Source organism: Paenibacillus sp. JCM 9796, from assembly GCF_055379675.1.
In genome coordinates, this window is record NZ_AP043723.1 from 2,126,064 (window position 1) to 2,241,406 (window position 115,343).

96 protein-coding genes, 6 rRNA genes and 2 riboswitches (1 of these 104 only partly in view) are annotated in these 115,343 nt (G+C 54.9%); of the genes, 35 read left to right on the plus strand and 67 right to left on the minus strand.

Features of this window, described 5'->3' with window-relative positions; all coding sequences use genetic code 11:
* The 4 genes from trxA to ACZ439_RS10175 all read right to left on the minus strand — a co-directional run.
* Window positions 1-290: the 5' portion of a thioredoxin gene (trxA, locus tag ACZ439_RS10160; RefSeq protein ID WP_054798617.1), read on the minus strand. The gene continues 25 nt to the left of window position 1, outside the view; the window shows 290 of its 315 coding nt (coding positions 1-290); its start codon is at window positions 288-290; the stop codon falls past the left edge of the window.
* 79 nt (window positions 291-369) lie between these two features.
* The gene (locus ACZ439_RS10165; protein ID WP_054798618.1) at window positions 370-798 is read right to left on the minus strand and encodes an RrF2 family transcriptional regulator; all 429 of its coding nucleotides are present in this window, start codon (window positions 796-798) and stop codon (window positions 370-372) included.
* Between the two features lie 196 nt (window positions 799-994).
* Window positions 995-2,395, minus strand: coding sequence for a group II intron reverse transcriptase/maturase (gene ltrA / locus ACZ439_RS10170; RefSeq protein ID WP_464620977.1), 1,401 nt, complete (start codon window positions 2,393-2,395; stop codon window positions 995-997).
* Between the two features lie 467 nt (window positions 2,396-2,862).
* Window positions 2,863-3,855 carry an ABC transporter substrate-binding protein gene (locus tag ACZ439_RS10175; protein WP_464620978.1) on the minus strand — a complete coding sequence of 331 codons (993 nt, stop codon included), beginning with the start codon at window positions 3,853-3,855 and terminating at the stop codon, window positions 2,863-2,865.
* 241 nt (window positions 3,856-4,096) lie between these two features.
* Between ACZ439_RS10175 and ACZ439_RS10180 the strand changes: the two genes are divergently transcribed.
* The 4 genes from ACZ439_RS10180 (at window position 4,097) to ACZ439_RS10195 (ending at window position 7,282) form a co-directional block, all read left to right on the plus strand.
* The gene (locus tag ACZ439_RS10180; protein ID WP_054800263.1) at window positions 4,097-5,107 is read left to right on the plus strand and encodes a FecCD family ABC transporter permease; all 1,011 of its coding nucleotides are present in this window, start codon (window positions 4,097-4,099) and stop codon (window positions 5,105-5,107) included.
* Entirely contained in the window at window positions 5,104-6,159 is a 1,056-nt protein-coding gene (locus tag ACZ439_RS10185) for a FecCD family ABC transporter permease (RefSeq protein WP_464620979.1), read from the plus strand. Before ACZ439_RS10180 ends, ACZ439_RS10185 begins: the two co-directional genes overlap by 4 nt.
* A gap of 42 nt (window positions 6,160-6,201) precedes the next feature.
* Complete coding sequence (locus ACZ439_RS10190) at window positions 6,202-7,077, plus strand: ABC transporter ATP-binding protein (RefSeq protein ID WP_127608574.1); 876 nt, start codon at window positions 6,202-6,204, stop codon at window positions 7,075-7,077.
* Window positions 7,078-7,153: 76 nt separating this feature from the next.
* On the plus strand, window positions 7,154-7,282 hold the full coding sequence (locus ACZ439_RS10195) for a hypothetical protein (RefSeq protein WP_258313533.1): 129 nt from the start codon (window positions 7,154-7,156) through the stop codon (window positions 7,280-7,282).
* A gap of 72 nt (window positions 7,283-7,354) precedes the next feature.
* Here ACZ439_RS10195 and purD read toward each other — a convergent pair whose 3' ends face one another.
* From purD to ACZ439_RS10260, 13 genes are all read right to left on the minus strand, one after another.
* Window positions 7,355-8,623: a phosphoribosylamine--glycine ligase gene (purD, locus tag ACZ439_RS10200; protein WP_127608575.1), complete on the minus strand. Its 1,269-nt coding sequence runs from the start codon at window positions 8,621-8,623 to the stop codon at window positions 7,355-7,357.
* Window positions 8,624-8,638: 15 nt separating this feature from the next.
* Window positions 8,639-10,180 carry a bifunctional phosphoribosylaminoimidazolecarboxamide formyltransferase/IMP cyclohydrolase gene (gene purH, locus ACZ439_RS10205; RefSeq protein ID WP_464620980.1) on the minus strand — a complete coding sequence of 514 codons (1,542 nt, stop codon included), beginning with the start codon at window positions 10,178-10,180 and terminating at the stop codon, window positions 8,639-8,641.
* Between the two features lie 143 nt (window positions 10,181-10,323).
* The gene (gene purN, locus ACZ439_RS10210; RefSeq protein WP_054798096.1) at window positions 10,324-10,947 is read right to left on the minus strand and encodes a phosphoribosylglycinamide formyltransferase; all 624 of its coding nucleotides are present in this window, start codon (window positions 10,945-10,947) and stop codon (window positions 10,324-10,326) included.
* Window positions 10,944-11,984 carry a phosphoribosylformylglycinamidine cyclo-ligase gene (gene purM, locus ACZ439_RS10215; protein ID WP_141336442.1) on the minus strand — a complete coding sequence of 347 codons (1,041 nt, stop codon included), beginning with the start codon at window positions 11,982-11,984 and terminating at the stop codon, window positions 10,944-10,946. Before purM ends, purN begins: the two co-directional genes overlap by 4 nt.
* A 496-nt stretch (window positions 11,985-12,480) precedes the next feature.
* The gene (purF, locus tag ACZ439_RS10220) at window positions 12,481-14,010 is read right to left on the minus strand and encodes an amidophosphoribosyltransferase (protein WP_141336443.1); all 1,530 of its coding nucleotides are present in this window, start codon (window positions 14,008-14,010) and stop codon (window positions 12,481-12,483) included.
* Window positions 13,995-16,238 carry a phosphoribosylformylglycinamidine synthase subunit PurL gene (purL, locus tag ACZ439_RS10225; protein ID WP_464620981.1) on the minus strand — a complete coding sequence of 748 codons (2,244 nt, stop codon included), beginning with the start codon at window positions 16,236-16,238 and terminating at the stop codon, window positions 13,995-13,997. Before purL ends, purF begins: the two co-directional genes overlap by 16 nt.
* Window positions 16,216-16,911, minus strand: a complete 696-nt coding sequence (purQ, locus tag ACZ439_RS10230; protein WP_054800264.1) for a phosphoribosylformylglycinamidine synthase subunit PurQ — start codon at window positions 16,909-16,911, stop codon at window positions 16,216-16,218. Before purQ ends, purL begins: the two co-directional genes overlap by 23 nt.
* A gap of 21 nt (window positions 16,912-16,932) precedes the next feature.
* Entirely contained in the window at window positions 16,933-17,181 is a 249-nt protein-coding gene (gene purS / locus ACZ439_RS10235; RefSeq protein WP_054798097.1) for a phosphoribosylformylglycinamidine synthase subunit PurS, read from the minus strand.
* Window positions 17,182-17,233: 52 nt separating this feature from the next.
* The gene (locus tag ACZ439_RS10240; protein WP_054798098.1) at window positions 17,234-18,127 is read right to left on the minus strand and encodes a phosphoribosylaminoimidazolesuccinocarboxamide synthase; all 894 of its coding nucleotides are present in this window, start codon (window positions 18,125-18,127) and stop codon (window positions 17,234-17,236) included.
* Window positions 18,128-18,146: 19 nt separating this feature from the next.
* Entirely contained in the window at window positions 18,147-19,442 is a 1,296-nt protein-coding gene (purB, locus tag ACZ439_RS10245) for an adenylosuccinate lyase (protein ID WP_054800265.1), read from the minus strand.
* Window positions 19,443-19,460: 18 nt separating this feature from the next.
* The gene (gene purK / locus ACZ439_RS10250; RefSeq protein WP_127608581.1) at window positions 19,461-20,660 is read right to left on the minus strand and encodes a 5-(carboxyamino)imidazole ribonucleotide synthase; all 1,200 of its coding nucleotides are present in this window, start codon (window positions 20,658-20,660) and stop codon (window positions 19,461-19,463) included.
* Entirely contained in the window at window positions 20,657-21,142 is a 486-nt protein-coding gene (purE, locus tag ACZ439_RS10255; RefSeq protein WP_127608582.1) for a 5-(carboxyamino)imidazole ribonucleotide mutase, read from the minus strand. Before purE ends, purK begins: the two co-directional genes overlap by 4 nt.
* A 141-nt stretch (window positions 21,143-21,283) precedes the next feature.
* Window positions 21,284-21,385: riboswitch (purine riboswitch) on the minus strand.
* Between the two features lie 238 nt (window positions 21,386-21,623).
* Window positions 21,624-22,334 carry a DUF6483 family protein gene (locus tag ACZ439_RS10260; RefSeq protein WP_054800267.1) on the minus strand — a complete coding sequence of 237 codons (711 nt, stop codon included), beginning with the start codon at window positions 22,332-22,334 and terminating at the stop codon, window positions 21,624-21,626.
* 190 nt (window positions 22,335-22,524) lie between these two features.
* A riboswitch (cyclic di-AMP (ydaO/yuaA leader) is annotated at window positions 22,525-22,683 on the plus strand.
* 1 nt (window position 22,684) lies between these two features.
* Between ACZ439_RS10260 and ACZ439_RS10265 the strand changes: the two genes are divergently transcribed.
* From ACZ439_RS10265 to ACZ439_RS10275, 3 genes are all read left to right on the plus strand, one after another.
* Entirely contained in the window at window positions 22,685-23,521 is an 837-nt protein-coding gene (locus ACZ439_RS10265; protein ID WP_280531820.1) for a stalk domain-containing protein, read from the plus strand.
* A gap of 129 nt (window positions 23,522-23,650) precedes the next feature.
* Window positions 23,651-24,346 carry a polysaccharide deacetylase family protein gene (locus ACZ439_RS10270; RefSeq protein WP_054798102.1) on the plus strand — a complete coding sequence of 232 codons (696 nt, stop codon included), beginning with the start codon at window positions 23,651-23,653 and terminating at the stop codon, window positions 24,344-24,346.
* Between the two features lie 143 nt (window positions 24,347-24,489).
* A complete protein-coding gene (locus ACZ439_RS10275; protein WP_127608592.1) occupies window positions 24,490-25,254 on the plus strand; it encodes an AAA family ATPase in 765 nt (254 codons plus the stop codon).
* 41 nt (window positions 25,255-25,295) lie between these two features.
* On the opposite strand, the gene ACZ439_RS10280 is transcribed toward ACZ439_RS10275, so the two are convergent.
* The 10 genes from ACZ439_RS10280 to ACZ439_RS10325 all read right to left on the minus strand — a co-directional run bounded on the left by ACZ439_RS10280 (window position 25,296) and on the right by ACZ439_RS10325 (window position 36,753).
* The gene (locus tag ACZ439_RS10280) at window positions 25,296-25,493 is read right to left on the minus strand and encodes a hypothetical protein (RefSeq protein ID WP_054798103.1); all 198 of its coding nucleotides are present in this window, start codon (window positions 25,491-25,493) and stop codon (window positions 25,296-25,298) included.
* Between the two features lie 107 nt (window positions 25,494-25,600).
* Complete coding sequence (locus tag ACZ439_RS10285; protein ID WP_164751865.1) at window positions 25,601-26,356, minus strand: 3'-5' exonuclease; 756 nt, start codon at window positions 26,354-26,356, stop codon at window positions 25,601-25,603.
* A gap of 109 nt (window positions 26,357-26,465) precedes the next feature.
* Window positions 26,466-26,582, minus strand: a 5S ribosomal RNA gene (rrf, locus tag ACZ439_RS10290).
* 120 nt (window positions 26,583-26,702) lie between these two features.
* A 23S ribosomal RNA gene (locus tag ACZ439_RS10295) occupies window positions 26,703-29,769 on the minus strand.
* Between the two features lie 207 nt (window positions 29,770-29,976).
* Window positions 29,977-31,527: ribosomal RNA gene (locus ACZ439_RS10300) — 16S ribosomal RNA — on the minus strand.
* Together the 16S, 23S and 5S rRNA genes form the textbook arrangement of a ribosomal RNA operon.
* 749 nt (window positions 31,528-32,276) lie before the next feature.
* Window positions 32,277-32,987 carry an ABC transporter ATP-binding protein gene (locus ACZ439_RS10305; protein WP_054800503.1) on the minus strand — a complete coding sequence of 237 codons (711 nt, stop codon included), beginning with the start codon at window positions 32,985-32,987 and terminating at the stop codon, window positions 32,277-32,279.
* Window positions 32,974-33,735, minus strand: coding sequence for an ABC transporter ATP-binding protein (locus tag ACZ439_RS10310; protein WP_127610786.1), 762 nt, complete (start codon window positions 33,733-33,735; stop codon window positions 32,974-32,976). Before ACZ439_RS10310 ends, ACZ439_RS10305 begins: the two co-directional genes overlap by 14 nt.
* The gene (locus ACZ439_RS10315; RefSeq protein ID WP_196427012.1) at window positions 33,716-34,714 is read right to left on the minus strand and encodes a branched-chain amino acid ABC transporter permease; all 999 of its coding nucleotides are present in this window, start codon (window positions 34,712-34,714) and stop codon (window positions 33,716-33,718) included. The genes ACZ439_RS10310 and ACZ439_RS10315 overlap by 20 nt, the downstream gene beginning before the upstream one ends.
* Window positions 34,711-35,580: a branched-chain amino acid ABC transporter permease gene (locus ACZ439_RS10320; protein ID WP_054800504.1), complete on the minus strand. Its 870-nt coding sequence runs from the start codon at window positions 35,578-35,580 to the stop codon at window positions 34,711-34,713. Before ACZ439_RS10320 ends, ACZ439_RS10315 begins: the two co-directional genes overlap by 4 nt.
* A gap of 75 nt (window positions 35,581-35,655) precedes the next feature.
* Entirely contained in the window at window positions 35,656-36,753 is a 1,098-nt protein-coding gene (locus tag ACZ439_RS10325; RefSeq protein WP_236595698.1) for an ABC transporter substrate-binding protein, read from the minus strand.
* 474 nt (window positions 36,754-37,227) lie between these two features.
* Between ACZ439_RS10325 and ACZ439_RS10330 the strand changes: the two genes are divergently transcribed.
* Window positions 37,228-37,377: a hypothetical protein gene (locus ACZ439_RS10330; protein WP_464620982.1), complete on the plus strand. Its 150-nt coding sequence runs from the start codon at window positions 37,228-37,230 to the stop codon at window positions 37,375-37,377.
* Window positions 37,378-37,443: 66 nt separating this feature from the next.
* Here ACZ439_RS10330 and rrf (ACZ439_RS10335) read toward each other — a convergent pair.
* From rrf (ACZ439_RS10335) to ACZ439_RS10380, 10 genes are all read right to left on the minus strand, one after another.
* Window positions 37,444-37,560: ribosomal RNA gene (rrf, locus tag ACZ439_RS10335) — 5S ribosomal RNA — on the minus strand.
* Window positions 37,561-37,680: 120 nt separating this feature from the next.
* Window positions 37,681-40,728 (minus strand): 23S ribosomal RNA (locus tag ACZ439_RS10340).
* A gap of 206 nt (window positions 40,729-40,934) precedes the next feature.
* Window positions 40,935-42,475 (minus strand): 16S ribosomal RNA (locus ACZ439_RS10345).
* A 354-nt stretch (window positions 42,476-42,829) separates the two neighbouring features.
* On the minus strand, window positions 42,830-43,897 hold the full coding sequence (gene tsaD / locus ACZ439_RS10350) for a tRNA (adenosine(37)-N6)-threonylcarbamoyltransferase complex transferase subunit TsaD (RefSeq protein WP_054797575.1): 1,068 nt from the start codon (window positions 43,895-43,897) through the stop codon (window positions 42,830-42,832).
* Between the two features lie 67 nt (window positions 43,898-43,964).
* Window positions 43,965-44,465: a ribosomal protein S18-alanine N-acetyltransferase gene (gene rimI / locus ACZ439_RS10355; protein WP_054800002.1), complete on the minus strand. Its 501-nt coding sequence runs from the start codon at window positions 44,463-44,465 to the stop codon at window positions 43,965-43,967.
* A gap of 16 nt (window positions 44,466-44,481) precedes the next feature.
* On the minus strand, window positions 44,482-45,369 hold the full coding sequence (gene tsaB / locus ACZ439_RS10360; RefSeq protein WP_464620983.1) for a tRNA (adenosine(37)-N6)-threonylcarbamoyltransferase complex dimerization subunit type 1 TsaB: 888 nt from the start codon (window positions 45,367-45,369) through the stop codon (window positions 44,482-44,484).
* Window positions 45,330-45,806: a tRNA (adenosine(37)-N6)-threonylcarbamoyltransferase complex ATPase subunit type 1 TsaE gene (gene tsaE / locus ACZ439_RS10365; RefSeq protein ID WP_054797573.1), complete on the minus strand. Its 477-nt coding sequence runs from the start codon at window positions 45,804-45,806 to the stop codon at window positions 45,330-45,332. Before tsaE ends, tsaB begins: the two co-directional genes overlap by 40 nt.
* Before the next feature lie 2 nt (window positions 45,807-45,808).
* The gene (thiL, locus tag ACZ439_RS10370; RefSeq protein ID WP_054797572.1) at window positions 45,809-46,867 is read right to left on the minus strand and encodes a thiamine-phosphate kinase; all 1,059 of its coding nucleotides are present in this window, start codon (window positions 46,865-46,867) and stop codon (window positions 45,809-45,811) included.
* Between the two features lie 137 nt (window positions 46,868-47,004).
* Complete coding sequence (locus tag ACZ439_RS10375) at window positions 47,005-47,187, minus strand: H-type small acid-soluble spore protein (protein WP_054800003.1); 183 nt, start codon at window positions 47,185-47,187, stop codon at window positions 47,005-47,007.
* Window positions 47,184-47,387: a hypothetical protein gene (locus ACZ439_RS10380; protein ID WP_054797571.1), complete on the minus strand. Its 204-nt coding sequence runs from the start codon at window positions 47,385-47,387 to the stop codon at window positions 47,184-47,186. Before ACZ439_RS10380 ends, ACZ439_RS10375 begins: the two co-directional genes overlap by 4 nt.
* 200 nt (window positions 47,388-47,587) lie before the next feature.
* Between ACZ439_RS10380 and ku the strand changes: the two genes are divergently transcribed.
* Entirely contained in the window at window positions 47,588-48,469 is an 882-nt protein-coding gene (gene ku / locus ACZ439_RS10385; protein ID WP_054797570.1) for a non-homologous end joining protein Ku, read from the plus strand.
* Window positions 48,470-48,551: 82 nt separating this feature from the next.
* Here the strand turns inward: ku and ACZ439_RS10390 are convergent, their stop codons facing one another.
* Window positions 48,552-49,535, minus strand: a complete 984-nt coding sequence (locus ACZ439_RS10390; protein ID WP_464620984.1) for an ATP-dependent DNA ligase — start codon at window positions 49,533-49,535, stop codon at window positions 48,552-48,554.
* Between the two features lie 184 nt (window positions 49,536-49,719).
* Here ACZ439_RS10390 and ACZ439_RS10395 point away from each other — a divergent pair, with 184 nt between their 5' ends.
* From ACZ439_RS10395 to ligD, 5 genes are all read left to right on the plus strand, one after another.
* Window positions 49,720-50,010, plus strand: a complete 291-nt coding sequence (locus tag ACZ439_RS10395) for an ArsR/SmtB family transcription factor (RefSeq protein ID WP_230876192.1) — start codon at window positions 49,720-49,722, stop codon at window positions 50,008-50,010.
* A gap of 16 nt (window positions 50,011-50,026) precedes the next feature.
* Window positions 50,027-51,319, plus strand: a complete 1,293-nt coding sequence (locus ACZ439_RS10400) for an arsenic transporter (protein WP_054797569.1) — start codon at window positions 50,027-50,029, stop codon at window positions 51,317-51,319.
* Between the two features lie 43 nt (window positions 51,320-51,362).
* Window positions 51,363-51,785 (plus strand): arsenate reductase (thioredoxin), encoded by a 423-nt coding sequence (arsC, locus tag ACZ439_RS10405; protein ID WP_127606840.1) that lies wholly within the window; start codon window positions 51,363-51,365, stop codon window positions 51,783-51,785.
* A 235-nt stretch (window positions 51,786-52,020) separates the two neighbouring features.
* A complete protein-coding gene (locus tag ACZ439_RS10410; protein WP_464620985.1) occupies window positions 52,021-53,172 on the plus strand; it encodes a cation:proton antiporter in 1,152 nt (383 codons plus the stop codon).
* 85 nt (window positions 53,173-53,257) lie between these two features.
* Window positions 53,258-54,169: a non-homologous end-joining DNA ligase gene (ligD, locus tag ACZ439_RS10415; RefSeq protein WP_464620986.1), complete on the plus strand. Its 912-nt coding sequence runs from the start codon at window positions 53,258-53,260 to the stop codon at window positions 54,167-54,169.
* Here the strand turns inward: ligD and cls are convergent.
* Complete coding sequence (gene cls, locus ACZ439_RS10420; protein WP_127606834.1) at window positions 54,162-55,592, minus strand: cardiolipin synthase; 1,431 nt, start codon at window positions 55,590-55,592, stop codon at window positions 54,162-54,164. The genes ligD and cls overlap by 8 nt on opposite strands.
* A 224-nt stretch (window positions 55,593-55,816) precedes the next feature.
* On the opposite strand from cls, the gene ACZ439_RS10425 reads away from it, so the two are divergent.
* The 4 genes from ACZ439_RS10425 to ACZ439_RS10440 are packed head-to-tail and all read left to right on the plus strand — an operon-like array spanning window position 55,817 to window position 60,291.
* Window positions 55,817-57,445: a spore germination protein gene (locus tag ACZ439_RS10425; RefSeq protein WP_464620987.1), complete on the plus strand. Its 1,629-nt coding sequence runs from the start codon at window positions 55,817-55,819 to the stop codon at window positions 57,443-57,445.
* Window positions 57,442-58,611, plus strand: coding sequence for a Ger(x)C family spore germination protein (locus ACZ439_RS10430; protein WP_155615023.1), 1,170 nt, complete (start codon window positions 57,442-57,444; stop codon window positions 58,609-58,611). The genes ACZ439_RS10425 and ACZ439_RS10430 overlap by 4 nt, the downstream gene beginning before the upstream one ends.
* Window positions 58,608-58,838 carry a hypothetical protein gene (locus tag ACZ439_RS10435; protein ID WP_127606828.1) on the plus strand — a complete coding sequence of 77 codons (231 nt, stop codon included), beginning with the start codon at window positions 58,608-58,610 and terminating at the stop codon, window positions 58,836-58,838. The genes ACZ439_RS10430 and ACZ439_RS10435 overlap by 4 nt, the downstream gene beginning before the upstream one ends.
* Window positions 58,839-58,869: 31 nt before the next feature.
* Window positions 58,870-60,291, plus strand: a complete 1,422-nt coding sequence (locus ACZ439_RS10440; RefSeq protein ID WP_464620988.1) for a GerAB/ArcD/ProY family transporter — start codon at window positions 58,870-58,872, stop codon at window positions 60,289-60,291.
* A gap of 10 nt (window positions 60,292-60,301) precedes the next feature.
* On the opposite strand, the gene ACZ439_RS10445 is transcribed toward ACZ439_RS10440, so the two are convergent.
* On the minus strand, window positions 60,302-60,679 hold the full coding sequence (locus ACZ439_RS10445) for a hypothetical protein (protein WP_230876181.1): 378 nt from the start codon (window positions 60,677-60,679) through the stop codon (window positions 60,302-60,304).
* Window positions 60,680-60,813: 134 nt separating this feature from the next.
* Here ACZ439_RS10445 and ACZ439_RS10450 point away from each other — a divergent pair, with 134 nt between their 5' ends.
* From ACZ439_RS10450 to ACZ439_RS10460, 3 genes are all read left to right on the plus strand, one after another.
* A complete protein-coding gene (locus tag ACZ439_RS10450; RefSeq protein ID WP_464620989.1) occupies window positions 60,814-61,848 on the plus strand; it encodes a M23 family metallopeptidase in 1,035 nt (344 codons plus the stop codon).
* Window positions 61,845-62,291: a bactofilin family protein gene (locus tag ACZ439_RS10455; RefSeq protein WP_155615021.1), complete on the plus strand. Its 447-nt coding sequence runs from the start codon at window positions 61,845-61,847 to the stop codon at window positions 62,289-62,291. Before ACZ439_RS10450 ends, ACZ439_RS10455 begins: the two co-directional genes overlap by 4 nt.
* Before the next feature lie 132 nt (window positions 62,292-62,423).
* Window positions 62,424-63,191 (plus strand): HAD family hydrolase, encoded by a 768-nt coding sequence (locus tag ACZ439_RS10460; RefSeq protein ID WP_054797566.1) that lies wholly within the window; start codon window positions 62,424-62,426, stop codon window positions 63,189-63,191.
* On the opposite strand, the gene ACZ439_RS10465 is transcribed toward ACZ439_RS10460, so the two are convergent.
* Window positions 63,175-64,767: a DUF4153 domain-containing protein gene (locus ACZ439_RS10465; RefSeq protein ID WP_464620990.1), complete on the minus strand. Its 1,593-nt coding sequence runs from the start codon at window positions 64,765-64,767 to the stop codon at window positions 63,175-63,177. The two genes, ACZ439_RS10460 and ACZ439_RS10465, sit on opposite strands and share 17 nt — an antisense overlap.
* The gene (locus ACZ439_RS10470; protein WP_054797565.1) at window positions 64,739-65,188 is read right to left on the minus strand and encodes a hypothetical protein; all 450 of its coding nucleotides are present in this window, start codon (window positions 65,186-65,188) and stop codon (window positions 64,739-64,741) included. Before ACZ439_RS10470 ends, ACZ439_RS10465 begins: the two co-directional genes overlap by 29 nt.
* Before the next feature lie 162 nt (window positions 65,189-65,350).
* Here ACZ439_RS10470 and ACZ439_RS10475 point away from each other — a divergent pair, with 162 nt between their 5' ends.
* Together ACZ439_RS10475 and ACZ439_RS10480 are read left to right on the plus strand one after the other, a co-directional pair.
* The gene (locus ACZ439_RS10475) at window positions 65,351-67,147 is read left to right on the plus strand and encodes an ABC transporter substrate-binding protein (RefSeq protein ID WP_054800005.1); all 1,797 of its coding nucleotides are present in this window, start codon (window positions 65,351-65,353) and stop codon (window positions 67,145-67,147) included.
* A 61-nt stretch (window positions 67,148-67,208) separates the two neighbouring features.
* Window positions 67,209-67,724 carry a hypothetical protein gene (locus tag ACZ439_RS10480; protein ID WP_054797564.1) on the plus strand — a complete coding sequence of 172 codons (516 nt, stop codon included), beginning with the start codon at window positions 67,209-67,211 and terminating at the stop codon, window positions 67,722-67,724.
* Window positions 67,725-67,817: 93 nt separating this feature from the next.
* Here ACZ439_RS10480 and ACZ439_RS10485 read toward each other — a convergent pair whose 3' ends face one another.
* From ACZ439_RS10485 to gltB, 3 genes are all read right to left on the minus strand, one after another.
* The gene (locus tag ACZ439_RS10485; protein WP_464620991.1) at window positions 67,818-68,207 is read right to left on the minus strand and encodes a hypothetical protein; all 390 of its coding nucleotides are present in this window, start codon (window positions 68,205-68,207) and stop codon (window positions 67,818-67,820) included.
* 166 nt (window positions 68,208-68,373) lie between these two features.
* On the minus strand, window positions 68,374-69,858 hold the full coding sequence (locus ACZ439_RS10490) for a glutamate synthase subunit beta (protein ID WP_054800006.1): 1,485 nt from the start codon (window positions 69,856-69,858) through the stop codon (window positions 68,374-68,376).
* Window positions 69,859-69,874: 16 nt separating this feature from the next.
* A complete protein-coding gene (gltB, locus tag ACZ439_RS10495) occupies window positions 69,875-74,470 on the minus strand; it encodes a glutamate synthase large subunit (RefSeq protein WP_054800007.1) in 4,596 nt (1,531 codons plus the stop codon).
* Window positions 74,471-74,799: 329 nt separating this feature from the next.
* Here gltB and ACZ439_RS10500 point away from each other — a divergent pair, with 329 nt between their 5' ends.
* The 3 genes from ACZ439_RS10500 to ACZ439_RS10510 all read left to right on the plus strand — a co-directional run bounded on the left by ACZ439_RS10500 (window position 74,800) and on the right by ACZ439_RS10510 (window position 79,043).
* Window positions 74,800-76,635: a PAS domain-containing sensor histidine kinase gene (locus ACZ439_RS10500; protein WP_464620992.1), complete on the plus strand. Its 1,836-nt coding sequence runs from the start codon at window positions 74,800-74,802 to the stop codon at window positions 76,633-76,635.
* A 263-nt stretch (window positions 76,636-76,898) separates the two neighbouring features.
* Window positions 76,899-77,471, plus strand: coding sequence for a thymidine kinase (locus ACZ439_RS10505; protein ID WP_054797562.1), 573 nt, complete (start codon window positions 76,899-76,901; stop codon window positions 77,469-77,471).
* A gap of 123 nt (window positions 77,472-77,594) precedes the next feature.
* Window positions 77,595-79,043: a hypothetical protein gene (locus tag ACZ439_RS10510; protein WP_372813764.1), complete on the plus strand. Its 1,449-nt coding sequence runs from the start codon at window positions 77,595-77,597 to the stop codon at window positions 79,041-79,043.
* A 135-nt stretch (window positions 79,044-79,178) separates the two neighbouring features.
* Here the strand turns inward: ACZ439_RS10510 and hisC are convergent, their stop codons facing one another.
* Window positions 79,179-80,321, minus strand: a complete 1,143-nt coding sequence (gene hisC, locus ACZ439_RS10515) for a histidinol-phosphate transaminase (RefSeq protein ID WP_464620993.1) — start codon at window positions 80,319-80,321, stop codon at window positions 79,179-79,181.
* Between the two features lie 187 nt (window positions 80,322-80,508).
* On the opposite strand from hisC, the gene ACZ439_RS10520 reads away from it, so the two are divergent.
* Window positions 80,509-80,982, plus strand: a complete 474-nt coding sequence (locus tag ACZ439_RS10520) for a hypothetical protein (protein WP_054797561.1) — start codon at window positions 80,509-80,511, stop codon at window positions 80,980-80,982.
* Between the two features lie 163 nt (window positions 80,983-81,145).
* On the opposite strand, the gene ACZ439_RS10525 is transcribed toward ACZ439_RS10520, so the two are convergent.
* Window positions 81,146-83,143: an ABC transporter substrate-binding protein gene (locus ACZ439_RS10525; RefSeq protein ID WP_464620994.1), complete on the minus strand. Its 1,998-nt coding sequence runs from the start codon at window positions 83,141-83,143 to the stop codon at window positions 81,146-81,148.
* 230 nt (window positions 83,144-83,373) lie between these two features.
* On the opposite strand from ACZ439_RS10525, the gene ACZ439_RS10530 reads away from it, so the two are divergent.
* Together ACZ439_RS10530 and ACZ439_RS10535 are read left to right on the plus strand one after the other, a co-directional pair.
* A complete protein-coding gene (locus tag ACZ439_RS10530) occupies window positions 83,374-84,510 on the plus strand; it encodes an MFS transporter (RefSeq protein ID WP_464621125.1) in 1,137 nt (378 codons plus the stop codon).
* 114 nt (window positions 84,511-84,624) lie between these two features.
* The gene (locus ACZ439_RS10535; protein WP_054799134.1) at window positions 84,625-85,098 is read left to right on the plus strand and encodes a DUF1905 domain-containing protein; all 474 of its coding nucleotides are present in this window, start codon (window positions 84,625-84,627) and stop codon (window positions 85,096-85,098) included.
* 122 nt (window positions 85,099-85,220) lie between these two features.
* Here the strand turns inward: ACZ439_RS10535 and ACZ439_RS10540 are convergent, their stop codons facing one another.
* Window positions 85,221-85,427: a MarR family transcriptional regulator gene (locus ACZ439_RS10540; RefSeq protein ID WP_054795787.1), complete on the minus strand. Its 207-nt coding sequence runs from the start codon at window positions 85,425-85,427 to the stop codon at window positions 85,221-85,223.
* A 198-nt stretch (window positions 85,428-85,625) separates the two neighbouring features.
* Here ACZ439_RS10540 and ACZ439_RS10545 point away from each other — a divergent pair, with 198 nt between their 5' ends.
* From ACZ439_RS10545 to ACZ439_RS10555, 3 genes are all read left to right on the plus strand, one after another.
* Window positions 85,626-87,275 carry a hydroxysqualene dehydroxylase gene (locus ACZ439_RS10545; RefSeq protein WP_127606798.1) on the plus strand — a complete coding sequence of 550 codons (1,650 nt, stop codon included), beginning with the start codon at window positions 85,626-85,628 and terminating at the stop codon, window positions 87,273-87,275.
* Between the two features lie 52 nt (window positions 87,276-87,327).
* Window positions 87,328-87,624, plus strand: a complete 297-nt coding sequence (locus ACZ439_RS10550) for a Rieske (2Fe-2S) protein (protein WP_054795786.1) — start codon at window positions 87,328-87,330, stop codon at window positions 87,622-87,624.
* 68 nt (window positions 87,625-87,692) lie between these two features.
* On the plus strand, window positions 87,693-88,031 hold the full coding sequence (locus ACZ439_RS10555; protein WP_054795792.1) for a L,D-transpeptidase: 339 nt from the start codon (window positions 87,693-87,695) through the stop codon (window positions 88,029-88,031).
* Between the two features lie 13 nt (window positions 88,032-88,044).
* Here ACZ439_RS10555 and ACZ439_RS10560 read toward each other — a convergent pair whose 3' ends face one another.
* Window positions 88,045-88,773: an HD domain-containing protein gene (locus tag ACZ439_RS10560; RefSeq protein WP_464620995.1), complete on the minus strand. Its 729-nt coding sequence runs from the start codon at window positions 88,771-88,773 to the stop codon at window positions 88,045-88,047.
* Complete coding sequence (locus ACZ439_RS10565) at window positions 88,773-89,117, minus strand: hypothetical protein (RefSeq protein WP_054795785.1); 345 nt, start codon at window positions 89,115-89,117, stop codon at window positions 88,773-88,775. The genes ACZ439_RS10560 and ACZ439_RS10565 overlap by 1 nt, the downstream gene beginning before the upstream one ends.
* Before the next feature lie 361 nt (window positions 89,118-89,478).
* On the opposite strand from ACZ439_RS10565, the gene ACZ439_RS10570 reads away from it, so the two are divergent.
* Together ACZ439_RS10570 and ACZ439_RS10575 are read left to right on the plus strand one after the other, a co-directional pair.
* The gene (locus tag ACZ439_RS10570) at window positions 89,479-89,580 is read left to right on the plus strand and encodes a sporulation protein YjcZ (RefSeq protein WP_127606794.1); all 102 of its coding nucleotides are present in this window, start codon (window positions 89,479-89,481) and stop codon (window positions 89,578-89,580) included.
* A gap of 111 nt (window positions 89,581-89,691) precedes the next feature.
* Window positions 89,692-89,952, plus strand: a complete 261-nt coding sequence (locus ACZ439_RS10575; protein WP_127606791.1) for a hypothetical protein — start codon at window positions 89,692-89,694, stop codon at window positions 89,950-89,952.
* 89 nt (window positions 89,953-90,041) lie between these two features.
* On the opposite strand, the gene ACZ439_RS10580 is transcribed toward ACZ439_RS10575, so the two are convergent.
* From ACZ439_RS10580 to ACZ439_RS10615, 8 genes are all read right to left on the minus strand, one after another.
* Entirely contained in the window at window positions 90,042-90,677 is a 636-nt protein-coding gene (locus tag ACZ439_RS10580) for a stalk domain-containing protein (protein ID WP_127606789.1), read from the minus strand.
* A 134-nt stretch (window positions 90,678-90,811) separates the two neighbouring features.
* Entirely contained in the window at window positions 90,812-91,117 is a 306-nt protein-coding gene (locus tag ACZ439_RS10585) for a DUF2325 domain-containing protein (protein ID WP_054795782.1), read from the minus strand.
* A gap of 186 nt (window positions 91,118-91,303) precedes the next feature.
* Complete coding sequence (locus ACZ439_RS10590) at window positions 91,304-91,423, minus strand: sporulation protein YjcZ (protein ID WP_201317622.1); 120 nt, start codon at window positions 91,421-91,423, stop codon at window positions 91,304-91,306.
* A gap of 123 nt (window positions 91,424-91,546) precedes the next feature.
* Complete coding sequence (gene bacA / locus ACZ439_RS10595; RefSeq protein ID WP_127606785.1) at window positions 91,547-92,344, minus strand: undecaprenyl-diphosphate phosphatase; 798 nt, start codon at window positions 92,342-92,344, stop codon at window positions 91,547-91,549.
* A gap of 163 nt (window positions 92,345-92,507) precedes the next feature.
* Window positions 92,508-94,937 (minus strand): heavy metal translocating P-type ATPase, encoded by a 2,430-nt coding sequence (locus tag ACZ439_RS10600; RefSeq protein ID WP_464620996.1) that lies wholly within the window; start codon window positions 94,935-94,937, stop codon window positions 92,508-92,510.
* A 143-nt stretch (window positions 94,938-95,080) separates the two neighbouring features.
* Window positions 95,081-95,281, minus strand: a complete 201-nt coding sequence (gene copZ / locus ACZ439_RS10605) for a copper chaperone CopZ (protein WP_054799133.1) — start codon at window positions 95,279-95,281, stop codon at window positions 95,081-95,083.
* Window positions 95,282-95,304: 23 nt separating this feature from the next.
* Window positions 95,305-95,622, minus strand: coding sequence for a metal-sensing transcriptional repressor (locus tag ACZ439_RS10610; RefSeq protein WP_054795790.1), 318 nt, complete (start codon window positions 95,620-95,622; stop codon window positions 95,305-95,307).
* 183 nt (window positions 95,623-95,805) lie between these two features.
* The gene (locus ACZ439_RS10615; protein ID WP_464620997.1) at window positions 95,806-100,602 is read right to left on the minus strand and encodes an immunoglobulin-like domain-containing protein; all 4,797 of its coding nucleotides are present in this window, start codon (window positions 100,600-100,602) and stop codon (window positions 95,806-95,808) included.
* Window positions 100,603-101,100: 498 nt separating this feature from the next.
* On the opposite strand from ACZ439_RS10615, the gene ACZ439_RS10620 reads away from it, so the two are divergent.
* Complete coding sequence (locus ACZ439_RS10620) at window positions 101,101-103,701, plus strand: HAD family hydrolase (protein WP_464620998.1); 2,601 nt, start codon at window positions 101,101-101,103, stop codon at window positions 103,699-103,701.
* On the opposite strand, the gene ACZ439_RS10625 is transcribed toward ACZ439_RS10620, so the two are convergent.
* The 9 genes from ACZ439_RS10625 to ACZ439_RS10665 form a co-directional block, all read right to left on the minus strand.
* The gene (locus ACZ439_RS10625; protein WP_054795775.1) at window positions 103,670-104,428 is read right to left on the minus strand and encodes an acyl-[acyl-carrier-protein] thioesterase; all 759 of its coding nucleotides are present in this window, start codon (window positions 104,426-104,428) and stop codon (window positions 103,670-103,672) included. The two genes, ACZ439_RS10620 and ACZ439_RS10625, sit on opposite strands and share 32 nt — an antisense overlap.
* A gap of 467 nt (window positions 104,429-104,895) precedes the next feature.
* A complete protein-coding gene (locus ACZ439_RS10630; protein WP_054795774.1) occupies window positions 104,896-106,227 on the minus strand; it encodes a nickel pincer cofactor-dependent isomerase, group 22 in 1,332 nt (443 codons plus the stop codon).
* A gap of 62 nt (window positions 106,228-106,289) precedes the next feature.
* On the minus strand, window positions 106,290-107,252 hold the full coding sequence (locus ACZ439_RS10635) for a phosphoglycerate dehydrogenase (RefSeq protein WP_127606774.1): 963 nt from the start codon (window positions 107,250-107,252) through the stop codon (window positions 106,290-106,292).
* The gene (locus ACZ439_RS10640) at window positions 107,252-108,082 is read right to left on the minus strand and encodes a carbohydrate ABC transporter permease (protein ID WP_127606772.1); all 831 of its coding nucleotides are present in this window, start codon (window positions 108,080-108,082) and stop codon (window positions 107,252-107,254) included. Before ACZ439_RS10640 ends, ACZ439_RS10635 begins: the two co-directional genes overlap by 1 nt.
* Before the next feature lie 10 nt (window positions 108,083-108,092).
* Complete coding sequence (locus ACZ439_RS10645; protein ID WP_230876177.1) at window positions 108,093-108,965, minus strand: carbohydrate ABC transporter permease; 873 nt, start codon at window positions 108,963-108,965, stop codon at window positions 108,093-108,095.
* 76 nt (window positions 108,966-109,041) lie between these two features.
* Window positions 109,042-110,394 carry an ABC transporter substrate-binding protein gene (locus ACZ439_RS10650; RefSeq protein ID WP_054795773.1) on the minus strand — a complete coding sequence of 451 codons (1,353 nt, stop codon included), beginning with the start codon at window positions 110,392-110,394 and terminating at the stop codon, window positions 109,042-109,044.
* A 232-nt stretch (window positions 110,395-110,626) separates the two neighbouring features.
* Entirely contained in the window at window positions 110,627-112,285 is a 1,659-nt protein-coding gene (locus ACZ439_RS10655; protein WP_464620999.1) for a response regulator, read from the minus strand.
* 2 nt (window positions 112,286-112,287) lie between these two features.
* Window positions 112,288-113,994, minus strand: a complete 1,707-nt coding sequence (locus ACZ439_RS10660; RefSeq protein ID WP_464621000.1) for a sensor histidine kinase — start codon at window positions 113,992-113,994, stop codon at window positions 112,288-112,290.
* Window positions 113,991-115,319: an ABC transporter substrate-binding protein gene (locus tag ACZ439_RS10665; RefSeq protein WP_230876176.1), complete on the minus strand. Its 1,329-nt coding sequence runs from the start codon at window positions 115,317-115,319 to the stop codon at window positions 113,991-113,993. The genes ACZ439_RS10660 and ACZ439_RS10665 overlap by 4 nt, the downstream gene beginning before the upstream one ends.
* Window positions 115,320-115,343 lie beyond the last annotated feature (24 nt).

Here is a 115,343-nt window from a genome sequence, read left to right on the forward strand (position 1 = left end):
TCCAGCTCCGACAGAGGGCGGAAACCTACTTGCGTCCCGACTTCAACTCCGTCCTTGAACAGCTTCAGCGTCGGAATGCTCATGACGCCGTACTTCCCGGCCGTTTCCGGGTTGTCGTCCACGTTCACCTTCGCGATCGTCACCGAATCGCCAAGCTTACCGTTCAGTTCTTCCAAGACCGGCGCAATCATTTTGCACGGTCCGCACCAAGGGGCCCAGAAATCGACGAGCACGACGCCTTCCTTTACGGTTTGGCCAAAATCGCTGTCTTTCGCATTTACAATCGCCATCGTTTATCTCTCCTTTTATTAAATGAAGTTCTCTATATCAAACTGTTTATAAAATAATAACAGTTAGATCGCAAAAAAGTTACTTTTTGCTGGCTTGAACACGCACACGCTCGAGCACATCGCTAATTTTGAGCTGCTCCAAGTATGTCATCATGCGCTCTTCCGCCTCGGAAAAAATCCCATCCATCACATCGGCCATGTTGCAGGCGATCATGCAGTCCTCTTCCTCATCGCCCGAACACCAGGAAGGCTTGATCGAACCTATAGAGGTGATGCAATAAATTTCCGCCAGCGACACTTCATCCGGGTCGCACGCCAGCGTGTAACCGCCGCCGCTGCCCTCTTTGGTCACCACATAACCGGCTTTCCTCAGAAAGCTCAATACTTTGCGAACCCGAGCCGGATGGGTACCTACATTATCCGCGATATACTCGCTGGTTGCGGAGCGGTCGGAGCGATAGGCGAGCAGTACCAAGCTATGCACTGCAATCGTGAATTCGCTGTTCATGCCGCCGTCCCCCTCCTGCTTCGTATACTGTAATTATATTTATAACAGATACTATTGTCAACCCTTTGCCTGTCCCTCCTATTTTACATGGTCGCTTCCGATGTTATACACCCCTTTGCAATCGAGTAGGAGGCTACCCATTAGTTGAGTAGCCGACCTCTCACACCACCGTACGTACCGTTCGGTATACGGCGGTTCAACCGCTTGAGTGCAAGTTACGAAGACGCTCGTATTGGGCAGGGAAGTCATAATACCCTGCCTGTACGAGCTTTTCGTTTGTTATGGAACGAGACAGCACTGGGCTTCCGGCCACGCGCCAGTATCCCAGACGAGTATTTCCCCACTGGTAAGCCTGCCACTCCGGTATCCCCAACTTGCGCAGGTTTTGTACCTTTGTTTTCGGCTTCTTCCATTGTTTCCAGATGTACATGCGGAATCGTCTTCTCAGCCACTCGTTCCAGCTTTGCAGAATCCGTTTCATGTCAGCCACGTAGAAGTGACCGATCCAGCCGCGAATATAGACCTTTACGTCCTCCACGACCTGTCGAACATTCCTGCCTTGACTCCGACTCGTTAGTTCTTTCAGCTTCTTCTTCGCTTTTGCGAGAGATTGTGAATGAACACGGATATATATCCCGCTTCCGTTCTTCCCCAGAGCAAAGCCAAGGAATTTGAAATGTTTCCGAGCCACTACGCTGACGACCTTGCTTTTCTGCGCATTCAGTTTGAGTTTTAGCTTGTTCTCCAAGTACGCCCTACAGGATTCCAGAAGCCGCGTTGCTGCCCGTTTGCTCTTCGCCAGCACGACGATGTCATCCGCATAGCGTATGACCACTACGCCTCGGCGTTTCATCTCCTGATCAAACTCGTTCAGGTAGATATTGGCGAGTAGCGGCGATAGCGGGCCGCCTTGCGGTGAACCTTCTTCGGTCTCACGTCGCACTCCGTTTTCCATGACTCCGCTTTTGAGATACTTCTTAATCAGATCGGTTACTCGCTTGTCACGGATTTGCTTGCGCAGCAAGTTCATCAGCAGTTCGTGGTTCAAGGTGTCGAAATACTTCGAGAGGTCGATTTCTACGGCATAGCCGTGCCCCTGCTCCGTATAAGCTTTCACGTTCTGGATCGCTTGCTGCGCACTCCGTCCGGGGCGGTAGCCATAGCTACCCTCCGAGAAAAGCGGTTCGAACAGCGGTTGCAACTGTTGGGCAATGGCTTGCTGGATCACACGGTCCACTACGGTGGGAATGCCAAGTTTTCGCACTCCGCTTCCATCCGGTTTGGGGATTTCCTTGCGCCGCACAGGGCTTGGCCTGTATCTTCCTTCCCGAATGCTTTGCAAGAGTTCGTCTCTATGTTCCCGCAACCACGGTAGTGCCGCCTCGACGGTCATTCCGTCGATTCCTGGCGCTCCGTGATTGCTTTTGACCCGCTTGTAGGCTCTGTTTAGGTTGTCCCTGCCCAGTATCCTCTCCAGCAGGTCTGTTGCACTGTCTCTTTCTCTGCTTTCCCGAGCTCCGATACTCCGCGCTCCTGCATACTCTTCGTGTTCCACACTATCCCTTTGCGGGCAGCCCTTTCGGTATTCTGCTTTCATCGTATCGGTTCTCCTTCCTGCATGTACTTGAGGCTTACGATTGTTCGGCCCTTCCCGAAAAAAAATTTCCGGTAGTATGGCCTCTGCTGACTTCTCACAGCAAGCTTTACTCCGCCTTTCGAATGGTCTACTTGACGTCTGTGAGATCTCCCCGGGTAAGAGCGATAACTTTCCCCTCATCCATCTGCCACATCTACATGATGAGATTCGGGCAGTATTGGACTTCGCTTTGTACTGCAAGCTCGTCCGCCTCATCATGCCTTCTATGTGATTTCTGTTCGTCAGACCGAGGGTTTGCCTCCGGCTTCCTTCAGATTCCGCCTCGCGGCGGACACCCTTGCCTTTGGCTAACAGTTCCTACTGCCAAGCCTGTAGCGGACTTTCACCGCCAAGTTATCGCCCATGCCGGGCGCACAGCAAAGAACCGTCACGTTTCTAAAAAGAAAGGTGACGGTTCTCATGAGTCATTATTTAATTTCGTAAATTTTGAACAATTCGTCCAGCATCAGGTTGGCCGCTTTAACGCCGCCCGCCGTATTCCAGATCGCGTCGTTCACTTTATATGCTTTGCCGTTCTTTACGGCGTTCAAGTTTTTCCAGAGCGGATCGTTAGTCCAATCCTTCTCTTGCTGATTTCCTTTGTCATCGCCGGTTTCATAAGTAAAGTAGAAGATGATATCGCCGTCAGCTTCAGGAAGACGCTCTTTTGTAATTTCTTCGACGAACGTATCTTTCGCTTTTACCGTCGTACGGGCAATGCCCATTTGTTTGAAGATGATGCCCGTAAACGTATCGGACAAATAAATTCTCGTTTTGCCCGCCATAAAGCGCACAACGGACACTTTCTGCTGCAGCTTGTCGCCGGCTTTCGCCTTGAATTCCTCAGTACGTTTGTCGAAAGCGGCGATCACTTTCTCGCCTTCTTCCTTCTTGCCTACCGTTTCGGCATACAAACGGTAATTGCTCTTCCACTCGCCGCGCAGCGTTTCGGAGAACACGGTCGGAGCGATCGCTTTAAGCTGCTCGTAAATTTTTTCTTGACGCATCTTGTTCCCGATGATCAGGTCCGGCTTCAGTGAAGCGATCAGCTCGATGTTCGGCTGTCCCTCTTCACCCAGCACCGTAACGCCTTCCATGTCGGCTTTAATGTGGTCGTACCACGGGTTGCCGGTAAACGACTTAACCGCGCCGACCGGCTTAATGCCAAGCGACAACAGCGCTTCTGTTCCTTCGTTTGTCAGGATGACGACGCGTTTAGGGTTAGCCGGCACTTCCGTTTCGCCCATCGCGTGTTTCACTTTATGAGGAGCAGCAGGCGTTGCCGTTTCCGTCTTCCCTCCTGCAGTATTGTTCGTTTCCGCAGGAGCAGCCGGTTTTGTGCCGCAGGCGGACAGAACGAGTCCTACCATTAGAATGACGGCAAGCAGCGTCATCGATTTGGCTTGAATAAATGTCTTCATGTTACGTGTAAACCCCCCGTTTGATGATCAATGATGGTTTTAGCGGAAAAGAATGATAATCATTATCATCTTCGCCTCGTTTATCGTAATCGTTCCTTCATTCGTTGTCAATAAAAATTTTGATAATGATTCTCAAAATCATTGACTTACGAGAACCATTCTCATAAAATGAGACATAGCCTCCATTATCGATTTTATTAATTATTCATTATATGCATTAAAGGAAGCGGGCCAGACATTCATGCAAACCTACTTACATACGACAACATTTCGCATTATCGGACTACTCGCAGCTATTGCGCTGCTCGCCCTGGCCATGCTGGCCAGCGTGAAATACGGCGTCACCACTTATTCGTGGGAACGCATCGTCTCCTCGTTCACCGCCTACACGGAAACCAACGATAATCTGATCATTCGCTCATCCCGTATCCCACGATCGCTTATTGCCGCGATCGTCGGCGGCAGCCTGGCGGTAGCCGGTGCGCTGATGCAGGCCATCACCCGCAACCCGCTCGCCTCACCCAGCCTGTTCGGCGTGAATGCCGGAGCTTCGTTCGCCATCGTACTATGCGTCGCTTTCTTCAATGTATCCGGTTTAGTAGCCTTCACGTGGATTGCGTTTCTTGGTGCAGCGGTCAGCTCGGTGCTCGTGTATCTGCTCGGTTCCGTCGGCCGCGACGGGATGACTCCAATTAAGATCACGCTCGCCGGCTCGGCTATATCCGCATTCTTTTTCTCCCTGACGCAAGGGATCCTGCTCGCCAACGGCAAAGCTTTCGACCAGGTGTTGTTCTGGCTTGTCGGTTCGGTGTCGGGTCGTACGATGGACATGTTGACGGCCGTTCTCCCGTACATCGCCGTTGCTATGATCGGAGCGCTTGTGCTGGCGCCCCATATGAACGTGCTGTCGATGGGCGACGACGTGGCCAAAGGCTTGGGCCAACGCACCGTCTTGATCAAAGCGGCTGCGGCCGTCGTCATCGTGCTGCTGGCCGGCGGCTCCGTCGCCGTTGCCGGCCCGATTCTGTTTATCGGCGTTATCATTCCGCATATTGTGCGTTTCCTGATTGGCATCGATCATCGCTGGGTCATCCCGTATTGCGCCGTACTTGGCGCCTTGCTTCTCGTTACCGCAGACTTGGGAGCGAGATATATCGCCATGCCGACCGAGGTGCACGTTGGCGTCACCACCGCTTTAATGGGCGTGCCTTTTGTCGTTTACATCGCGCGCAAGGGAGGACTACTTCGATGAACAGCTCGCGCAGCCGCTACATTACCTTACGCAGCAGCTTTTACTCGTTCCTGATTCACCGGAAAGCGCTTGTCGCCGTCCTGCTGCTCCTCGTGTCAACCGTTGCTGTGATGATTTTATGCACAGGAATCGGAAGCCTGTACATTGCCCCCGGCGAAGTCATTCGCTCGGTATTCGGTTACGGGACGGACTCGAATGAACTCATTATCCGATCGCTTCGTCTGCCTCGAATCATCACAGCCGTTCTGATCGGAGCGTCGCTGGCCGTCTCCGGTGCGATTCTGCAAGGGGTCGTACGCAATCCGTTGACGTCGCCGGACAATATCGGCATCACCGGCGGCGCCGTGCTTGGCGCTGTTTCGTTCTTCTTCTTTTTCGCCGAACGCTTAAGCATTCATTGGCTTCCGCTGTTCGCCATTATCGGCGCGTTGGCCGCAACCCTGCTCATCTACACGCTCTCTTGGAAGAAGGGCGTCTCGCCGCTGAGACTCGTCTTAATCGGCATTACGATGACTGCAGCCATGAACTCGATCTCTTATATGATGATGATTATGGGTCCCGTCGTTCTCGCCAACCAATCGCTGACGTTTATGACCGGCAGCATCTACGGCGTCTCCTGGGAAAAGGCTGTAACGCCCCTCTTCCCATGGGTGCTCGTACTGATGCCGATTCTGTTCTTTCTTGCGCGACACGTTAACGTCCAGGAGCTTGGCGAAGACGTCGCCCGCAGCGTCGGCAGCAGCGTGCAGCGCCAACGGTTGTTGCTGATCTTGCTGAGCGTAGCGCTCGGCGGCACAGCAATCGCCTTTGGCGGCGCGATTACCTTCATCGGCCTGATGGCTCCGCATATGGCGCGACGCCTCGTCGGTCCGAGCTTCGGCGCCCTGCTGCCCGTCTCGGCGCTGATTGGCGCGATTCTGCTGCTGCTTGCCGACTTGGCCGGACGTACGATCGCCCCGCCGCTCGATATTCCTGCCGGCGTGTTCACCGCCAGCGTCGGCGCGCCTTTATTCATTTTCTTATTGTACCGTAACCGTAACAGTAACCGATAAAGCCTATAAACGGCTATCCCATTAACCAAAGGAGCGATCCCGATGACCGCCATTCAATCCAACGAACTCTGCCTAAGCTACGGGGATACCCGCATCTTCGAGAGCCTCAACCTGAGTTTGCCAAAAGGAAAAATCACCGTCTTCATCGGCAGCAATGGCTGCGGCAAGTCGACCCTGCTGCGTTCCCTCGCCCGGCTGCTGAAGCCGCAAAAGGGTCAGGTCGTATTGGACGGCAGCGACATCGCTTCCTTAGCTACCAAAGAGATTGCGCGCCGCATGGCGATTCTTCCGCAAGGCCCCGCCGCTCCGGATGGACTAACGGTGCTTCAGCTCGTAAAGCAAGGCCGTTACCCTTACCAGAACTGGCTGCAGCAGTGGTCGAAGGAAGACGAAACGATGGTGCAGCGTGCCCTGGAGCTCACCCACATGACGCCGCTTGCCGACCGTACGGTTGACTCGTTATCGGGCGGACAGCGCCAGCGCGCTTGGATTGCCATGACATTGGCTCAGGGAACGCCCACCATCCTGCTCGACGAGCCGACGACTTATCTCGATTTGGCACACCAAATCGAAGTGCTCGATCTGCTGCATCAATTGAACGAACAGGAGCAGCGGACGATTGTGATGGTGCTGCACGACATCAACCTCGCGTGCCGGTACGCTCACAACATCGTCGCCATTAAGAACGGCAAGGTGTGCGCCGAAGGACGGCCTCAAGATATTGTCGACGAATCGTTGATCGCGACCGTGTTCGATCTCGATTGCCGGGTGATCCAAGACCCGTTGTTCGGTACGCCGATGGTCGTACCTTTCGGTCGGGGAAAGCAGCCCGTTTTCCAAGACTTCGTCCCCGATGCTGCCGTGACCGCAGCTTCAGCCGCGGCGACAGCGGCCGTGCGGGAAGAACAACCGGTTTAAACAGCATTTCCTCCGCCACATAATCTGCATCGCTTGTTGGGCAAGCTAAGGGTAATCGTGGAAGGAGGGCTGCGTCATGACGTTGGCCGATTACGCGAATCAATATTGGCTTTCTGCGCTGCTCATTACAGGAACCGTCATCGCCGGTATTTGCGTCTATAAGTATTGGGATAAAATCGTGATCAAAGGCAGCGGAAGAAAGTAGCCGCCCGCCTATACAAAAAGCCGGAGTCGGAAGGAATTGTCCTTCTGCTCCGGCTTTTGACTTCTATTTGAGTTACACGAGCGCTTTCTTCGCAATGTCCGTACGGTAGTGCTTGCCTTCGAAACGAATCCGGTCGGCTGCGGCATACGCTTTGGCACGGGCCTCCGCAATGTTCGATCCGAGCGCCGTCACGCCGATGACGCGGCCGCCGTTCGTGACGAGCTGTCCGCCTTGAACCGCTGTGCCGGCGTGAAACACGAGCGCATCCGGTTCGTTCTCCGCGTCCTCGAGCCCTTCGATCGGAAGTCCTTTCGGATACGCCGCCGGATATCCCGGCGAAGCGAGGATGACGCATACGGCGGCCTCGTCGCTCCATTGGATATCCATTTGATCCAGACAGCCGTTGACCGTGGCGAGGAAAATATCCAGCAAATCGGTTTTCAACCGCGGCAGCACGACCTGCGTTTCAGGATCTCCGAAGCGCGCGTTGAATTCGATAGTTTTCGGACCTTCCGGCGTAAGCATCAATCCCGCGAACAGCACGCCGCGGAATGGGCGTCCTTCGGCCACCATCGCTTTCGCCGTCGGTTTAATGATCGTTTCGATCGCCTCGTCGATGATCGATTGCGGGATATGCGGCAGAGGAGAATACGTACCCATCCCGCCTGTATTTGGACCCTGGTCGTTGTCATAAACGGCCTTATGATCCTGAGCAGCCGCCATCGGACGCACCACCTCGCCATCGACGAAGGAAAGAATGGACATCTCCTGGCCCGTCAGGAACTCTTCGATGACGACCTGGTTGCCTGACTCGCCGAACACTTTCGCGACCATAATGTCTTGAAGCGCTTGATCCGCTTCTTCGATCGATTGCGCGATAATGACGCCTTTACCTGCCGCGAGGCCGTCGGCCTTGATGACATAAGGCGCACGCAATTGGTTTAAATAAGCCCGTGCCGGCTCGTACGAATCGAACGATTCGTACGCTGCGGTCGGGATGTCGTACTTTTTGAGCAGCTGCTTGGTGAACACTTTACTGCCCTCAATAATAGCGGCGTTCTGGCGCGGTCCGTAAACCGTCAACCCTTTCGCTTCCAAATGATCGACGATGCCTTCGGCCAAAGGATCATCCGGTCCGATGACGACTAAGTCAATCGTATGATCGATCGCGAATTGCGCGATCTCTTCAAACTTGTTAACCGGAATCGGCACGCACTCCGCCACTTGGGCGATACCGCCGTTACCCGGCGCACAGTACAGCTCCTTCACCTTCGGGCTTTTTTTCAGCGCCCAACAAATTGCATGCTCGCGGCCGCCGCCGCCCACTACCAATATCCGCATCTGGCTACGCTCCCCTTAGTGTTTAAAATGGCGCACGCCCGTCATCACCATAGCGATGCCGTGCTCATTCGCGACGCGGATCGATTCTTCGTCCTTGATCGAGCCGCCCGGCTGAATCACCGCGGTGATGCCTGCTTTAGCCGCAAGCTCCAGCGTATCGCCCATCGGGAAGAACGCATCGGAGGCGAGCACGGACCCTTGCGCTTTGTCCCCGGCTTGCTCGATGGCGATTTTGGCTGCGCCGACACGGTTCATTTGACCGGCGCCTACACCGATCGTCATGTCGTCCGCCGCGAGCACGATCGCATTGGACTTCACATGCTTCACAACTTTCCAAGCGAACAACAGCTGCTTCAGCTCGGCCTCGGTCGGTTGACGTTCCGTCACGATTCGCAGATCCGCTTCAGTGAGCTGGTAAGCGTCGCTGTCCTGCACCAGCATGCCGCCTTCGACGGTCGTGATGATAGCTTCCGCTTTTTTCGCCCCGCTGATGTCGCCGACTTGCAGCAGTCGAATATTTTTCTTTTGCTTCAGGATGTCGAGCGCTTCTTGGCTGAAATCCGGCGCGATGACGATTTCAAGGAAAATTTCATGAAGCAAGAGCGCCGTTTCCTTGCCGATGGTCCGGTTCGCCGCAACGATGCCGCCGAAGATCGAGACCGGGTCGGCTGTGTAAGCTTTTTGGCAGGCTTCGTGAATGTCGGTGCCGATACCGACGCCGCAAGGGTTCATATGTTTAACCGCAACAACGGCCGGTTCGCTGAATTCTTTAACGATTTGCAGCGCCGTGTTTGCATCGTTGATGTTGTTATAAGACAGCTCCTTGCCATGCAGCTGTTCGGCCGTCGTAATGTTACCGGACGGAGCGAGCGGCTTACGGTAGAACGCCGCTTTCTGATGCGGGTTCTCGCCATAGCGAAGGTCTTGTACTTTCTCGTAAGTGACGGTGAGCTTCTCCGGCAGCGGTTCGCCTGTTTGCTTCGCCAAGTAATCGGAGATGAGCGCGTCGTAAGCCGCCGTGTGGCGGAATACTTTGCCTGCGAGGCGCTTGCGCGTATCCAGTGTCGTATCGCCTGCGGCTTTGACTTCTTCCAGGACGGCCGAATAATCGCCAGCATCGACGACAACGGTCACGAACGCATGGTTTTTCGCCGCCGAACGCAGCATCGTCGGTCCGCCGATATCGATGTTCTCGATCGCATCCTCATAGGTAACATCCGGTTTCGCGATCGTTTCGGCGAACGGATACAGGTTGACGACCACAAGGTCGATGTAGTCGAGACCAAGCTCTTTCATCGCCGCTTGATGCTCTTCGCTGTCGCGAATCGCCAGCAGTCCGCTATGTACGGCGGGGTGCAGCGTTTTGACGCGTCCATCCAGAATTTCAGGGAACCCCGTTACTTCGGAGATGCCGATAACCGGCACGCCCTTCTCTTTGAGCAGCGATTGCGTGCCGCCTGTCGAAATGATTTGCACGCCCAGTTTGGCGAGTTCGCCGGCAAACTCCACAATGCCGGTTTTGTCCGAGACGCTGATTAATGCTCTTCTAATAGCCACGTTGGTTGGTGCCTCCCTCATCGTATAAGTTCTTCCATAAATGGCACGCGTGCGAACGCCCAAGTGCCCTTTTTCCCGTTCTTTGTCTACTGCTCTTTTCCGCTCTTGATTTCTCTTTGACCGCACCTGGCTGCCCGGGCGATCTACGCTTCCAAGACGCGCTCGACATGCCGTCCGTTCAATCGCACCTTGCCATCGCGAATCCAGCCGATCACCTGCGGATACAACTTGTGCTCGATGCGGTGTACCCGCTCCGCGACCGTTTCTTCCGTATCTCCCGGCTGAATCTCCAGCGCCGCCTGAGCGATGATCGGTCCCGTATCCATGCCGCCGTCTACAAAGTGAACGGTTACCCCCGTCACCTTCACCCCATAGTCAAGCGCCTGACCGATTGCATTCACCCCTGGAAAAGCAGGCAGCAGCGACGGATGCACATTAATCAACCGCCCGTAGAACGGCTTGACCAACACGCTTGTGATCAACCGCATATAACCGGCCATCACGATTAAATCGACTTGCTTCTCCTGCAGCTGCGCCAATATTTCTTGCTCGTAGTGCTCGCGCGACTCGTAATCCTTCGGCCGGAACGCATGCACCGGCACGCCGGCCGCCTGCGCCCGTTCCACGACCTTCGCCTTCGGCCGGTCGCAAACCAAAAGCTCGATGCGAACATCGAGCTGCCCTGCTTTCACCGCATCTGCGATCGCTTGGAAGTTGCTCCCGCTGCCTGATGCAAATACGGCGATTCGAAATGGTGACGAACTCATACGTCCGCCCCGTTAAACGTCACCACTCGCGTACCCGCCGTCACGCGTCCGAGCGTGTAGGCCTTCTCGCCGTGCTGTTCAAACAGAGACGCCGCCTTCGCCGCATCCTCCTCCGACACGATGACCACCATCCCGATCCCCATGTTAAAGGTACGGAACATGTCGTTATGGCTGATGCCGCCCTCGCGCTGCATCAATTCGAAGATCGGCAGAATCGGCCAGGATCCGTAGTCGATTTCCACGTTCACGCCTTCCGGCAGCACGCGCGGAATGTTTTCCAGGAAACCGCCGCCTGTAATATGCGCCATTCCTTTGATCGGCACTTCGTTCAGGACGTTGAGCACCGGTTTGACATAAATTTTCGTCGGCGCAAGTAGCGTATCGCCGAGGCGTTCCCCGAGCGCGTCGATCGTGTCGTGCAGGCTGTAGCCTTTCTGTTCAAGCAGCAGCTTACGCACCAGTGAGAACCCGTTCGAATGCACGCCGCTTGAAGCAAGACCCAGCACGACGTCGCCCGGCTTGATCGTGCTTCCATCAATGATCTTCTTCTTGTCGACGATTCCAACCGTAAAGCCGGCAATGTCATACTCGCCTTCGCTGTACATACCCGGCATCTCTGCCGTTTCGCCGCCGATTAGCGCCGCGCCTGCTTGTACGCAGCCGTCGCTGATGCCTTTGACGATAGCCTCGATTTTTTCGGGAATGACTTTATCGCAAGCCAGATAGTCGAGGAAGAAGAGCGGCTCCGCGCCCTGCACGATAATATCGTTCACGCACATGGCTACCGCGTCGACGCCAATCGTGTCGTGCTTGTCCATCGCGAACGCGATCTTCAGCTTCGTGCCGACGCCGTCCGTTCCGGATACGAGCACCGGCTCCTCGTATTTCTCCTTATTCAGGCCGAACAGCGCGCCGAAGCCGCCGAGATCCGTCAGCACCTCGGGACGGAATGTCGTCTTCACGTGCTTTTTCATGCGTTCAACCGCTTCATTGCCGGCAGCGATGTCGACCCCGGCTTGTTTATATGCATCGGACACTTCGTTTTTCCTCCTCAGAATGGGAATGACCTTCGCTCCTGGAGAACGTATGGCTTTGGCTTGCATGTACACGCTGTTTCCCTCCGGCCGCTCTTGAAAATGAGTTCCTCAGGCTTACCTTGCGGCAAGAACTCATTTTCAAAGGCAGCTCCGCGTTTTCCTGCGGGAAAACGGCTTCGGAAGCTTATATCCGGTAACGTGCATTAACCTTCGCCTCCGCCTACCCCAAGCTCGAACAGCCAAAGTCAAAAGATTTTGCGCAGGAACCTGCGCGGGGATAAAGGGAGCGGCGGCCGGCCATGCGGCGGCGACCGCTCTAAGCTCCATATTGTTAAGCCGTTAATGGTGCCATACGGCCTCCAGCCTTTTTTCCGTGCTCTTTAGCCCTACAGTACAGGCTTCTGGATGCCTTATTTTCATAATTTCCGCCGACTGCTTCGGGGAAGAAGACTGACAAGGGTTCTTCAGCAAGGAACGAACTTCCGGAACCTTCTCCCTAGTCGCAGCCGCAGCCGAGAGCGGCCTCATCCGGCACCGGCGTCGGGTAGTGATTGTCGAAACAGGCGGTACAGTGACCGCGGTTATACTCGCCGTTCGGACGTCCGATCGCGGCCAGCAGCCCGTCCTTCGTCAAGAAATGCAGCGAGTCGGCGTTGATCGCCTGGCGAATCTCTTCCACCGATTTCACCGCCGCGATCAGCTCTTGGCGGCTCGGCGTATCAATCCCGTAGAAGCACGGGTTGGCGAACGGCGGCGAGCTGATGCGCACGTGCACTTCGGACGCGCCCGCTTCGCGAAGCAGGTTCACGATGCGAAGCGAAGTCGTGCCGCGCACGATCGAATCGTCGATCATGACGACGCGTTTGCCTTCCACGATGCTGCGCACCGCAGACAACTTCATCTTCACGCCCTGCTCGCGCAGCTCTTGGCTAGGCTGGATAAAGGTCCGGCCGGTATAGCGGTTTTTGATCAAGCCGAGCTCGTACGGAATGCCCGTCTGCTCCGCATACCCGATGGCTGCCGAAATCGAAGAATCCGGCACGCCCGTTACTACATCCGCGTCCACGAACGCTTCCATCGCAAGCTGACGGCCCATCCGCTTACGGGCGGAGTGGATGTTCGTCTCGTCAATGTCGCTGTCCGGACGCGCGAAGTAGATGTATTCCATCGCGCAGATCGCGCGCTGCTTAACCGGCGAGAACCGGTCATACGTCACCGCGCCCGTCTTCAAATCCAGAATCAGCAGCTCGCCCGGCTCGATATCCCGTTCGAACTTGCCGCCGACAGCATCGAACGCACAGGACTCGGAGGCGAACAATCGCGCCGTACCCAGCCGCCCCATCACGAACGGACGCAAGCCGTGCGAATCACGAGCCACGATGAGCTTATCCCGCGTCTGAAACAGGAACGCGAACGCGCCTTCCACCTGCAGCAGCGCATCCTTCACGGCCAGCACGATGTCGTCATGCTTCGAGCGGGCGATCAAGTGTGCCACAACCTCGGTATCGCTCGTCGTCTGGAAGATCGAGCCCTCGCGCTCCAGACGCTTCTTGATGTCCGGCGCATTCGTCAAATTACCGTTCGTCGCAATCGCCAGATCGCCCTCGCGGTATTTGAAGACGAGCGGCTGCGCGTTCGCGAGCTTGCTCTCCCCCGACGTCGAGTAGCGCACGTGCCCGATCGCACAGGTACCGCTCAACGTCGCGAGGTTTTCGTTGTTGAATACTTCCTTCACAAGTCCCATGCCCCGGTGGTAGTTGAACGACTCCCCGCCGGTTACGCTGATGCCCGCGCTCTCCTGCCCTCGATGCTGAAGCGCATGAAGGCCGTAATAGGACAAGGAAGCAGCCTCCACATGTCCGAACACCCCGAACACGCCGCACTCCTCGCGCAATTTGTCGAACAAGCCGTCATGGCTGTTGATGCCTTCGTTATAAAAGTTCCCGGTCCAGAGCTGCCGCACAGCTCCGGTCCCGTTCACTCTAACTCCTGCTCCTTGTCCGCCGACGATCAGTTCATCAGACATGGAATCGCATCCTTCCAAACCTTTTCTAGTTGTGTTACAGATGCATCGATGGCCGAAACGCCATTCACCGAAACTTCCAGCTTCTCGCCGCCGACCGTACCTAATACTTGTACCGGCACGCCCCGCGATACCAACAGCTTCTCAAGCTCGCCGGCTTTATCCGCCGAAGCGCTGAGCAGAATCCGCGATTGGCTTTCGCTGAACAGCGCGATATCCGCACGCAGTTCGCTCGTGAAGTTAACCTTCGCCCCAATACGGCCGCTCATGCAGCTTTCCGCCAATGCGACAGCCAGGCCGCCGTCGGACAAGTCATGCGCCGAAGCGACAAGTCCGCTTTGGATCGCGCTGAGCACCGCATCCAGCAAAACTTTCTCTTCGTCCAAATCGATCGCGGGAGGACGTCCTTCCGTCACGCCGTGTACGACGTACTGGAACTCGCTGCCGCCCAGCTCCGCTTTTGTGTTGCCCAGCAGCAGGACGACGTCGCCCTCGCGCTTAAAGCCTTGCGTCGTAATATGATCGACGTCGTGCACCAAGCCGACCATGCCGACGACCGGCGTCGGGTAAATCGCGCCTTTGGCGTTCTCGTTGTACAAGCTGACGTTACCGCCGATCACCGGCGCATTCAGCTTGCGGCAAGCTTCCGCCATCCCGTCGACCGCTTTCTCCAGCTGCCAGAAAATTTCCGGCTTCTCCGGGCTGCCGAAGTTCAGGTTGTCCGTAATCGCGAGCGGCTCGGCGCCGGAGCACACATTGTTGCGCGCCGCTTCCGCGACGGCGATACGTCCGCCTACTTCCGGATCCAAATACACGTAACGGCCGTTGCAATCGGTCGACATCGACAATGCCTTGCGGGAGCCGCGAATCGTAACGACCGCCGCATCGGAACCCGGCTGAACCGCCGTGCTCGTGCGCACCATGTAATCGTATTGGTTATAAACCCATTCTTTGCTCGCAACCGTAGGAGACGCCAGCACCTTCAGCAAAGCGCCGTTCAAGTCCGTCACTTCGGCATAACGCGTCGTATCGACGGAAGCATTCGCCTCGTAGTACGCAGGCACCGCCGAAGGCTTATGGTACATCGGGCACTCGTCGACCAGCGCCGTAACCGGCATGTTGCCGACCAGCTCGCCTTTATGGTACAGCTTCAGGTTGCCGTCGTCCGTTACTTTACCGACCTTCGCGCAGTGCAGGCCCCAACGCTCGAAAATCGCTTTTGCCTGAGCTTCATGCTCCGGCTTAACAACGAACAGCATGCGCTCCTGCGATTCGGACAGCATCATCTCGTAAGGCGTCATGCCTTCCTCGCGCTGCGGCACCTCATCCAAATATAATTCCATGCCGTTGCCGGCTTTACTTGCCATCTCCGCGCTCGAGCAGGTCAAGCCCGCGGCGCCCATATCTTGAATCCCGACGACGATGCCGGAATTGATCAAATCCAGACAAGCTTCAAGCACGAGCTTCTCCATGAAAGGATCGCCCACCTGCACGGCCGAACGCTTGGATTCGGATTCCGCCGTCAAGTCCTCGGATGCGAACGTCGCACCGTGAATGCCGTCGCGGCCCGTTGCCGGTCCGACATAGAACACCGGGTTGCCGACGCCTTTGGCCACACCCTTCTGGATTTTGTCATGGTCGATGAGGCCCACGCACATCGCGTTAACGAGCGGGTTGCCTTCGTAGCTCTCGTCGAACATGATCTCGCCGCCGACCGTCGGAATGCCGATACAGTTGCCGTAACCGGCAATCCCCGACACGACATGCTCGAACAAATATTTCACGCGGTCGTTCGTCAACCGTCCGAACCGCAAGCTATTCAGAACCGCAACCGGACGCGCGCCCATGGAGAAAATATCGCGGATAATCCCGCCCACACCCGTCGCTGCGCCTTGGTAAGGCTCTACCGCGGAAGGATGGTTATGACTTTCAATCTTGAATACAACCGCCTGATTGTCGCCGATATCGACGATCCCGGCGCCTTCGCCGGGCCCCATCAGAACGCGCGGGCCGGTGGTCGGAAACTTTTTCAGCACAACCTTGGAATTTTTATAGGAACAGTGTTCAGACCACATGACGCTGAACACGCCGATTTCTACATAATTCGGTTTACGGCCGAGGAATCCGCAGATTTTCTCATACTCCGCATCCGATACGCCGAACTGCTTGTACACCTTCTGCTCTTCGATTTGCTGAGCCGTTGGCTCCTTAGCCGATAGCTGCTGCGCCATGCTTTTCCCTCCAAGTGCTCAAAATCGATGTAAACATGCGGCGGCCGTCCGCCGAACCCAGAATCTCGCTGATCGCCCGCTCCGGATGCGGCATCATGCCGAGCACGTTGCCCGCTTTGTTGCAGATGCCCGCGATATCTTCAACGGAACCGTTCGGGTTGTTGCCCGCCTCGTAACGGAACACGATTTGGTTGTTCGCTTTCAGCTCTGCCAGCGTGGCGTCGTCACAGTAGTAGTTGCCTTCGCCGTGCGCGATCGGGATGTCAATGAGCTCGCCCTGCGCATATTCTTTCGTGAACGGCGTATCCGCGTTCTCCACTTGCAGCAAAGCCGAATGACAGCGGAACTTCATCGAGTTGTTGCGCAGCAGCGCTCCCGGGAGAAGTCCGGCTTCCGTCAATATTTGAAAACCGTTGCAGATGCCCAGCACGTATTTGCCTTGAGCCGCCGCTTCCACCAGCGCATTCATAACCGGCGCAAAACGGGCGATCGCTCCGCAGCGCAGGTAGTCGCCGTAGGAAAACCCTCCGGGTACGAGAATGCAATCGTATTTCGACAAATCCGTTTCCGTATGCCACACATAATCAACAGGCTGTCCGATAGTGTCCTCTACCGCTTTGTAGCAGTCGATGTCACAGTTGGAGCCGGGAAATACCAGTACCGCGAAATTCATCGCCTTCGCTCCTCCTTTTGGTTAAGCCTGAACCAGCTCGAAACGGTAATCTTCGATGACCGTGTTCGCAAGCAGCTTCTCGCACATCGCTTTCAAGCGCTCCTCGGCCGCCGCGCGGTCGTTCGTGTTCAGTTCCACTTCCAAATACTTGCCGATCCGCACTCTGCTTACCTCGTCGAAGCCCATCGTGTGCAGTGCGCCTTGCACGGCGGTTCCCTGCACATCCAGTACGCTTTGCTTAATTGTTACATACACGGTCGCTTTAAACATCGAAAAAAGTACCTCCCGCAAAATGGTTTAATGTCGCTTGCGCGTCTATTCTTTAGCCCTGCACCAAACGGTTGTATATATCACGGTAACGCCGGCTCGTCTCTTCCACCACGTGCGGCGGCAGCGGGTCCGGCTCGCTGTTCTTATCCCAATCCGTTCCGGACAAATACGTCCGAACCGGTTCTTTATCCATCCCGTCGATCTCGATATCGAGCTCGTACTTCGTCTTGTCCCAGAATCTCGAAGAATCCGGAGTGAAAATTTCATCGATAAGAATAATTTCGCCGTCAATTAGACCGAATTCAAACTTCGTATCCGCCAAAATGATGCCCCGCTCCGCGCAAAACGCATGCGCGAATTCGTACAGCCGGATGCTCTTCTCCTGCAGCTGCTCGGTCAATTCCGCACCCACGAGCTCTTTCATCCGCTCGATCGAAATGTCCTCGTCGTGGCCGACGTCGTTCTTCGCCGCGGGGGTGAAGAGCGGCTGCGGGAACCGCTCGTTCTTGCGCATCCCTTCCGGCAGCTTGTGGCCGTTCACTTCGCCCGACTTCTGGTACTGACGCCAGCCGCCGCCGGTAATATACCCGCGCACGACGCACTCGATGTCGATCCGCTCCGCTTTCTTCGTAACCATGAAGCGGTCCTTCATCATATCCGCATCCGTGATGATATCGCCCAAACGCTCCACATCCGCATGCACGACATGGTTCGGCTGAATGGCCGCCGTCTGCTCGAACCAGAACTTGCTGAGCGAGTTCAGCACGTTTCCCTTATCCGGCACGGCCGGGCTTAACACCCAGTCGAACGCGGAAATCCGGTCGGTGACCGCAATCAGGAAGTGCTCGCCGAGATCGTACAGCTCCCGCACTTTGCCCTTATATAGAAGCGGCGCCTTGACATACTCTTGCGCGCTCGAAATCGCCGTTGTTGCCTTCTCTCCCATGACGTGAATGGCCTCCCTTTTAGCTTAAGCCGAGACGGCGGAAAATCGTATCGACATGCTTCAAATGCCAGCTCGGATTAAACGCATCCTCAATCTCTTCCACGCTCAGCGCCTCCGTAATCGCCGGCGTGCTCAGCACGATCTCGCGGAACGAACGCTGCTCTTCCCACGCCTGCATGGCGCGCGGCTGCACGGTGTCGTACGCTTGCTCGCGGCTGAAGCCCTTGTCGATCAGCTTCGTCATGACGCGGCCGGAGAACGGCACGCCGTACGTGCTTTGCATATTCCGTTTCATGTTCTCAGGGAACACGGTCAAGTTCTTCACGATGTTGCCCAGACGGTTCAGCATGTAGTTCAGAAGAATCGTCGCATCCGGCAAAATAACTCGCTCCACCGAGGAATGCGAAATATCGCGCTCATGCCACAGCGTCACATTCTCGTAAGCGGAGATCATGTGGCCGCGGATGACGCGAGCCAGACCCGAGATGCTCTCGCAGCCGATCGGGTTGCGCTTGTGCGGCATGGCCGACGAGCCCTTCTGGCCTTTCGCGAACGGTTCTTCGACTTCGCGGAATTCGCTCTTCTGCAAAGCGCGGATTTCCGTCGCGAACTTGTCCAGCGACGTAGCGATTAGCGCCAGCGTCGCCATGTATTCCGCGTGGCGGTCGCGCTGCAGCGTCTGCGTCGAGATCGGCGCAGGCTTCGTGCCGAGCTTGCCGCAGACGTATTCTTCGACGAACGGATCGATGTTGGCGTATGTACCGACCGCGCCGGAAATTTTGCCGAACTGCACGCCGTCCGCCGCAAAGCGGAAACGCTCCAGGTTACGCTTCATTTCTTCATACCAAAGCGCCATTTTCAAACCGAACGTCGTCGGCTCCGCATGCACCCCGTGCGTGCGTCCCATCATCGGCGTGTCTTTATAGGCAATCGCTTTTTCCTTCACGATTTCGATGAAGTTCACGATGTCTTTTTCCAAAATGTCGTTCGCTTGCTTCAGCAGGTAGCCGAGCGCCGTGTCAACGACGTCCGTCGACGTCAAGCCGTAATGCACCCATTTGCGCTCCGGGCCAACCTTCTCGGATACCGCGCGGGTGAAGGCGATCACGTCGTGACGCGTCTCCTGCTCGATTTCGTAAATGCGGTCGATGTCGAAGCTGGCGTTCTTGCGCAGCTCAGCAACGTCTTCCTTCGGAATGACGCCGAGTTCCGCCCACGCCTCACAGGATAAGATTTCCACTTCCAGCCAAGCCTTGAATTTATTCTCTTCCGTCCAAATCGCGCCCATTTCAGGCCGGGTATAACGATCGATCATGTTTGTTTCTCCATCCCTCTATTTTTTATTAGACTCCCATATATTTGAAGCCTCTATCCAGCGAAATGCCGCTTCCGGCGACGCCGTCAGCAAATTCACATGCCCCATCTTGCGTCCTTGCTTCGCTTCCTGCTTGCCGTATAAGTGCAGCTTCGCCGTCACGCCAGCCACTTCCCGCTCCGACTCGGGCTTTGCGATCCACGCGAGCAGCGGCTCCACGTGCTCGCCTAGCACATTCGCCATCACGACCGGCTGCATGAGCGCCGGATCGCCGAGCGGCAAATTGCAGATCGCGCGCACATGCTGCTCGAACTGCGACGTCCGGCACGCCTCCATCGTATAGTGGCCGGAGTTGTGCGGCCGCGGCGCCAGCTCGTTGACGAACAGTTCGCCGTCTTCCGTGAGAAACATCTCGACCGCGATCAGGCCGATGACGTCGAGCCCTTCCGCGATTTGCACCGCCATCCGTTCCGCCCGCTCCAGTACGTCCGCCGGCACTCGTGCCGGTACGATGGATACGTGCAGGATGTTGTTCACATGCTCGTTCTCCGCCGCAGGGAACGCCCGCACCTCGCCGCGCGGGCTGCGTGCGGCAATGACGGATATTTCCTTCGCGAAACGAATAAACTGTTCCAGCACAAGCTCGGTCTTGGCCCGGCTTAACGTTGCGTAGGCTTCCTCGATCTCCTCCGCCGAGCGGATGACCCACTGGCCCTTCCCATCGTAGCCGCCTGTCGCCGTCTTCAGCACGCACGGCGTGCCGAACCGGCCGACCGCCTCCCGCAGCTGTTCCACGCTGCCGATCTCCGCATACGGCGCCACTTTCACGCCAGCCGCTTCGATCGCCCGCTTCTCCCGCAGCCGGTGCTGCGTCGTATAAAGCAGCCTGCTGCCCTGCGGAACGTATGATTCGTTCATCAGCAGCTCCGTCACGCTCGCATCCACGTTCTCGAACTCATAGGTAATGACGTCCGACAGCTCCGCAAGCTTCCGTGCCGCCTCTATGTCATCGTACCCTGCTACGATCTGCTTGTCCGCCACTTGTCCGCACGGCGCGTCCGGCGTTGGATCGAGCGTAGCGAAGCGATAGCCCATCGCCCGCCCGGCAAGCGCCAGCATCCGTCCGAGCTGCCCGCCCCCGAGCACGCCGATCGTCGCGCCCGGCGTCAGCACCTTGTCCGGATCGTACGGCTTCTCCCGCACTGTTCTTTCCGTCATTCCAGCACGCTCTTTTCTATCACCGTTTGCGCAACGCGCTCCCGTCGTTCCACAATCCGCCGCTGCAGCTCCGGATCGAAAGCGCCAAGCACCTGTGCCGCATACAGCCCCGCATTCGTTGCGCCCGCTTGTCCGATCGACATCGTGCCGACCGGCACGCCGCCAGGCATCTGCACGATGGAGTACAGCGAATCGAGCCCGCTCAGCGTGGACGACTTCACCGGAACGCCGATCACCGGCACCACCGTCTTTGCCGCCACCATTCCCGGCAAATGCGCGGCGCCGCCCGCGCCCGCAATAATGATCTTCAGCCCTCGTTCCACCGCCGTCTCGGCGTACTCGAACATCAAATCGGGCGTTCGGTGCGCGGAGACGACTTTTTTCTCGTAAGGGACTCCGAGCTCGTCAAGCACGCTGCAAGCATGCTTCATCGTTTCCCAATCGGATTGACTGCCCATAATGACACCCACAAGCACAGACATGGTAACCTCCGTTGTCGATTTATCGCTAACAAATAAAAAACGCCCTTCGGATAGATACTGAACTTATAGTGCAGTCTATCGGCAGGACGACAAGAAATACCCCTAAGCGCAAGTTAAGGCCTGGCACAGAACATGCCGACCTCTTCATGAACACTTACTCGTAGTCCAAAAATTTAAGGTTTTCGGGTAGATACTTTCGGGCCATATTCCCGACGATATACGAGACTATTTAACTAACTTTCCTCAAGCTCTTTCACTTCCTTAGTTTAGCAGGCTTTAACACACCGTGTCAACTAGAAAACACGAACATTCCATTATATTAATGAAAAATAGTTCGCTTTTCACGCAATGTTCATGCCGTGTTCCTCATTAAAAAACAACGGAGCCAGTTGAATCCCGGCACCGTCATTCCCACTATTTCCCACGTAAGTGTATGCAAAAGGCATATTCATGAAGTCCGGCTCCAGTCATGAACATCCATTCATCCATCATCGGCCTCCTCCCTGCGGGCTCCTGATTTGAATTTCGCAAGCTCCGCCATGCCCTGCCGTACTTCTTCCCGCGATAACCCTCCGTCTTCCAGCTGCAATGTCGAATCCGTCAGCCAGCGCTCGTACATCTCCATGCCGATGTCCAGTACGCGTGAAAGCCCCTCGTTCCATGCATCCCCCTTCACTTCATCGATCCAGTGAAAAAGCGCATCTTCCGCCTTAGCAAGCCGTCCTGTCTCATCATAATAAGGAACAAGCAGTTCGAGCTGGGAGGCCTCCATGCCCGATCGACCGATCAATTCCAACGAAGTCTCGATCCTTCGCTCCGTTTCCTCGCGCAAGTCCGCACTTTCCTCCATCTTACGAATCGTCAGCAGCAGCTCAAGCCATTTAAGCGCCTCGGCCTTCCCGACCTGTATCTGCCCTTCCTGCTGCAGTACCTTGACACGGGCCAACAGCAGGTCTGAGGCTGCGAGCGCCTTCCCGATATCCGGATGTCCGCCAGGCGAGAGGAGCACCAGCAAATCTTTCACCGACAACGCCTGCAGCAGCTTGGAATCCAAACCGACGAGCTGCCTTAACGCATGGTTCAACAATTCCATACGCTCGTGGAACGATAACGCCTGTTTATGTAAAACTTTCATGACTACCCGAGCCGTCTGCTCGATGAGCTTCATTATAATATAATCGCGCTGATACATGTCTGATGCCTCCGTTTCTGTACAGATCGTCCTGCCCCCAAGTCTAGAGCGCAGATTGCAGGAACAGGTTTTTATTGTACCACCGATCCTGTTTCCGGACATCGATTCAGGCCGAAATTCATCGCGATTTACAATTCCAGGAAGTGACTGGATGAATTTATGCATTGAACCATTACGGCAACCTATGGTAAGTTTTTAAAAGCCGAATCGAACAGTTCATTTTCTGAACGTACGGGGGACGCATCACATGGGGTGAATAATTGAGTTCCGCGATTGCCGCGGGCCAGCTTAGGGAAAATCCTCTTCCCGAACCCGACAACTAACCTCGGAGGCTGACAGGAGGGATACAATTGAATAAGAAATTCAAAAGCATGCTTCTTGCATGCAGCTTGATGTTGCCTGCGTTTTTGTCCGCAGCGCTGCCGGCACACGCCGCTCCGTTAAATCTGCCCACTGATATCAAGGTGCAGATCAACGACTCGCTGGTGCACTTCCCGGATGCCCAGCCGCTTCTGGACGGCAACTCGAAGCTTCATGTTCCTGCGCGGACAATCGCCGAAAAACTCGGCTATAAACTGACTTGGCAGCAGGAAGGCTCGCAAATTCACGTTGCGATCAGCAGCGGCGATACGACCTTATCGGTCACAACCGGGGAACAAGTCATCAGCGTTAATAACCAAACCGCTTCAATCGAACATCCGGTGAAAATGGTGAACGGCCGCGTCTATGTCCCGTTCCGTCTGCTTGCCGAAACGTTCGGCAAGACCACCCAATGGGATGCGAACAACCGGATCGCCATTCTCGGTACGGACGGCAAATACCACGCTCCGGCATGGTATCGTCCCAAGACGATCGCCAAAAATTATGTGAAAGTCATTGAAGCGAAGGCTACTGCCTATACCGCTGCTCCAAGCGAGAACGGTGGGTATGGCTCGCTGGATTATATGGGTAACACGCTGAAGCTCGGTACCATCGCTGTCGATCCGAACATCATTCCCCTCGGTTCCAAAGTGTATATCGAAGGATATAACTATGCAGGGCTCCCAACCGGCGGAATGTACGCAACGGCCACCGATGTCGGCGGTGCGATTAAAGGGAACAAAATCGACATCTTCGTTCCTGAAAGCCCGAGTCAAGCATCGCGGTTCGGCATTCAACAAGTGAAAGTGTACGTTCTCGGTTCTTAAGCAACCGTAAGCCCCCCACAACAGCAGCCTTTCGAGGCTGCTGTTTTTATTTGCCTGCCTTTGTTCGTGGATAGCACACTGCGTTTAGCCCGAAACTACAAGTAAATATCCCGGCGGAGGTGGTGTGACATGTTCAGGAAGGTTATGCTGCTGATGTTCTGCTTGCTGCTCTGTTGCACGACGGCGAGCGCCGCGGCGCCCGGCAGCGATGAAGTCGTCTGGAACGTGCAAACCGATCAGAAGCTGATCGCATTAACGTTCGATGACGGCCCCAATCCGGTTTATACGCCGCAGATTCTCGATATTCTTCGAGACTATCAGGCCAAGGGTACGTTCTTCGTACTCGGCAAACGGGTGCAGTTGTTTCCCGCCATCGCCATTCGCGAAGTGAACGAAGGACATGAAATTGCCAATCATACGTTCGACCATCATTATTTGAAAAATTATCCTCCCGAGCGGTTGATTCAGGAAATTCGCCAAACGCAGGAGGTCATCTTTGATATTACGGAACAGATGCCGAACGTGTTTCGTCCTCCCGGAGGTTTTTATAACGACACGCTGCTCCATTCGATGAAAGAAGATAAGCTGACCGTCGTGATGTGGTCCTGGTATATGGATACGAAGGATTGGCGCAAGCCCGGCGTCGACAAAATCGTTCAGCAGGTGCTCGGGAACGTGCACAACGGCGACATCGTGTTGTTTCACGATTTGGAGGGGGATTGCACGCAAACGGTTGAAGCCTTGAAGCGGATTCTGCCGGAGCTTAAATCACGAGGCTATCAATTCGTAACCGTGTCCGATCTTATCGCGAAGACGCGGAAATAAATAAAGCCGGCCCACTGGTGCGTGAGGCCGGCTTTGCAATAGCTTTGGCATGTTACTTATTTTTAGTTTTCCATTATTACATAATTTATGATATTATAAATGAAGAAAAGCGTACATACGTTCCTGTCTGGAGTTGATACATGATGGCGACCGCCACCAAGGACCCGTATATCCGCAGCATCGAACTGCTTCGGGATAAAGTGCCTTCCTTCACCCGTTATCCGTTCCACCTTTCCGCTCTGCGTGATTTCTCCGGGTTAAAGCTTCACCCCAAAGTTACTTATATCATCGGAGAGAACGGAACCGGCAAATCGACGCTGCTGGAGGCGATTGCTATTGCCTGGGGTTTTAATCCCGAAGGCGGCACATTAAATTTTGCGTTTTCGACGCGTGATTCCCATTCGGAGCTTTATCGTTACATCCGCTTGGTTCGGGGCGTGACTAAACCGAGAGACGGATTCTTTTTTCGAGCTGAAACTTATTACAATTTGGCGACGAATATCGACCAATTGGATAGCGAATTTTCGTACGGAAGACGCATCATCGACTCCTATGGCGGCAAGTCGCTTCATGAGCAGTCGCACGGAGAGTCATTCTTCTCCGCATTCGTCCATCGTTTCGGAGGCAACGGTCTCTACATCTTGGATGAGCCTGAAGCCGCACTGTCGCCGTTGAAGCAAATGTCGATGCTTGCACGTATCCACACCCTCGTTGAGCAGAACTCCCAGTTCATCATCTCGACGCACTCGCCGATTCTGATGAGTTACCCGGACGCCGTTCATTATCAATTAACCCCGGACGGTTTACAAAAGACGACTTTGGAAGAAACCGAGCACTACTTGATCACGAAGCAATTTATGACGAATCGGGAACGCATGCTCCGTACTTTATTTGAAGACGAGGAGTAAAAAAACAGGCGCACGTACTCCGCCTGTTTGCTATTGCTGCGCTAGATCGGTTTGCCGTTCTTCTTATTATCGTAGCGGTGACTGCGATTATCCAAGGGTCCCGGGCTGCCGCCGACCGGCGGTTGGATTTGAACCGGTTCTTCCGTCGTCCGGGTACGATGCAAATTTGTCGCCGCCGCGGCATGCGTTCCTAGTTCCGCCAGCTCATTATTCGAATTGTTTCCTTGAATCGGACTCATAGCTGAATGCCTCCTCTAGTTGAGTGTTATGCCATAGATGTAATCAGGGTTTAGTATGCCGCACAGCGGCACGGTTTCATCCGTCCGGCATCATTAAAAAACCCCCATCATAAAGTGGGGGCGGAGGACCGCAGCTTGGATCTTGTTTTACGTCCATAGGTTTGTTTATAAAATTTTGAAAACAACGTTTCGACCATTTCAATTTCCGATTCAGACAGATTCATGATGTCAAAATAATCTTGAGTTTCCTTATCGGAAGCAAACTCTTGCCATGTTAAGAAGCTATTATTTTGAACGGCTTGATTTAAGGCCGAGCTGATTTTCTTTTTGATGCCGCCTGTGCATAGCTTAAAATGGTCGGGCTTATAATACCGTTCTGACTTCACAATGTCCGGATTTATTTTTAGAAGCTCGCAGGCGTTCAATGCATCGTCGAGGGCCGAATGATGCTGCCCGACGAAAGGAATCTCTTTAGCTGCCAGCACTTGCTGTAATCCGCCATCAAAAAATCGGGACATATCGATCAAGCGTGTTAACCAATCCGAAGAGATCGCATGAATCTTACAGTCGACAAACAGACTGAAAAAGTCCGTACTTCCCCACGCTACGATTTTATAATCGACTCCACAGAAATCAATAAATTTGGCGATGACTTCCGGAAAAGGCGGGCTGGTGGTCAACACGTCCTTATCGATTTTGCAAAAATTCAAGGCGAATTGATTGATGGGGTACTTGGGATTGATATAACTTTGAAACGTATCGACGATCTGTAAATGTTCATTTAATTTAACTGCGCCAATTTCCAAGATCTCCATCGGATGGATAGCATAATGTTTTCTACCGTTAAACTCAAGATCGATCACAATGTACGGCAAGGTTTCACCCCATTTAGTTGTGCTGTGGGTTATTGTTTGTTTTTTTGAAGAAAAAAAGACCAGATCGACAACATGTCGAATCCTGGTCTTTTACGATGCTTGGCGACGTTCTACTCTCCCAGGACCCTGCGGTCCAAGTACCATCGACGCTGGAAGGCTTAACGTTCGTGTTCGGGATGGGTACGCGTGGTTCCCTTCCGCCATCATCACCAAACGGATGTTGATGCTTCTTGCGAAACATCAGATCTTGCCATTCAAGGCGGCTTGCACCTTGAAAACTGGATACGAAACTCAGCATGCTGAATGCTTTGACTTCACTAAAGTGAAAGTCTTTTTGGATAAGCCCTCGACCGATTAGTATTCGTCAGCTCCACACGTTGCCGCGCTTCCACCCCGAACCTATCAACCTCGTCGTCTACAAGGGGTCTTACTAATTGGGAAATCTCATCTTGAGGGGGGCTTCACGCTTAGATGCTTTCAGCGCTTATCCCGTCCGTACTTGGCTATCCAGCCGTGCTCCTGGCGGAACAACTGGTACACCAGCGGTACGTCCATCCCGGTCCTCTCGTACTAAGGACAGCTCCTCTCAAATTTCCTGCGCCCACGACAGATAGGGACCGAACTGTCTCACGACGTTCTGAACCCAGCTCGCGTACCGCTTTAATGGGCGAACAGCCCAACCCTTGGGACCTACTTCAGCCCCAGGATGCGATGAGCCGACATCGAGGTGCCAAACCTCCCCGTCGATGTGGACTCTTGGGGGAGATAAGCCTGTTATCCCCAGGGTAGCTTTTATCCGTTGAGCGATGGCCCTTCCATGCGGTACCACCGGATCACTAAGCCCGACTTTCGTCCCTGCTCGACCTGTTTGTCTCGCAGTCAAGCTCCCTTATGCCTTTGCACTCTTCGAATGATTTCCAACCATTCTGAGGGAACCTTGGGGCGCCTCCGTTACTCTTTAGGAGGCGACCGCCCCAGTCAAACTGCCCACCTGACACTGTCCCCGTACCGGTTCACGGTACCAGGTTAGAACTCCGATACGATCAGGGTGGTATCCCAACGGCGCCTCCACCCACGCTGGCGCGCAGGCTTCCCAGGCTCCCACCTATCCTGTACAGATCGTACCAAAGTCCAATATCAAGCTGCAGTAAAGCTCCATGGGGTCTTTCCGTCTTGTCGCGGGTAACCTGCATCTTCACAGGTATTAAAATTTCACCGGATCTCTCGTCGAGACAGCGCCCAAGTCGTTACGCCATTCGTGCGGGTCAGAATTTACCTGACAAGGAATTTCGCTACCTTAGGACCGTTATAGTTACGGCCGCCGTTTACTGGGGCTTCGGTTCACAGCTTCGGGTTGCCCCTAACCGCTCCCCTTAACCTTCCAGCACCGGGCAGGCGTCAGCCCGTATACTTCGCCTTGCGGCTTCGCACAGACCTGTGTTTTTGCTAAACAGTCGCTTGGGCCTTTTCACTGCGGCCCCCTCGGGCTATTCACCCTACCGAGGCACCCCTTCTCCCGAAGTTACGGGGTCATTTTGCCGAGTTCCTTAACGAGAGTTCTTCCGAGCGCCTTAGCATGCTCTGCTCGCCTACCTGTGTCGGTTTGCGGTACGGGCACCTTCTCCCTGGCTAGAGGCTTTTCTTGGCAGCCTGAACTCATGACCTTCGGTACTTAAATTTCCCTCCCCATCACAGCCCAGCCTTACGGTGTGCGGATTTGCCTACACACCAGCCTCACTGCTTGGACGAGCATCCATCAGCTCGCGTCACTATCCTTCTGCGTCACCCCATCGCTCATAACGGTTCACGGTGGTACAGGAATTTCAACCTGTTGTCCTTCGACTACGCCTTTCGGCCTCGCCTTAGGTCCCGACTTACCCTGAGCGGACGAACCTTCCTCAGGAACCCTTAGGCTTACGGCGGATCAGATTCTCACTGATCTTTTCGTTACTCATACCGGCATTCTCACTTGTATGCAGTCCACCAGTCCTCACGATCCAGCTTCTACCCGCATACAACGCTCCCCTACTGCCCGCATCGTGTTCACTCCAGCTTCGAAGCAGGATGTTTAGCCCCTGGAGACATTTAGCCAGATTCTTTCATCAACTTTAGTCGTTGAATCTGGCGAATGTCCCGTGGCCAAACATGACCTCAAAGACGCAGTGAACACGATGCTGACTCATAGCTTCGGTGGTGTGTTTAGCCCCGTTACATTTTCGGCGCAGAGTCACTCGACCAGTGAGCTATTACGCACTCTTTCAATGGTGGCTGCTTCTAAGCCAACATCCTGGTTGTCTGTGCAACTCCACATCCTTTCCCACTTAACACACACTTGGGGACCTTAGCTGATGATCTGGGCTGTTTCCCTCTTGACAATGGATCTTAGCACTCACTGTCTGACTCCCGGGATAACGTCTGTGGCATTCAGAGTTTGACTGGACTTGGTAACCCTTGGCGGGCCCCGCACCCAATCAGTGCTTTACCTCCACGACGCATCTCCCGAGGCTAGCCCTAAAGCTATTTCGGGGAGAACCAGCTATCTCCGAGTTCGATTGGAATTTCTCCGCTACCCCCACCTCATCCCCGAATTTTTCAACATTCGTGGGTTCGGGCCTCCAGTGCGTGTTACCGCACCTTCACCCTGGACAGGGGTAGATCACACGGTTTCGGGTCTACGCCTACAAACTATTTCGCCCTATTCAGACTCGCTTTCGCTGCGGCTACGGCTTCTCACCTTAACCTTGCTTGCAAACGTAACTCGCCGGTTCATTCTACAAAAGGCACGCCATCACCCTGTTGACGAACAAGTTCGCAACATAGGGCTCTGACTTCTTGTAAGCACACGGTTTCAGGTTCTTTTTCACTCCGCTCCCGCGGTTCTTTTCACCTTTCCCTCACGGTACTGCTTCACTATCGGTCACCAGGGAGTATTTAGCCTTGGCAGATGGTCCTGCCGGATTCAGACGGGGTTTCACGTGTCCCGCCCTACTCAGGATACGCCTAGGGTGTTCGCAGACTTTTGGTTACGGGGCTTTTACCCTCTATGGCCGGCCTTTCCAGACCTGTTCGCCTAACCTGCTGCACCCATGACGGCGTCCTACAACCCCAAGGAGCAAGCTCCTTGGTTTGGGCTAATCCGCTTTCGCTCGCCGCTACTGACGGAATCACTTTTGTTTTCTTTTCCTGAGGGTACTTAGATGTTTCAGTTCCCCTCGTATGCCTCCTATGCAGCTATGTATTCACTGCATGGTACGTGAGTATTACCTCACGCGGGTTCCCCCATTCGGACATCCCCGGATCAATGCCTGCTTACGGCTCCCCGAGGCGTTATCGTTGTTCGCCACGTCCTTCTTCGGCTCCTGGTGCCTAGGCATCCTCCGTGTGCTCTTTATAGCTTATCCAGCTATCACGTGTACGACCGAAGTCGTACCGGATTTTGATTCAGCATTTGTTGCTTTGTTTCGTTTATCCAGTTTTCAAGGAACAAACTTAATTATAGAAAGGCTATTGCGCCTTTCAAAACTGAACATCGAAGTGAGTGCTTCTGTTACAGCAGTGGTGCTGCTGTAGATTTGTCCGCCACCCTGCAGGTGACATGGACTCCATAGAAAGGAGGTGATCCAGCCGCACCTTCCGATACGGCTACCTTGTTACGACTTCACCCCAATCATCTACCCCACCTTCGGCGGCTGGCTCCTTGCGGTTACCCCACCGACTTCGGGTGTTGTAAACTCTCGTGGTGTGACGGGCGGTGTGTACAAGACCCGGGAACGTATTCACCGCGGCATGCTGATCCGCGATTACTAGCAATTCCGACTTCATGCAGGCGAGTTGCAGCCTGCAATCCGAACTGAGACCGGCTTCTAAGGATTCGCTCCATCTCGCGACTTCGCTTCCCGTTGTACCGGCCATTGTAGTACGTGTGTAGCCCAGGTCATAAGGGGCATGATGATTTGACGTCATCCCCACCTTCCTCCGGTTTGTCACCGGCAGTCAACTTAGAGTGCCCAACTGAATGCTGGCAACTAAGTTCAAGGGTTGCGCTCGTTGCGGGACTTAACCCAACATCTCACGACACGAGCTGACGACAACCATGCACCACCTGTCTCCTCTGCCCCGAAGGGAAGGTACATCTCTGTACCGGTCAGAGGGATGTCAAGACCTGGTAAGGTTCTTCGCGTTGCTTCGAATTAAACCACATACTCCACTGCTTGTGCGGGTCCCCGTCAATTCCTTTGAGTTTCACTCTTGCGAGCGTACTCCCCAGGCGGAGTGCTTATTGTGTTTACTTCGGCACCAAGGGTATCGAAACCCCTAACACCTAGCACTCATCGTTTACGGCGTGGACTACCAGGGTATCTAATCCTGTTTGCTCCCCACGCTTTCGCGCCTCAGCGTCAGTTACAGTCCAGAAAGCCGCCTTCGCCACTGGTGTTCCTCCACATCTCTACGCATTTCACCGCTACACGTGGAATTCCGCTTTCCTCTCCTGCACTCAAGTCTCCCAGTTTTCAGTGCGAACCGGGGTTGAGCCCCGGGCTTAAACACCAAACTTAAAAGACCGCCTGCGCGCGCTTTACGCCCAATAATTCCGGACAACGCTTGCCCCCTACGTATTACCGCGGCTGCTGGCACGTAGTTAGCCGGGGCTTTCTTCTCAAGTACCGTCACCCTCAGAGCAGTTACTCTCCGAGGCGTTCTTCCTTGGCAACAGAGCTTTACGATCCGAAAACCTTCATCACTCACGCGGCGTTGCTCCGTCAGGCTTGCGCCCATTGCGGAAGATTCCCTACTGCTGCCTCCCGTAGGAGTCTGGGCCGTGTCTCAGTCCCAGTGTGGCCGATCACCCTCTCAGGTCGGCTACGCATCGTCGCCTTGGTGGGCCATTACCCCACCAACTAGCTAATGCGCCGCAGGCCCATCCGTAAGCCACAGGTTGCCCCGTGTTTCATGATTCCCCCATGCGGAGAAATCAGCTATCCGGTCTTAGCTACCGTTTCCGGTAGTTATCCCGATCTTACAGGCAGGTTGCCTACGTGTTACTCACCCGTCCGCCGCTCCAGGGGGTTTCCCGTAAGGGAACACCCCAAGCGCTCGACTTGCATGTATTAGGCACGCCGCCAGCGTTCGTCCTGAGCCAGGATCAAACTCTCCATTAAAGTAGAAAGCTGACTTGCTCATTGTTGAAGCTAGCTGAGATATCGCTATCTCTTATTTAAAGCACTCACTCGATGTTCAGTTTTCAAAGGGCAATTTTTTTATTGCTTTACTCGGCTTTCATGGCCGGATTTGTAATATAGCATATTCAAATCTATTATGCAACTGCGTTGTTTTTCCATTCTTAGGTGCGTAACCACAAGCTCAGATCCATCAACTTCATTGCTTTTGGTGTTCTTTCGAACAACCAGAGTTGTAATATATCATATTCAACTCACTCTATGCAACTGTGTTGTTTTTCCATTCTTAGGTGCGTAACCACAAGCTCAGATCCACCAACTTCATTGCTTTTGGTGTTCTCTCGAACAACCAGAGTTGTAATATATCATATTCAGCACTCTTCATGCAACTGTGTTGTTTTTCCATTCTTAGGTACGCAACCACAAGCTCAGATCCACCAACTTCATTGCTTTTGGTGTTCTCTCGAACAACCGGATTTGTAATATATCACGATCTCCTTACTATTGCAAGCAGAAATCATATAAAAACATTTTCGTTCAACAATTTACAATGAGCCATGAAAGAAAACCGTTGGAGGAATCATTTCATGAGGAAGCAGCTCAATTGACACCTGCTGCATGCAACAAAAAGAAATAAGCTTAGTCCGAGTCTACTCAGATCAAGCTTATTCCTCACGAACGTATCTCGCATGACCAATAATGTAACAAGGGCTGCTATCAGCCCCCATATCTTATACGCCTAAATATTGATGTTGAATTTCCTCATTGATCAGGAGTTCTTCAGGTGTACCTTGCCATACAATTTGACCCTTGCTCATCACAAGCACGGTATCAGCCACGCCGCACGCCAAATAAAAATTTTGTTCAACTAAAAGAATCGATAACCCGGTCTGCTTTAATTTCCTTATAATATCTCCCACTTGCTCGATAATGACTGGAGCTAACCCTTCCGAAGGCTCATCCATGAGTATGAATTGAGGATTGGTCATTAATGCTCTTCCGATCGCCAGCATTTGCTGCTGCCCTCCGGACAATTGGGTCCCCATGTTGTTTTCCCTTTCCTTAAGAATAGGGAATAAATCATAGATGTCTTCCAGCCTCCAGCTTTTATCGCCCGTTCCCGTTTGCTTTCTATCTCTTGCGGGAACAATAAGGTTCTCGCGAATCGTAAGGGAAGGAAAGATGCGCCTTCCTTGGGGGACTAATCCGATACCGACACGAGCGATTTTATTAGGCGCAAGCCCGGAGATCATTTTGCCCATATACGTAATGTTTCCTCGGCGCGGAGGAGTTAACCCGGCAATGGAATGAATCGTTGTCGTTTTTCCCGCACCATTACGCCCGAGAAGTGCAACGCACTTCCCTGTAGGTACTTCAAAAGAAAGCCCCTGCAAAATATGGCTGTTTCCGTAATACGTATGAACCTGATCAACCTTGAGCATGCTGCAGCGTCCCTCCTCCGAAGTAGATGGCTTTCACGTTCTCGTCGCCTTTGATCTGTTCCGGAGCTCCGCTTAAGAACACTTCGCCATGATGCAATACCGTAATGCGGTCAGCGATAGAGAAGACCACCTCCATATCATGCTCGATGACCAATAGCGTAATAGAACGAGGCATGCGTTGGATAAGCTTCGTCGTTTGGATGGTTTCAGCAGGTGACATACCTGACGTCGGCTCGTCCAAAAGCAGCACTTTCGGTTTGGAAGCTAGGGCGAGAAGCACTTCCAGCAACCTTTGTTCGCCGTAAGAAAGCTCATTAACAATACGGGTACGCCGCTCCCAAAGCTCCCATTCCTTAAGCAGCTCCTCCGTTTCTTCCAGCAATTGTGTGTTTTTATAAAATGGCTTATAAAAGTTGAACCGATATGGTTGACATGCTGTGATGGCTAGATGCACGTTCTCTTCCACGGTCAGAGCACCAAACAAATTGTTTTTTTGAAACGTTCTCGACATCCCGACACGTACAGCCGTGTATCCGGGAAGGCCGTTGATTTGTTTGCCATTCACCGTAACGGTGCCCTGGTTAATCGGCAATGTTCCTGTAATACAATTGAATAAGGTTGTTTTGCCGGCTCCGTTAGGTCCGATGATGACATGACGCTCCCCTTGCTTCACTTCTAGAGAAACGTCCTTCAAAACTTGTAAGCCTTTAAAAGACTTATGCAAATGCTCAACCTTCAGCAGACTCATGACCGTTCGCCTCCTTATGAAGTTTTGTAGGGTGCCGGTCTTTTCGCCGTTTTAGGTTTATCTTGTTCCATAACAGCAAAGCAATATGAATGACCCCGCCGCGTCTATAAAGCACAATGGCAACAAAAATCAATCCCATAACGATCGGCCAACGGTCCGTGTAGGAGCTGATATAATTTTGCAAAATTACGAAGAAGCCCGCACCTATAGCCGGTCCTATTAATGTTCCGACTCCACCGACAATAACCATGATCAGCGCTTGCCCGGAGAACATCCAATTGAGCAGATCAGGAGACACGTATTCATTGAAATAAGCATAAAGTCCGCCTGCAAATCCGGCCATCATCCCGGATAGTGAATACACGATCAGCTTATAGTAACGTGTATTATAACCAAGCGCCGTCATCCGGGCTTCGTTCTCTTTTATTCCTCTTATGCCTTTGCCAAGAGGAGAGACAATAAAAATACGAAGCAAAAAATAACAAAGTAAAAAGCAAACTGCCGTTACATAATAAAACCCCAACCTGCTTTCGATGGGGCCAAAGCCCAAACTGAAGGCCGCGCTAACCGATTTTCCGTCTGCACCGCCGGTGACGCTTTGCGCTTTATAAAAGATCGCGTATATCATTTGCCCGAACGCCAAAGTAATCATGAGGAAGTAAGGGCCTGATGAACGGATAAACAGCAAACCGGATACAAAAGCGGCGATTCCCGCTATAAGGGCAGCTGCAAGGAGCAGCACATAACTATTTTCTACATGCTCCCCAATCAAGGTGACCGCATAAGCGCCCAATCCGAAAAATGCGGCGTGTCCCAGCGATACAAGGCCAGCATAACCGATGATTAGTCCTAGGCTCATAACAAATATTGCCATAATCAATACTTCACTCGTCAGTTTGATACCATACGTGGTTAAGATGAGAGGTAACAGCAGCATAAAGGCGACAAAAGCGATACTTACGAACGCAGGTTTCTTCACGCGTGCGCCCCCTTACCGAACAGACCGTTTGGTTTCATTAACAAGACGACAATCATAATGGCAAACACCATGGCCATCGTTAATGACGGCAAATAAACGCGTCCAAGCGTATCAACGACTCCGACTAATATGGCCCCGACAAAAGCACCTTTCCAGGTGCCGAGACCGCCCACCACAACAATAACAAGCGATGAAATCAAAATTTCCGAATCGATGCCGACATACATACCCATAATCGGTCCGCCCAAAACTCCGCTTAATCCGGCCAAACCGGCGCCCACGGCAAATATGCAAGTGAATACGCCCTTAATATTAATACCAAGAGCCGAAAGCATCTCCCGATCGTCGACTCCCGCTCTGATCACGGCGCCAATTCGCGTTTTATTTTCCATATACCAAAGAAATACCGCAAGTAAACAACCGATCAAAATGACAAAAATACGATACGCAGGAAACATCATGACCCCAAGATTCATGGAAACATCCAAGTTCATCGGAATAGGAAGCGTTAAAGGGCTGGAACCCCATATCCACTTTACGATATCGGCAAATATAAATGAAAGCCCGAACGTCAGTAGAACCTGCTCCAGTTCCATTCCATAAACACGTTCAAGCAGTAATTTCTCCATTAGGATGCCAAGTATGCTTACTATAACAATGGCAACTAGCAAGGATGGCCAGAATCCCATGCCTTGTTTCACGAATGAATACGCTACATATACGCCCACCAAGTAAAAAGTGCCGTGCGCCAAGTTGACGACATGCATTAATCCGAAAATAATTGATAGCCCGGCTGCAATCATAAACAAAAGCATCCCGTAGGCTAGACCGTTTAAAATATGCATGAGCAATGTTGTTCCAGCCATTGTATCCTCCTCTTTCTTAAGCGAAACATGGGTGGAACGGGAGGACAAGCCTCCCGTTTCCTTATCATCTCTTATTTATTTTTTCTCAGGTGGAGCATCGGGTATTTTCAGTCCCTTGACTGCGGTTCCTATAATTTCCTGTACGATCTTTCCGTCTTTCCATACATTTTTGGCCAAATACATATCTAATGCCAGGTTGTGCGTTTTTGGATCCATGGCAAGCTCGCCGCGCGGGCTGCTGAAGCTAATGTCTTTCAACACCTTGATCAAATCCTCAGATTTCGTGCTTCCTGTTTTTTCTATCGCTTTACTGATGACTTGCGCGGAATCATAACCTTGTACGTTAAAATAGTTAGGTACCTTGTTGTATTTCTTTTTAAAATCCTCAACAAACTTCTTGTTAACCGGATTGTCGAGTGAATAGTTGTACATCGTTGCCCCAATGATGCCTTCAGCGGCTTTGCCCGCCGGATCCGTTACGAGCGGATCCAAAAATTCCTGGGTGCCGGTTAGCGGAATTTTACCCTTTACACCGAATTGTTCGTACTGCTGAACAAATCGAATGGCATCTGTACCGGCCAAAAATGGAAAGACAAGATCCGGTTTCGTATTCAATATTTCTGTCAAGTAAGTTGCGTAATCGTTAGTCCCGAGCTTAGGGTATGCTTCCTTCACAATTTGGCCGCCTGCTTTAGTAAAGGCCTCTTTGAAAGCGTCAATCGTCTCGTGGCCCGCCGGATAATCAGGTGCGATAACATATGCCGTTTTTCCAACGTTCTTGAAAATATATTCGGCTCCCGGAACGCCGTCCTGCCAGTTCGAGATCGAAACCCGATAAATGTAATCGCTTTTCTTATCCCAAGAAATATCGTTAGCAGCCGCATTGGCATCGATCAATACGATTTTATCCTTCTCGATGACGTCACGCAGCGCATAAACGACCGCTGAGGAAATTGGGCCGACCAACAAATCAACCTTTTCGCTTTCAACCAGTTGACGGTATTTGCGAAGAGCGACTTGCGGGTTTGCCTCGTCGTCCTCGTACTTGATGGTTACTGGGTGATTGCCGATTTTGTTTCCGTTCAGTTCGAAATACAGTTCCATTCCTTCCTTAATACTTTCGGATAATGGAGCAAAGTTACCGGAAAATGACAAAATCGCGCCGATTTTCACCGGCTTATCTCCTCCACCCCCGGATGCACCACCCCCGGATGCAGGTTGGCTGCTATTACAAGCAGTAAGAACTAACAGCATGAATACCAGCATGACCGAGACTGTAATACTTGTTTTCCTGACTTTGCCCTTAGCGACCATCCAAAAACGCCCCCCACTTAGAGTTAAGAATGATACAAAATGTATGTAATCGCTTTACAAAAAGTTGTTATTAGCTTCTTAACAACAACTTCCGACATATACAAAACAGCGTTCAAATCATGATTTGTCTTAAAAACACTGATTTTGTAAGCGTGTTCAGGATAATGTCGGGCAAGCTGTTAATATAATACAATACGACCGGACGATTAGACAATAGCCATATTCTTCTATATTAAACGGATGATAAAAAATCCATTGGGCTTAGCGTGCCCCCATAGAATAGACATTGGCCCCCCTTGGTTAATCAGATGAATTTTAAGGGGGGCATTTGTTATGGCGATCAAAGGTCAAAAGCTTAGGCATTATTCTGAAGAGATAAAGAAAGAGATTATTCGGTTACAAATTGAAGGAGACTGGACGTATCGCATAATCACAGGGCTCAATGGGGACGATGTGAGGAATATGATGAGATTCACCAAATAAAAAAAAATGTGGAGAAAGTCAAAAGACTTTCTCCACACTTTGAGACCACCGTAGTGGACTATTCTTGCTTGGCGACGTTCTACTCTCCCAGGACCCTGCGGTCCAAGTACCATCGACGCTGGAAGGCTTAACGTTCGTGTTCGGGATGGGTACGCGTGGTTCCCTTCCGCCATCATCACCAAACGGATGTTGATGCTTCTTGCGAAACATCAGATCTTGCCATTCAAGGCGGCTTGCACCTTGAAAACTGGATACGAAACTCAGCATGCTGAATGCTTTGACTTCACTAAAGTGAAAGTCTTTTTGGATAAGCCCTCGACCGATTAGTATTCGTCAGCTCCACACGTTGCCGCGCTTCCACCCCGAACCTATCAACCTCGTCGTCTACAAGGGGTCTTACTAATTGGGAAATCTCATCTTGAGGGGGGCTTCACGCTTAGATGCTTTCAGCGCTTATCCCGTCCGTACTTGGCTATCCAGCCGTGCTCCTGGCGGAACAACTGGTACACCAGCGGTACGTCCATCCCGGTCCTCTCGTACTAAGGACAGCTCCTCTCAAATTTCCTGCGCCCACGACAGATAGGGACCGAACTGTCTCACGACGTTCTGAACCCAGCTCGCGTACCGCTTTAATGGGCGAACAGCCCAACCCTTGGGACCTACTTCAGCCCCAGGATGCGATGAGCCGACATCGAGGTGCCAAACCTCCCCGTCGATGTGGACTCTTGGGGGAGATAAGCCTGTTATCCCCAGGGTAGCTTTTATCCGTTGAGCGATGGCCCTTCCATGCGGTACCACCGGATCACTAAGCCCGACTTTCGTCCCTGCTCGACCTGTTTGTCTCGCAGTCAAGCTCCCTTATGCCTTTGCACTCTTCGAATGATTTCCAACCATTCTGAGGGAACCTTGGGGCGCCTCCGTTACTCTTTAGGAGGCGACCGCCCCAGTCAAACTGCCCACCTGACACTGTCCCCGTACCGGTTCACGGTACCAGGTTAGAACTCCGATACGATCAGGGTGGTATCCCAACGGCGCCTCCACCCACGCTGGCGCGCAGGCTTCCCAGGCTCCCACCTATCCTGTACAGATCGTACCAAAGTCCAATATCAAGCTGCAGTAAAGCTCCATGGGGTCTTTCCGTCTTGTCGCGGGTAACCTGCATCTTCACAGGTATTAAAATTTCACCGGATCTCTCGTCGAGACAGCGCCCAAGTCGTTACGCCATTCGTGCGGGTCAGAATTTACCTGACAAGGAATTTCGCTACCTTAGGACCGTTATAGTTACGGCCGCCGTTTACTGGGGCTTCGGTTCACAGCTTCGGGTTGCCCCTAACCGCTCCCCTTAACCTTCCAGCACCGGGCAGGCGTCAGCCCGTATACTTCGCCTTGCGGCTTCGCACAGACCTGTGTTTTTGCTAAACAGTCGCTTGGGCCTTTTCACTGCGGCCCCCTCGGGCTATTCACCCTACCGAGGCACCCCTTCTCCCGAAGTTACGGGGTCATTTTGCCGAGTTCCTTAACGAGAGTTCTTCCGAGCGCCTTAGCATGCTCTGCTCGCCTACCTGTGTCGGTTTGCGGTACGGGCACCTTCTCCCTGGCTAGAGGCTTTTCTTGGCAGCCTGAACTCATGACCTTCGGTACTTAAATTTCCCTCCCCATCACAGCCCAGCCTTACGGTGTGCGGATTTGCCTACACACCAGCCTCACTGCTTGGACGAGCATCCATCAGCTCGCGTCACTATCCTTCTGCGTCACCCCATCGCTCATAACGGTTCACGGTGGTACAGGAATTTCAACCTGTTGTCCTTCGACTACGCCTTTCGGCCTCGCCTTAGGTCCCGACTTACCCTGAGCGGACGAACCTTCCTCAGGAACCCTTAGGCTTACGGCGGATCAGATTCTCACTGATCTTTTCGTTACTCATACCGGCATTCTCACTTGTATGCAGTCCACCAGTCCTCACGATCCAGCTTCTACCCGCATACAACGCTCCCCTACTGCCCGCATCGTGTTCACTCCAGCTTCGAAGCAGGATGTTTAGCCCCTGGAGACATTTAGCCAGATTCTTTCATCAACTTTAGTCGTTGAATCTGGCGAATGTCCCGTGGCCAAACATGACCTCAAAGACGCAGTGAACACGATGCTGACTCATAGCTTCGGTGGTGTGTTTAGCCCCGTTACATTTTCGGCGCAGAGTCACTCGACCAGTGAGCTATTACGCACTCTTTCAATGGTGGCTGCTTCTAAGCCAACATCCTGGTTGTCTGTGCAACTCCACATCCTTTCCCACTTAACACACACTTGGGGACCTTAGCTGATGATCTGGGCTGTTTCCCTCTTGACAATGGATCTTAGCACTCACTGTCTGACTCCCGGGATAACGTCTGTGGCATTCAGAGTTTGACTGGACTTGGTAACCCTTGGCGGGCCCCGCACCCAATCAGTGCTTTACCTCCACGACGCATCTCCCGAGGCTAGCCCTAAAGCTATTTCGGGGAGAACCAGCTATCTCCGAGTTCGATTGGAATTTCTCCGCTACCCCCACCTCATCCCCGAATTTTTCAACATTCGTGGGTTCGGGCCTCCAGTGCGTGTTACCGCACCTTCACCCTGGACAGGGGTAGATCACACGGTTTCGGGTCTACGCCTACAAACTATTTCGCCCTATTCAGACTCGCTTTCGCTGCGGCTACGGCTTCTCACCTTAACCTTGCTTGCAAACGTAACTCGCCGGTTCATTCTACAAAAGGCACGCCATCACCCATGAACGGGCTCTGACTTCTTGTAAGCACACGGTTTCAGGTTCTTTTTCACTCCGCTCCCGCGGTTCTTTTCACCTTTCCCTCACGGTACTGCTTCACTATCGGTCACCAGGGAGTATTTAGCCTTGGCAGATGGTCCTGCCGGATTCAGACGGGGTTTCACGTGTCCCGCCCTACTCAGGATACGCCTAGGGTGTTCGCAGACTTTTGGTTACGGGGCTTTTACCCTCTATGGCCGGCCTTTCCAGACCTGTTCGCCTAACCTGCTGCACCCACGACGGCGTCCTACAACCCCAAGGAGCAAGCTCCTTGGTTTGGGCTAATCCGCTTTCGCTCGCCGCTACTGACGGAATCACTTTTGTTTTCTTTTCCTGAGGGTACTTAGATGTTTCAGTTCCCCTCGTATGCCTCCTATGCAGCTATGTATTCACTGCATGGTACGTGAGTATTACCTCACGCGGGTTCCCCCATTCGGACATCCCCGGATCAATGCCTGCTTACGGCTCCCCGAGGCGTTATCGTTGTTCGCCACGTCCTTCTTCGGCTCCTGGTGCCTAGGCATCCTCCGTGTGCTCTTTATAGCTTATCCAGCTATCACGTGTACGACCGAAGTCGTACCGGATTTTGATTCAGCATTGTTGCTTTGTTTCGTTTATCCAGTTTTCAAGGAACAAACTTAATTATAGAAAGGCTATTGCGCCTTTCAAAACTGAACATCGAAGTGAGTGCTTCTGTTACAGCAGTGGTGCTGCTGCAGATTTGTCCGCCACCCTGCAGGTGACATGGACTCCATAGAAAGGAGGTGATCCAGCCGCACCTTCCGATACGGCTACCTTGTTACGACTTCACCCCAATCATCTACCCCACCTTCGGCGGCTGGCTCCTTGCGGTTACCCCACCGACTTCGGGTGTTGTAAACTCTCGTGGTGTGACGGGCGGTGTGTACAAGACCCGGGAACGTATTCACCGCGGCATGCTGATCCGCGATTACTAGCAATTCCGACTTCATGCAGGCGAGTTGCAGCCTGCAATCCGAACTGAGACCGGCTTCTAAGGATTCGCTCCATCTCGCGACTTCGCTTCCCGTTGTACCGGCCATTGTAGTACGTGTGTAGCCCAGGTCATAAGGGGCATGATGATTTGACGTCATCCCCACCTTCCTCCGGTTTGTCACCGGCAGTCAACTTAGAGTGCCCAACTGAATGCTGGCAACTAAGTTCAAGGGTTGCGCTCGTTGCGGGACTTAACCCAACATCTCACGACACGAGCTGACGACAACCATGCACCACCTGTCTCCTCTGCCCCGAAGGGAAGGTACATCTCTGTACCGGTCAGAGGGATGTCAAGACCTGGTAAGGTTCTTCGCGTTGCTTCGAATTAAACCACATACTCCACTGCTTGTGCGGGTCCCCGTCAATTCCTTTGAGTTTCACTCTTGCGAGCGTACTCCCCAGGCGGAGTGCTTATTGTGTTTACTTCGGCACCAAGGGTATCGAAACCCCTAACACCTAGCACTCATCGTTTACGGCGTGGACTACCAGGGTATCTAATCCTGTTTGCTCCCCACGCTTTCGCGCCTCAGCGTCAGTTACAGTCCAGAAAGCCGCCTTCGCCACTGGTGTTCCTCCACATCTCTACGCATTTCACCGCTACACGTGGAATTCCGCTTTCCTCTCCTGCACTCAAGTCTCCCAGTTTTCAGTGCGAACCGGGGTTGAGCCCCGGGCTTAAACACCAAACTTAAAAGACCGCCTGCGCGCGCTTTACGCCCAATAATTCCGGACAACGCTTGCCCCCTACGTATTACCGCGGCTGCTGGCACGTAGTTAGCCGGGGCTTTCTTCTCAAGTACCGTCACCCTCAGAGCAGTTACTCTCCGAGGCGTTCTTCCTTGGCAACAGAGCTTTACGATCCGAAAACCTTCATCACTCACGCGGCGTTGCTCCGTCAGGCTTGCGCCCATTGCGGAAGATTCCCTACTGCTGCCTCCCGTAGGAGTCTGGGCCGTGTCTCAGTCCCAGTGTGGCCGATCACCCTCTCAGGTCGGCTACGCATCGTCGCCTTGGTGGGCCATTACCCCACCAACTAGCTAATGCGCCGCAGGCCCATCCGTAAGCCATAGGTTGCCCCATGTTTCATGATTCCCCCATGCGGAGAAACCAGCTATCCGGTCTTAGCTACCGTTTCCGGTAGTTATCCCGATCTTACAGGCAGGTTGCCTACGTGTTACTCACCCGTCCGCCGCTAACCTATCCCGAAGGATAAGTCCGCTCGACTTGCATGTATTAGGCACGCCGCCAGCGTTCGTCCTGAGCCAGGATCAAACTCTCCATTAATGTAGAAAGCTGACTTGCTCATTGTTGAAGCTAGCTGAGATATTGCTATCTCTTATTTAAAGCACTCACTCGATGTTCAGTTTTCAAAGGGCAATCTACTATTCATAATCCCACTGTTCCGGTCGGTTCAATCAACCTCTCGAAGCAGCTTTCATATATTAACACGATCGATTCGTAAATTGCAAGTCTTTTTTTTAAAAGTTTCTTGTAACGAATGCAGCCAATCGTGCCTGCCTCAGAAGCGGCAAAAAGTAATATACCAAAACTAAGAATGAAAAGCAACCGAAAAGTTCGAGGTAATTCCTGCCAGACATAAAAAGCCGCCCGCTCTCTCAAAGAACGGACGGCTGCGCCTTATACCGACCAGGCCTCCAGCTTCAGCAGCGGCTCGGCTTTCAACTCCAGCGGCGCGAACTGACCGCGCCGATATTTCAAGAACGCCGCGGCGGCAATCATCGCCGCGTTATCCGTGCACAGGCTCAGCGGCGGCGCCAGCAGCGGCACGCCCGCCTGTGCACAGCGCGCCTCCAAGGCGGCGCGCAGCCCTTTGTTGGCGGCAACCCCGCCCGCCAACAGCAGCTGCTTCGCGCCGTAAGCCTTCACGGCGCGAAGTGCCTTCTCCACCAGGACATCGATGACCGAGTCCTGGAATCCCTTGGCCACGGCCTCCGGCGCCAGTGGCTGCCCTTTCATCGCCGCGGTATTCAACGCGGCCAATACCGCCGACTTCAGCCCGCTGAAGCTGAAGTCGTAAGAATCCGGCTCCAGCCAGGCCCGGGGAAGCGTCACCCCTTCCCCGGTTTCATGCGCAAGCCGGTCAATGTGCGGGCCGCCCGGATACGGCAGCTTCAAGGCTCGGGCCACTTTGTCGTAGGCCTCGCCGGCCGCGTCGTCACGGGTCTGTCCGATAATGCGGAAGACGCCTTCGGATTCGACGTATACAAGCTCGGTATGCCCGCCCGAAACCACGAGCGCGACGAACGGATACGCGAGCTCATGAACAAGCTGATTCGCATAAATATGCCCCGCAATATGATGCACGCCAATGAGCGGCAGCTCCAATGCGAGCGCTAATGTCTTGGCGGCTACCATACCGACCAGCAGCGAGCCGACGAGACCCGGGCCCTGCGTGACCGCAACCGCGGAGAGCGCAGCCGGAGACACCCCCGATTGTTCGATCGCTTCCTCGATGATACAGGTGATCGTTTCCACGTGCTTACGGGAGGCTACCTCCGGCACTACGCCGCCAAACCGCTCATGCGTGGCCACTTGGCTGGACACGACGTTGGACAAAATCTCTTGGCCGTCGCGCACGATCGCTACCGAAGTTTCGTCACAGCTCGTTTCCACCGCCAGTATATAGACGGGCTCCCCGCCGGACCTTTCCCCCGGCCCGTGGCTTGCCCCTGCTTTCGTATTCACAGACGTATCGCTCCTATCCAAATTCTCTATCAAACTGAGATAAGCTTTCCGGCAAATTGAGCTAAGCCTAAGCCTTCCGGCTGATCTTCGGCAAGTCCGCCCACATGATGATCGCGTCTTCCTGGTTGTCCGTGTAATAACCGCGGCGCACACCGACCGACCGAAAGCCTTTTTTTTCGTACAGCCGCCGGGCAATCTCATTGGAGGGCCGCACCTCAAGCGTCATGCGCTGCACGCCGAATAAGCTGGCCGTTTGCTGCATTTCCGTCAGCAGACGCTCGCCGAGCTTTTGCCCGCGGTACTTTTGGCGAATCGCAATGTTCGTCACATGCGCCTCTTCCATGATAAGCCACATGCCGCCGTAACCGGCGACCTCACCGTCGAACTCCAGCACGGTATATTTGGCAAATTGATTGTTGGTCAATTCGTTGTGAAAAGCGCCTTCCGTCCATGGCGTCGTGAACGATTCCTGCTCAATTTCACAAATAGCGGGAATGTCCGCCTCGGTCATTGCACGAAATCGAACTGTATCGTGATCGGCCTCCGCCGAATGATGGAACTCATTCATCTTCGCGAAGCCTCCCTTAGGTCCCTTGGGCGAGAAGTTTCGCCTCGGCTTCCGCCAATTGCGTATAGTTCGGAACCAATGCATGAACATGCTCCAAATCCCCCCGCTTCCAGCGCATACGACCGAGCTCCGCCACGAACCGGGCTCTCAAGCCATGCTCCGTCGTGTGCACAGACCCGCTCCAAAGATTCGCCATCGCTTGAATCGTCTCCCGATGCAGCCCGACCTCGCCTGTAAAAATAATTCGAACCGGCTTATCCGCTTTCGCCTGTCCGCGCAAATCGTCCATCCAGGCCGCCATCAGCCGGATGCCGTCCGGCACGACACAACGCCAGCCGGCGGGCGAAGCTTCGTAAACCGCAGCAAAAGCTTGTCCTCTGCGGGCTTCGATCATCGGCACGACCCAGGTCTTCTCCTGCTGCCCGTTCGCCTGCTGCAACACGACATCCATCGCCGCCAGCCGGCCTCCTTGACCGACTATTGTTTCACCGGTATCCGCCTGCTCCCCCGTCGCGGTCATATAAGCGCCGCCCAGAGCCATCGCTTCAAGCGTCGATACCCCGATTAAAGCGAGGTTATGCGTCCATGCGAACGTTTTGGCCACGGTGACGCCAATCCGTACGCCCGTATACGAGCCCGGACCAACGCCGACCGCAAAGGCAGACAGCTCCTTCGGCCGGATACCGGCTTCAGCCATCAGCTTCTGCAGGGTGGGTACCAAATATAACGAATGGTTCCGCTCCGCATAGGAGGTAAGTTCTCCGGTCCATTCGCCGCCGCGCGAGAGCGCCGTCGTCATCGACGTCGTGGACGTATCGACCGAAAGCATCCATAGTTCATCATCGTATTGCCGCGCCGCTGTCATCATAATAACAATCCGTTCTCCTTTAACTGTATGCACCATTGCCGATACGGCTCCCCTTTCGGGACGATACGAAAGCGGCGGGACTGGTTCTCCCCGTGCTCCAACTGAATCGAAAGACGCTCGGGAGGAAGCAGCTCCTCGATAAGCGAAGCCCATTCGATCAGCGTAATCCCTTCGCCGTAGAAGTAATCGTCAAGCCCAAGCTCGTCCGCTTCCTCCAAGGACAACCGGTACACATCCATATGATAAAAAGGGAGCTTCGTTCCCTCGTACTCTTTAATAATCGTAAACGTGGGGCTGTTGACCACTTCTTCCACGCCGATCGCCTTCGCGACGGCTTGAGAGAATGCCGTCTTGCCCGCCCCGAGTTCGCCGTCAAGCGCGATAACCGTCCCCGGCACAAACAACGAGGCCAATCGTGCCGCAAGCTTGACGGTATCCTCCAGCCCATGTGCGATAAATACATATGAGGACATGGTTACACCCCGTCCTTTCCGCCGACGTCGTTAAAATGATTATACCCTTTCTTGTCAAGCGGCATGACTTCGCCGCCGCTGCGAATCAAACGTACGCCTGAATGCTCGCCGTTCACGTAACCGATCAGGTGAAGAGAAACACCCGCCTTGCCAAGCGCAATCTGCAGCTCCAAGGCATGCTCCGCGGGAGCGGTGCCCAGCAGCTCGTAATCTTCGCCTCCGTAAAGCACATAGTCGAGCGGGTCTTTGCCAGAGGCTGCCGCGTAGGTATAAAGCTCGTCCGCAATCGGGATCCTCTCTTCGATCAAATCAATTCCCACGCCCGATGCTTCAGCGATTTCCCATGCTTCACTCGATAATCCATCGCTCACGTCGTTAAGGGCGCGGCACAGGCCGGACTGGCGAAGCGCGAGCCCGGCTTCGATTTGCGGAAGCGGACGGCAGTGCGCCTCCACCAGCTTCGCATAGGCGAGCGATTCGGCATCCGCTCCCTCGGGCTCAAGCGGCAGATTGCGTTGCAACAGCCAGTCCAGTCCTGCAGCGGAACGCCCCAAGTACCCCGTGGCGAAAACAACATCTCCCACTTTCGCCGACGAACGAAGCAGCGCCTGACCGGCGGCCGTCTCGCCGATAACCGTCACCGATACGGTCATGCCGCCGCTCGAGGAGGTCGTGTCTCCGCCAACGACGCGAACGCCGTAGCGGTTGGCGCAATCATACAAACCTTCATATAAGCTGCGAACCCGTTCCAAAGGCGTTTGCCTCGGCAAGCTGAGTGCAACCAGCGCGAACCTGGGCTTGCCGCCCATCGCCGCAATGTCGCTGACCGCCGAAGCCATCGCTTTGAACCCGATGTCCCTGGATCGCATCGTCACAGGCTTGAAGTGAATATCTTCCGTCATCGTGTCACAGGTTAGAATCAACTGTGTGCCCGGATTCACATTCACGACCGCCGCATCATCACCGATCCCGGTCTCAACTCCGCCCTCCCGCTGAAAGGCGGTCGATTGCTTGCCGCCGGTCAGCAAGCGGATCAGCGCAAATTCATCGACCGTTCCCAAAAATATCCGCCTCCGCAATACGTAATGACCCCATTATAGACCTTGCGAATGGTTCGTAGCAACACAAAAGCTTCCCGGCTCGCACGGGCGTGGAAGCTCGCGCAAGCCGGGAAGCCTGGCTTTCGTTCGATCGTCTTCTATTCGATCTCCTGCAGCGCTTCGACCGGAACGACTTTCACATCGGCCGGCTGATCTTCAGCGTGCACTTTGGCCGTTTTCTGCTCCAGGTCCACGCTATCGATCCAGACGGGAACGCCGTTGAATTCAACCTCGATCTTCGTCTCGGCGTTCAAAATTTCTTGCGCCCGATGCACTCTCATCGTTCCTCACCTCCGGTCACCGAGTCGGGATGATCCATCGTATCCGTTGTCGAATCGTCGATCAGGCCGTTGTGCAGAGTAACGTTGCCTCCACCAAGACCTTCGTTGATCATCCGATCGATGTCCATAAAATGCGAGTCTCTTCCCTCAAGCGTGGAATCGTTTGTTTCCAAACCGCCGGATGTGTTCGCTTCGCTCACCCGTATTCACCCTCCTCTCATCGTTTAAATACGCTAAAGAGCCGACAAGCTCCTTACACGGTAGCTTGTCCGGCGAAGCTTTCGTCCATTCGCCGGGCGGAAGCCGCAAAAAACTTCCCAGCCAAACCTTCAATGAGTGGAGCCCTCTCTGCGCATACTATGGAAAAGGGCCCGCACTTCGGTCCAAAGGAGGCTTGCTTATGCATACCGTATGGAAAGGCGCAATCAGCTTCGGTCTTGTGCATGTGCCGGTTAAGATGTTCTCGGCCACGGAAGATAAAGACATCTCAATGAGAATGATTCACACCGCATGCAACACGCCGCTCAACTTCGTGAGAAAATGCCAGCACTGCGAGAGAGAAGTCGAATGGGGAGAAATTTCGCGCGGATATGAGTATGAGCCGGGCGCTTTCGTCTTGTTTGAGAAGGACGAACTGGAGAAGCTGACCGGCGAGGTGACAAAAGAGATTAAAATTCTCGACTTTGTGGATTTGTCGGAAATCGATCCGGTTTATTTCCAGAAGACGTATTACTTGGCGCCGAATGAAACGGGGGCCGGCGCTTACAGTCTGCTGCTGGAAGCGATGAAGCAAACCGGCAAAATCGGCATAGCGAAAGTATCGATCCGATCGAAGAGCAGCTTGGCGGCTATCCGTATTATCGACCGCTGCATTGCGATGGAAACGATCTTTTATCCCGATGAGATACGATCTGTGGATCAGGTTCCGAATTTGCCGGAGCAAAGCAACGTCAACGACAAGGAGCTCGACATGGCGAAGATGCTGATCAGTCAGCTTTCCACGCCCTTCGAGCCGGAGAAGTATAAGGACGATTACCGGGCCGCCGTGCTGCAGGCCATCGAGCAGAAGGTGTCGGGCCAGCAAATCAGCGTGGCGCCGGAGCCGCACCGTGCGAACGTTATCGATTTAATGTCGGCCCTGCAAGCAAGTCTGGAAGCGGTCAAGCCTGTCTCGTCGGAGCCGACGCCTTTACCTGCAGACCGCGCCAAACCGGACAAGCCGAAATCGAGAGCCAAAAGCACAAAAGGCAAGGCCAAAGACAAGGAAACCGTGCCGTCGTAAACGGATAGACCGTCGGAAAGTCTCCGGCATGATATAAACCTGGCTGATTCGGCTAGGTTTATTTGTGCGGCAGCCCCCTGTTTTATTCATGTACAATTTGCTTCATCGTACATTGATTTGGAGGTATATCGACAAAAGCCTGAATACTCGGATGCCTCATCGTTTGCCCCGGAGTCCACTCCAAAAACTGTACTTTAACGACAATTTCCGGGGTTACCCAAACAGCATCTTTGCTTCTCTCAGGCTCATTGGCAAACGGTTTAACTCTAGTAGCAAGAGGGGCCACTCTTTGCGTCAATTCACGCCACTCGCGATGGGTGACCTTACCGGTGCCTGCATGACCGATGTAGTACAGCTTTCCTTCCCGATCATACAATCCAAGCAGCAAGGAGTTAACGACATCCCCCCTGAAAGTAACGCCTGCCACTACCGCAAAAAGATCCCAAAATACTTTACGCTTCTGCCAGCGCTTATCTTTCCCGTTTATCGCGTAGGAGCTGTCCAGCTTCTTGCAGATGACCCCTTCCATTTGATGCTCGATCATGACGGCCAGCAATCCTTCGGCGTCGGTAAAGTTTTGAACGGTCTGGACGTCGGGCTGCGAAATGATCAGGTCTTGTAAAATTTGTTGTCTCTCCGAAAGAGCTCGGTCTGTTACCCATGCTCCATTGCAGAATAAAATGTCAAATACCATATACGTGACGGGGGTTTGAGCGACCGCGAGCTCTATACTTTGTTTTTTTCTCAAGCTATCGCGCTTCATAATCTCATGGAACGACGGTTTGTTATCGTCAAATGCGATGAATTCGCCGTCCAATATAAACGAAGAAGCCGTACAGTACCGGGAGGGAGACAAAAACTCAGGATATTGCAGGGAACGATTATTTAATTTCCGATTCACCAATTGGACGTTCGATCCGTCGAAGTAGGATAACATGCGAACTCCGTCCCACTTTACTTGCGCAACCCAATGATCCCCTGCTGGAAGTTTATCGGTGTTTATAGGTTCGAATGGAACGACCGGCTTTAAAATCATAGCGCCTCCTTCAGCTGTTTCATGACTCATCAAGTTCTCTCCTTAGCTTTAGTCATTTGAAGTCCAATCATGTAGCCGGTACGCATCCGTGTCTTTACACAAAATTAAAATATAAGCCATTGATTATATAAGTAATTGATTATATATTTATACTATGATTTAAGGAGCAGCAAAAGCGTGCTTAGGGAGGTTGAATGTGGAGCAATTGGAGGTCATGGCCGAACATTATAAGATGCTTAGCGACAAGTCCCGCTTGACCATTCTTGCATGCCTGAAAGAACGGGAAATGTGCGTGTGCGACCTGGTTGAAATTTTACAGTCGACCCAGCCTAACGTAAGTCAGCATCTGCGCAAGCTGAAAGCCGCGGGGTTAGTTACGGAAACCAGAAAAGGACAATGGGTTTACTATGCTCTTAACGTGAGCGACAAACCGTATTTGGAGGAGACATTAAACTATCTCCCTTCGTTTAAAGAAAAAGTGCTTCAAGTAAAAGGGATTTGTTAACCAACAGGAGGAACTCATGGCCATCGCCGCATTATTGATTTTTACCATTACGTTGATTTTCGTCATTTGGCAGCCGAAACAACTAGGCATCGGCTGGTCTGCAAGCGGCGGCGCTGTTGCAGCGCTTCTATGCGGTGTAGTTTCCATCACTGACGTATGGACCGTTACCGGTATCGTATGGAATGCCACTTTAGCTTTCGTGGCCATTATCCTCATCTCTCTTATACTTGACGATATTGGGTTCTTCGAGTGGTCGGCGCTTCATATGGCCCGTTTGGCCGGGGGCAACGGCGTTCTGATGTTCGTCTATATGGGGTTGTTGGGTGCGGCGGTTGCCGCTTTGTTCGCCAATGACGGCGCAGCTCTGATCATGACGCCTATCGTATTGGCTATGGTGAGAGCGTTGAAATTTGAAGAGAACAAGGTTCTGCCGTTCATTATGGCCAGCGGCTTTATTGCGGACACAACCTCGTTGCCGCTTGTCATCAGCAACCTGGTCAATATCGTGTCGGCCGATTATTTTGGAATCGGCTTTGCGGAATATGCGAGCCGGATGATCGTACCGAACCTCTTTTCGCTGCTTGCCAGCCTGCTTGTACTGTATCTGTATTTCCGCAAAAGCATACCCGAAGCCTATCGCTATGAGGACATCAAGAAGCCTCACGAGGCGATCAAAGATATCCGGTTGTTTCGATTATCATGGGTGATCCTGGGGGTGCTGCTGGCTGCCTATTTTCTAAGCGAGTTCATCGCTTTGCCTGTTTCGGTTATTGCGCTGGCCGCCGCTCTTACGTTTATTGCGGCCGCGCGGAAAAGTCCGCATATGGAAACGAAACGCATCGTCAAAGAGGCGCCATGGGCGGTCGTCATTTTCTCGATAGGGATGTACGTCGTCGTGTACGGACTCCGAAACGCCGGGTTGACGGATATATTGGGTGGACTTATACAAAGGATTGCCGATCAAGGCCTGTTTGCTTCTACAATAGGAATGGGGTTCATTGCCGCCCTGCTATCGTCCATGATGAACAACATGCCTACCGTCATGATTGATGCGTTGGCTATTCAGGGCACGAATACGACCGCTGTTATTCGGGAGTCGCTGATCTACGCGAATGTCATCGGTTCGGATCTTGGACCGAAAATCACACCGATCGGATCTTTGGCAACGCTGCTGTGGCTCCATGTTTTGTCCAAGAAAGGGGTCACCATTACATGGGGGTATTACTTTAAAATAGGCGTCTTGCTGACCGTTCCCACTTTGCTGATCACCTTAACAGGGCTTTATTTGTGGCTAAGCGTGATTTCGTAAGACTCGGTTGAACTTCAAATGTAATTCAAAAGGAGAGCTTATCATGGATAAAAAACGGGTTTACTTCTTATGCACAGGCAATTCTTGCCGCAGCCAAATGGCCGACGGGTTTCTGAAAGCGCTCGGCGGCCACAACTATGAGGTGAAAAGCGCCGGTTTGGAGGCACACGGCTTGAATCCGAGAGCGGTACAGGTCATGAAGGAAGCGAACGTCGACATTAGCGGGAATTCCTCCGATGTGATCGATCCCGAGCTGTTGAACAAGGCCGATTATGTCATTACGCTTTGCGGACATGCGGATGAGCATTGTCCCGTCATCTCGAATAAGCATGTTGTGAAATGGCACTGGGGCTTCGAGGATCCGGCTAAAGCGACGGGCACCGAGGAAGAGATCCTGGCCAAATTTCGTGAGGTTCGCGATGCCATCAAGGCGCGTGTGGAACAATTCGTCGCAACCGGTCAATAGCATAATGGTTTGTAGCCTGATTTAACGGCCCGGTTATGAAACCTTTACATCTTGGCATCGTATAAGTATCAAGTCCTTGCACGTGTTACCTTAACAATTAAATCTAACATTGTTTTTCGGAGGAGTCTGTCACCCTGGCCTTGCTATGTTCATTTTAGCGGCTATGGTTTGACAGGCTCTTTTTGTATTTTTTTCGTACTCCCACAAAGAATAAAAAATGAAAGGTGGAATCATCATGCTTATTTTTCAACTAGCCGTCATCTTGCTTGCCTCCAAAATCGCCGGAGACCTCAGCGTCAAGCTGGGACAACCCTCCGTGCTGGGCAAGCTTCTCATCGGTATCTTCTTAGGACCAAGCGTGCTTGGGATTATCACCAACACGGATATTTTGAAAGAAATCAGTCAAATCGGCGTTATCTTGCTGATGTTCATTGCAGGGCTGGAAACGGACACGGAAGAGTTCAAGCGTACCGGGAAAGCTTCAGCCTTCGTAGGGGTTAGCGGCATCGTTGTACCTTTTTCACTGGGGTATTTGGCCGGTATGACCATCGGTCTGGCTCCGACCGAGTCTATCTTCCTTGGACTGCTGCTCTCGGCTACAAGCGTGAGCATCTCCGTTCAAGCGTTGAAGGAAATGGGCAGATTAAAGTCGCGCGAAGGGACCACCATATTGGGCGCGGCCGTGATCGACGACATTCTCGTCGTTATTGCGCTCGCGTTTGTCATGAGCTTTGCAGGCGGCGATGTCCATCTGGGGACCGTCATTCTGAAGAAGGTTGCATTCTTCGCGGTGGCCATCCTTCTGGCTTGGAAAGTCGTTCCTTGGGTTCTGAAAAAATTCGCGCCCCTTCGCGTCACGGAGGCGGTCATTTCCGCAGGTTTAATGATTTGCTTTGTTTATGCGTATTTAGCAGAATATGCAGGCGTGGCCGCTATCATCGGAGCCTATATCGCCGGTGTTGCCATCAGCTTGACAAAATACAAGCATGAGATAACGGAAAAAGTCGAAACGATCGGCTACTCCATCTTCGTTCCCGTCTTCTTCACATCGATCGGTGTAACCGCTGAATTTAGCGGAATCGCACAGCATATCGGGCTCATTATCGGGCTAAGCCTGCTCGCCATAGCAACGAAGCTGGCCGGGTCGGCGATCGGAGCGAAATTAGCCGGATTTTCATGGAGGAGTTCCTTAGGGATTGGCGCAGCTATGGTATCCCGCGGAGAGGTTGCACTCATCATTGCGGCTATCGGTTTGGAAAGCAATCTGCTTCAACCCGAGTTGTTTTCTGTGATCGTCGTCGTCGTGCTGGTCACCACGATTGTGACTCCGCCCATGATGAAGCTGTTCTTCCATAAACCGGAGACCGGGAAGCAGCAGAAGCAGTAGGCCACGCCTTGACGAAACACCCGTATAGTTCCCTCTCCGGCAACGGATAATAACGGCAATCCGACAAGGAAAGAAGGGACGCCGATTGAGCCCCACGACGAAACGACCGCCGGCGAAAGGGACGATCACAATCGACGGCCAGGAGCTTACCGTGACGAATCCGGAGAAGCTGTTATGGCCGGAGAAGAACATTACGAAAGCGATGTATCTGGAGAAATTGGCACAGCTCGCCCCCTATTTGCTGAAATACTGCCGCGACCGGTATTTGACGACGATCCGCTTTCCGCACGGGTGGAACGACAAGTCGTTTTATCAAAAAAACGCCCCGGAGCCTACGCCCCATTTCGTGAAAACGGCGACGCTGGAGGACATTCGCTACGTGCATCTCGACTCGCTGCCGACCTTGCTGTGGCTCGGCAATCTCGCTTGTCTGGAGTTTCACCCGTCCTTCCACCGGATCGGCGAAAAGCTGCCGGTGGAATGGCTGATCGACATCGATCCGAGCCTTGATCCGGAGCCGCGCATTATGGAGGCTGCGGAGGTGATCGGGGACATTCTCGACAAGATGAACATCCGTTCCATCCCGAAGACGTCGGGCGCCACCGGCGTACAAATTTACGTGCCGATTCCGGCGGAGCGCGGATATACGTTCGAACAGCTGAGACGGATCGGCGCATTCGTCGCCCAGTATGCCGTTCAGAAGTATCCCGGGCTGTTCACCGTCGAGCGCCTGAAGAAGGATCGCGGGACGAAGATTTATATCGATTATTTGCAGCACTGGTACGGTAAAACGTTATCCGCCCCCTACACGCCGCGTGCCCGGCGGGATGCCACGGTCTCGACGCCGCTGGATTGGAGCGAAGTTCGGCTGCGCTGCGATCCGCGGGAATTTCATCTGTTGAACATCGTAGAACGGCTGCAGCAAAAGGGCGATCTGATCGCCGCCGTCCCTCCGCAAAGCCTGGACCACGTTCTCTCCATCCTGCCTCCTACATAAGCGGCGATAAGAGCCGCGCTACCACTTCCTTGCCTTTCTGATACCGGGAGCGTCTTTCGAACTGGTCCAGCTTCAGCTCCCGGCTATCCTTCAAATCCTGCAAGTAATCGGATTCGATACGCTGCAGCGTCTCCTTATCGAATAAAACCGCGTTCATTTCGAAATTGCTGTAGAAGCTGCGCATATCCATGTTGGCCGTGCCGACGGAGGCGAGCAGATGATCGATCAGGATCACTTTGGCATGAACGAATCCTTTGTGGTAAGCGTAGAAGCGAACCCCCGCTTGCATCAGTTCTTCCATAAACGATAACGAGGCGTAGTTAACGATCCGCGAATCGGGCTTCTTCGGATAAATGACGCGCACGTCGACGCCGCTGATGGCCGCCGTTTTCAACCCCATGATGATGCTGGCCTCCGGAATAAAATAAGGCGTCGTGATAAAGATCCGCTTCTTCGCTGTCGTAATCGCTCCGAAGTACATCTCCAGAACCGTGTCCCAATGAGCATCCGGGCCGCTGGACAAAATTTGCACCGGCTTCCGGCCGGCGCATTCGTGCTCGGGAAACAAGCCCGTATCGGTCAAACGATAGCCGCTGACGAAATGCCAGTCGGTCAAGAACGTATTCTGCAGCGCATAGACCGCATCCCCTTCGAATGCTATATGCGTATCGCGCCAAAACCCGAGCTTCGGATTGCCGCCCAAGTATTCATCCCCGATGTTCATGCCGCCCAGAAAACCCTTCAAGCCGTCGACCACGACGATTTTCCGGTGATTCCGGTAATTGATCCGCTTATCGAAGAAGGCGATCAACGCCGGCAAAAAGAAATACACCTCGCAGCCCGCTTGCTTCAGTTCACCAATGAATTTCTCGCTGAGCTGGTAGCTGCCGATTCCGTCGAATATGCACCGTACCTTAACGCCTTCGCGCGCTTTGCGCATCAGCACGTCTTGAAACTTCCGGCCTGTCGCGTCGTGCCGGATCGTATAAAATTCGAAATGGATGAAGCGCTCGGCCTTCTCCATCGCTTCCAGTATCGCCGGATAGGCGACTGACGCATTCGTCAGCACCTTCACTTCGTTGCGCATCATGATTTGCGAACCCGGCATGTTATTCAAGAGCGCGAACAACCGGGGCTCCTGCCGCCACCCTTGAAGCCGCTCCTCCTCAATCTCCACATCGAAGGGGATTTGCTTCTTCCCCATGTGCCGAATATCCTTTACGAGCCGAAGCCCTTTTCGTTTTACTTTTTTCCGCTGGGAATATTCAGTTGCCAAAAAATAATAGACAACGAACCCGATCACCGGAATAATGAACAAAACAAATAACCAGGCCATCGCCTTGGACGGGTGCCGGAACTCCCCTATGAGAATCGTCAAAATTTGAATGACAAACAGGACAAGTGCGATGACGAGCCAAAGCACCGCTTCACCTCCTCATACGGATGCAGGATACCGCTTCCTTCTTCAAAATTCTTTTCTAGCTTAACCACTCTCTGGATACCTGATTCCTCCCAAACCCCGGCTTTTTCTTTCTTATCCGGCTTTTTCCATCATCGCTGTCATAAATTTTTGAGTTTGGTGAAAAATATACCGGACATGGGAAAGGCAAAGCTTGGCTCTGTTACCGCGAGAAGGGAGGAAGCGTCATGGTGACGACGAGAGGCCGGAAGAAAAAGGAGAGCAGCGACGAGCACTCGCTTTTCAAAAAAGATTACCGATTCATCGACGAGCTGCGTTCCGTCCCGATCTCTTTGGAGCTCGAGGATAACAACCGATATTTGAAGGATTTGTTTGAGGACTGCTCCGACTTCGTCATTCGGGAATTTAAGCTCCAGGACAGTTTGAGAGCCATCCTCTTTTTCGTAGACGGGATGGCCAAGACGGAAGAAGTGCATGAAGCGATGAGGGCGCTCATGATTCTTGAGGGCGGAGAAAGCATCATCGATAACATTTCGGAGAAGGTGCTGCCCGTCTCCCAGCTTCAGAAGGCGGACAATTACGGAGATCTGCTGCTCTCGATTCTCGGCGGCGACACGGGCTTGATCGTCGACTGCAACAATCAGGCGCTGCTGCTCGGCATCCGGGGGATGGAGAAACGGTCGATCAACGAGCCGGAAACGGAATCCGTCGTACGCGGTCCGAAGGAAGGCTTCGTGGAAAATATCCGGACCAACACGTCGATGATTCGGCGCAAGCTGAAGACGCCTCATCTGAAGATGAAACCGATGATCATCGGACGGGAGAGCAACACCAACGTAATCGTCACCTATCTGGATGATTTGGCGAACCCGAAGATCGTGGAAGAAGTCATCGGGCGGCTGGAGAAAATCGACATCGATGCGGTTCTGGAATCCGGTTATTTGGAGGAATTCATTCAAGATTCGGCTTACTCGCCATTTCCGCAGCTTCAATATACCGAGCGTCCCGACATGGTTGCCGGCGCCCTTCTGCAGGGCCGAGTCGGGATTATTGTCGACGGCACGCCATTCGTACTGCTCGTGCCGTTCATCTTCGCCGAAATTATGCAAGCGAGCGAGGATTATTACGAACGTTTCCAAATCGCCACCCTGGTCCGGTGGTTACGTTACTTCTTCCTGATGCTCTCTCTTCTTACGCCGGGGTTATACGTAGCCATTACGACCTACCATCAGGACTTGCTGCCGACAACGCTGCTGTTATCCGTTGCGGCGTCGCGCGAAGCAATCCCGTTCCCCGCCGTCGTGGAAGCTCTCATTATGGAAGTAACGTTCGAGGCGCTGCGGGAAGCCGGAATCCGTCTGCCCAAGACCATTGGCTCCGCCGTCTCGATCTTAGGCGCTCTGGTGGTCGGGCAAGCGGCGGTTCAGGCGGGCATCGTATCGGCGCCTATGGTTATCATCGTCTCGATCACGGGGATCGCTTCCTTCACCATCCCGCGCTTTAATGGTGCGATTGCGGTGCGCATGCTCCGCTTTCCCATCATTATCGCCGCCTCGTTGTTCGGCATGTACGGTATCATGACCTCCGTGCTGCTGATTATCGGCCATATGGCGTCCTTGCGTTCGTTCGGTATCCCTTATTTATCGCCGCTCGGTCCGCTCTCTTCTTCGGATCTGAAGGATATCGTCATCCGTGCGCCCTGGTGGGCGATGAAGAAGCGTCCGGCCTATCTGCCTGTACAAGACAGCCGGCGCATGAGTGACGACGTTGTGGATGAAATTATGGAGCAGTCCGGACAACGCGGGAAGCACGTCCGCCATGAGAATCATGGTCACGGAGAGGAGGATGAATCATGATTCGTACTTGGTCTCGATTCGGCTTGCTAGCCACAGCGATTCTCCTGCTGCCCGGCTGCTGGGACCGGACCGAAGTCAACGACCTGGCCTTCATCCTCTCTACCGCCCTCGACATCGAAAAGGACGGATCGATTCGGTACAGTGTCATGGTGCCGCTGCCGGGTTCGATGGGCGGGGCTACGGGGGGAGGCGGCGGCACCGCCGGCGATAAGAGCTACTATATCGATTCGGAGGTCGGCAAAACGTACCGCGAAGCGCAAGCCAAGCTGCAGAACCGCATGCCGCGCCGTATGTTTCTGGCGCATCGTCGGACGGTCTTGATTGGAGAACAATTAGCCAAAGCAGGCGTGTTCAAAGTATTTGACGCGACTCCCCGGTCGCCCGAAAGCCGGATGACCACCTATTTCATCGTCACCAAAGGTAAAGCCTACGAGCTGCTGCAGGCCAGCCCGCAGTTCGAACGATTTCCTTCGGAAGCGATTCGTGAATTGGCCAAATCGAAAGTGATTATCGACATGAACATGAAAGATTTTGCGCTGGCGCTCAGTTCGCCGGGCGGCGACCCCGTCGCCATCTATATGGGCGTCCGGGAATCCGAGAAAGGGACCAAGCCTTCCAAAGAAGTCGAAGTGCTCGGCTACAGCCAATTCCGCGGTGACAAGATGGTCGATACGTTGGAAGGGCGGGCAGCCGCGGGCTTAGCCTTGTTGAAAGAGCGGTTCGTTAACGTCTCCATTACGCTGCATGTGGAGAATACGGACATTACCGTTCGGATTTTTGAGGCCCACAGCGATGTGCAAGCAAGACTAGCCGGCAACCAATTGCAGTTCGACATCAATTTGATAACGAAAGCGAAGTTGTTGGAAAGCACGGGGACTCAAGACTTTACCCGGGCCGATCAGATCCATCTCATGGAGGCGCGGCTTGCCGAACAAATGAAAAAATCCGTTGAAGACACGTTAAAGCAGATGATCGACAACAATTGCGACTCGGCTCAGCTCGGGGCCTACGTATGGCGCGCCTATCCGAATTTGTGGACCGAGCGTTTCAAGAACGAATGGCCGAACGGCTTAAAGACTGCCAAATTTAACATTAAGGTGAAAAGCATCTTGTCGGAAACCGGATTGATTTACGATAACGTTACAAAATCGGAGGATGCAGAATGAACTTACAGTTCATGGTTCTTTTCCTCGTGCTGTCCCTTATCCTGATGTTTTTAAATTTGAAGCATTGGTCCACCCTCAAACGGGGGATGCGCAGGCTCTATTTTTTGCTGTACGCCATGACCTTCGGCTTGTACGCAGCTGTTCTTTTGGGATACAAGATCCCGATGCCGACCCAATTTTTCATCGCCCACGTTTCTCCGTGGATGTTCTCACTCATTCATGGTTAACAAGGCTTCCAGCTAAAGAGGGAGTGACAGGATGCCAGCCCAAATACAAATTATTAACCACCGGCAATTCGCCTGGTTAATCGCTTCGCTGCTCTCCGGAGGCGGATTGATCAGCATTCAACATGAGCTCATCCGACTAGGCAGAATCGACGCCTGGCTGACTTATTTGTTTCCGGGCTTATACGCACTGCTGATCGGGTTCGTCTTGACACAGTTGGCCCGACGATTTCCACAGAAGCATCTGTTCGAAATTACCACGATCGTATTCGGCCGATGGATCGGCACTTGCGCCAACCTGCTGATCCTCGTTCACTTATGGATGGTGCTTATGCGGGATTTGCGTGCGTTCGGGAAGTTCATCGGCACGATCCTTCTGCCGAACACTCCTCAAGAAATTCTTGTGCTGCTATTCGTGCTGCTGCTCGCCTTCTATGGAAGGACGAGCGTTGAAGTCGTAGGAAGGGTTAACGACTTGTTCTTCCCCTTCTTCTTCGTGCTGCTCTTGTCCATGCCGTTCTTGTTATCGAACGAATTGGACACGCAATTAATCCGGCCAGCCTTAACGGTCAAACCCGTCGAATACTTCTATGCCAACGTGCTCGGGATCGGCTGGTTCGGCGATATTCTGTTCGTCGGCGCTTTCCTGCATACGATCTGGAGCTCGAAGCAAATCCGTTCGGCGTTTCGTCACGGCACTCTCATCGCCACTTTCCTGCTGACGTTGTCTTTGCTTTTGCAGGTGCTTGTGCTCGGACCGGTCATCCCGGGCCATATGGTTTATCCGAACTATAGCTTGGTCCAACACATTCACATTACCGATTTTTTAGACCGCGTCGATCTGTTTATCCTTAGCATCTGGTATCCGATCACCGCGTGTAAAGATATTTTGCTCTACTTGGCGATGTTGACGGGCATCGCAAGCCTGTTGAAGGAACGGGATTATACGTCGATCAATTCGCCCGTCAGCTTGTTTTTGCTGCTGACTACGCTGCTCGCCTTCGACAGTGCGGCCGAGGTGTTCAGTTTCGGTAACTACAGCTCCCCTGTCATCATTCTCGGCTATCAACCGCTGCTGCTCGCCGCGCTGCTCTTGTTCATGCGCAAATACCCGGTGCGGGAGCTGCGCCTGGACCAGGCGCAGAGCGGGACGCCATCGCCCGGCAAGCAGCAGGAACAACCTGCGCAAGGCCGTTCCGACGCTACCACCAGCTCCCGGTTCATCAACCGGATCGAGTGCATCCGGCACTCCACCTGGATTACGGCCGGGAATGTGCTGCTGCTGTTGAGCGCATGCCTGGTATTCTTAGGCATCTGGCTCGGGATGACATACGCTGTCGTCGGAACGCTAAGCGGGATCGGTTACGCCATTTGCTTGGTCGGAGCGGTGGTAACCTCCCACATGGAAATGAGAGCGGCGAAGAAGTTCGTGGTTCGGCATTCGTCCCAGACATAACCCGGTGTCGTTACCCGATTCGTTCGACGCTGATGACCTGATTCAGAGGAATAAGCATCCGGAGCTCTTCTTCCTCTTCTTCCCGGGTAACGAGCAGCTCGATGAAATCGAAGCCCGTCCGGACAAGCTTCGCTTCGAACGTGCCGGCATAGGTCGTGCGGATGCTTGCAGCCGCTCCCGTTACTTTCAGCGAAGCGCCGAGCAGTACGATTTCCTGCATCGTACTCGGAACGAAATATTGGTTGTTGACGCGCATGAAGCGCTTGCCGACTTTCTGCAGCACGCCGGGCTCGCTGGCGAAGCCTTCGGCTTGCAGAGCGACCTCGAATTTTACATGCTGGGCGAGCCGCTCCTGTAAAGTCATGCGGCTTGTTCTTAAAAACGACAATGGAATTCCCTCCGTTCCCCTTCACATCACGTTCTAGTACAAATCTATGTGGGGGAAGCTTATTTCTTGACAACATACGTTCAATGCCATCTAATTGCCGCCCGCCGGCGGCCAACATACCGAAAGGAGTCGTCATGAATTTCAAGTGGTTTCAAAATAAGCTGACGTTCGTTATCATTCCCGAAGCGAACGGCAGCGTCGTTCGCCTCAAATTGGCCCGGGGTGTCGTATGTAGCGTGGCCGCCTCCGTCATGATCACGGTCGGAGCGGCTGCATTCCTCTACTTGCAGCATGCGCACACGGCCGCTTCAACGTTTCTGAAAACCAGCGAATTGAGCGGTCGAACGGCTAAGCTGGAGCAAGCGTTAACAAGCAAGAATCGAAGAATTGAAGAATTGCAGAACGACATCTACATGCTGTCGAAGCAAGCGGCCGAGGTTCATAGTCAAGTTGCGCAGATGAAGAAGCTCGAGGAGGATTTGCAGAAGCTGGCCCCTGTCAGCGCGGAGAAAAACGCGGAAAGCGGCGGCCTGCCTGCGGGCGAAGCCTCGACCGCAGGCACGGAGGCTGCCTCCGCCGCGCTCGGCATGGGAGGTCCGGCCGTCCCCGTCACCCATGAGGAAATCCGGCGCTTAGCGATGGCGACAGGGGCCGCCTACATGGCGCTGCAAAACGAAATGAACAAGCTGGAGACGAGCTTGTCCGATTCCAGACAGCAGTTGCAGGAAAAGCAAGAACGGCTGCGGAGGACGCCGACGTTATGGCCGACCGACTCTCGCATCGTCACTTCAAATTACGGCTATCGCCAGGATCCCTTCACAAAGAAGCTTAGCTTCCATCGCGGGGTCGATATCGCCGGCAAGCTGGACGACCCGGTCTACGCGGCGGGCGGCGGTGTCGTGCATGAGGTCGGCTACGATAAGCTCCACGGTCATAACGTCATCGTGGAGCATACGTCCGGGCTGCTTACGTGGTACATGCACTTGAACCGGGCGACTGTCCGTAAGGGCGACCTCGTGGACAAAGGCGACCCGATCGGCAAGCTCGGCACGACCGGGCGCAGCACCGGCCCGCACCTGCATTACGAAGTGCTGCTTGGCGGTAAAAGCACCGATCCGTCCGGCTATTTGCCGATGGAACGAACGAAAGAGGAGAAAACGAAATCATGATCGGATTATTCGGTAAACCGAGCAACCGCTCGCGCGGGAACGGCGCCGTCACTTTAATCAGCGAAGGCAGTCGGATGGAAGGTGTCATAACGTCTCAAGCCGATCTGCGGATCGAAGGCGAATTCATCGGCACCTTACATGCGAACGGCGAGGTGGCGATCGGCGAGAAGGGAGCCGTGAGCTGCAAGGAGCTTCGCACGCAGGACTTGATTGTCGCCGGACGATTGGACGGCTCCGTGCACGCGGAAGGCATGGTGCGCATCACCTCGACCGGAAAGCTAACCGGGCGCATCGCCGCCGGACAGCTTATCGTCGAGAAAGGGGCGGTATTCGAGGGACTGAGCGCGATGACCGGGCTGGAAGAAGCGCCGGCGGAGACCGGGAGCGGCGCTGCTGCTTCGGACGGACCGATACGGCTGGCCGGCGGTTCGGAGGCCGGGTAAGAAACCTGCTCGCATGGCTTCCCGGGCAGCACCCGCGGGCCGAATGAAACCCGGCAAAGATGCAACCTTGGGTACCCCATGCTATAATGGTTGGAAAAACGCGGATACGCGGGTAAAGCAGGAGAAAAGCCTATGACGAAGCAAATCATCCTTTTCGATATGGACGACACGCTAATTTACTGTAATAAATTTTTCGATTTAGTCATGGAACAGTTCGCCGATCAGATGGAAGCCTGGTTTCACGGGTACAAGCTGTCCATCGACGAGGTGAAGAAAAAGCAAGCGGAAATCGACCTGGAGCGCGTGCTGGTCGAAGGCTTCTCGCCGGATCATTTCCCCCAATCGTTCGTCGACACGTACGACTACTATTCCGACTTGACCGGGCGCCACAAAAGCGAAGCGGAAATCGAGAGGCTGATGGAGCTCGGCGCTTCGGTTTACGGCCACAGCATCGAGCCTTATCCTTATATGGAAGAAACGCTTCGCACCTTAACGGCCGAAGGCCATGAGCTGCATTTGTATACGGGCGGCGATCCGGCAATTCAAATGCGGAAGGTCAAGGAAGCCGGGCTGGAGCGTTATTTCGCCGCTCGGATACATATCACCCGTCACAAAAACACCGAGTTTTTGGACGGCTTGATCCGCTCGCACGGCTTCGACCGCAGCCGCACCTGGATGATCGGCAACTCGCTGCGTACGGACATTATTCCGGCGCTCACCTGCGGTATCCATGCCATCTTCATGCCGGCGGAGCTTGAATGGTCTTACAATCAAGTCGAGGTCAACGTGGCTCCGGTCGGCGCCTACTTCACTTTGTCCTCCCTGCATCTGATTCCCGAAACGATTCGGGATTACACTGCTGCCGCCCGGCAGGCCGAGGCTCCTAACGAGCCGGCTTGACCGGTTGCAGCATCTGCGAGGCTCTTCGCTTGGACACGTTAAACTCCGTCCAGGACGCAGAGCCTTCTTGTCGTTCCAGCCGATAGGTAAAGTTATGCAGCACACCCTCCACGGCGTCCAGCTCCGGGTGATTCTTCCGCAAGTCGACCAAGTGCGGCACCGCTTCGAAGCTCAACCCTCCTAAATAGCCTACGTCGATGACGCCGCTGTTCTCGTAACGCTTGATATTGTTCTGGGCGATCATCGCATCGATCCCCATGTAATTGATCAGGACGTAGGCAGCGAGCGCCGTTATCCCATAATATCGCAGCAACGGCAGCTTCTCCCGCCAAAGTTTCACTAAAGCGAGCACGAACAGCACGAGCAGGAATATCATGAACGCATGGACGAGCAGGCGGGTGACGGTATATCCATACGCTTCTTCGTACATAGAAAGACGCAAGTAGGCGGAGCTGAGCATAATGCCTGTGCAGCCTACCAGCAGCGCAAGCAGCGTGCGCAGCAGCGTCCATGCAAGCGGCCCCGGGCGGCGGACGCCGTATAGAAATGTAATCAGCACGGTTAAGTTGATCAGCGTCACGACGACGAGCTCGGCAAAGCCTTGGCGCGCATAGGAAGCGTATGTGACCCCTTCGGGCAATGCGGCTGCGCCTGCTCCCCCGCCTCCGCCGAAGAAATATGAAAACTGGACGAAGGCAAACAGCAAGTAAACGGCATTCAGCGCGATCAGCACGGTAGACGCGACCGTCGGATCCAGACGAAGATCGGACGGTGCTGCGGATGGAGCGGTCGCCTGAGAGACGGCGCCGTCCGAAGCGAGGACGTCCCATTCGACATTCGCGGACGGGACGCTTGCGGTCTTCGGCATATAGGGAGATGCCGGCCGGGCCGACGACCACAACTTCGGCTGCAGCAGCCCGGCGACGTAAGCGAACACGCCGACCGTTATGGCGCCAATCCACAACGCACGGAATAAGGTACGCCCCAGCTCTACGTCTTCAAACAAATTCGGCAGCCGGGCCAGCGATCGATCGAACATCGTATCGGCCGAGGCCAGCAGCCCGACCACTGCGGCGAGCAGCGGAACCGATAAAAGCAAGCCGAGCAGCACCTTCATCAGCGTCTTGGAGCGCCCGGCTTTCATCCTGACGGACATCCATCCGAACAGGACGGCAAAGGGCCTGGGGGCATAGAGCAGCGTCTGGACGAACACTTGCTCCAGCATGCGGACCCAGATCGGCGCTTTACCGCCCCGGCTGGTCAGCCAGGTTGTATGCAGCACGACAAGGAAAGGGATCGCAAGCGCATTTAAGACGGCAAACAGCATATTCGTATACAGCGCATACGTGAGCGCGAGCAGCCCGACCGGCAGGAGCAGCAGCAGCGACGGGTCCATTTTGCGTCCGATATGTCCTTGAGCCATTGTATAGAAGAGCAAGTAAAAACCTAACACAAATACCGGAACGGAAACGTCCCAGCTTCGATCATAAAAGAGATAGTGGTGGACAACTCCACAACCTAAGGAGGCGAGCAGCAGCTTCTTCTCGTTAAATCGTTCGTTCGAATGCAGTTTCACCGGCGGCGGCCCTCCTTGCAGGATGAAATATCGCGGGGACGACTTCAGCCTCCGGCTGCTTCGCACCTCTGAGCATTCGTAGAAGGTGACTTCCGAGCTCCCGCAATAACGGCTCGTTCAACAAATCCGACAACGCCGAAGCGCCCTGCCCGACCTGCTCGTGAACCTGATAGACGGCGCACAGTTCCCGCTCAAGCTGAGGCGAAAGCCCGAGTTGCTCCGCTAGTCCCCGATACGTCTCCGACGGGTCGGCATGAAAGCCTTCCAGCGCGCTAACACCGCACAGCCTACCGTAAGCGAGCTGGGCGACGGCCCAAACGGACAACGCCAGCGATCCTGTGTCTTCTGCAGTTCGCAGGTCCTTCTCCGCCTCCTGCAGCAATTGTTCTTCCCACGATAACGTTAGAAGCAAAGCATTCATCTAAAATTCCTCCCATCTATGGGTAATTTTATATATTCAGGGCGCAATAGGGATGTTCGTCTATATGAATCATTGTACCTTGTAAAACAGGAATAAAAATAGCAACTTTTGAAACATGAATTTCGTATTTTAATAAGACTGAATTGGAGGCGATCGTTTGCTATGAAGCTAGCCGCTCATTATATGCGTCTGCATGATCAATATCCGCACGCCGGGGTTCAGCATGAGCTCTCCGTCACCTTGAACGAGCTCGCCGAGGCGCTGGGCTGCTCCCCTCGCAATGCGCAGCTGCTGCTGAAAAAGATGCAGGACCTCGGATGGCTGGAATGGACGCCGAAGCGCGGGCGGAGCAACCGCTCGCTGCTGTCTTTCCGCGTTCCGGCCGAGGAGATCGCCCTCCTGCTCGCCAAGGAACTGGTGGAGCGCAAAGATTTGCGCGGTGCGTTGGAGCAGTTGAGCCTCTCGACGCTGGAGGGAACGGTGAAGGAAAGCTTCCACCGCTGGCTGAGCGGGTATTTCGGCATTACCAGCGAGGTGCTTGGCGACAAACGGCTGGATACGCTGCGCTTTCCGTTAACGCAGCCGCTGCAATCACTCGATCCCGCGACCATCCATTTCTCGACGGAGGCGCACCTTGTGCACCAGCTGTTCGACCCGCTCGTGCGGTACAACCGGCTCACACAAACGATCGAACCGCATCTCGCCCACGCCTGGGAGGTAAGCGCCGACCGGAAAATCTGGACGTTTCATCTGCGTAAAGGCGTGCTGTTTCATCACGGGCGGGAACTGACAGCGGAGGATGTGGCCTACACGTTCATCAGGCTGCAGCGCTTGTCCGAGGGCGCGCTGTACAGCTGGGTTCATCAACAGATCGAACGCGTCGACGTCGTCGATCCGATAACCGTCAGCGTGCGCTTAACCGAGCCGAACGAGCTGTTCCTGCAGTTTGCCGGCACGAACCGGGCGTCGATTGTGCCCGCCGATGCCTGCGAGGACAAGCAGGAGTCGTTCGCGCTGGCCCCTGTCGGCACGGGGCCGTTCAAGCTGACGCATCTCGACGAATCGTTGTGCATGCTGGAGGCATTCCCCTCCTATTTCCAAGGGCGGGCCCATTTGGACCGGGTGGAGCTGTGGCATATCCCGAATTTGCAAACGCAGGATTACGACCGAACGCTGGAAAGCTTCCAGGTCATCCATAATTTCCGGCTCCCCCTTGATGCGCCGAACCAATGGGAGCAGGTTCAACAGCAGGGCGCTACATGCCGGTTTCTAACCTTCAACCTGCTGAAGCAGGGGCCGATGAACGACCCGGCGCTGCGTGGACTCGTCATGGCCGCTTTGGACCGCGGCAAGCTGCTGGAGAGGCTTGGCGGCGACGCCATCTACACGGCCGACAGCTTCATCCGGTACGGCGAAGGCTTGTCTTCTCCGGTGGCGGAGCCGTATACCTATGAACCCGGACGGCTGAAGGCGCTCGTGAAGCGCAGCGACTACCAAGGCCAAAGGCTGCGCATCTGTACGATCATGCAGTACGAAGAAGACGCTTTGCTTGTGCAAGCGCTGCTGCAGGAAGCCGGCTTCGCCTGCGAGGTCAAGCTGCTGTCCGCACAGGCTTTCAAGAGCGAGCAGCGGCTGCACGCCGATCTGCTGCTGTTCTCCATCATGCTCGATAACGACGCTGAGCTGCGCTTGTTCGATCTCTACACCAGCATGCAGCGACATTTGGAGCCATCGCTTAAAAGCAGCGTCGCCGCCCTGCTCGGGCAAACGCTGCTGGAGCCCTCCCAATCGCGACGGGCTGAGCTGCTGCAGCGAGTGGAGTCGCTGCTGACGGCGAGACGGGTGCTTGGCTTTTTATACTTCAAGCGGCTGAAGACCGTGTATCACACTTCCGTAAAAGGCATTTCGCAGGGCGCCCTGGACTGGGTGCAGTTTAAAAACATCTGGTTCAAGCCATAGGCCAAGCCTCCTTCGCATACGATGGTAGGAAGAAAGCGCAACCGGAAGGAGCGAAGGAGAAGTGGCCAAATCGTCCGATCTGCTGTACAGGAACGATAAATACGGCTTTACGCTGCGTTTTCCGTCGTGGTGGCGGAATTATTGTGTCGTCAGTAAAAAAAAGCTGGACCCCGACTCGGAATACGAGCTGCATTTTCGGTTTAAGTATAAGGGAAACGTGTATGACGATATTTTCACGATACTGGTGTTCCGCATGACACAGGAGGACTGGCTGCGGCTCGGCTATGGGGATTCGCCCTTGTCTTTGATTGCGGCCCGCGACGGGCGCGTATTCGCCTATTTGACGCCGGAGGAGCTGCCGCATGAATTTATCAATCGCAAAACCGGCGATTACGATTACCGCAAGTACGGGACGCCCATCGGGCTGCTGAAGCGGATGGTCAACCGCGATGTGCCGCGTATTGTGCAGACGCTGCGATTTTCCTCCCGTGCGATTACGATGAAATCGACGCCTTACCGATCCAGTAAAGTGTGCAGCTGCCGGATCCCCCGCCGCAGGAGAAAACCGCGTCGTTAAGACCCAAGTTGATGCAAGTATTCCTTATAGGCTTATCAACGATAAAAGGGACATCCGTGAAGTCATCCGACTTTCAGGACATCCCTTTTCCAGTTATAGTGAAAACCATCGGCCAATGCCGGTATCTTCATAAGGCTTCGTCTTTTTGCGCCCGTGCGTTTCGGTACGGGAAGGAAGAAGAAGCGCGTCCTCCCTCATGAACGGTTCAACCTGGTTCTGAGGGGGCGACGGCTCCCCGGTTATAGAAGCCAGGTCGGACGCCTGGACGCCCGGACAACCGGCCCGCTCCAGCTTCTCCAGCCGGTCGGTCAGCCGATCGACGGTTTGCTCCAAACGCGCAATTTCCTTGTGCAATTGGGCAACCTCTTGAGCAAGCTGGCGCCCGACGTGATCGGCGTATCCCTGTTCGGCCTTCTCCTCTTCGGCGGGTAACAACGCCTGTAGTTCCTCAGGCGTCAACATCGTTCTCAATTCCTTGTGCACCTTCTCAGCCTCCTCGACTTCCGCGCCGCGATTGAATCTCATATCTGTCCGCTACATAAACTAAATGCAGGCCATCCCGATTCAAACATACGGAATCCACATGGAGACTGCCCGACAAACAACCCGCCTCCGACCGAAGGGAGACGGGTTAGACGCGTTGGCCCGATTAAGGCAAGTTGCTCGAGCCCATCAAATAACGGTCGACTTCGCGGGCCGCTTCCCGGCCTTCGTTGATCGCCCACACGACGAGGCTCTGGCCGCGCCGCATATCCCCGGCGGCGAACACGCCCTCGACGTTGGTCACAAAGCGGCCGTAAGCCGCTTTGGCGTTGCTCCGCTCGTCACGTTCAACGCCAAGCTGCTCAAGCACCGGATTCTCCGGACCGAGGAAGCCCATCGCGAGCAGCACGAGCTGCGCCGGATACACCTGTTCGCTGCCCGGCACCTCAACCGGCACGAACCGGCCTTGGTCGTCCTTCTTCCACTCGATCAGCACGGTGTGAAGTTCTTGGACATGTCCGTTCTCATCGCCGACGAACTTCTTCGTCGAGATCATATATTTACGCGGGTCCTCGCCCTGCACCGCCGCCGCCTCCTCTTGGCCGTAGTCGACCTTGAGCACCTTCGGCCATTCCGGCCACGGGTTGTTCGGTTGACGCTTTTCCGGCGGCTTCGGCATAATCTCGAACTGCGTCACGCTCGCACACTTATGGCGAATGGAGGTGCCGACGCAGTCCGTGCCGGTATCGCCGCCGCCGATGACGACGACATGCTTGCCTTCGGCCGAAATAAAAGCGCCGTCCTGATGTCCGGAGTCGAGCAAGCTCTTCGTATTCTTCGACAGGAATTCCATCGCCAGATGGATGCCCTTCAGCTCGCGGCCTTCGATCTTCAGGTCGCGGCCCAAGGTCGCTCCGCCGCACAAGACGACCGCGTCGTTCTCTTCCTTGAGCTTCGATGCCGGAAGGTCCTTGCCGATTTCCGTACCCGTTACGAAGGTAACGCCTTCGGCAGCAAGCAGCTCAACCCGGCGCTGCACGTATTTCTTATCCAGCTTCATGTTCGGGATGCCGTACATCAGCAAGCCGCCCGGACGGTCCGCGCGCTCGTACACCGTAACGGTGTGGCCGGCTTGGTTCAATTGCGCCGCGGCGGCGAGCCCGGACGGGCCTGAGCCGACGACGGCGACCTTCTTGCCGGTACGCGTCTTCGGCGGGTTCGGCACGACCCAGCCTTCGGCGAAGCCGCGGTCGATAATCGACTTCTCGATGTTTTTGATCGTCACCGGCGAGCCGTTCAGGCCGACCGTACAGGAGCCCTCGCAAGGCGCCGGACAGACGCGTCCCGTAAACTCGGGGAAGTTGTTCGTCTTATGCAGACGATCCAGCGCTTCCCGCCATTGCCCGCGATAGACGAGGTCGTTCCACTCGGGAATCAGGTTGTTGACCGGGCAGCCGGCGGCCATACCGCTGATGATTTTGCCCGTATGGCAGAACGGGATTCCGCAATCCATACAGCGTGCGCCCTGCTGCTGCAGCTTCTCTTCCGTCAAAGGGATGCTGAATTCCTGCCAATGCGCGATGCGCAGCAGAGGACCGTTGTCGATCGGGACCTCGCGCTCAAACTCCATAAAACCGGTAGGTTTACCCATTTCGATCGTTCCTCCTTTAGTTGCCGCTGACGCGCGAGACGTCTTTCATATTTTCCTCAAAAGCGACCAGCATCGCATCCTGCTGGGATAAGCCGGAACGCTTCACGCGCTCGATCGCTTCGAACATCCGCTTGTAATCCTTCGGAATGATCTTCACGAATTTCCACAAATAGTGCTCCCAATTGTGCAAAATACGGTGCGCCACAGCGCTGCCCGTATACGTCTCGTGGTGCTGGATCATGTTCTTCAGCTCTTCAGCCTCGTACACTTCCTCCACGTTCTCCAGCAGCACCATCTCCTTGTTGCACTGGTCGGCGAACGTCCCGTGCTCGTCAAGCACATAAGCGATGCCGCCCGACATGCCTGCCGCAAAGTTGCGCCCGGTCGGACCCAGCACCACGACACGGCCGCCTGTCATGTATTCGCAGCCGTGGTCGCCGACGCCTTCCACGACGGCGCGCACCCCGGAGTTGCGTACGCAGAAGCGTTCGCCCGCCATCCCGCGAATGTAAGCTTCCCCGTCCGTCGCCCCGTAGAACGCCACGTTCCCGATGATGATGTTGTCTTCGGCGATGAACGTCGATTTCTCCGATGGGAAAATGGCCAGCTTGCCGCCGGAAAGCCCCTTGCCGAAGTAATCGTTCGCGTCGCCCTCGAGCGAGAGCGTCATTCCGCCGGGCACGAAGGCGCCGAAACTTTGACCGGCCGAGCCGTTGAAGTGCAGCCGGATCGTGTCGTGCGGCAAGCCTTCCTTGCCGTAACGCCGGGTCACTTCGCTGCCGACGATCGTGCCGACGACGCGGTTCACGTTGTGCACCGGCACAATCGCATGCACTTTCTCCCGCCGTTCAAGCGCCGGTTCGCAGATCGCCATCAGCTCCTGCACATCGAGCGACCGGTCGAGTCCGTGATCCTGCTGCATGGAGCAGAAGCGACCGACCTCCTCCCCGACCTCCGGCTGATAGAGCAGCGGCGACAAATCGATGCCCTTCGCTTTCCAGTGCTGCACCGCTTGCTTCGTCTCCAAGATTTCGGTGTGCCCGACCATCTCTTCGATCGTGCGGAAGCCGAGCTCCGCCATCAGCTCGCGCGCGTCCTGCGCCACAAAATGCATGAAATTCACGACATGCTGCGGATCGCCGGCAAATCGTTTGCGCAGCTCCGGGTTTTGCGTGGCCACACCGACCGGGCACGTATCGAGATGACAGACGCGCATCATGATGCAGCCAAGCGCAATGAGCGGCGTCGTGGCGAAACCGAACTCCTCGGCACCCAGCAGCGCGGCGATCACAACATCACGGCCGGTCATCAGCTTACCGTCCGTCTCCACGGTAATCCGGCTGCGCAAATTGTTCAGCACAAGCGTCTGGTGCGTTTCGGCAAGGCCCAGCTCCCACGGCAAACCGGCATGGCGGATCGACGTTTGCGGCGAAGCGCCCGTACCCCCGTCGTAGCCGCTGATCAGCACGACGTCCGCTTTGCCTTTAGCCACCCCGGCGGCAATCGTGCCGACGCCCACTTCGGAGACGAGCTTCACACTGATGCGCGCCCGCGGATTGGCATTCTTCAGATCATGGATCAGCTCGGCCAAGTCCTCGATCGAATAAATATCGTGATGCGGCGGCGGCGAGATTAAGCCAACGCCCGGCGTCACGCCGCGCACTTCGGCGACCCACGGGTACACCTTGGAGCCCGGAAGCTGGCCGCCCTCGCCCGGCTTTGCGCCCTGCGCCATCTTGATTTGAATTTCGTCGGCATTGACCAGGTAGTGACTCGTCACGCCGAAGCGCCCCGACGCGACCTGCTTAATGGCGCTGCGCCGCAGGTCGCCGTTCCCGTCCGGCTGGAAGCGGTCCGGATGCTCCCCGCCTTCGCCCGTATTGCTCTTGCCGCCGATGCGGTTCATCGCGATCGCGAGACTTTCATGCGCTTCCTTGGATATCGAGCCGTACGACATCGCTCCTGTCTTGAAGCGCCTGAACATGGATTCGACGGATTCGACCTCCTCGATCGGCACCGGTTCGCGATTCGAACGGAACGAGAACAGCGAACGGAGCGACATATAACGCTCGTTCTCCTGATGAATCAGCTTCACGAAGCTTTTGTACATCGTATAATTGTTCGTACGCACCGCCGTCTGCAGCGCGTGAATGGTCTCGGGGTTATAGAGATGCTCCTCCCCGTTCTTGCGCCATTGCAGCTCGCCGCCCGTATCAAGCACCCGATCCACGCCCTCTTGCGGCGAGAAAGCGCGCCGGTGACGAAGCAGCGCCTCTTGCGCGATCGCCTCCAGGCCTATTCCGCCAACCGGCGTATACGTCCAAGTGAAGTAACGGTCGACTACGGAAGCGTCCAAACCGATCGCTTCGAAAATTTGTGCGCCGCGATACGACTGGATGGTCGAGATGCCCATCTTCGCCAGCACCTTCACAACGCCTTTGGTCGCCGCCTTCACGTAGTGGTAGACGGCTTTCTCGTAGGCAACGCCCTTCAGCAGCCCTTGATCGATCATGCCCTGAAGCGATTCGATCGCCATATACGGATTGATCCCGCCGGCCCCATACCCGAGCAGCAGCGCAAAGTGATGCACCTCGCGCGGTTCGCCCGATTCAACGAGCAGCCCTACTTTCGTACGCGTCCCTTCGCGGATCAAGTGGTGATGCAGCCCGGACACCGCGAGCAGCGCGGGAATCGCCGCCAGCTTCTCGTTCACGCCGCGATCCGACAAAATGAGCAGCGTCGCGCCGCCGGCAATCGCCTCATCCGCCGACACGAATAATGCCGCCAATGCCTTCTCCAGCCCCTCCGCGCCGTCCGCCGCCGGAAATACCATCGGCAGCGTTGCGGTTCGGAAGCCCTCCCGTCGGATATGACGCAGCTTCGCCAGCTCCGCATTCGTCAGAATCGGCGTTTCGATCCGGATTTGCCGGCAGCTCTCCGGCTTCGGATCGATCAGGCTGCCTTCCGGGCCGATTGTCGTGCCTTGAGCCGTAATGATTTCCTCGAAGTTCGCGTCAATCGGCGGATTCGTCACCTGCGCGAACAATTGTTTAAAGTAGCTGTACAAGAGCTGCGGCCGTTCGGACAACACCGCAAGCGGCGCGTCAAAGCCCATCGAGCCGATCGGATCGACACCGGTGCGCGCCATCGGCTCCAGCACCTTGCGCAATTGCTCAAACGTGTAGCCGAACGCCTGCTGACGCTGCAGCAGCGCTTCGCCGGCGGATACGCCGGGCACCTCCGGGGCCTCCGGCAGCTCGCTGAGCGAAACCAAATGTTCGTTCAGCCATTCGCGATACGGGTGCTCCCGCACGATCCGTTCCTTGATCTCCTCGTCCGCAATAATCCGGCCTTCCGTCGTATCGACGAGCAGCATGCGTCCCGGCTGGAGACGCTGCTTGGAGACGATGCGCTCCGGCGCCACCGGCAGCACGCCCGCTTCGGACGCGAGCACGACCCAGTCGTCCTTGGTGACATAGTAACGCGCCGGACGCAGGCCGTTGCGGTCAAGTACGGCGCCGATCGATCGACCGTCGGTGAACGAGATCGCGGCCGGGCCGTCCCACGGTTCCATGAGGCAGCTGTGGTATTCGTAAAACGCTTTCTTTTCGTCGCTCATCGTTTCGTGTTTAGACCACGGTTCCGGAATCATCATCATCGCCGCATGCGGCAGCGAGCGGCCGGAAAGCATTAGAAATTCCAAACAATTGTCGAACATCTGCGAGTCGGATCCGTCCGTGTCGATGATCGGCAAAATCGCATCGTAGTCGTCGCCGAACAGTTCCGTACGGCACACGGCCTGTCTGGCACGCATCCAGTTCACGTTGCCGCGAAGCGTATTGATCTCTCCATTGTGAATGAGGTAACGGTAAGGGTGTGCACGCTCCCAGCTGGGGAAGGTATTCGTGCTGAAACGGGAGTGAACCAGCGCCAAGGCCGATTCGAAGTCGGGGTCTTGCAATTCGATGTAGTAGCGGTCCACTTGCTCAGGGGTTAACATGCCTTTATATACGATCGTGCGGCTCGACAAGCTGGCGACATACAAGGCGCCGCCGCCCTCAAGGCGCCTTGCGCCGTTCTCGGAACTTTTGCGGATGACATACAGCTTCCGTTCGAAGGAGAGCTCCTCCGCCGCGTCCTCGGAAGCGCCGATAAAAATTTGCCTGACATACGGTTCGGAGCCCTTCGCCGAATCGCCGAGCGTTTCGTTGTTCGTCGGCACCGTTCTCCAGCCGAGCAGCCGCTGCCCCGCATCGCGGACCGCCTGCTCCACAAGCTGCTCACAGGCGATGCGAGTCTCCACCTCTTGCGGCAAATAGATCATCCCTACGCCGTAACGGCCTGCCGCCGGCAATTCGATTCCCTCCGTACCACAAGCCTTACGGAAATACTTATGCGGAATTTGCAATAAGATGCCCGCGCCGTCTCCCGTATTCGTTTCGCAACCTTGACCGCCGCGATGATCCAAATTGCAAAGCACGGTAAGCGCCGATGTCACAATATCGTGGGAGGGATAACCTTTCAGATGGGCGACGAAACCGATGCCGCAAGCGTCATGCTCTTGGGCCGGGTCGTAAAGACCTTGCTTCACGGGTAAACCTGTTCTGTTCATTCCTCGCGCTTTCCTCTCATCTACGGATTTTTTGTTGAATACTGTCCAGTCCGATGGGCATGGGTACGAAGCTGTCTAGGGGGATCGATGCGGAAGAATGGGAGCTTCTCCGCCGCGCCCAAACTGTGGAAATCTATGAACCATACAGATAATATGTCTTATATTAACATTCCATTCTTATTATAGCAATTTAAAAAAAGAGCGCTTTATTGTCTAAAATTTCATATATAATCTGATTATTTCTGACATTGCTCTCAACCAAAAAGAGGGATATGTAGATTTTTGACGAATGTTATTTGCATATCGTAATGCATGGAGGAAATGGTGGCATGGATGACCGGATTGCCCGCGATCGAATGCCTGAGAAGCTGCGGCAGGGCGAAAGCGTCAGCTTGGAAGGGATTCTTGTCGAATTGGCTTTAAAAAGCTTCACCAGCTCCCAGGCCGGAGCCGTTCTGCTGGATACGGACTGCAACCTGGTGCTCGCCGGAGATTCGCTTAGCCGACAGCTCGGGTACGGACCCGAAACGCTGCAGAAGATGAATTTGCAGTCGCTGCTCCACCCGGGAGAGCTTCTATTATGCATGCATCACTTGAGCCAGATGGTCGCCGGGCAATTGCCCCGTTACGAAGCGGAACTACGCTGGATACGGGCGGACGGAAGCACCGTGTGGTTAAATGTAAACGCCTACGGTCTGTACGGAGAGAATGCGCTGCCCTCTTATATTTATTTGCAAACGCAGGACATTTCAGAACGTAAAGGGCTCGAGGAATCGTTAACCGAAGCGCTCGTACGCATGACTTCATTAATGGAAATGATGACGGACGCCTACGTGATGCTCAACCGCAAAAACGAATTCGTATACGTGAACAGAGGCGCGGAGCTGCTGCTTGAGCACAACCGCGATGAACTGCTGAACCGGAGCCTGCACACCGTGCTGCCGGAATGGATCAACTCGGGGTTTTATAAGCAATGCCAGCGGGCGATGGATGATGCCGCTCCCGTTTATTTCACTTATTATTTCCAGATGCTTGACAAGTGGCTTGAGGTCAGCTGCCATCCGTCCAAGAATGGTTTGTCGATTTTTTTGCGCGATGTCACGGCGCTTAAGAACCAGGAAGAAACGCTGCGCGCAACCAAACAGCAGTTAAAATCCATGATCGAGCACGCGGCCGACAACATCTCGATTTTGGATGCCGATTTCCGGCTTATTCAAGTCAATAAAGCGTTCGTCGAGACGTTCGGTTACTCGAAGGAAGAGCTGCTGGGCGAACAGCCGCCGAATGTTCCGGACGAGCTGCTGATCGAATCGGAGCTGCTGTACCGCCAAGCGTTGCAGGGCAAGCAAATTTCCGGGTTCGAAACCAAGCGCCGTCGCAAGGACGGCGCCATGCTCGATCTCAGCTTGACGATATCCCCGGTTGTCGGCTCCGACAACGAGATTACCGGCATCTGCATCATCGGGCGAGATATCAGCGAGCATAAGAAAACCGAGGAGCTGCTGCGCAACTCGGAGAAATTATCCGTCGCCGGCCAACTGGCGGCAGGCGTGGCGCATGAAATCCGCAACCCGCTGACCTCGCTCAAAGGATTTACGCAGTTTATGAAAACAGGCGCTCATTATAAAGAGCAATATTTGGATATTATGATGTCCGAGCTGGACCGCATCGAACAAATCATCAATGAACTGCTGCTGCTGGCCAAGCCGCAAGCCGCCGCGTTCCAGCAGCGCCCGCTCTCGCCGATTCTCGTCCACGTCGTATCCTTGCTTGAATCGCAGGCAAATCTGAACAACATTCAGTTCGACACGCAAATTCACGGCGACCTGCCGTCCATTCATTGCGAAGAGAATCAATTGAAGCAAGTGTTTATTAATATTGTAAAAAATGCGATGGAAGCGATAACCGGCGGCGGCAGGATCCAAATCGCCGTGGAGCAAACCGACCCTCGCTATGTGACAGTCGTCTTCTCCGACAACGGTCCGGGCATCCCGGGCGACGTGCTCAAGCGGCTGGGCGAACCGTTCTTTACGACAAAGGAGAACGGCTCCGGCCTCGGACTTATGATCAGCCAAAAGATCATCACCGAGCATAACGGCCGTCTCGAAATCAAAAGCGAACCGGACCGGGGAACCGTCGTGAAAATTACGCTTCCCATTGGATAAACCTGCTTAAACCGCTCCTCTGTTCCCGACGGAAGAGCGGTTTTTGTCTGTGCGCGCCTTCCCCGTCGCCCGATGGAAGCCTGTCCCTTCGGATCATGCTTCCCCTCGAATGGCCGGCGGCCATTTCCTCGAAATTTGTCGAATTATCGTTTGTGTTACGTCGGGTCTTAGGGAATTTTCCCGAACGCTTCACCCATTTCAAAATCCAAACCCGTATGATATGATAGGTTGCGTCATTCTATCAAGCGGGGTGTAACTATCGCATGGCCCAATTGTATTTTAGATACGGCGCAATGAACAGCGGAAAATCGATAGAAATTTTGAAGGTAGCGCACAACTACGAGGAACAAAACAAATCCGTGCTTATTTTCACCTCGGCGGTCGATGACCGCGACGAAGTCGGCTATGTCTCCTCGCGCATCGGTTTGCGTCGCGAGGCCATTCCCATTTACGCGCATACGGACGTGTTCGCGTCGGTGCAAGCGAACGCCGCAGGCATTTCCTGCATCCTGGTCGACGAAGTGCAGTTTCTGGGCAAGGAGCAAATCATGCAGCTGGCGCGTATCGTCGATGAGCTGCGCATTCCCGTTATGGGCTTCGGGTTGAAAAACGACTTTCAGAACGAGCTGTTCGAGGGCAGCAAATATATGCTGCTGTACGCCGACAAAATTGAAGAAATGAAGACGATCTGCTGGTTTTGCGAGCGCAAGGCGACCATGAATCTCCGGGTCGATGCGCAAGGCAAACCGGTCTACACCGGCGAGCAAATTCAAATCGGCGGGAATGACGCCTATTACCCGGTATGCCGCAAATGTCACGCGAATCCGAAGCTTTAAGTCCGGCCTTATCCTTGCAGCCGCAGGATAAGGCTTTTTCATGTTCCAGGCTCACTTTGATTGAGAACGGCCCATTCGGTGTATTACTTAACTAGAGATTCACCGAGACAGGGAGAGATGGATATGAGCGGAATCGCTCTTCACGAGAAGCGGCTGCGGGCCGCTCAATTTCAATTTATTTTTCCGTTTTCCTTGGACCATAACTGTCAGGACAAGCTGGAACGCGAGCTGCTCACGGACGGCTTCGTTTCCTTCTCGCTGCAGCAGGAGGAGCTGGAAACCGCATTCTACGGCAGCGGTTGCGAAGTTTCCCACCGCCGGCTCGAGAAGTTCTTTCTTCCTTTCGCCAAAAATATGATTTTCCCCCGGCAGCCCGATGCACACGCCTTTCGGCGTTATTCCAAACGCATCGATTTGCCGTGCCGCATGACCGCGAATGAACACCATTGGCGCTTTCATCTGCATGCCGCGGACATGTTCGTTTGCCCCTTCGATATCGGCTTTCTGACCTTGCGGGTGGAATTGACGGATGGGGGCGAGCCTGCGTTCACGTTCTCGCAGGCGCTGGCGTTCGCCAGCCGGTTTCGCATGCTGCAAAGCATGAACGAGGCGGAGCGGAACATCCGCATCGGGGCGGCGGACTGCGAGTCCGAGGAAGTGGAGGACTTTATTTTCAAAACGGTCGTGCCGGCGTTGACACGGTTCCTGGACGAGTCGGACCTGGAAGAATCGTTCTTCGAGAAGCTCCCCTATTTTGTCGATGAGCGGATGTATGTGCAGGGCCTGCTTGCCTTCGAACGGCAGGAAGAAATCACGACGGTCGACGCTTACAGAGCCTCCCGGCTCGACGGCATGGACGATCGGGGCAGGCCTTACGTCAGCGCCTGCAACACCGCCTATATCGAACGTTTCTGCAGCGAGCGCATATACGACCGTTGGTCGCCGGAAACGTGGTATATGATTGAAGAGACGTCGTCCGTCTGTCTAACGAGACAATCCGGCCACCGGGTGAAGCAGCTCGTCAGCCATATATACGGCGAATACTATTACGCGCTGCTGATCAATCTTTTTCACAAAATTGTACTCCTCAAATTATCCAACCGTTACTCCCATGTGCAGATCGATAAGGACCCGGATAAAATCGAGAAGCTGATTCGCGATATTACGACGTTCTCGTCGAAAAATTTCTTTATAGAAGCGGTATCGCAGTCGCAAGGCAAAGACATGTACGTTCGGCTGCGCGAGCGTCTGGGGATCGAAACGTTGTACGGGGACGTGAAACGGACGCTGGACGATTTGTTCAAATACGAGGAAAACTTCGCTGCCAAACGCTCGAATTATTTGCTGCTCATCCTGACGATTTACACGGTCGTCAGCGGTATTTTCGGCATGAACCTGGTCGTCGAAGATTTGAAGGAGCCGACCGATCTAAGCCGTTTCGCAAACTATTCGGCGTTTCAGTACATGGCCTTGCTCGTAGCCATGACCGGCGTCGCCGTCGCCTTCGGTCTGGGCATCGTCACGATCGTGCGGCTTGTGCGGGAATGGCGCAAAAGCCGGCTTGAACGTTGACCGGGCCATGGGCAGCTGCTGACACGGGGTTCTACCAGCAGGTGAACAGCCATAAGCTAGAGCAGAATAACCCGAAACAAGGGACGGAGCGAATGCGTGCGATTCGCTCCGTCCCTTGTTTCTTCCCGCTCTCGCTTATCGCGATTCTTGAAGGACTTGTTCGAGACATTCGAGGAAAAAAATGTTCTCCTCCTCGGTGCCGATGCTAACCCGGATATGCCGCGGCAGCCCCCATATATCGCCGTAACGAACGATAACCCCTTTGGCCATCAGCGCCCGGAACAGTTCATGGGCGCGCGCTCCCAGCTCGACCAGCACAAAGTTGCTCATGCTCCGCGTATAGGCGAGCCCGAGCTGGTCCAAGCCTGCGTACAGCCGCTCCCTTCCCTGTGCGTTAAGCGCTCTCGAACGGAGCACATGCTCCTTGTCGGATAGCGCAGCCGCTGCTGCCGTCTGGGCAAGCGCGTTGACGTTGAAAGGCTCTTTCACCTGCATAATGCGGCGGATAATCGCTTCCGGCGCAGCGCCGAAGCCGACGCGAATTCCGGCCAGTCCGTATGCTTTGGAGAACGTTTGGAGCACAATCACCGGCCTCCCGGCCCGGACGAACTCCAATCCGTCGGTATAATCCTCCGCGGCTGTATAATGGCAATAAGCCGCATCGTACACGAGCAGGACGCCCTGCGGCAGCCCGGCCAGAAGACGCTCCAGCTCCTGCCGGGGCATGTAGGTGCCGGTCGGGTTGTTCGGGGAGCACAGCCAGACCAGCTTGGTCCGCTCGTTCACGGCGGCTAACAGCGAAGCGGCTTCATAGCGGAAGCCTTCGGCAAGCGGAACGGAGACAACGCGCGCATCCATCAGGTGCGCGCCGAATTCATATTCGCTGAACGTCGGGGAGGGCGCCACGATCTCGTCGCCGGGCTCGAGGAACGTTTCGGAGAGCAGCGTGATCAGCTCGTCCCCCCCGTTCGTCACAACCAGCTGCTCCGTCCGCAGCTGCAGCTCCTGCGCCAGCGCTTCCTTCAACAGCACCGACTGCGTGTCGGGATACCGGTGAATGTCCGGGAGCGCCGCTTGGATCGCCTCCAGCGCCCGGGGGGACGGACCGAGCGGATTTTCGTTGGAAGCGAGCTTAACGACGCGTTCGAGTCCAAGCTCCCGCTGCACCTCCCAAATCGGCTTGCCCGGCGAGTAAGGCTTCAAGCGGTCCAACACTTTGCGCGGCCGCACCTCGCCCTGTGCCGGCGCTTCTGCCTGCATTCGTTGATCGTTGTTCATAGCGTGATCGAGACTCCTTTTCGCACAATCTGCTTTATTGCTTTACTTCAATAAATAAATATTACATTAATGCGTTAATAAAGTAAAGCATTTGTTTATAGGCATACCCGGGAAGCAGGCAACAAACACGCAGCGAAAGCCTCCTGCATATGATGTACCATCCGGTACAAGCAAAGGAGGGACATCCATGATTCCGGTACGTCCCAGTTATAAGTTCGGCATCATCGGTTATTTGCTCGCTTGGTTCGTCGGCAGCTTTTGGTTCGGGGGACTCCTTAAAAGCGGCACGGTAACCTCCGTACTCGGCGTCCATATGGCCGGTTTGGAGCACTACGCTTATTACGCATTAGCCGGCGCCATCGGCGGCACGCTGTACGCTTTGCGCTTGCTGCATGAATATTACGATCAACTGACCGAGCGGTGGCTGGTCTGGTATTTGCTGCGCCCGATCAAATGCGCCGGGGCTTCCGTCATGACGATCGTGCTGTTTCAAAGCGGCATTATGCTGCTGCAAACGGGTAACAGCGTTTATGCCAAAATCGGCATTGCGTTCCTGGTCGGCTTCGGCTACGGCAAGCTGATGGATAAACTGAAGTCGCTCACCGAAGCGCTGTTCAACGGCTCCAAAGAGCAGACTCCGGACAACAAGCCACCCCAGTGATAAAAGCTTTGAAAAACCGTTCGGACGAACGGTTTTTCAAAGCTTTCGCCACGAAGCACCTGAACACGAGGGCCGCAACGCCGCTCACGCTTGGAGCATTGTGCGGTTGCGACCGCCGCCGTCCTTGACGTTCCGCTCTTCGACTCACGCTATTTTCAGCCTATCATGGCGTTATTCTCTCGGCTGACGACATCGCTTCGTCCTTCAAACCCGCGCGAAACCATACGTTCCTGTAATCGGCCCAACCCAGCGCATTAATTGTAACCCCCTCCAGCTCCTGCGGAAAAGAGGCGGTCTGCCGCCAGCGGTACCAAGGTACGACAAACCGCTCTTCGATAAGCTTGGTCTCGATCGCCCTCAGGTCGCGCAAGCGCCGCTCCCGGTTCGCGTGCCGAAGCGCATATGTAACCCGCTCCCCGACCTCCCGTTCGGTCGAGACGGGCAAGCAGCGCCGGACCGGGCCGCCCGGATTCGCCAGAATCGTAAGCAGCGTCCATTCGGCGTCTTCTCCGACGGGCTGCTCCAATAAGAAAAGATCGGCGCGGGCGAGCGTTTCCTCATCTAGCAGGCGTTCGTATTCGACCTGTTCGACCTCCGCGGCAATTCCAAATTCCACAAGTCTGCCTTCAAGCCATTCGGCGTCCCGTTCGTGGCCGGCCCCCGGGTAGGTCACAATGCGCAAGGGGCGATCCGGACGGACAACCGTTGTTGCCGGTTCGATTTGTTCAGTCGGTTCGGCCTGCCGGGCTCCAACGATCCATTCAGTCTGCATACGGCCGGTTAACTCCGTGCCCGTGCCCGTGCCCGTGCCCGTGCCCGTACCCGTACTCGTACTCGTGCTTGTACCTGCATCGGTGACTTTACCCGTATCCGAATATGGAGCCTGTCCATTTGCTTCTTCGTACCCGATGAACGTATCGGCGAAATCGCCGCGGTTGCCGCCCAGCTGCCGGACAAAGGCCGGATCGCGGAGCGCGCGAAAGATGCATGCTCTCATTGCCGGATCGTTCAGCGGACCGGGCTTGCCCAGGTTTAGGCACACGTATTTGCAGCCGCGGTCCATCCGCTCCACCTCGCGCCACCGAGGGCCGAGCGCCGCCTCCTCCCGCTCCCGATAATGGCGAAAATTCAACTCGCCCACTTCGTTATCGCCCTCAAGCCTAACGGCTCCGTCGTTCGATCGGATCGGCTGCCACCGCCACATCTCCACCCGGTCCACATGAGCCGGACGCAAGTAATAATCCGCGAACGCCTCCAGAATCAGGCCGCGGGCGTTGGGCCGTTTTAACCGAAACGGCCCCGTTCCGACCGGCAGCGAAGCAAAGTCGGCAGGCAGCTCCGCCGGCACAATCGACGCGGCCGGAGAAGCCAGCAGCGAGCCTAGATAGGGCGCAGGCGCATGCAAGCGGACCAGCAAACGATGCTCGTCCAAACATTCGATGCCGCTCACTACGGCGAACAACGAGGCGTATGGAGACCCGGCGTCCGGATCGGTAAGTCTGCGCAACGTAAACGCTGCATCCCTTGAGGTGAACGGCTTGCCGTGGTGAAAGCGGACGTGCTTCTGTAAATAAAAGACCCATCGGTCTCCGGCCTCGTTTCGCTCCGCCTCGTGAGCCAGGCCCGGTCGGAATCGCCCGGAAAGTTCGTCGTAGACGAGCAGCGTATCGAACAATTGCCGCAGGAGATGCAGCTCCGTTCGCCGGGTCGTGTAAGCCGGGTCCAGCGCGGCGGGAATCCGATAAGCCGGAAAACGCAGCACGCCTTCAGCGCTTGTTCCGCTCCCCGGCTGCAGGCGGTAACCGAAAGCCTCCCGCAGCAAAACGTCCATTCGGGCCGCGCCCTCGTCCGTAAAAGCCCCCCGTTCGGTCAATGCCATCACTTCTTGAAAGCGGCCTTCAGCCAGAAGCCGTTCCGTCTCCGCCGCCAGCATCGACTCCGGGTCGACCGCGAACGTCAGTCTGGAACGGTGACCGCGTCCTAACCCGGCGCGCCATTCGATCCACAGCCGCTCCCGCATACGTCGAAGCAGCAGCTTCACGTTCCGTTCCGAGCAATGCAGCAGCTGCGATAGCTCGGGAAGCGTCACCTCCGCCTGACGATCCGTCAACCGGAGCCGCAGGCCGCGATACAACTCCAGGTAATGTTCCTCCAGCCTCATACGCCGCTCAACTCCTTCACCGCCCTGCCAAGAAAAGGGGAAATTATTTACGTTTAGTTTACCCTTTTTGTACCCTTTTTTCTACGTACAATAAACCTTATCACTTCACGCAGAAAGCGGGTTTCGCCAATATGAACGATACACGACACGCGCCTATCGCGATCGCCTGGATTACGGGCGTCTGCTTGTTGGGCGACTCCATGCTGTACATTGTGCTGCCGGTCTACGGTATGCAGCAGTACGGACTGGATTCCTTCTGGCAAATCGGCCTCCTGCTGTCGGTCAACCGGCTGGTCCGGCTGCCGCTCGGTCCGTTGATCGGCTGGCTGTACGCCCGGATGCCCGTCCGCGTCGGCATCACCGCAGCCGTCGCAGCGGCCAGCCTGACCACATTGGCGTTCGGCCTGGGAAGCGGCTTTGCCCTGCTGCTCGCGGCACGCGCCTTATGGGGGGCCGCCTGGTCGCTGCTGCGGATCGGCGGTTACCTCGTCATCCTCGATGCGTCCGCCCCCGGCGGCGACAATCGCGGGCAACTGCTGGGCCGGTACAGCGGCATTATGGGCATGGGCAGCCTGGCCGGCATGCTGTTGGGTGGCATGCTGGCCGACGTGCTCGGCGTGCGCCTCGTCGCAGCGGTTCTCGGCGCTGTTATGCTGCTCGCTCTGCCGCTAGCTTGGCGCCGCTTGCCTGCGCGGGCCGCTCACAGCAAAGCTGGCGCGAAACAGCCCGAAACGCAGCCGCCCCAGCGAACGGCCGCCTCCCTGCGAAGCTCACGCTTTGCCGTGCTTACACTAAGCTCCGGCTTGGGGATGGGGTTCGTCTTCTTCGGCATCCTCCTGGCCGGGCTCAGCCCCCTGCTCGCCTCCCGCTTGCCGAATGGAACGGCGATCACGCTGTTTGGCGCAAGCTTGGGCGCCGCCTCCCTCGCCGGGATCGCGCAGGCGATCCGCTGGGGCTGGTCGCCGCTGCTCTCGCCGTGGATCGGCAAGCGCTCCGACGCCCTGCCCGACCGGCGCGGACTTTATGCCGCCGTGCTAGGCCTTGGCGCGGTCTCGTTCGCGCTGCTGGCCGCGCCGGTGCCGCTGCCGCTCTGGCTGCTCGCGCTGCTCGGCGTCATGCTGGCCAGCACCGCGATCACGACGCTGACCGACGCCATGGCTTCGGATGCAGCTGCAGGCCGATCCGCCGTTACCTTCATGACCACGTATACCGTCGTCATCGACGTCGGGGCCGCGCTTGGGCCGCTGGCCGCCGTCGGTCTGCTCGCTGCGCTCGGACCGGACGGCCTCAGCAGCGCCTGCGCAATCTGTTTGGCGCTGCTGACGGCGGCATGGCTTATTTTCGGCGGCAAGCGTGATGTGGTATAATGCCTGTCAAACACACGTTCGCTGGTTGAGAGGTCAGCCGGGCATCCTGCTCAGCGATTTTTAAGGGAAGTTCAGAAAGATGGGGAAGCGAGATGGAAAGAGGGAGCGAGGGAGATGCGCAAGATGGAGTTTGAAGCCAAGCTTCACCGACCGGAAGGAATCGGAACATGGACGTATGTGAAGGTGCCGTTTCAGGTGGAAAGCGTGTTCGGCGCCAAGGGCCAAGTCAAGGTCAAAGGAACCGTGAACGGCGTGCCTTACCGAAGCTCGGTCATGCCCCAGGGCGATGGCACACACTACTTGGTCGTGAAACGCGAGCTGAGGGAGGCTGCAGGAGCCGCATCCGGAGATACCGTGAAGGTATCTATGGAACGGGATACGGAAGAGCGAACGATCGAGGTGCCGGACGACTTGTCAGCCGCTCTGCGCCAGTATCCGGCAGCTGAGTCCAGGTTCGAGCAAGCTTCGTATTCCCATCGCAAGGAGTATGTCGACTGGATCGTCTCCGCCAAGAAACCGGAAACCCGTGCCGGCCGGATTGAGAAAGCGATCGGCATGCTCGCTGAAGGCAGAAGGCTGAAGGGCTAATCCGGGCAAGGCTGCCGGACGACGTAAACCGGAACGCGGGCTAAACGTTACCGGAGAAGGAGCAGCATATCGCCGGTGCCTGTTATTCCTTGAAGCTTTACAGGATCTGGCGCTGGTGAGGATTACACCCGCTTGATGATCTCGTTAACCGTGCTCAGCGGCAATCCGGTGTGCTGGCAAATGTCGATCAAGCTGGCTCCCGGATGCAGCTGCAGATAATGTTTGATCTGATGCGAAACCTCAATGTGTTTCTTCAAGCAATCTGTGCATAACGTTTCGAAACGGCCGGTTTGCAGTTTGCCGCACCCGCTGCAATTCGACAATTGCATATTATTAAAGCCCCCTCTTCGGACAAGCCGAATGTTGTTTTACAACATTCGCGGCCTTGTCGACGGTTGAGGGGGTTTCTTTTTGTAAAATATCGCTTTTTTTGCTATTTTTCTCATTTTAATCAAAGCTTGATTCCTTAGGCCTATGTATTCATGGTATAAAAGATCTAGGAATACATAATTAGGGGAGCGGTGTCGATGAGCGCGAAGGTTGTCGTATTGGGAGGCGGAGTCGCCGGTATGAGTGCGGCCCAGGAATTGGCGGAACGAGGGTTTGAGGTAGCCGTGTACGAGATGCGCAGGCTGCCCGGGGGTAAAGCCCGTTCCATGCCGGTGCCGGGAAGCGGTACGGAGGGACGGAAGGATTTGCCAGGAGAGCATGGATTCCGGTTTTTTCCGCGTTTCTATAAGCATATTGTCGATACGATGGAACGGATTCCTTACGGGGATAACGAGCAGGGCGTCGCCGGCAATTTAGTCGAAGGCACACGGCTCGGACTGGCTCGGGTGGACGGGCCTCCGGTGGAGTTTCTCACCGAGTTTCCACATTCCATTGAAGATGTGAAGGACGCATTCAAGTCGCTGTTCGACAATAATCTCGGACTGACCGATGAGGAGATCCGCCTGTACATGGAGCGCATCTGGCAGGTCATGACCAGCTCCGACGATCGCCGGCAGCAGCAGTACCAGAACATCCCGTGGTGGAGCTTTATCAACGCCGATGAGCAGTCGGCCCAGTTTCGCCGTGTATTCGCCGGGATGACGCGCATTCTGGTCGCAGCTAAAGCGCGGGAAGCCAACACCAGCACGGTCGGGGCCGTTGGCGCCCAAATTATGCTTGACATGGTCGTGCCCGGCGGCAGCGCGGATCGGCTGTTGGACGGACCGACGAACGAAGTGTGGCTTCACCCGTGGCTTGAGTATTTGCAAAGTCTCGGCGTCGACTACCATCTGGAAGCCAAGGTCGAGCGCATTCATTGCGAGAACGGCGTCATCAGCGGGGCGACGATTACGGAGAACGGGCAAACCTGCGAGGTGCAGGGGGATTATTACGTCGCGGCTTTCCCCGTTGAAGTGATGGCGCAATTTGTCACTGACGAGATGCTGCACGCCGACCCGACGCTCGACGGAATTCGGCAGCTGGCGGAAGATGTCGATTGGATGAACGGCATCCAGTTTTATTTGAAGCGGGACGTTCCGATCATCCACGGCCATATGATCTATATGGATTCGCCTTGGGCGCTGACCAGCGTGTCGCAGAAGCAATTTTGGCCTGATTTCGATTTGGCCGATTATGGCGACGGCATGGTTCAAGGCGTGTTGTCCGTGGACATTTCGGACTGGGAGGCACCGGGCGTCCTCTTCGGCAAACCCGCGAAGAGGTGCACGCGCGAAGAAGTGATGCAAGAAGTGTGGACGCAGCTGAAGCAAAGCTTGAACGTGAACGGGGCCGTCGTCCTGGAGGACGACAACGTGCATTCGTGGTTCCTCGACGAGGATGTGCATTTGCCGAATCCGGACGGGGTTGCGGTCAATTTGGAGCCGCTGCTTGTGAACAAGGTTTACACGTGGAATTTGCGCCCGCAGGCATACACCGCCATCCCCAACTTGTTCCTCGCCTCGGATTACGTGAAAACAAATACGGACCTCGCCACCATGGAAGGTGCGAACGAAGCCGCCCGGCGGGCCGTCAACGCGATTATCGAACGCTCCGGGCTCGATGTGCACAAGTGCAAAGTGTGGGAGATGTACCAGTTCCCTCTGCTGACGCCGTACCGAATCCACGACGAGTCACGGTTTAAGAAAGGGCTGCCGTGGGATGGTAAAATTTTCACCCCGATCGGGTAACCGGTAGGAGGACGAACGGGCCATGTCGAATTAGGGAGCTTGAGGTGAGGGGATGAAAGAAATCGTATTGGGCGCAGAGCAGCAATTTCAAAAGCTGCCTGTCGAGGTCGAGGTCGAACAACGTCCCTGCTTTCTTCTGAAAGACCGTGACGTTTACCGGCTCGTCTCCCGCAAATGCCCGCACGCCGGCCAGCTTGTCGACATCGAGGATGAAGAGTTGGTCTGCCCGATGCACGGCTGGTCTTTCGATCCGCATAAGGGCGCTTGTCTGAACGTACCTGCCCGCAGCTTGGCTGCTTATTCGGTCGTAGTCAGGGACGGGATGCTGATCGCTCAGGTGGATGGCTAACTTCGGAAGGCGCGCTTGGGATCGAGCTTGCGTACACTGTAACATCTCGGAAAAAGGAGATGTTGGTTGTGCCTACCTATCGTATCATTGTAGATCTTTCGGATCGAAAGCTGCACGTGTTAGAAGGGAACCGCGTTTATCGGACGTATCCGGTCGGCATCGGCACCATGTTGACCGGCACGCCCAGCGGCGAATTTACCATTATTAACAAAGAACCGAACCCCGGAGGGCCTTTTGGCGCCTACTGGCTAGGGTTATCGAAGCCGCATTACGGAATACACGGCACCAATAACCCTTCCTCCATCGGAAAACTGTCCTCCCACGGCTGCATCCGCATGCACAATGCAGATGTAATCGCGTTATCCAGGCTCGTCTTCGTGGGCGACCGCGTTACGATTCGTCCATAGTCCGCTCCGGAAATTACTTCACGTCTTTTGCGCTGACGCTTGTCCCCCAGTCGTTCTCCACGCCCAACTCCCGGTAAAACTGCGCCAGGAACGCCTCCATATACCGATGACGCTCTTCCGCGAGCTCACGGGCGGCCGTCGTGTTCATCTTCGTCTTCAGCTTCAACAGCTTCTCGTAAAAATGATTAATCGCCGTACTCGGCTGCTTGCGGTACTGCTCTTGACTCATCGAATCGCGCGGGCGGAGGTCCGGGTCGAAAATCAGCTGCCCTTTCCAGCCCGAATAGGCAAAGGTTCGCGCGATACCTACCGCACCCAACGCATCAAGCCTGTCCGCATCCTGAACGATACGTCCCTCCAGGGTAGACAATTGCCCCCCATGTCCGCCGTTGTAAGACATATTGGCGATGATGTCCATCACATGCAGGCGATCCGACTCAGCCGCGCCATTCTCGATCAGCCATGTATTCACTTTATCCAATCCGGCTTCCTTGCTCGGATTCAGCTTCTCGTCCGCGATGTCGTGCACGAGCGCGGCCAGCTCGCATAGGAAGGCATCCGCCTGTTCACGCTCTGCGAGCAGGCGTGCCGTGCGGGCCACCCGGGCCGTATGCTGCCAGTCGTGACCGCTGCTGTCTCGCCCCATTTCCTCCTGCGCATACGTTCGTGCGCGTTCCAGCAGTCGCTCTCGGTACGTTTCGTTCATTTCGTTCATCTCCCGTTCATCTTCCCTTCCTTCCATCAATCTCCGCCGCCACCGCTGCTGCTGCTTCCGGTATCTCCACCACCGCCGCCACTGCTGCTGCCGTTGTCTCCTCCACCCCAGCCGCTTCCGCCGCCGTCAGCCCCGCCGCCCCAACTGCCTGAATCGGTGGAGCGTCTCGAATCAAGGTCGCCCGAACCGCTATAATGATGATGATGACGGCGGGCCATGTCGTCGTCCAAAGACGACGACGCAGGCGGGAACATGAAGCTTTCCCCGCTGCGATGCCGCCTGCCCGGGCCGGATTGCCCGCTCCTTCTACCTATCGAGCTTACGATCACGACGATTGCGAACACCGCAAACAGGATAAAAATAATGCTCATGGATTCCGCCTCCTTCTGTACTTAGTATAGACTGCCGAAGCACGGAAAGAGTTTCGGACTTTTTACAAAAAAGGACAGCAGTCCCTTTATTTTGCGCAAAGCCTTTGAAATTGCCCAAGCAACGCACTATATTTCTTCTATATTTGCACCGGAAGGGGTGAAGAATTCCGTAGAAACGCAAAAAGCGCCTGTTACACAGACGTCGTTCGTGAGCAGGCGGGTGTGAAGATGGGTTCGACTGCCCATTTTCAATGGCTGCGCGGCATTCGCCCATCCAGCCGAATGCCCTGCGACATAGTATGATTATGTGTTAATGAGCTCACGCTCCACAACAACAACAACTCTAGAGGAGGAATGAACAATGGGTGGTTTCTCTTGTTCTTGCGGAGGTTTTACATCGACTGGTGTCATCTTGGTTCTCTTCATCTTGTTGGTAATCGTAAGCCGTGCATGGTTGATCTAATCTGACTAAAAGCACAAAACTACGGCCAAAGGGAAACCTTTGGCCGTTTGCATGTTACGGCGAAGACGTACATATGGTGGTAAGGTATAACTTTTGAGAGAGGTGAGGAGAATGCCTTCGGGTCACACAATCGACCGCAGCGAAGCGAAGGAGCTTTCGGTCAAGGATTGGATCTTGACGATGATCATTCTGGCCATTCCGATCGTCAACATCATCATGCTGTTCGTCTGGGGGTTCGGAGAAGGCACCAACCCGAACAAGCGAAACTATGCGAGAGCCGCCTTAATTATCGCCGCGATCGCGATCGTCCTTTATTTGATCTTCGCTATCGTGTTTTTCGTTGTGCTGAGCGCCTCGATGTCCATGTCATGACGAAGAGCCGGTCCTCCTCCAAGGGGAAGGCCGGCTCTTGAGCAAGTCTGGTCGTGGAAGTAATCCGAGTTGTTCAACCTATACGGCCGCTATTCATAGAGCGCCCCGGCCGTCGATCCGTCCGGATACACGATATGGGTATAAATATGCCGCTCTCCGTTATCCGCTCGGGACGTATACCACAAATCATAACGGTCTACTTGGCCTTCGCCGTTCCAACGAATGAACAGCTGTGCGTCCAAGTCTCCCCGCTTCAGTCCTTGCACGTCGGTCTCGTTCAAGCTCCCGAAGCGATAATCGGTCTTGGCTCCGAGATCATACCGCCAGATCTGCTGGCTCGAGCTATCGATCCACGTCACTTGAGACGGGTCGCCGAACCATCGCTTAACGTCCTTGCTCCCCATGCCCCGCTCCAACCTATACTGCGCAGCCCATACTTTCCGCTCGGCCTCCGTTCCGCCTACAGGCTCCTTCACGACGGATACGGTTCGCGTCTTCTGATCATAAGCGGCGCCCGCTCCAAGCTCTTCCGTCATCAAGCGCAGCGGCACATACGTATGCCCCTCGTAATTGAGCACCGTAAACCGGGACCCGATGTCACGGCTTTCGCCGTCGAATTGAAACTTGACCGGAAACAACAGCGCCCAAACCCCGTCTGCCGCATACAGCGTTGTGGAAGCGGTCAGCGCCGCACCGCACATCATGCCTAACAAGAACTTTTTCAAAGGCGTAAGCTCCTTTATTCTGATAGTCACCGATAGCTCTAGTATACATGACAACCAGAAAACGCGAAAACCGCCCGGCACAAGACCGGACGTCGCTTCGGAGTCCGGCGGTGCGCCGGGCGAGCTCCGACTTCTTATTTATTCAACCATTCGCAGCTGTCGGCACAATCGCAAAGCGCCTTCTTCACGGAACACCATGAACGCTTAGCGTAATAAATCGGCACTTCCTGATCCTTCGCCTGCTGCTTGATCACTTTGGTCAAATTGTGGTTGACGTAATCGGTCAGCACGAGCACCGCGTCAACCTTATCCGGAATACCTTTACGCACCATTTGGCACTTGCGACCCGACATATGCACCACATCATCAAATCCGATTTCCGCCAAATGTTCGGGCATATTGCCCAAATGATCGGCGCCTACGACCAATATCGACGGCATGCTCTAATCTCCCTTATCTATGTATTTATCATCAATGATAATCATTCTCAATTCCTTATAAATCAATGATAATGGTTCTCAACGATAATGTCAACCTTACCCGGCTTATTTTTCTAGACTCCCTGGATAATGGCCAAAAAGCCGCATCGCGGGAAATTCGCGATGCGGCGAGGACAGTCTCGTCACTTAGATGAAATAGAGAACGGCAAACAAGATGATGACCAGCAAAATATAGAGAACCAAAATAACGCCCGTTGTCGTAAAGTAACCGCCGCCCCATCCGAAGCCTGCACCCGCAGCACCCATTCGCGATCCACTCCCTCTGTTGAGTTAGCCGTGGGTCACTCTCCCGCGAACATGGTTCAATATATGTCCTGAGCGGGAATCGGTATGGACAATTAACGGGGGGTCTCTAAATAATGGCCCGTTTTATAAGAACAGAATGAGGTAAAATACAATCGCTAACACAAAACGGTAATACGCAAACCACGATAGGCTCAGTCGTTTAATGATGTTCAGGAAGGTCACCACGGCGATCATCGCGACGATGAAGGAAGCGGCCAGCCCTGTAACGAAAAGACCTAAGTCGTCCATGGACAACAAATCCCGGCTTTTGTATAAATCCAGGAAGGTCGCGGCGAACATGATCGGCACGGACACGATGAACGTAAACTCAGCTGCCGCCTTCTGGCTCGTCCCGAGCAATATCCCTCCGGAAATGGTCGAGCCCGAGCGTGAAAAACCCGGCCATAACGCTAAACATTGAAATAAGCCGATCCCGAACGCCTGCTTATATGTAATGTCGTCCATCGTCTCGGCCGTCACGCGCACGCGGGCCCGATCGGCTATAATAATCAGAATTCCTCCGGCCACCAGGCTTATGAGCACGGTTCCCGGTCCGAACAAATATTTCTTGACCAAATCGTGCAGCGCCAAGCCCACGACGACCGCGGGCAGCATGGCCAGCGCGATATGAATCAGGTTGACTCGACCGCTGTTCGAGAGGCTTCGCTTCAAGTTGAGAAAGCCGAAAAACCTCCGCCAATACAAGACAAATACGGCTAGAACGGCACCCAGTTGTACAACGATCTCGAACGTCTTCGCCTTTTCGCCCGTGAAACCAATCAAGTGCGCCGTCAAAATCATATGACCCGTCGAAGATACGGGCAAAAACTCCGTCAATCCTTCCACAATGCCCAGAATGACGGCCGACCAAAAGTCGTTCAATTTCCTCACACTCCCATATACTCTCTATTGTCCACCATTCCTCATTATAGAGGATCGGGAGTCAAGAGAGAAGCGGAAAAAGACGGCTGATCCCTGGTTGGCCATTTTGCCAAGCAAAACCGGAACAGCCGGACCATCAAGGCCCGGCTTGTCGAAGGTGGGATTAGAGCTTCATCCGCTGCAGGCGCAGCGCGTTCAGCACGACCGAGACGGAGCTGAGCGCCATGGCGGCTCCCGCGAGCCAAGGGGCGAGAAAGCCGCTTGCTGCGATCGGAATGCCAATCACGTTATAGGCGAGCGCCCAAAACAAGTTTTGGCGGATGTTGCTCATCGTTTTTTTACTTAAAAAGAAGGCGTCCGGAATACTGTTAAGATCGCCCCGCATCAACGTTACGTCAGCCGCTTCCATGGCGACGTCCGTTCCGGTTCCGATCGCCATGCCGATGTCCGCTGTCGCAAGCGCAGGCGCGTCATTGATGCCGTCGCCGACCATCGCCACCTTGCGGCCGGCGTCTTGCAGCTTGCGCACTTCGGCGGCTTTTCCTTCCGGCAGCACCTCGGCCAGCACCCGGTCGATACCGGCTTTCGCGGCAATCGCCCGAGCCGTCCGTTCGTTGTCGCCGGTGATCATCATGACTTCGATCCCGAGCGCCTGCAGGCGGGCAATCGCCTCTTTCGATGTCTCCTTGATCGTATCGGCGACGGCCACCATCCCTGCATAGGTACCGTCCACGGCGACCAGCATGGCGGTTTTGCCAGCCTCTTCAAGCATGCTCATCGTCTCAAGCGCCGCGCCGGGGCTAACGCCAAGCTGCGTCATAAGCTTCCGGGTGCCGATGGCAATCTGCTTGCCTTCCACCTCGGCGCGAATGCCGAAGCCGGGAATCGCCTCGAATTGCCCGGCTTCCGGCAGGGCAAGGCCCTGCTCTTGGACGCCTGCCACAATCGCCTCGGCTAGCGGGTGCTCGGAGTTGCGTTCCGCGGCGCCCACCCAACGCAAGAAGCTGGATGGGTCGATGCCTTCGGCAGGCAGCACGTCGGTCAATTCCGGTTTGCCCTTCGTTACCGTGCCCGTTTTGTCCAGGACGATCGTGTCGATTCTGTGCGTCGCCTCGAGGTGCTCGCCGCCCTTGAACAGGATGCCAAGCTCTGCGGAACGCCCTGAGCCGGCCATGATGGAAGTCGGCGTCGCTAGTCCCAGCGCGCAAGGGCAGGCAATGACGAGCACGGCGATCGCCTTCTCCAGCGCCCCGGCGAATTCGCCCGGTTCGACGAAGAAGAACCAGACGAGGAACGTGACGAGGGCGATCCCGACAACGATCGGCACGAAGATGCCGGAGATGACGTCCGCTACCCGTTGAATCGGCGCTTTGGAGCCCTGCGCTTCCTCGACGACTTTAATGATTTGCGCCAGTGCGGTTTCTTTGCCGACTTTTGTCGCCTGGATTTTAAGCATGCCGTTCTTGTTTAATGTAGCTCCGATGACACGGTCTTGGGCGCTTTTTTGCACGGGAATGCTTTCTCCCGTCAGCATCGATTCGTCGACGGAGGACGTTCCTTCAAGCACGAGGCCGTCCACCGGAATTTTCTCGCCCGGCTTCACGATGATCACGTCGCCGGCCATCACTTCGTCCACCGGGATTTCCAGCTCTTGCCCTTGGCGGAAGACAAGCGCCGTCTTGGCTTGCAGCCCCATCAAAGATTTAATCGCTTCGGAAGAACGTCCCTTGGCCAGCGCTTCGAACAGTTTGCCGAGCAATATTAACGTGATCAGGACGGAGCTTGTTTCATAGTACAACTCGACTTGATGCCCGTGAGCGTTCAACGATTGGACCGTAAGATAAAGGCTGTAAAAATAAGCCGCTGAAGTGCCCAACGCCACCAGCACGTCCATGTTGGCGCTGCCGTTGCGCAGCGCTTTGTAAGCGCCGGTATAAAACTGGCGGCCGATCGCGAATTGTACCGGTGTGGCCAGCGCGAGCTGGAACCACGGGTTCATGAACAGAGCCGGCACCCAGATGAAGGACGTGAAGGAGAAGTGACCGACCATCGCCCACAGTAAAGGCAGGGAAAGGAGGGCTGATACGAGCAGCTTCATCCGCATCTTGCGGATCGCCTGCTGCCGGTGGTCCCCGCTTTCCCGGGACTCTTGCTTCAGGGCGGCGGTGTAGCCTAGCTGCTCGACCTTGCGCACCATGTCGGTTATCGACACTTGGGCCGGATTGTACTCGATACGGGCGGTCTCGAGCGCCAGGTTCACATTCGCGCGAGTGACGCCGCCGAGCTTGCCGAGCCCTTTCTCGATGCGGGTCGCACAAGCCGCGCACGTCATGCCGCCGATTTGGAAATCGGCCGTTTCTTTGACGGTACCGTAACCAAGCGCCTCGATTTTTTGCTCCATATCCTGGAGCTTTATTTGATCCGGGTCATACGTGACCGACGCTTGTTCCAGTGCGAAATTGACGGTTGCTTCGGTGACGCCATCGAGCTTGCCGAGCCCCTTCTCAATCCGGTTGGCGCAAGCGGCGCAGGTCATCCCGGTAATTTGCAAAGTCGTCTGCTGCTGCGTTCCTGCCTGGTCGGTTTTCTCCATATCTCTGCTCTCCCCTACACACTTCCTGGCCTCTCTTGCAATCGCCGCTTTACATCCGGTTATGTCGATTCTGTTGTCGAGTTATAGGAAAGAGAGAGCACACCAAGTTAATACCCAGGTGCTCTCTTTCGCGCGATTCGTCGTTACACGACATCATAGCCTTGATCTTCAATCGCTTCTTTAATCGCGTTCAAGGAAACCTTGCTTTCGTCGAATTCGACGGTTACCGATTTGGCTGCAAGGTCTACTTTGCCGACAGCGCCCAAATTTTTCAGCGCTCCCTCGACGGAATTTACGCAATGGTTGCAGGACATGCCCTCTACTTTCAACGTAACGTTCGACATGCGGTATCCCTCCTTCGCTGATATTATTTCATTAATTTGTTAACCGTAATCAGGAGTTCGTCGATCACGTTGCTTTCGCCGGCTTCGATCCGCTCGATAACGCAGCTTTTCATATGGGCCGCGAGCAGCAGCTTGCCGACTCCATTTAAGGCCGCTTGCACCGCCGCGATTTGGTTCAGCACATCGTCGCAGTACGCATCCTTCTCGATCATGCCTTTAACGCCGCGAATCTGACCTTCAATGCGGTTCAATCTCGCAGTCAGGCTGGCCTTTTCTTTCTCGAAATGATGGCTCTTTCTTGCATCGTCCGGCGGGTAGCAGAGAGTATCGCTGCAGGACATCGGATCTTCGACTTCGTGAGAACTGTTCATCATGGTGGGCACCTCCTGTTCCGATACCGATATCATACAGTACCCCCCTACCCTATGTCAACGGTTTTATAAAGTCGTTTATTTGACTAAATCTCCTCCTTTTACTGAAAAATAAGGGCTGACGACATGCAGCTTATCGTCAGCCTCCTCCTTTTATTCAGATGATTCACGGCGGGCCGGAATGAGCTTCAGCAGCGCCTTCATGTCGGACGAATCGACCTTCCCGTCCTTATTCCAATCGCTGAGACTCTTCGCCTGCCCGATGACATACTCCAATGTCGCCGCGGCCCGAACCGAACTGTTCCGTTTACCGGACTCGACCGCCACCACGTGTACAGGAGTCGTATGCCCGATTGTCGGCTTGGCTGCCGGATTGTAAAGAAGCGACTCTCGTCCCGGTTCTGTTCCGTCCAGCGAGTAATAATAAGATATGCCGCTCACGGAAGGCAGCACAAGCTGAGATTGTTCGTTGAACGAAACGATCGGCGCAGCCGCCGTATCGGCTTCGAACACCCCGTACGTGGAGAAGTGCGAGATGTGCACCGTGACTTGACGGGTATCCGGATCGATGGATGTTGGTAAAGCTTCCCATTGTTTTGTCGATTCGTTGTAGTCGAATACTCCGACTTTGGATAAGTCCGCCGCGGCATTCACCGGCAAGGTAAGGGCAACGGTACTGCCCGGAGCCAGCGTTACGTTGGACAGTGAAATATGTGCCACGCTGCCTGCTACTTGCATGCCTGGTCTCATATCGTCCGTTGCGCCGGCGGTCACCAATACGGTTGCACCGCTGCCCACGCTGGCACCGGCCAAATTAAGGATGATGCCGCCGTTAAATACCATAGGCCGGTTGGTATCCGCAGTTACAGGCTCACCCATAGGATACGGGGCCCTTTTTACAACGGTAACCGTAAATAGTTGTTGAACGCTTGCCCCGCCCCGGCTAATCGTAGCCGTTAAGGTAACCGTCGCATCGCCCGCGCTGTAAGCCGGTCGATTCACCGTACCGTCATTACCGACCACCGCCGTATGGCTCGAACTCCATGAAATCGATGAACCTTGCGCTCCTGTCGCAGGTAACTGCATATTCGTCGTAATACCGCCCAGGTTATAGGACGTATGGATGAACTCCGTCAACTCGACTTTCGCTCTCTCTACGGCTGTCTGGTCTTCCGCCCCTGTCGGCTCCAGCTTCAGCACCTTCACCGCAAAAAGCTTCTCGCTGTATGCTCCGCCGCGGCTAATGACCGCTCTCAGCGTTACTAAAGCATCGCCCTGGCTGTACGACGGTCGCACGACGGTTCCATCCAGCGCGATAACCGAAGGTTGGCTCGAGCTCCACTGAATCGTTGTTCCTTGTACACCTGCGGATGGGAGGTACACGCTTGACGTCACGCTATCGATGTCCGTGTTCGCCTGGCGAAGCTCCAGCCAAGTTAAGGCATGATAGGCCGCGTTTACCGCGACGGCATCCGTGTCCGTCGCCAGTTCTTCCTCAAGAACGGTAAGGGTGAACGGCTGCAGGGCGCTCGCGTTGCCCCGTGTCAGCTTTGCCGTCAGCGTCACTGTAATGTCGCCCGAACCGTAGGCGGCTCTCGTGACCGTTCCGTTTGGTGAAATGACGGACGATGCGCTGGAGCTCCATGTAATCATCGTTCCCCTTGCGCCTTTCGTAGGGAGGGCGAGATTCGAAACCACTCGATCCGGCGCGCTGTTCCAGCCGCGGATCGACTCCCACGTCAGCGCCGCCTTCGCGGCTGCGACCGCCGCTTCATGGTCGGCCGTTGCCGGCTCGGCCTTCAGCACCGTTAACTCAAATGTCTTTGTCTGCCATGCGTTTCCTTTACGAATCGTCGCTGTCAACGTAACATTCGCGTTTGTCCCGTAAAAAGGCGGGCGATGGACGGTACCGTCCACGTCCACAACAGCGGTCTGATCGCTTTGCCATTCAATCGTCGTACCGTGCAAACCGATAACCGGCAAATGCACATTTTGCGTGACGCTCGCCAGACTCAAGTTATCGCTTTTAATTTCGTTTTCGTCTAATGCCGCTTTCGCTTCCAGCACCATATCCAGCGCGCTCAGCGCCGGACGCGCGATGCGAACGTCATAGTGCCTGGTCGTACCGTCCGTCGCCGTTGTTGTCAGATGAAGCGTCGAAACGCCCTTCGGAAGCGGATCGATCGTAATCGTGTTATCGTTCACCGTATAACTCAAAGCAGCCGGCGATGTATCGTGGACCCTAAACGAGCTGCTGCTGTCGCTCATGATAACCGACAGCATGACGCTTTCCGCCTCCACCTCTGCCGACCAAGCCGGGGGCGTCGTGCTTGCATCGTATTCGAAGTCGTTTTCCCCTACCCGAACCTTGGCGATATCCGCGTTGCCCGCCACTTCGGCCAGCAGGTAAGGATCGCCGGCAACGCCGCTGCCGGTCGTCTTGCTAACACTCGGCTTCAAATACACAACCGGACGAACCGCGGACGGGGCGTCCGAGTAGCGTACATGGCCCAATGGATCTACGGCCAATATGAAATGAGCATTTTCGGACTCCGCCCGAATCGGATTCATCAGAAAATACGTGAACTCCGATTCGTAAGCGGACAGCTCCGCCTTGAGCGCTTCATACCGGTCAACCCCCAGCAGGCCTACATTCGCTACAACCTTACTTTCGAACGAGCTTCTCGTCATGTCGGCAAGCGGAGCTTCGTAATTTAGCAAATACAGGGTTTGATCGAAAGGATGACGCTGAACCAGGCTCTGATCGGCACCCAGCTCCCCCCAGAACATGTGGTTCAAATAATGGGCGATACTCCCTGGCTGCTCGGGCCGGAACACATAACCTTCCGCTTCTGCGCCCTCAAAGTACCATGAAGAACCGCTGACGCCCCAATGGCAAGTACCGTCATTGTCCGTCGAGTCAGGGCAGCCCGTATCGACCTCTTTCAACAAAAGCTCGCGGCGGTCTTTATCGACGACGATCCATTCTTTGGAGCCTAGAGACACGATATCTCCATTGTTGATGCCGATCAGCGGAGACGATTCACGGAAAACCGTCAGTCCGTATACGTTGTGATCGGCACCCTTGGAAACCGTAATCGTGATTTCGTTCGAGCCCGGCCTCAGCGAAGGCAGCATAATTCGACCGTTCGCATCCAGCACATCGGGCGATACCGAGAGAACGGCGTCTGGATCGTTCGTCTCGGGCGTCAAACTTAGGGTGCTTACATCGTTCGGCACCTGGATATAGTAATGCTGAGCCTCATCCGAAACTTCGGGAAAAACAGCGTAACCGCCGTCCACAGCCAACGAAGACAAGTTCAATTCGCTGCTGTACTGGATAGTTGCCGTATAAGGGTCGCTTTCGTTCCCCGCCCAGTCCGAAAATTTCAGATAAAGGGTGTGAACCGGATCACTCCCTCTGAGCAAATAATCAATCTGAGGCACATACGGGTAATTAGCCGTATGCTCAAATTCGGGATCCTCCGATACGATGACGCCGGACACGCCGGACCCCGTTCCATCCGTTGCGCTCAAATCCAAGGTTACCCGGCGGGAGAACGTCTTGGCCGCTCCGCCATTCACCGTAAAGCCGCCGGTCGGTTTCGTTTCGTCCATCTCATAGATAACGGGGAAATAGTCCAAAACCTGTTTTTGATCATCGGTGCTTACCCCAATCAGCAAAGGCTCTGCGCTTTGCCAGCTGTTGGCAATGCCCGCCGCGGGGCTAAATTCCAGCGATACCGGGCTGTCGGCTGCAATGATCTGATCCTTCGCAGGCGTTAAATAGTACACGCCGTTCCCATCCGATCCGATGTGCTGCAGCGCCGTATCATTTAACCGGACCGTTTCGGCCGCCTCGTTGCTTATATGGAACGGCACTTTCAAATAAATCCGGTTATGCTCGCTGATTTCGCTTCTCGCCGTATAGGTCAACCTATAGGCGACGTTCTGCGCACTTGCCGTCAGATTGGAGGCTGCCACGTTTAACGAGCTTGGCGCTATCGTACCGTAAGCGACAGCCGGAGTCGTGTCCTTGCTCGTCGTCACTTGAAATTGAACGCTGCCCATCGTCGGCGGGTTACGAAGAGCTCCTTGCTTCAAGACAACGTTAGCCGTCGAAGAAGCAGGCATCTCACCGAGCCAAATTTCCAGAACGTCCTCGTTCGAAGTGTTTGTCGTAAGGATGACGGCGCTGGCAGGAATGTCGTTCACCGTCACCGCAGGGAGGCCGCTCCAATAAATCCTGTTGTTTTCTTTGAAATTGAAAGTAAACCCTGGCGTCAGGGCCAAATAAATCTTATCTTCGTGCGTCAATGGCTCCGTAGGCGTAAAGGAGAGGCTCCATTCGGTCTCGTTATACACCCTTGCAGTTTCCGGCGACGCCGTTACGCTCAAATGATCAACAGCGCTCGGAGCAGCACGGTGTACCCGGATCGTATAGGACACATGCAGGTTGCCGTCATTCGAAGTCGTCGTGATGACGAATGTGTTGGATCCGCTTGTCAACGACAAATGGTAAGGGATGCCCGGTTCCATCGTTTCCGTACCTAAATGCAAAGTGATGGTCGACTGCAACATGCTATATGCGGTAATGTCGATGCTCTCCTGACCGTACGGGACGTCTACATCGAATTCAAAATGCGGATCGAAAGCATTGAGACGAGAAGTCAGATCTTCGGTTCCGACGATTAATCCGGTCAAAGACGGATTTTCCACGATGCTGACGGGTTCCGATTGCCTGTTTACCTTGAAGGCATACGTGCCCGCTCCCGGGTTGGTTAATCCGGCTGTCGGCAGCAGCGTGACATCATTCTGCTCGTGCGCTGCGATCGGCAAATCCGTACCCGTTCCGCCGGAAATCGAAGCAGCCGCGGATTTATCGGACACGGCCATCGGCAAAATCAACAGCAGCGCGAAGAAGAACGGCAGCAGCCACCTCATCCGCATCCGCGGCTTTCCTCTCTGCCGTATGTAATGAAACTCATCCCCAAACATGCGAGCTTGCTCCCTTCGGATCGATAAATAGTAGTATAATTATACCATAAAAGGAGAGATAGGGATTGACTTTCGAACTATTAACGGGCCGAATTGACCAAGCATATAAAGTTTTTCCCGGTGCCGCCCATGACGGCATTCCGTCCATCGCCCAAACCATTAACTGCGTCAAACTTTAATCCGATTAAGGATGAAAGGGGATGCCGGGCATAGCTTAACAGCTTGAATATTCATGTACGTTATGGTTACTGTAAATGATTGTTAAACAAATGAAACGTGTGCCCTCCGGCAAGAAACTCTCCATGGCGAACGGTACAAGCCGCTTCCGGGTTTCAAGGAAATCAGCCTCGAACGTCGAAGGATATAGCACGACCTTCCCGCAGCTGTTCCATCGGGTAAGCCGATGCCGGTTGCCGGTTTAACCGGTCGATGAATTGGAGGCTTGTAAGGATGAACCGTATGCTGCATTCCCTGGATTTATGGAAAGGTGACCGGTATTTGGCGCCGCTGGCCAGAGACGGTACGTACGAAAAAATAGAAATGCTCAGCCTGGATATCTTCGATACGCTGCTGCTGCGGGCGTGCGACCATCCTACCGACGTCTTCAGGAGAACGGCCGAACACGCGGTTTCGTCCGGCTCGTTGAAGCGGTCCGTCAGCCCGCACGAATTCCGCTCGATGCGCGGAACGGCCGAACGCCGGGCCCGGGATAAGCAGCTGCGGCTGCAAGGCCACGACGAGATTACATTGAGCGACATCTACGCCGAAATGCCAGCGCATCTCGGCCGTCCGGAGGAGGTTCTGCGCATCGAACTCGCCACGGAGGCCGAGACGTGTTATTTGAACCCGAACGTGGCCTCCCTGCTGCGTTGCTGCAAGGCTGCGGGCAAACGGATCGCCCTCCTGTCGGACATGTACTTGTCCTCGGAGCAGCTGCTGGACCTGCTGGCGGCGGCGGGGCTGGAGCGCACGGAGATCGACGTGCTGCTCGTCTCAGGAGAGCAGCGCCGGAATAAGTCGACGGGCGGCTTGTTCGAACGGCTGCTGGAGCTGTGCCCCGGCCTGTCGCGCGAAGCGATTGTACATATCGGGGACAACGAGCGGGCGGACGTGCGAGGCGCTGCGCTGCAGCGCATTCGCGCCATTCACTATGCGGTCGTGCCCGAGTCCTTCGACAGCGCTTACCATTGGGAGGCGGTCCGGCATCGCAACGTGCTGCCGCCGTTGAAATCGCTGCGCAAGCTGGCGGGGGTCAGTCAGCGTCAGCCGGAGACCGGGGCGCCTGCCGCTGCTGAGGCGGCAGCCTTTCACGAGATCGGCGCGGGGATGGCCGGTCCGTTCTTGACGGCGCTGTGCGACTGGGCGATTGACGTATGCATCGCGGAGAACCGCACGGAAGTGCATCCGCTGATGCGCGAAGGGGTGCTGCTCACACCTATGCTGGAGCAGGCTGCTCGTTCGCGCGGCATTCCGCTACGCGTTGTGCCGCTTTACGTATCGCGCCAAGCGACGTACTTGGCTTCGCTCAGGCGCTTCGACGAAGCCGAGCTTGAACGCTTGTTCCGTTCCGGCGACGCGAAGGTCGGCGAATTGCTGCAGAAGCTCGGCCTGGCCGAGGAGGCGCACGCGTTCGGGGAAGCGCTGGGCCTCTCGCTGCAGGAATGCCGCACGATGAAGGATGAGCAGGCCGGCACGCTGCTTGAGAAGCTGCGGCGGTTTCTGCTCGAAGCGCGAACACGCGCGAAAATCGACGCCGCCATCGCGCACCACCGGCAGCTGTTGTGCGATTACTTGAAGCAGACCTGCGAAACGCCGGAGCGTATGGTGACGTTGGATATCGGCTTTCACGGCAACATCAAAAAGTCGCTGCACGCCGCGTTGAAATACGGTCGCGTTCGTCCGGAACATCCGGAGCAATCGGAAGGCGCGGCATCGCGGGCCGGGGAAGATCCGCCGACGATTCATCTGCTTGCCGTCGGCGGCGCCGGAATCGGCGACCTGCTACTGGAGGGAATCGATATTCGTTCGTTCCTCGGCAGCTCGGGCGAGAATGAGGAGCTCGGCAAAGCGCTGGTGCGCAGTCCCGCCTTTCTCGAAGAATTGATGATGGGCGCCTTCGGCTCGACGACGGGATACGCGAGGGACGAGCAGGGCCGTGTACAGCCGCAGTTGGCGCACGTATCGCTTAGCGGGGAGGAGCTCGCCTATAAGCGCGCTTTTCAGGAGGGGGCTCTGGCATTTCAACGTTATTATTACGCGTGGAAAGCGGAACGCCCGGATTGCCGCCTGGCGCTGGGCGCCCGCGAATCCTTCAAACCGCTGCATCGGCTGATTGACATGCCGACGCCCCAAGAAGCCTCGCTGCTCGGCAATCTCCGGCATCAGGATAACCATTTCGGAACGTACACGCGCATATGCGAGCCGGTGGACGAGCGCTGGTTCGAGCACGGACGCCTGCATTTCCTCGATTACGGGAGCTATGACCCGTCGGTCGTTAACGTATACTGGCCTCAGGGCACGCTGACGCGGCGGCATCCGTATGAGCTGTACCTTCATCACCTCCGGCAGCAGGACGCGACAGGCTATCAAGGCTTGCTGCTCCGGATGTGTCTGGCGGCGAAGGAGCAAGGGGCAGCCGCCCTGCATCTGGTCGGATCGGGCGCTTTCCTGGAAGCCGCCAAACGCGCCGCCTTCCTGCACAAGCTCGCCATCGCCGAAATCGTCGATCCCCGGCGGGAGGAGAGCTGGGCCGCCTTCCTGCTTGCGGCGAAGCGTGCGGAGTCCAGCGGCGGGCGGCGGCATATTTGGCTGGCCTCGGTGTCCGAGGCCGAGGTCGTCGCGTGGCGCGAAGCGATCGCGCAAGCCGTTCGGGGGAGCGGCACGGGGGCAGGAACGTGGGAAGGAACGTGGGAAGGAACGTGGGAAGGAACGTGGGAAGGAACGGAAGCCGGATCGGGAGGCACAGCGGAAACCGGAACGACGATTGCCGATCCGTTCCTCGCGCCGGTGTTGACTCTCCTTACAGCGCCTCGACTTCCAGCTCGGACGTAAAAATCGTGCGCCCGTCCTGCTCGCTCCGCCCCTCGATATAAATCAGGCCCGCTTCCGCCAGCGCGGATGCGTCGCGGAAGAACGATATCGTATCGCCGGGCAGCGCTTCCTGGACATAGTTGACCTGGATCGACTTCACCCGGCAGCTTCGATATTGCTCGATGGAAAAACAATCGACGATGAAATCGACATACTTGGAGTTGTTCAGGTGGCCGTTAACGTCGATGTCGCTGATGCCGATCACCCGCTTGTAAACCGGCTCCGGCGTACCGGACGGCTTGATTTTGCCGAGTTTGCACAGGATGGCTCTCTTCGTCTCGAACGCCGGGAGATCGATCGCCACCGAGTCGGACTTCAAGAGCTCCCTCTTGTCGATGTCCAGCAGGACCCAGGTGGAAACCGCCCTCAGCAGGACGTTCCCCTCGTTGTCCATGACCGCATAATCCCGCTCGAACTCATATTTCTTCGGCGGCTGCGGCCAGGTCTCGATTCGAATCTCTTCATTCCACCGGGGGCGGCGCAGCAGCTCGACGCGGATGCGGGTTAATATCCACGCCGCATTCCGCTTGAGCTCGACAGCCTGAATACTCAAGCCGAGATGATCCGCATGTCTGCTTGCGATCTCTTGAAAAGCGTTGAATACGGCGCTCAGCTTCATGCTTTTTAGAAAATCGACATCACCCAAAGCAATACGGTACGTGTTCGTGTACACAGCGCGCTTCTCCATCTTCGATCCGTTCCCTTTCGTCAGGAAGCCCCGAATGCCTTCGATTCGGCCGCCTCGGTTTACTCGCCTGCCTGCAGCAAGCTTTCCGAAGCATACCGGACCGTTGTCCGTATGTCAACGGCCCTTGTCCCTATTTGTTTCCTCTCCCGAGAACCGCACACGCGGCAGAAATGTAACGCATTTGAAACATAGCGATGATATTCTCTTAACATTCATAGGTTATGATTTAGTTAACCCCCCTTTTTTCATATAGTAAGCTTTAGGCCCGCCGCGTGCGGGCCGTTTTCTTGCCCCCGGGAACGCAAACGACCGACTCCCGCCGGACGTACCGGAAACGACGGATATGGAAAACTTCCGCGAACGAAGGACTAAGATGCGATGGATACGCAAGTGAACGGATCATAAAAAAACGCCGCTCCATCCAGGAGTGACGTTAAATGAATGATTTTGTGTTAAATCGAAGCGGACTACCCGATCAAATGCCCGGTCGCATCAAACTTCCATTCCCGGGCGGCGCCGGTCGCTTCCATCATCGGATGAGCTTCTACCTCCGGAAGCAAGTTCTCCGAGACGAGAATGTCCTCCAAGGCCAGCGTATGCTTGATCCTGACGACCTTCACCTGATCGTATTCTCTTCTTCCCGCCGTGCAGACGGCTACGGATATGGCCTCTTCATCATTGTGAAGAACGAGGGGCAGCTTCCCTCCGCCTATTTCCATCGCGGTAATCACGTTCGTATACATGGTCGCAAAGTCGATTTGCTCCACAACCCGGCGTGTTGTAAAATCGGCCAGGCCGATGCCGACCGCGCTTCCTTTCGTTTCCTCCGTTAAGCCTCCGACTACAATTTTCCGGATCGCCGGGCCTTCCCCGAACGTCCTGCTCGCGCCGGAGCGCCCGATAATATTGGGGTCCATGCCGCTGCCGCTGATGTTTTTCCCGATTTCATCGACGATCAGAACATCGATGTCATTCAGCCAAAAGCGGGGCATCAACCGTTTCGCCTCGGCGAGCAATTGTTCTTCCCGGTGCGGAAGCTGCTCCTTCGGCACAAATTCAATATGCGCCGTTTCATGGTACGCATCTTCGACGATGCCCACGCCGCCAAGAATGGGCGTCCGCTCCATCATCAGCGCTCCGACAGCCGGCAGAAGGGTGCCGAAGCGTTCCATGCCGAATTTGTGCAAATAGCTGGCCCCTTTATGTTTGCCAAGGCCGATGCCGAGCATCTTGAGAATGCCGCTTTCGATCGGGCCCTTAAAGTCGGTATGGGGCTTAATCCGCGCAACGACGATAATACCGTCCGCCTGCTCGTAAGCGATTCGATCGAAGTGAACCTCCACACCGTCAAGCACGGTGCCCAGATAGACGGTATCCATCGAGGCCCGGACCGGCGCCCCCACATTCTCTTCGTGAATGCCATACCCGGCGAGCAGCCGCTCCTGGCCTTCCGCTCTTCCTCCGCCATGACTGCCCATGGCCGGAACGATGAAGGGCACCGCGCCCAGCTTCTTCAGTTCCTGAACGACTGCGCGGACAATGAGCGCGAGATTCTCGATCCCCCGGCTCCCGACGCCTACGGCAATTCGCATGCCGGGCGTAATTTTACCGCGAACGTCTTCTCTCCGGAACTGACCGCCGATGATTGCTTCCATGTCCTCCGGATCGATGCGCCGCGCATCGAACCGCTGTCTGACCGGAACCATCCGGGGCAGCCGGACAGGCTCCATCGCCGCAAGATTCACGCGCCCCAAGTTCAAGTGTATCCCTTCGCCCCGGCCGTCCGACGCACCATTCATAAAGCGGACTCCTCCCGAATCTTGATCGCTTTCAGCCTGTGCATGACAAAGCTGCGCCCCGGCTAGCGAAGCAAATTCGCCGGTTCTTTACCCGCGAACACATCAAGCAGCGCTTGCGCCGTAACCAGTCCTACCCGGCGGTACGTTTCAACCGTTTCGGCTGCCGTATGCGGCGTCGAAATCAGGTTGTCGAGTTGAAATAACGGATTATCCGCCGACACCGGCTCCTGCTCATATACGTCAATAGCCGCGCCTGCTATAGATCGCGTTTGCAACGCACGGTGAAGCGCCTTCTCATCGACAAGCGCACCCCGAGCCGTATTTACGAAAAACGCGGTTTTTTTCATCATCGAAAATTGCTCGTCGCTCATCATATGATACGTTTCTTTCAAGCTCGGCAGATGCATACTGACCACGTCGCTGCGCTTCAGCACATCATCCGAAGAAACCAGTTCAACCCCATATTCTTTCGCTTTATCTGCGTTCGGATATTTATCATAGGCGATGAGCTTCACATCGAAGCCCTGCAGCTTCTTCGCCGTCATCTGCGCGATATTGCCGAATCCCAGCAGCCCGACGGTTTTCCCCTGAATTTCCTCCCCCACATAGCGGTCCCAATACCCGCGTCTGGCGGACTGATGCAAGGCAGGGATGTTGCGGATCATGGACAAGATCAGCCCTACGGCCAGCTCGGCTACGGCGTTCGCGTTGCCTCCAGGCACGTTGGTCACCTGAATGCCGTACTCGCGCGCTTTGGCCAAATCGATGTTGTCGACGCCTACGCCGAAACGGGCGATCGCCTTCAGATTCGGCGCCAGCTTGAACACGGCTTCATCCCAGGTATCGACGCCTGCAATGACGCCGTCGATATCCGATACGAGAGGAACCAGCTCCTCGAACGTATGCGGACGTCCCACCCGGTTCTCGATGATTTCGCAGCCGCCCTCTTCCAGAAGACGCTTCGCTTCCGCGCACAGCGTCGAATAATTGGTCGCCGTAACCAGCACCTTGTTCAATCTTGTCATTATTTAACTCCTCCTACGGTCATGCCGCTAACCATATATTTTGAAGTGAACAGATACATGATGATGACCGGAATGGAAGCAATGATGGAACCGCCCATCAGCGGACCCCATGCAAAGACGTCACCCACGATCATGTCGGACAATCCGAGCGTAATCGTCTTGTCGACACTTTTGGTCACGACGACCAGCGCGTACAAGTATTCGCTCCAGCACAAGGTGAACGCGAAAATGAATGTAGCCGCAATCCCCGGAGCGGACAGCGGGAAGATGATGCTCAGCATCGTGCGGGCCCGTGTGCAGCCGTCGATCATCGCCGCCTCTTCGATTTCAACGGGAATCGATTTGAAGTACGAGATCAGCATCCAGGTCGCATACGGAATCGTAATGGTCGGATAGATCAGCATCAAACCAAAGATCGAATCATTCAATCCAATCGTGGAGACCAGCATGTACAGCGGAATGAACAGCACCGCCCGCGGCATTAAATAGGCATACAGAATGCCTTTGGAGATCATGGTGCGGCCCCGGAAGCGCAGCTTGGAGATCGCATAGGCCGCCAGCATGCTGACGACAATCGACAGAAAAGCAACGATCAGCGAGACCAGCAGGCTGTTCTTGATGTTGGTAAGAAAACCTTTCTCCATAATCAGCTTCACATAAGCCGACCACGTGAAATTTTTAGGCCAGAAGGATGGCGTCATATTATAGATTTCGCCTTGCGATTTGAAGGACGTATTCACCATCCAATAAAGCGGAAACAGCGCGCATATTAAGAGGACGGCCAGCGTGACGTAAACGACAATTTGTTTGCCGATCGATTTATTTTCCATGCGCATTCACCTACTCGTCGGACGAAAGCGAACGCTTCGTGACGAAGTTGATCAGCATGATCAACGGTGGCATCGTCAGAATGGCAATGGCAATCGCTTTCCCCAAGCTCATATTTAAAAATCCGATCGTATAGCTAAGTGTGGATAAAACCTGTGTTCCGTTGGATGGGCCTCCGCGTGTCAGCAGCCAAATGATTTCAAAGTCGTTAAGCGTCCAGATCGTCGTCATCACGGCAGCCAGCACCGTCACTTCCTTGACGGAAGGCAGCGTCATGTAGATGAACCGCTTGACCGCGCCCGCGCCGTCCAGCATCGCCGCTTCGTACATTTCCTTGGATACCGTCTGCAGACCCGCCAGAATGGCAATCCCCATGAACGGAATCCCTCTCCAGACGTTCACCAGAATAACCGAGAACATGGCAAGATCCGGGGTAGCCAGCCAGCCGACCGGAGCGCCGATCAGTCCGGTCTTCAGCAGCAGAAAATTCAGCACGCCGCCGACATCGGAATAAATCCACTGCCACGTAAATACCGACACGATGGTCGGAATCGTCCACGGGAGGAACAGCAGGACCCGGAACACATTGCGCAGCACGATTTTCTCATTCAAAACGAGTGCCATGATCATGCCGAATACCGTTTTGCCGATAACCGCCACGACCGTGAAGATGATCGTATTCCATACCGCTTTCCAGAACAACGAATCCTTCATGAGCTCGATATAGTTGCTCAAGCCGGTAAACGTTGCCGGTACGCCCACAACCTTATTCGTAAAGCTTAAGTACAGCGCCCAGCCGAACGGAAGGACCATAACGGCAAGTAAATAAATCAGCACGGGACTCATCAGCATATAGGCAAGTTTGTTGTCCGTATTCGTTCTCAAAGCTTATCCCCGCCTTACTTGTGAAGCTATGGAACGACCGCACTGCGCGATCATTCCATAGCGTGAAATGTAAAGATTACTTTTTGTTGTAAACTTCCTCAATCTTCGTGTGCAGATCCTTAACCGCCGTCTCAGGCGTATAATTCGGCTCCAGGAGCAGCTTCTGGAACGCGTCGTTCACGATGCGCAGGTTGAATATTTCTCCGGCCTTCGGATTGTACTCGCCCGGGAAGCCCAAGAAATTGAAGCCTTTGACCGACTCGACGAAAGCTTTATTCTTCTCTTCCTGCCAAACCGGCTCGGTCGTTAATTTGGTATAAACCGGTCCTGTCAACGGCGCGCCCTTCTCGATCCATGTTTTATACCAGTCGGCATTCAGCATGAACTCGACAAACTGCTTGGCCAGATCCTTGTTCTTGGAATCTTTGAAAATCCCCAGGTTGTTGCTGATTCCCGGAATGAAGGTTCCCTTCGGTCCTGCCGGATAAGTGGCGATCCCGGTTTTCTCATACAAATCCGGGTTATCCTTCTTAATGGTGGCCAAGGTGCTTCCGACGTTGAAAATCATCGCCGCCTGGCCGCTTAAATACGCTTTGTTGTTCCCGCTGTCATCCCATCCGAGCGCGCTCGGCGGCGTGCTCTTGTCCGTCAGGAAAATATCGCGGATAAATTTCGTCGCTTCGACCGATTCCGGCGAATTCACGATGACCGTCTTGCCGTCCTTCGTATCGAGGGAGCCGCCGTAGGACCAAATAATGCCGCGCGTCAGGAATTCCGCATCGGAGTTGCCTTTGCCGTAGCCCATGCCGGCGCCGTATACGCCTTTGCTCGGATCGGTTAACGCCTTGGCCATTTTTCTGAACTCTTCCCACGTTTTTGGAGGGGCGTCGAAGCCCGCGTTCTTCAGCAGATCTTTCCGATAGTAAAGCACCTGGGATTCCGTCCAGAACGGCACGGCGTATTGCTTGCCCTGGAACGTGACCGCCTTCTTCATGCTCTCCTGGATTTCGCCGTTCGTGCCCTCCAGCTTCTTGACCACGTCGCTCAAGTCCTCCAGCACGTCTTTGCCGTAGAACTGGCCGACCTCCTGGTAGCCGAAGTACGAAACGTCAGGGGTTGTTTTCGACTCGATCGCCGCGGACCATTTCGGATAAAAATCTTCATAAGCGATCAGCTCGATGTTTACGTTCACATTTTGGTCCACTCCGAACTGCTTGGCCCGTTCCAGAATCAGCTTGTTCTGATCCTCGAACAGCTGCTTTTTCATCCAAAAGGTCAAGGTTGGCTTCTGCCCGCCGCTTGCCGCGCTTCCGCTTCCTTCCTTGGTCGTCCCTGTTCCGGTTGTGCCGGCGCTTCCGCCGCTGCTGCAGCCCGCTGCAAGCGAAGCCATCAATGCGACGGCCACCGTTCTTGTCATCCATGTTTTCATACGAAGAAAGACCTCCCGTGGTAATCTCGTTTAGGCGGCTATCGCCTCTGCGCGATTAGCCCCTACATCCATAGTAAAGCGTTTACTTGCGCGTTAAAATGACAACAATTTAACCCCGATGGCACATTCTTAACGTGATCTGCGATTCGCTGCATGAAAAGGAAAAACTTTGCCAAAGACGAAGAAAAACCCGCCTTCTGAAGAAGGCGGGCTGCACGGAAGACGACCAGAGCTACTGGTCTTCGCCCTTGTCCAGGTTTAAGCGGAACTCCTGCGGAGTTACCGAATAGTACTTTTTAAACACCTTAATAAAATAGTTCGGATTTTGATACCCCAGCTGCAGCGCGATCTCATAGTTTTTCAACGCGGGGTTGGCAAGCATGGCGGCAGCCTGTTCCATCTTCAGCCGCAGTACGTAATCGCTTAGATTTTCCCCGGTTTCGAGCTTGTAAACACGCGATACATGAACCGGATGCATATACATATGATCCGCGATGGCCTGCAGCGAAACGTTCTCCACCAGATGCTTCTGCACAAAATGCTGGATTCTCCGCACGGCGTTCTCGCGCTCGTTCCTCGTTTCGTTCTCCATGCACTGCTGAAGCAGCCTGAACGATTGAAAGATCCATTGATGCAAAGCTGTGATCGAACGGCACGGCGTCAAACCGGCCACATCGGATAAAACCGGGCCAATCATATCGGCCAGCTCGCGCCCGTTTTTATGAGCGTAGGAGCTGAAGGAAGCGTAGATGGAGAAAAACACTTCCACCAGATGCTCGTGGGAATCCGCCCATTTCCGGTTTAGCTCCTCCCAGATCGCCGCTAACTTCTCCTCGGTCTGCTCCCAATTGCCGGACTCGAGCAAATGCACGAGCAGCGGGGGCTCGTAAAGCCGCTGCAGCGCATGTACCGGCATCTGCTCCATCTCGTCAGCGACATAAACTAACAGCCCGCTTTGACTGCCCACCCGTCTGCGGAGAGAGAACAAGCTGTCCTCGTACAGCCTCTTCACATCATGCGGGAACACCCCCCACTTGCTGATTAACGCCGAGACGGTCCCCTTCAAATAGTGGTTCACACTGAGCTGCAATTGGGAGGCCATCAGCCGGAGCTGGCCCGCCGCTTCTTCCATGAAGCGCTCGGCGGAAGCCTGCTCCGCCTTCTTCTCACCGGATAACGTCACCACGAATGCCAAATATCCATGTACGTCCTTGCATGACCAGAGCCGGAACCCGTCTTCGAATATTTCCTCCGCCATGTTCGCGACCGCGTATTCCATGAGAGATAAGCTGTATAGATCAAGCTCCGACAGCTGGCCTTCCATCCGGACGAGCAGCAGAGCGAACGGCTCCTCGCGCACAATGTCCATTTTCAGCATATCCAGCTTCTCCGCCAGGCGCGCAGCCGAATAGTTCATGCCCTGCAGCAGCTCATTCAACAATTCGCCCCTGAGCTTGGGGAGATTCTCCTCCAGGGTCTTGACCACCCGCTGGTAAGATTGATTCTCGTCTCGTTCCTTCTGCAGCGCTTCCACGGCGTTGCCAACCTTCAGCAGTACCTCTTCGTCGCTGATCGGCTTCAGCAAATACTCATAGGTATCGTGGGCAATCGCTTCCTGCGCATAGGAAAATTCCGCATGCCCCGAGAGCAGGATGCATTTGATCTTCTTCCAGCTGCGGCGAACCCGCGCGAGCAGCTCCAGCCCGTTCATGCCCGGCATCCGAATGTCGGTCATCATAATATCGATGGAATTCGTATTTAAAATCTCCAGCGCTTCACTGCCCGAATATGCCTTGAATACGGTTCCGATTCCAATCTCATGCCACGGAAGGGTGTCGGCCAGACTGTCGACGACGCTGGCCTCATCGTCGACGAGCAGCAACTGAAACATGTCTATTCCTCCTTGGATAAAGCGGTCTTGTCCTTCCAAATCAGTTCAACGCGAAATCCGTTTAGCGGCGATTGCGAGAAATATAAGCCGGACGTTCCTTCGTACATGTGAATCAACCGCTGATGAATGTTCCACAAGCCGCAGCCCGTTTCTTCTTCCAAAGGCTCGGCGACTCTTCGCTGCAGCTCCTCCAGCTTGTCCGCCGAAATACCGACGCCGTTATCGTCGACAATAATCTTGTTGATCCCGTTCACCCGTTCGCCCTTCACTTGAATCACGCCGAATTGAAGGCTGTTTTCTACCCCGTGGATCACCGCGTTTTCAACCAACGGTTGAATCAACAAGCGCGGAATCTCAAGCGTCTGCATCTCCTCCGGGATGTCGATTTCGTAGTGTAAGCGCTGTAAGCGGAGCGTCTGGATCATCAAGTAATTTTCGATCAGCTTGACTTCTTCCTTGAGCTTCGTCATCGTGCTCTCCAGCCTTGTCGTGTACCGGTAATATTCGCCCAGGTTCAGCGACATCGCCACCACCGCTTCCTTATCGCCCAGATTAGCCATGTTCTTGATATAAAATAAACAGTTGTACAAAAAGTGCGGATTGATTTGCGATTGCAGCTGCTTCAGCGTAGCTTCCCTCGAGCGGAGCGTTTCCTTATATACCTTCTCGATAAGCTCTTGAATCTTCTCCGCCATTTCGTTGAAGCTGATGAACAGAAAGTCGAATTCATTGTTCGGCTGCTGCTTGAGCCTGGCGGAATACTGGCCGTCCTTAATGCGCTGCACGCCCCGTATCAGCAGCTGAATGGGCCGCTGCACGTTTCGGTACAACAGCAGGGTAACCAGAAGACTCATCGCCGTCAGCAAGCCGATGGACGTATAAAATAAATTTCGGCTGGTAATGATGGGCGCGAAGATGCTTTCCAGCGGGACAATATCGACCAGATACCACCCGAGACTTTCGGAGCGAATATAATTGACGATATATTTCTGCTTGTTGAGCGATACGGTAATACTGCCGCTGTGCTGAAGCTCCTGACGGTCCAACTGCTCGACGACCCGGCCGACCAGCGTCCGGTCTGCCGTGTAGTTCAGGATCGGCTCCATCCCGGATTGATACAGGAAAGGCTCCCGCTTGTCCCCCTGCTTCAATAAATTCAGCATGTTCTTGATGTTATCATCCGTAAATCGAATCTCAATGTACAGGTTGGGAATATCCGATTCCTTGATTCGGGAAAAAAACGTTTGGTACATCCCGTAAGTAAGCGCGCTGCGATGCGACCACTTCTTCAACTCCGGATTCCGGAGATAGTTCTCGTCGTATTGGACCGAGTAATCGGTAGAGATGATCTCCTTGGAATCGAGCAAATATAAGATGATCTGATTGTTCCAGGCGCTTGTCGCAATTTGCATGTTCAGCATGTCGACAATCCGCATTTGCCGCTGCAGCTGAACGAGCGGCTTGCTCGTGTTCCGCCCGTCCAAATATTCTTTAATGCTGTAATCCCGACTGGCTGTCACCGAATATTTGGTTAATTGGTCGATCATCATCTCCATTTGGCTCATGAAGAAGGCAAGCCGGTTCCGGTTTCCTTCCTCCACCGTTTGGCGGACTACGTTAACGCTTACCTGATTCGAATACATGTACAAAAGAATAATCGGAATAAGCAAAGAAATGACGAGCGTGATGACTTTTCCGAACGTATTCATCGGCTCTTCTCCTTGTCGATGAGCGATTGAAAGCTGATGTTGGCCTTGTCCGCGGCGGCCTTGATATCTTCACCCAGCAAGCCCTGAATGACAATATCCCCGATGATCTCGCGGGCCTCGCCTACATTGATCACCTGCGGGCGGTCGTGCCCCACTCCGACCCGCATCGATTCCGTAACAACAGGAATATACGCAGCCGGAAACCCGGAAACGCCTTGAGGATCGTTCCATACCGACTGGCGGGCGCCGGGATTTCCCCGCTGCTGGGAATGCATCACGAGGTCTTTGCTCGTCGCCCACTGGATGAAGCTCCATGCCGCCTCCTTGCGGCCCGATGCGGCGCTCATCGCCAACCCCCAAGCGGTTATATTAAAAGGCTTGGCGCCGGCTTGTCCCGCAGGAAACATCGCATACCCGATCTTGTCGCCGATCGCCGATTGACCGGAATTGATGACATTGGTATAGATCGCACTGGCATCGGTATACAAAGCCGCTTTGCCTAACGCGAAAACGCCTGCGGCTTGCTGCCAGCCCATATTAAAGACACCGGGGGGCCCATAATTTTTCAACAACCGGATATATCGGGTCATCCCCCTGATCGCTTCCGGCGTATTGATCGCCGCAAGATCGTTCTTCTGAAAATCCCCGCCCTCGGAATAAAGGAAGGAGGAGAGCTGCGTAACCAAAGCGTTTCTTTGGCCCCTGGCTACAAAGCCGTAAACGCCACTGGCCGGATCGTGCAGCCGGCGTGCCGCCGCTTCAAGCTCATCCAGCGTCCGGGGAACGGCCAGCCCGGCCTGCTCGAATAAATCCTTCCGGTAATATAAAATTTGCTGCTCGGTAGACAGCGGGATCGAGGTTAACCGCCCCCCGGTTGTCGTCGAATCGATGGCCGATTGAAAGAAATCGTCAAAGTCATAGCCCGGATCTCTTCGTACGTATTCGTCCAAGGGCTGCAGCCATCCGTTCTTATCAAACAGCCTGAGCTCTTCCAGCGGGCGGATCATGAACACATCGGGACTTGAACTGCCCGCCGTAAGCTGGACCGAGAGCTTCTGGCTCAGCTGTTCATTGGTAAAGCTGAGCAGATCTACTTTAAGGCCGGTTTGGGCTTCAAATTCCGGAAGCAGGGACTTGATCGTATCCGCGGCCGCGCTGTTCCCCATATAGACCGTGATGCTTTGTCCGGTAAACGGGTTGCCTGCTGCAGGGCTAGTAGGATCCGAGACGTCACGGTCCGCGGCGGCGCTGCAGCCGATCACCGCACCTGCCGTCAGCAGCATGCAGCTAATTAGAGCGATCCGGCGAGTAGCCTTCATAGACATCGTACCTTTTGGCCTCCTAAACAT

Excerpts from the sequence above, each read along its gene's own strand:
- ACZ439_RS10395 (WP_230876192.1), top strand. The coding sequence starts at position 49,720 with ATGGCCGAACATTATAAGATGCTTAGCGACAAGTCCCGCTTGACCATT.
- ACZ439_RS10430 (WP_155615023.1), top strand. The coding sequence starts at position 57,442 with ATGATTCGTACTTGGTCTCGATTCGGCTTGCTAGCCACAGCGATTCTC.
- ACZ439_RS10455 (WP_155615021.1), top strand. The coding sequence starts at position 61,845 with ATGATCGGATTATTCGGTAAACCGAGCAACCGCTCGCGCGGGAACGGC.
- ACZ439_RS10375 (WP_054800003.1), bottom strand. The coding sequence starts at position 47,187 with ATGAGAGTGCATCGGGCGCAAGAAATTTTGAACGCCGAGACGAAGATC.
- ACZ439_RS10435 (WP_127606828.1), top strand. The coding sequence starts at position 58,608 with ATGAACTTACAGTTCATGGTTCTTTTCCTCGTGCTGTCCCTTATCCTG.
- ACZ439_RS10610 (WP_054795790.1), bottom strand. The coding sequence starts at position 95,622 with ATGTCCTGCAGCGATACTCTCTGCTACCCGCCGGACGATGCAAGAAAG.
- ACZ439_RS10535 (WP_054799134.1), top strand. The coding sequence starts at position 84,625 with ATGCGCAAGATGGAGTTTGAAGCCAAGCTTCACCGACCGGAAGGAATC.
- ACZ439_RS10390 (WP_464620984.1), bottom strand. The coding sequence starts at position 49,535 with ATGAGTCATGAAACAGCTGAAGGAGGCGCTATGATTTTAAAGCCGGTC.
- ACZ439_RS10180 (WP_054800263.1), top strand. The coding sequence starts at position 4,097 with ATGCAAACCTACTTACATACGACAACATTTCGCATTATCGGACTACTC.
- ACZ439_RS10570 (WP_127606794.1), top strand. The coding sequence starts at position 89,479 with ATGGGTGGTTTCTCTTGTTCTTGCGGAGGTTTTACATCGACTGGTGTC.
- purL (WP_464620981.1), bottom strand. The coding sequence starts at position 16,238 with ATGGCGCAGCAGCTATCGGCTAAGGAGCCAACGGCTCAGCAAATCGAA.
- ACZ439_RS10470 (WP_054797565.1), bottom strand. The coding sequence starts at position 65,188 with ATGAATGCTTTGCTTCTAACGTTATCGTGGGAAGAACAATTGCTGCAG.
- purQ (WP_054800264.1), bottom strand. The coding sequence starts at position 16,911 with ATGAATTTCGCGGTACTGGTATTTCCCGGCTCCAACTGTGACATCGAC.
- ACZ439_RS10440 (WP_464620988.1), top strand. The coding sequence starts at position 58,870 with ATGCCAGCCCAAATACAAATTATTAACCACCGGCAATTCGCCTGGTTA.
- ACZ439_RS10530 (WP_464621125.1), top strand. The coding sequence starts at position 83,374 with ATGCAGCAGTACGGACTGGATTCCTTCTGGCAAATCGGCCTCCTGCTG.
- ACZ439_RS10630 (WP_054795774.1), bottom strand. The coding sequence starts at position 106,227 with ATGAATGGTGCGTCGGACGGCCGGGGCGAAGGGATACACTTGAACTTG.
- ACZ439_RS10655 (WP_464620999.1), bottom strand. The coding sequence starts at position 112,285 with ATGTTTCAGTTGCTGCTCGTCGACGATGAGGCCAGCGTCGTCGACAGT.
- ACZ439_RS10240 (WP_054798098.1), bottom strand. The coding sequence starts at position 18,127 with ATGGGAGAGAAGGCAACAACGGCGATTTCGAGCGCGCAAGAGTATGTC.
- ACZ439_RS10560 (WP_464620995.1), bottom strand. The coding sequence starts at position 88,773 with ATGGAAGGAAGGGAAGATGAACGGGAGATGAACGAAATGAACGAAACG.
- ACZ439_RS10600 (WP_464620996.1), bottom strand. The coding sequence starts at position 94,937 with ATGGAGAAAACCGACCAGGCAGGAACGCAGCAGCAGACGACTTTGCAA.
- ACZ439_RS10585 (WP_054795782.1), bottom strand. The coding sequence starts at position 91,117 with ATGCCGTCGATATTGGTCGTAGGCGCCGATCATTTGGGCAATATGCCC.
- ACZ439_RS10640 (WP_127606772.1), bottom strand. The coding sequence starts at position 108,082 with ATGGAAAATAAATCGATCGGCAAACAAATTGTCGTTTACGTCACGCTG.
- copZ (WP_054799133.1), bottom strand. The coding sequence starts at position 95,281 with ATGTCGAACGTTACGTTGAAAGTAGAGGGCATGTCCTGCAACCATTGC.
- ACZ439_RS10280 (WP_054798103.1), bottom strand. The coding sequence starts at position 25,493 with ATGAGTCCGATTCAAGGAAACAATTCGAATAATGAGCTGGCGGAACTA.
- ACZ439_RS10500 (WP_464620992.1), top strand. The coding sequence starts at position 74,800 with ATGGATGACCGGATTGCCCGCGATCGAATGCCTGAGAAGCTGCGGCAG.
- hisC (WP_464620993.1), bottom strand. The coding sequence starts at position 80,321 with ATGAACAACGATCAACGAATGCAGGCAGAAGCGCCGGCACAGGGCGAG.
- ACZ439_RS10475 (WP_054800005.1), top strand. The coding sequence starts at position 65,351 with ATGAAGCTAGCCGCTCATTATATGCGTCTGCATGATCAATATCCGCAC.
- ACZ439_RS10410 (WP_464620985.1), top strand. The coding sequence starts at position 52,021 with ATGCTTATTTTTCAACTAGCCGTCATCTTGCTTGCCTCCAAAATCGCC.
- purS (WP_054798097.1), bottom strand. The coding sequence starts at position 17,181 with ATGTTTAAAGCGACCGTGTATGTAACAATTAAGCAAAGCGTACTGGAT.
- purK (WP_127608581.1), bottom strand. The coding sequence starts at position 20,660 with ATGACGGAAAGAACAGTGCGGGAGAAGCCGTACGATCCGGACAAGGTG.
- gltB (WP_054800007.1), bottom strand. The coding sequence starts at position 74,470 with ATGAACAGAACAGGTTTACCCGTGAAGCAAGGTCTTTACGACCCGGCC.
- ACZ439_RS10320 (WP_054800504.1), bottom strand. The coding sequence starts at position 35,580 with ATGGCTGGAACAACATTGCTCATGCATATTTTAAACGGTCTAGCCTAC.
- ACZ439_RS10650 (WP_054795773.1), bottom strand. The coding sequence starts at position 110,394 with ATGAAAACATGGATGACAAGAACGGTGGCCGTCGCATTGATGGCTTCG.
- ACZ439_RS10665 (WP_230876176.1), bottom strand. The coding sequence starts at position 115,319 with ATGTCTATGAAGGCTACTCGCCGGATCGCTCTAATTAGCTGCATGCTG.
- ACZ439_RS10260 (WP_054800267.1), bottom strand. The coding sequence starts at position 22,334 with ATGTATCAGCGCGATTATATTATAATGAAGCTCATCGAGCAGACGGCT.
- ACZ439_RS10615 (WP_464620997.1), bottom strand. The coding sequence starts at position 100,602 with ATGCGGATGAGGTGGCTGCTGCCGTTCTTCTTCGCGCTGCTGTTGATT.
- ku (WP_054797570.1), top strand. The coding sequence starts at position 47,588 with ATGCATACCGTATGGAAAGGCGCAATCAGCTTCGGTCTTGTGCATGTG.
- ACZ439_RS10575 (WP_127606791.1), top strand. The coding sequence starts at position 89,692 with ATGCCTTCGGGTCACACAATCGACCGCAGCGAAGCGAAGGAGCTTTCG.
- ACZ439_RS10565 (WP_054795785.1), bottom strand. The coding sequence starts at position 89,117 with ATGAGCATTATTTTTATCCTGTTTGCGGTGTTCGCAATCGTCGTGATC.
- ltrA (WP_464620977.1), bottom strand. The coding sequence starts at position 2,395 with ATGAAAGCAGAATACCGAAAGGGCTGCCCGCAAAGGGATAGTGTGGAA.
- ACZ439_RS10510 (WP_372813764.1), top strand. The coding sequence starts at position 77,595 with ATGAGCGGAATCGCTCTTCACGAGAAGCGGCTGCGGGCCGCTCAATTT.
- purE (WP_127608582.1), bottom strand. The coding sequence starts at position 21,142 with ATGTCTGTGCTTGTGGGTGTCATTATGGGCAGTCAATCCGATTGGGAA.
- ACZ439_RS10305 (WP_054800503.1), bottom strand. The coding sequence starts at position 32,987 with ATGCTCAAGGTTGATCAGGTTCATACGTATTACGGAAACAGCCATATT.
- ACZ439_RS10190 (WP_127608574.1), top strand. The coding sequence starts at position 6,202 with ATGACCGCCATTCAATCCAACGAACTCTGCCTAAGCTACGGGGATACC.
- ACZ439_RS10165 (WP_054798618.1), bottom strand. The coding sequence starts at position 798 with ATGAACAGCGAATTCACGATTGCAGTGCATAGCTTGGTACTGCTCGCC.
- purN (WP_054798096.1), bottom strand. The coding sequence starts at position 10,947 with ATGAGTTCGTCACCATTTCGAATCGCCGTATTTGCATCAGGCAGCGGG.
- ACZ439_RS10490 (WP_054800006.1), bottom strand. The coding sequence starts at position 69,858 with ATGGGTAAACCTACCGGTTTTATGGAGTTTGAGCGCGAGGTCCCGATC.
- ACZ439_RS10270 (WP_054798102.1), top strand. The coding sequence starts at position 23,651 with ATGTTCAGGAAGGTTATGCTGCTGATGTTCTGCTTGCTGCTCTGTTGC.
- ACZ439_RS10505 (WP_054797562.1), top strand. The coding sequence starts at position 76,899 with ATGGCCCAATTGTATTTTAGATACGGCGCAATGAACAGCGGAAAATCG.
- tsaB (WP_464620983.1), bottom strand. The coding sequence starts at position 45,369 with ATGGTGCATACAGTTAAAGGAGAACGGATTGTTATTATGATGACAGCG.
- ACZ439_RS10625 (WP_054795775.1), bottom strand. The coding sequence starts at position 104,428 with ATGGAGAAGCGCGCTGTGTACACGAACACGTACCGTATTGCTTTGGGT.
- ACZ439_RS10635 (WP_127606774.1), bottom strand. The coding sequence starts at position 107,252 with ATGACAAGATTGAACAAGGTGCTGGTTACGGCGACCAATTATTCGACG.
- ACZ439_RS10590 (WP_201317622.1), bottom strand. The coding sequence starts at position 91,423 with ATGGGTGCTGCGGGTGCAGGCTTCGGATGGGGCGGCGGTTACTTTACG.
- ACZ439_RS10460 (WP_054797566.1), top strand. The coding sequence starts at position 62,424 with ATGACGAAGCAAATCATCCTTTTCGATATGGACGACACGCTAATTTAC.
- tsaE (WP_054797573.1), bottom strand. The coding sequence starts at position 45,806 with ATGTCCTCATATGTATTTATCGCACATGGGCTGGAGGATACCGTCAAG.
- rimI (WP_054800002.1), bottom strand. The coding sequence starts at position 44,465 with ATGAATGAGTTCCATCATTCGGCGGAGGCCGATCACGATACAGTTCGA.
- ACZ439_RS10525 (WP_464620994.1), bottom strand. The coding sequence starts at position 83,143 with ATGAGGCTGGAGGAACATTACCTGGAGTTGTATCGCGGCCTGCGGCTC.
- purD (WP_127608575.1), bottom strand. The coding sequence starts at position 8,623 with ATGCGGATATTGGTAGTGGGCGGCGGCGGCCGCGAGCATGCAATTTGT.
- purB (WP_054800265.1), bottom strand. The coding sequence starts at position 19,442 with ATGATCGATCGTTATACCCGGCCTGAAATGGGCGCGATTTGGACGGAA.
- ACZ439_RS10620 (WP_464620998.1), top strand. The coding sequence starts at position 101,101 with ATGAACCGTATGCTGCATTCCCTGGATTTATGGAAAGGTGACCGGTAT.
- ACZ439_RS10195 (WP_258313533.1), top strand. The coding sequence starts at position 7,154 with ATGACGTTGGCCGATTACGCGAATCAATATTGGCTTTCTGCGCTGCTC.
- ACZ439_RS10310 (WP_127610786.1), bottom strand. The coding sequence starts at position 33,735 with ATGAGTCTGCTGAAGGTTGAGCATTTGCATAAGTCTTTTAAAGGCTTA.
- ACZ439_RS10520 (WP_054797561.1), top strand. The coding sequence starts at position 80,509 with ATGATTCCGGTACGTCCCAGTTATAAGTTCGGCATCATCGGTTATTTG.
- ACZ439_RS10185 (WP_464620979.1), top strand. The coding sequence starts at position 5,104 with ATGAACAGCTCGCGCAGCCGCTACATTACCTTACGCAGCAGCTTTTAC.
- ACZ439_RS10545 (WP_127606798.1), top strand. The coding sequence starts at position 85,626 with ATGAGCGCGAAGGTTGTCGTATTGGGAGGCGGAGTCGCCGGTATGAGT.
- arsC (WP_127606840.1), top strand. The coding sequence starts at position 51,363 with ATGGATAAAAAACGGGTTTACTTCTTATGCACAGGCAATTCTTGCCGC.
- ACZ439_RS10540 (WP_054795787.1), bottom strand. The coding sequence starts at position 85,427 with ATGCAATTGTCGAATTGCAGCGGGTGCGGCAAACTGCAAACCGGCCGT.
- ACZ439_RS10400 (WP_054797569.1), top strand. The coding sequence starts at position 50,027 with ATGGCCATCGCCGCATTATTGATTTTTACCATTACGTTGATTTTCGTC.
- ACZ439_RS10425 (WP_464620987.1), top strand. The coding sequence starts at position 55,817 with ATGGTGACGACGAGAGGCCGGAAGAAAAAGGAGAGCAGCGACGAGCAC.
- ACZ439_RS10450 (WP_464620989.1), top strand. The coding sequence starts at position 60,814 with ATGAATTTCAAGTGGTTTCAAAATAAGCTGACGTTCGTTATCATTCCC.
- ACZ439_RS10175 (WP_464620978.1), bottom strand. The coding sequence starts at position 3,855 with ATGAAGACATTTATTCAAGCCAAATCGATGACGCTGCTTGCCGTCATT.
- ACZ439_RS10330 (WP_464620982.1), top strand. The coding sequence starts at position 37,228 with ATGGCGATCAAAGGTCAAAAGCTTAGGCATTATTCTGAAGAGATAAAG.
- purF (WP_141336443.1), bottom strand. The coding sequence starts at position 14,010 with ATGTCTGATGAACTGATCGTCGGCGGACAAGGAGCAGGAGTTAGAGTG.
- ACZ439_RS10660 (WP_464621000.1), bottom strand. The coding sequence starts at position 113,994 with ATGAATACGTTCGGAAAAGTCATCACGCTCGTCATTTCTTTGCTTATT.
- ACZ439_RS10550 (WP_054795786.1), top strand. The coding sequence starts at position 87,328 with ATGAAAGAAATCGTATTGGGCGCAGAGCAGCAATTTCAAAAGCTGCCT.
- ACZ439_RS10275 (WP_127608592.1), top strand. The coding sequence starts at position 24,490 with ATGGCGACCGCCACCAAGGACCCGTATATCCGCAGCATCGAACTGCTT.